Here is an 87,298-nt window from a genome sequence, read left to right on the forward strand (position 1 = left end):
CCCACATTCTCCAAGTAAGTCGCTGATTTCGCTGTCGTAATCGTGATATTTCGCATATAAATCATGGCGTTGACGGCTGCGAGGGGCGCGTTTCATGGATCACCTGGAGGGTGCGGGCTTGGCGCGGGGAGATCGGGTTGATTTCGACCGCCGTGTGCGTCTGGAGTTCCGTGGTGCGCAGATCAGTTCAGACGGTGGCCTGCTGGTGATGCGCGAGCTTGATGACGTGCTCGGCCTGTCCAATCTGGCGTCGGAGGCGCTGCGAGACAGCCGCACCGGGAAGAACACGCTCCATCGGCTTGACGGATTGTTCCGGCAATCGGTGTTCGGACGACTGGCCGGATACGAGGATGTGAACGATGCCGACCGCTTGGCCCTCGATCCCGTGATGCGTCAGGTCGTTGGCGGCAGGGCCGTCGAGGCGCAAGCTGCTTCGGCATCGCAGATGGGACGGTTCGAGACCGAGACGCTGGCTCTGGCCGCGAACCGGGCGGCGCTGGCCGATCTGAACGGCCAATGGATCGACCGGTTTCATGACCGCAACGGGTTGAAATACATCGTGCTGGACATGGACAGCTCGGTCAGCCCCACCCACGGCGATCAGGAAGGTACTGCCTGGAACGGGCATTTCGACTGCACCTGCTATCACCCCATCTTCTTGTTCAACCAGTTTGGCATGCTGGAGCGCTGCGCCCTGCGTAACGGCAATGTCCACAGCGCCGATGGCTGGCGGGATGTCCTTGATCCCGTCATTGCCCGATATGCTGGCCGCGACCTTGGTGGACGCTTCTTCCGGGCCGACGCTGCCTACGCGATCCCCGCGATCTATATGCGGCTGGAAGAAGCCAGGTTCTTCTACGCCATCCGTCTGCCCGCCAACGCCGTCTTGCGCGAGAAGATCGCGCATCGGCTGACACGGCCCGTGGGACGGCCTTCGCTGACCAAGGTCAAACGGTTCTTCGAGGACTTCGAGTATCAGGCGGCGTCCTGGGACAAGCCGCGCCGCGTCATCGCCAAGATCGAATGGCATCCGGGCGAGCTGTTCCCCAAAGTCGGCTTCATCGTCACCAACCTGCCGATGGAGCCAGACTGGGTGGTGAGGTTCTACAACCAGCGCGGCACCGCAGAGCAGCACATCAAGGAAGGCAAATATGCCTTTCGCTGGACGCGGCTGTCATGCCGGAAGTTCCGGCACAACGAGGTGCGGCTGCAACTGCACGCGCTGGCCTACAACCTGGCAACCTTCCTGCGCTGCATCGAACTGCCCGAGGCCATGGCGGACTGGTCGTTGACCAGCCTGCAACTCAAGCTGATCAAGATCGGCGCCCGCGTCGTCCGCCACGCCCGCGCCATTACCTTCCAGTTGGCCGAGGTCGCCGTCACCGGCCCGATGGTGCGGGCCGTCCTTGCCGCCATCCGCCGTCTTCGAACGCCTCCGTCATGCGCATGACCACGATCCATGCCCAACTTGCCGCCATCCGCCGTCTTCGAACGCCTCCGTCATGCGCATGACCACGATCCATGCCCAAGCTGAACGAAAGCGGCAGGACAGGTCGGTCTGCCGCGCGGAAAAGCGGCTCTGCCGGGCCAGAATGCTACGGGTTCGAGGCTTGATCCACCCGACTTCGGCCGTTTGCGCGACGACAGACACCGCTCGGGGCGAAAAACGCTTGCCCAGCGAGCAAAATCAGGCGATCTTGAAGTCAAGCGGCAGGCCACTTGGGGAATGTCGGCTCAAACGACGTCGAACAATCGACGCCCGAGGAAACCAGCAGGAGGCTCTTTCCGTGACCAAGCCCGAATTCATCCGCGCCGCGACGCCCAAGTTCAAGACGCGCTACGACAACTTCATCGGCGGCCAATGGGTCGCTCCGGTCAACGGCCGCTATTTTGAGAACACCTCCCCGGTGAACGGCCGCGTCCTGTGCGAGGTGGCTCGCTCGGACGCGGCTGATGTTGAATTGGCGCTGGACGCCGCGCACGCCGCCAAGGACGCCTGGGGCAAGACCAGCGTCGCCCAGCGCGCGCTGATCCTTAATCGGATCGCCGACCGCATCGAGGCCAATCTTCAGGCCGTGGCCGAGGCTGAGACCTGGGACAACGGCAAGCCGGTGCGTGAGACCTTGGCGGCGGACATCCCCCTGGCCATTGACCACTTCCGCTATTTCGCCGGCTGCATCCGCGCCCAGGAGGGCGGCATTTCGGAGCTGGATAACGACACGGTCGCCTATCACTTCCACGAGCCGCTGGGTGTGGTCGGGCAGATCATCCCGTGGAACTTCCCTATCCTGATGGCGGCGTGGAAGATCGCCCCCGCCCTGGCGGCGGGCAACTGCATCGTGCTGAAACCGGCGGAACAGACCCCGGCCTCGATCCTGCTGCTGGCCGAACTGATCCAGGACATTCTGCCGGCGGGCGTGCTGAACATCGTCTCCGGCACGGGGGTCGAGGTCGGCGAGCCGTTGGCCACAAATCCGCGCATCGCCAAGATCGCCTTCACCGGCTCGACCGCCGTCGGTCAGAAGATCATGGAGTACGCGACGCAGAACATCATTCCGGTGACGCTGGAACTGGGCGGCAAATCGCCCAACATCTTCTTCAAGGACGTCATGGACGCCGACGACGCCTTCCTGGACAAGGCGCTGGAAGGTTTCGCCATGTTCGCCCTGAACCAGGGCGAGGTCTGCACCTGCCCCAGCCGCGCCCTGATCCACGAAGACATCTATGAGGCCTTCATTGAGAAGGCCATCGCCCGCGTCGAGGCCATCAAGCAGGGCGATCCGCTGGACCCGACCACCCAGGTCGGCGCCCAGGCCTCGGACCAGCAGTTGCAGAAGATCCTGAGCTATTTGAAGATCGGCAAGGACGAAGGGGCCGAGGTCCTGACGGGCGGGGAGCAGTCGCTGCTGCCGGACGACCTGTCGGGCGGCTATTATGTCAAGCCGACGGTGTTCAAGGGCACCAATGACATGCGGGTCTTCCAGGAGGAGATCTTTGGTCCGGTCCTGGCCGTGACCACCTTCAAGACCTTCGAAGAGGCGATGGAGATCGCCAACGACACCGAATACGGCCTGGGCGCCGGTGTCTGGTCACGCGACATGAACACCGCCTATCGCGCCGGCCGGGCCATTCAGGCCGGGCGGGTCTGGACCAACTGCTATCACCAGTATCCGGCGCACGCGGCCTTTGGCGGCTACAAGAAGTCGGGCATCGGCCGCGAGAACCACCGGATGATGCTGGACCACTATCAGCAGACCAAGAACCTGCTGGTCAGCTACAGCCCGGACAAGCTGGGCTTCTTCTGATCCTTTCGGAGGCGCGGACGTTCAGTCCGCGCCTTTTCTCTTTCGCGATCCAACCGAGGAGTAGTGATTATGGCCAGGACCATGAAGGCCGCTGTCGTGCGTGAGTTCGGCAAACCATTGGTGATCGAGGATGCGCCGATCCCGACGCCGGGCCCCGGCATGATCCAGGTGAAGATCGAGGCCACCGGGGTCTGCCACACCGATCTGCACGCGGCTGAAGGCGACTGGCCGGTCAAGCCGAACCCGCCTTTCATTCCCGGCCATGAGGGCGTCGGCTACGTCTCGGGCGTCGGCGCAGGCGTCAAGCATGTGAAGGAAGGCGACCGGGTTGGCGTGCCCTGGCTCTACACCGCTTGCGGCCACTGCAAGCACTGCCTCGGCGGCTGGGAGACCCTGTGTCACGAGCAGCAGAACACCGGCTATTCGGTGAACGGCAGCTTTGCGGAATATGTCGTCGCCGACCCGAACTTCGTCGGCCACCTGCCGGCCAACATCAGCTTCGAGGAAATTGCGCCGATCCTGTGCGCCGGGGTCACGGTCTACAAGGGGCTGAAGGTTACGGACACCAAGCCGGGCGACTGGGTGGTGATCTCGGGCGTGGGCGGTCTGGGCCACCTGGCGGTGCAATACGCCAAGGCCATGGGCCTGAACGTGGCGGCGGTCGACATCGACGACGCCAAGCTCGACCTGGCCCGTCGTCTGGGCGCGACCGTGACGGTCAACGCCAAGACCTCAAACGACCCCGCCGCCGACATAAAGCGCCAGACCGACGGCGGCGCCCAGGGGGTGCTGGTCACGGCCGTGTCGCCCAAGGCGTTCGAACAGGCCCTGGGCATGACTTCGCGCGGGGCGACGGTGGCCCTGAACGGCCTGCCGCCCGGCGATTTCCCGCTGTCGATCTTTGACATGGTGCTGAACGGGACGACGGTGCGTGGGTCGATTGTCGGCACGCGACTGGACCTTCAGGAAGCCCTGGATTTTGCGGCCGACGGCAAGGTGAAGTCGATCAATACAATCGAACCGCTGGACAACATCAACGACATCTTCGCCCGCATGCACAGAGGCCAGATCGAAGGCCGGGTGGTCATGTCGCTCGGTTGATTTGTGAAGATCGTTGAGTTCCCTCATCGCCGTTGCCTTTGCGAAGGTCTGCTGTCGTGTCTCGTTCGAGCAGGACAGCGCCTTCGCCGAGTTGGCTCAAACGATCGCTCGGATTTCTGAGGGGGCAGTCGGCCATCGAAAGACAGCCGCAGCCGATGCACCCGTCGAGCTGGTCACGCAACTGACCTAGGCTGCGTATGCGGTCAGTCAGCATGTCTCGCCAACTTGTGGAGAGCTGTCGCCAGTCGTCCAAGGCGGGGGCTCGGTCGGAAGGGAGTTTGGCCAGCGCCGTCTTGATCGCCGCCAGCGGAATACCGGGTTGAACGGGTGCGGGCGAACTTCGTCCACGGCTTCCGCAAGCTCGAGGTCGAGATCACGACGTTCTGATTCCCTGCGGCGGGGGTGAAACCTCAGCCGCGTTCCGGGCGTATTAAGGCGGTAATGCCGATATTGCCGGGATGAAACCGATGATCTTGCCCATCCTCGACCGCCGCTGCCTGCTGGCCGCCGCTGCTGCGCTGCCGTTCGTCAGCGCCTGCGGAGCGGCTCCTGCCGAGGCAAAGACCTTTCCCAAGGGCAAGTCCAATGCGGAATGGAAGAAGCTGCTGACCCGCCAGCAATATTACGTGCTGCGCGAAGCGGGGACGGAGCGCGCCTTCACCTCGCCGCTCGACAAGGAAAAGCGCAAGGGCACCTTCGTGTGCGCCGCCTGCGCCAACCCGGTCTACGCCTCGGCGCACAAGTTCGACAGCGGCACCGGCTGGCCGAGCTTCTGGCAGGCGATCGACAAGGGGGCGGTGGGTACCAGCACCGATTACCTGATCGGTTATGCCCGCACCGAAGTGCACTGCGCTGATTGCGGCGGGCATCTCGGGCACATCTTCGGCGATGGCCCCAAGCCCACCGGCAAGCGCCATTGCATCAACGGCGTGGCGCTGAAATTCGTGCCGGCCTAGGCGCCCGGCGCGGCTTCCTCCAGCAGGGCGGGCGCCTGAAGCAGCGCCGCGAGCCGCGCGAAATCGCCCAGAGTGAAGGTGTCGTCGAACACCACGCCATATTGCTGGTCACGCCGCCAGCGCATCTTGGCGCGCACCTCGCGCGGTTTGCCCGACAGGTCCGGCATCTCCATGCGCACCGTCTGGTCGATGGCCAGCAACCGGTCGCAGGTCAGGCGCGCGCCTTGCTGCGAGAGGTTCTCCACCATCGCTTCGACACTGCCCGACAGCATCTTGATCGTCACCGGGAAGCACAGGGCGAGCCGCAGGCCGCGCTTGGGATATTCGCCTCTATAAGAGCCAATGCCCGCAGGTTGACCTTCTTAACGTCGGCCGGTGTCGGGGGTGCCGCTCGCTTCCGGCGGATCCATTGCCACAACTTTCTCATAGCGGCTCCGGCGCCACGAGCATTTGCCGTGTTTTCAGGTTGCCGTCGATCCGACGGTGGAGGTCGATGCCGTTCCCGCGCGAGTGCCCGAACTCCATCAGCTCGGCCACGGTTTCGTATTGGGTGTTGGGCCCGAAGAACTTGGCATTTCCATGCCATTTTTGTCCTTCGATCACACGCATGCGCCAGATCCCGACGGGGGCGGGGATCGTTACCTCGCTGTTTGCCGCGACGAAGACGGAGATCACATGGCGGTCTGTCTCAGTTGGCGACGACTCCCCGCAGATTGATTTCGGAGACGGCTCTCTGCTGATCTACAGTCATCTCTATGCCTTGCCCGATGGTATTCGGGTTGAGCCTTATCCTTCAGATCGGATCGAGGTTTGGGACTGGTCGGGGACAAATATCCGAACAGAATCGCAAGGATCGGAAAAGCGAGCCGATTCCGTCCAGCGGCGTATCATCGAGACCCTGCTCGCCGACGCGGACGCCTACGATCTGATTTTCGACGACGATGGATCTGGCGAGATCGCGGATGTGGTGACGCTTCGCGTCACCGAGGGCCTTGTCCAGGTCACGCTCCATCATTGCAAGTTTTCGAGCGCCGACACGCCCGGCGCCCGCGTGAAAGATCTCTACGAAGTATGCGGGCAGGCCCAAAAGTCCGCCCGCTGGCGCGACCGTCCCAACCGTATGTTCACGCATATGCTCAGGCGCGAGAAGCTGCGCCTCGACAAGGGGCAAAGCTCTCGCTTCGAACATGGGAACGCCGCGTTCCTCAAGCGGCTGAAAGCGAGCTGGCAGGACTATCGCTACGAATTTGACGTCCGCATCATTCAGCCCGGACTGTCACGGGCGGCGATCACCGAGGAAGGGTTGCACTTGCTCGCCGGAGTCGAAACCTATTTGCTGGAGACCCGCGCGATGAAATTGCGGGTCTTGGGCAGCGCATAGCCATCACAGGCCCGCCTCGCGTCTGCCTCGATCACCCAGGCATCAACCGCTGCTGAGCATCGACGTCGGTCATCGGCTGGTTGGTTGCCAACGCAGGCGCCGCCATGTCACCGCCATCCAATTTTGGAGCGCCGGTCTCCGCCATCTGCCCATGGCCGTTGGCCGATGAGTCCGGGGCAGTCGTGTGTTGTTGCCGCAGACCCATCGCGGAAAAATCCAGGATCAGCGGTTGCAGCAGCGCACGGGTCGCTTCCCCGCCGCGCGACAACACGTCAATAAAATCTTCCTGGTTGGGCTGGCCGAGAGCCAGTCGATAGATCATGCGCTGTTCCCGAAGTTGCGCGAATCGCAGCATGTCCCGACCAAAGGGACGCTCGAAAACGTGCCGGCGGATTTCAGCGCCATCGAGCACCCACCACGGGCGAAGGCCGCTCTCATCAACAAAGCGCTGCGCGTGCCGCTCCACGCATTGCCAGGGAGAGTGTTGCACCACGGCGGTATCGCCAAGCACTTCATCGCGAAGCTCTTCCGCCAGCTTCCGTCTGACCGACAGACCCGCATAGCGTTGGATGCGGCCTTCGCGTTGCTCGAGGTCGAGCGGGTTGGAGGAAAGGTCCCAGTGAACCACATGCGAACACCACGGATGAAAATCCAGACCCTCCTGCCCAACGGATGTAGTCGCCAGGACATGCGGCCAGAAAGGCGTGTTGAAACTTCGGCGCACTTCATCTGGACGCGCCGGGGCGGCCGGCGCGACGCCTCCCTCCACCTTGACCACCGGCTCGGCCTCCGCGTCGCCAAACGGGACGGCGACATGGCAACGGACAGGAATCTTGTGTGACTGTCCGCCAATCCCATGAAAGCTGAAACTGCCGGCACGGAGCCCGAGCGACGCCTTCAGATCCCTGGAAAGACCCGCTGCGCCCTCATGGAGATTCTGGGCGCGGAGCCAGAAATGCTCGTCCAGAACGCTCTCGAATCCGCCGTCGACCACCGCTCCCATGACCCGCTCGACCGCATTCCTGCCTGGCAGCGATGACAAAATGACCGGGTTGTCGAGATAGGCGCGCAGGCCCTGCCAACTGAGCTGGACCAGTTCGGGGTATCGCGGGCCATCCAGGATCGTCGGGTCATGACGCCGCAGAGCCCGGCCGAGCACGACGCCCGGCGCGCCAATGGCGTAATCAACGAGGTCGGAAAGCTCGGCCGGCGAAAGCCTGTCGATCGGCGGGGTCTGGCGCCATTTTCGCACCGCCGATTGCGCGGCGCGATCATCACCGATCGCACTGCTCCATCCCGCCGCCGACTGCTCCGCAATACCCGCCATGCGTTCGATGGAGGCCAAGACACGGGCAATCGATCTGTGGCGTCGGCGGGCCTTAACGGTGTCCCGCTCGACAATACCTCTCGGCAAAGCAGCGAGAATCTGCCGGCGAATTTCCTTGCGGACAGCAGCCAGCGGCGCCCCCGCCTTTGCGAGCGGATCGGTGTTACGGATCAACCACGGCGAGGGATGAAACGCCGCCATGACAGGGCCAGGGATCGCCGCCAGCTTGAAGCGCCGCCGTCTGTAGGCCTTTTCGTATCCCCCCTGTTTCTTAGGAAGGCACCGTGCCTCGACCCCGAAGCTGAGAAGCGCGGCGACGCTGGGGGGCGTTGCGCGGAACCGGCTGAACATAAGGAGCTTGGGATCAGCCCCGCCTTTCTGATCCGCCGTCGCCGCCGCCCACCCCCCGCGAAGCGGCCACCATGCAAGCGATGGGGCGACCCAGGGCAACGACAACAATGCGGGCGGAGCAACACTGCTCAGCGCACGAAGTTTGGCGTCCGGCCATTCGGCCGGAGCGTTGAGCTTGTTGCGGCGCTCGCGCGTCATCCGCGTGAGCTTCGGCGCAGCCTTGATCCTGGACTTCTTCCACGCCGCATAGCGCGGCCCGAGGGACTGGGCCGGCAACGGAACCGACGACCAGTAGGGCAACGCCTCGTAGCGCACTTGCTCGGCGAAGCTCTCCGCCAAATGCCGATACACCTGAAAATCCTCAGGCAGCGGGTCCGCATGGAGAAACCTGGTGCCGGCGAGCGGATCGGAGGACGCCACGCTGTCCCGCTCCGTGCGGGACATCACCGGCGTCATGAGTTGCCGAAGTTCATCCCTAAGCCGACGCGCTTCCGCTACCTCTTCCATCAGTTCCGGGCGGCTTGCATCGGAATGGGCCGAGATGGCGCGCAACTTGTCCCCAAAAACCGCGAAGAGATCCCTTGCGCGATCTCGCGTGTCCGAGCCGGCAAGAAACTCGATCAGTTTCAGAAGCTCTGCGTGAGCAAGCGCGCCGCGCGCTTCCTCCCATCGCGTGGTCAGATACGGATATGGCGTGGCGCTCAGCAGCAGGATCGCCGGACGTCTGGCCGAGCCTTCAGGCTCAAGGAGCGCCTTCAGGAGCGGGTCGGCGTCCTTCTCGTCCAGAAGCTGCCGGTAGCGCTGGAACTCGTCGAGAATAACCAGGTCCGGCGGTTGATGGCGCAATGTCGCCAGTGCCAAGGCTCGCCGGAGACGGCCAACGAAGGTGGTCGGCCTGAGCGGCTTGATCCTGCGCGCGGGGTCGCCGTGAAGCGCCAGGTCGAACATCGCACGCACAGGTACACCGAACTCAACCCCCAGCGCCTCACGAAACCTCTGCCGCAAGCCGGGTGGCGACATCGCAAACTTCTTCTCGGCCTCCGTAACGGCCCAGTCCCAAGAGCCGCGCGCACTAAGTCGCAAGATGTCGGGGTCGAGATTGCGAGCGAACGAAGGATAGCTCTGTTCGAGCAGCACCTTCAAGAACGCCCGTTCTTCCTTGCGGCCTCCGGTCAGGCGAGCCTTCGCACCCGGAAACGAGGTCGCAGGGGTGAGCGCATAGATCAAAACCGGGGTGGCAGGCCGCTTCTCGACGGCGATCAGCGAAAGCCGATCAGGCGTCTTGATCGCATCTTGTAGTTGAGAGTCGCCCAGGAAGTCGACAACCCGGCTTTTGTTCTGGTGCGAAACAGCGTGCCCGTTGGCGATGTAATAGATGGTCAGGGGCCGGCGGCCGTCATCGGTCATGCGGCAAGCCAGTTCCTTTGCCACGACGGTTTTTCCGAGTCCGACCTCATCGGCGACCAGAAAGCGCCTTCGGCCGTCAGGGTCCGCGAAGGCCGCGAACGCCGCATCTACGGCCGCCTTCTGAAATGGCTTTGGGGCACTCACGGGCGTTTGCCCTTGATTTCGGCAACCCCGAGTCCGCTGCGGAGCTTGCCCCACAGATCATCGAAGCGGCGCAGCATTTCCGCAATCTGGGGGTCGTCCTGCCTGGCCTCCTCAAGCACGGCCGGCAGATATTGGGATACCCGCCGCTCGATCTCGCGGAACTTCTGGGGATCACGCGCCCATGCCGCCAACATCTCCTCCAATGTCGGCAGCGAAGAGTCGAGCGCCGGATTCATTCCTGGAGCGGCTCGATCCCGTGGTTCGTCATTCGTCCAGTCGCCTTCCCCCTGGCGCCCGTCCTCCGCCAGCAATCCGGCGAGCCACAAGAGAAACCCTCTTGCTCCCAGAAAGCGCACGAACGCCGCGCGGTCGCGATCTTCCCCAAATGGCGGATCTGCGGGGGCGCGTTGCAACCAGGAGAGTCCCTTTTCTCCACGGCTCACGCGCAGCCGCACGAACTCGCTCCGCTCCGCGGGCGCGATCGGTCCCAGAAGCATAGTGGTTTGCCCGCAGGGCCACGCAACCAGTTCGCCATAGAGAGTGCCCACCTCGAGCGCGATGTCCGGCTCGTCCGGATGAGGACCGCCTGGATGGAGATCGGAGCGATGCACAAGGCGCGTGCCCTCATCGTCAAAACCGAGTTGCGCCGCCCATCGGGCCGCGACCTGCGCGCGCGCGCGTTCGAGCGCCTCCTCCTCCAGGGCCGCGTCGTCGGGCGCATATTCCACGAGAGACGCCTCAACCAACCGGGCTGAGCCGAGAAGGGCTTTCAGCCCCCTCTCGACCGACTCCGTAACGACCAGCTCGGCGGTAACTTCGGCATTGCGGCCAGTCCAGGCGCGCATGGTCGCGTTCGCGCTGCCGAGCCATAACCGCCGCTTTTGTCCCGATCGCATGAACAGCAACTTCGCGTGAAGGCCACGGCCAAGTTCCTCTTCCTCGTCGTCAGCCGGATCACGGTCGGAGGCCGTAACGGCCGTCTCTGCATCGGGCTCGGGGTCGCCGACGGGATAGTCCGGCGCGTCCAGCGCGAGCAGATCATCGAACGCCGCCAGCGGCGGACCAATCCGCTCGATCTCGCGCATTGTCGTCAACAGCACGCGCCGCGTCGGTTTCGAGCCCTGTGGCGCTTGTCGGGCGAGAAACGTCTTGTCGATGAACGGGCTCACCACCACGACTTCTTCCGTTCCTACCGTAGGCACAGGGACTGCCATATCCCCGCTTCCATCCGACCAGCGAAGCCGCTCCACGCGCACTCCTGTCGGAGCGCGCCAGGCTACCTTTGCGACGGCAGCGCCCAATGAAACAGGCCGCACGCCCTTGAGCGCCGCCCTCTCGGCCAGCGCACGCGCCACATCCTCTGCGCCTGGGATGGAAGCACCGGCTTTCTCCCCGGACAGGAGCAGCAATCCGATGTCCCGGTTCACATTTTCGGTGAGATTGCGGCTCCCGATCCAAAGGCGCCAACCGGCCCTCCCGCCTGCATCGCGCGTGCGCACGAGGGCTGCCTTGGGATGCCAGCTATGGGTCGCTTCATCGAAATCGACTTCGCGCACAAATTGGTCCAGGACCGCCGCGATACGCGGTGTCCGACGCATTTTTGCCAAGCGGCCTCGCTGGATGATGATGCGCACCTTTCCACGAAGGCGCTCAACCGCATCCGCGAAGTCGGAAGGGCTCCCACGGCCTGCATCTGTGTCCTTGCCCGCCAGAGCAAGCAGCGCCGCGCCAATCGATCCCAGATCCGCCGAATAGGAGGCCAGCAAGGCCAATTCGACATTCTCGTCGGAACCGGGGCGAAGACCCTCAAGAAACGAGAGCGCCGGCCAGTTGTCGACCGTCCCGATCATTCGGCGTTCGCCAGATCGTTGAGGAGCATGCTGACCTGCTCCCATCTATAGTGGAGAGGTCCAGCCAGGCCATGCTCGTCGTTCGACCATTCGAGCCGACGCGCGCGTCCGTTGGGCGTCAGGGGAAGCCGCGCGCGAGGCCCCTTCCGGGCTTCGGCTGCCGCATAGACCTCGAAAAGCGGTCTGGGATCTGTCGATTTTGAAGCTATCCACTCCTTCGTCGCCGTCACGACGGCGCGCAACTTCAACGGCAGTGCGCCTATGTCTGCCTCAAGCGCGTCGACGTCGAGTTTGGCCGCGACAGCGCCGTATTCGGCGACGGTCGAGGCGAGGTGATCGCGATGTCGGGTCGACGCCTCTCTTTTGTCGTCGGCCTCGACGACATGTTCGAGGAGAGCGTCGTAGACGGCGCGCCCCACGCCGGCCAGATTGGCCGCCTGCTGCGCCCGAGCCAGCGGCGCCCGGTCGGGACCGGCAATCGCACGGGTCTCGTCAGCCCACATTCCCGGTGGCGATGCGGCGTCTGTCCGAACAAGACGCGCGAGCAAGGAAAGCTCATGGCCTCCGCTGCCGCGTAGTTGGGCGAGGCGCTCGCGGAGAAATTCGGCCTCGGCGACCGCCAGCCGGAGAGTGATCGATCCACCGCGCCAGCTATCCGGGCGCTTGGGAAGCGGGACGAACGGCGGATCGAAGCCGAGGAGTGGCTGTCCGTCATCGTCGGTCGCCGCCCTCACGCCCTTCAGCAGTCTATGCGCGTGCGCCCGAGAAATCGTCCGCCCGTCAAGACGCGGGCGCAGGATTCCCCACACTGCGAGTGCATTCCAGTAGACGGTCGATGGCGGCTGACTGGACGGCTTGGGAAAGACACGACCGCCAATGACCTGGGACTCGCCTGCCTCCCGGAGCCGCCCGGCAAGCACTCTTTCGCGTTCGCGTAGGGCACGATCGGCCGCCGGTCCCGTCAAACCCGCGAGGTCCTCGAACAACCAGGGCACAAAGATCGCGTAACGCGCCCGCGTATGCAGGACCGATGTGCCTGGGAAGAAATGATCGGCATACCGCTGATGGATGGTCAGAAAGCCGATCTCGTCACGCACGCCCATGGACTCCTCATCCATTTGCGCCTTGGCGCGGGCCAGCGCCTCGCGGGACAAATAGGTCCACCCCAACGCAGGTTCGAGCTGTATGGCGCGTCGAGCGTGTGACGATCTCGTGGGCTGACGCATCGCATTCAGCTCCACAACGTGGATATGGGCGCTGCTGCCAGGCGATCGCCGAACGGCACGACGTCCGTGCTGTCGTAGAGAACGGCGCCAAACGCGAAGCGGTCACCACAGGCGTCGGCGAGCGCGCGCAAGCCGGAAAAATCACCGGCCTTGACCGTAGCGCTCGCTTTGACCTCGATGCCAGCGATCATCCCGTCGTCGCGCTCCAGCACGATGTCGACTTCGCGCATGTCCCGGTCGCGGAAGTGATATGGCGCCAACCGCAGATCCGACGCGGTCATCAGCTTGAGCACTTCCGAGAATACGAAGCTCTCAAGTAGCGCCCCGAACGCGCCACGGTCTGTCTTCACCCTATCGAAGGTTAGGCCGCGCGCGCTCGCCAGGAGACCAGGATCAAGGAAATGTAGTTTCGGCGTCTTGACGATGCGCTTCAGCACATTGGTGAACCAGGGCTGCAGCGTCGCGATCAGAAACACCTGTTCGAGCAGTCCCACATAGCGCTGCCCGGTCTTGTGGCTGACATTGATGCTGGCCCCGAACTGCGAATAGTTAACCAGCTGGCTAGAATGCTCGGCCAGCAGCCGCACGAATTTTGGAAGCTCGGTCAGCTTCTCGATCTCCGCGATGTCCCTGAGATCGCGAGTTAGGACCGACGTGAGATAGGATCTCGCCCAGTCCTGCCTGCGCCGTTCGCTGTCTCGAGCAATGGCTTCGGGAAACCCGCCGAGCAAGGTGGAATGGATGAGCTCGTCACCGACGATCGCATTGCGGGCCTGCTGCAGCTTTCCCTCGAAGAGGCGCTCAAGGAAGGTCGGAGTACTGCCGTCGATCTCGGCCTTCGCCAGCGGCAGCATCCGGAGCGTTTCCATCCGTCCGGCAAGACTGTCGGCGACCCGCGGCAAGGTCAGCACATTGGCCGAGCCAGTGAGGAGAAATCGACCAGGGCGATAATCCTCGTCGACCGTCTTCTTGATCGCGAGGAGCAGATCAGGTGCGCGCTGGATCTCATCGATGATGGCTCGATTCAGGCCCCGGATGAACCCGGCTGGATCAGCCTGCGCAGCTTCGAGCACGGTCTGGTCGTCTAGCGTGATATAGGTGCGGTCGGCCTCCCCCATCTTCCTGACGAGCGTGGTTTTGCCCGCCCGGCGTGGCCCCACGATGAGGACCACGGGTGTATCTAGAAGGGCTTCTTCCGCCCGGCGCTCCACAAACCGCTCGAACATTCCATCCTCGAGTTGCTGACAATTGGAACTATCTATGTCGGCTAGTTGGAAGTCAACGGATAGCTGATTGGAACGCGTTGGGTCGCGATCTGGAAGTGGCGGTACGTCTGAGCCCGTAGTCTCGGCCGACCTCTCCACGGGGGCGCGCGTCGCCGGTGTGCAATGGAATTTCGGGATCAACGATCAATTGCCGGTTCAGGCCGCTTCGATTTTCCTTCTCAACGCCAAATCCGCAGCGCATCAAAATTTGTGGCGACCGAACTCAACGGTGCGGCCCGAGCCTACGCAGCCGACTGAAATAGCAAGTGAAGATCGCCGCAGATCCCCGAAACCATCTTTACTTGCTTGGCAACTTCGCCAACATCGGCCCGTCTCATGAGGCGGCCGTCCGACCGCAAGTTAAGATGGTTGCACCCTCCCGCAACCATCTTTACCGGCGTCGATTGCAAGTTATGATCGACGCCGGTCCCCGCAACCATCTTTACTTGCTCGGGCAGCAAGTGAAGATTAGATCCTGCCCCCGCAACCACTTTTATTATAACTCCATAGAATGTGAGATATAACAAACACTTAGGCCGCCGAAAGGCGGCCTTTGCTGTTTCGCAGTTATCTCCACCATGGGATCGGCATGCCCCCATCGCCCCATTAAGCCGCGGCCCTCTTGCGAACGTCTTCAAGAATCCTGACGATCTCAATAACTCCGGCGCTGTCAAAGACGCCCTCGACGCCCATGGCATCGAAGTCGGTAAACGGGCTCTCGTAAAGCAGTCTTGGGTCCATCACACCCCGTTCGGTGAGATGGTCGATAATCATGTTCACGAACTCGATCTGGTTCGCGGATAGTGCTCGCCCTAACTGGAATTGATCGAAGGCACGCTTGGCGGCCTCCCGATCCAGGCCAACCAGAGACCGGATGAACACGCCGAGGCCCCCTTCGCTACGAATACGATCCAGGTCCCCCGGAACCGCGATGCCAGCATCAACGAAGACGCGCTCCAGCTCGGCCAAGTCCTGCGCTGTCAAAGGTTCATTGCGGCGAACTTTCTGAATCGCGATGTGATCTTCGTGTTCCTTCAGGAAGTGCCGCACCTTCATGCGGAAGCGGTGCGTATCGGTCCCGACGGCCACGCCATGAAACTCGATCTCGCTTGAGGCACCGATCTCGTCCTCAAAGTCGGTATAGATATGCGGGCGTTTCTTCAGCTCGATGAGCTTGATCAGGCTACGCAGCCGGCGGCGAACCATTTCGAGCATCGGCGGCGTCACGTCCTGCCAGAACTCGTCGGTCTGAACCTCCAGGATGAACGCCATTTCAGCGGCCACCATTGGTACGTTCCCGAGCTCTTCGAGGGAGGAGGCCAAATCGATGATGCGCTTCTTGAGACTGGCGAAAGCTTTCTCTGCACGCAATACCGCGAGCTGAGTTTGCAGAATGAGGTAGTCGAACTGCTTGGCTACGATATCATCATCAACCAAGGCTGACGGCAGCCCGGCGACGTGTTCGATCAGCTCGGTGCGCTCGTCTAGGCCCAGCTTTGCCCATATATCGGCTGCCTGATATTTCTCCACGACCCTGCGCTTGGGACGGACGATGAAGTTTTCGACGCTCATCCCGTCCACCTCCTGACGAAGATGAGCGACGATGTCGTGCCGCAGGATCGCCGTTGGGTTTTCTCCATCCTGATGTGCCTGCCGGTCGAGTTCACCAACAAGCTCGACGCGGGCGGCAAACAAGCGCTCGCTCAGCGAAGCGCCCGACGATCCTTCAGATAGATCGGGGTTCTGGTTAAAGAACTCAAAGTTCTGGCAGAAATCGAAGACGTAGAAGTACTCCTTGTGCTGCCCGACACCGAACAGATCCGGGCACAATCGCGTTCCCCTCCCTATCATCTGCCAGAACTTCGTCTTTGAACGAACAATCTTGAAAAAGACGAGGTTTACCACCTCTGGAATGTCGACTCCGGTATCGAGCATATCCACCGAGATGGCGATATGAGGTTCCTTGTCGGCGGACGAAAAATCGTCAATCAACGACTGGGCATATTCGGTCTTGAAGTCGATGACGCGGGCAAAACGCCCTTGGAGATGCGGATAGTTGGCATCGAAGCGTTCAGAGATGAACTGCGCATGGTCATGGTTCTTGGCAAAGATGATGGTCTTGCCCAGACGATCTCCGTCAGCGACCTTCAGGCCTTGGGTCACGACGTGTTCTAGAACCTTGTCGACCGTGTCCTCATTGAACAGCCACTTGTTGACGGCTGCGGCCTCGACGCGATCGGGGATAGCGCCGTCCTCGTCCCACTCGATCGCGTCCCACGCCTCTTTCTCCTCTTCCGAGAGGTCATCGTATTTGATCCCCTCCCGTTGGAACTTGAGTGGCACAGAAACGGCCTTTGGCGGCACAAGGAAGCCGTCGCTGACGGCTTCGTCCAACCCATAGGCATCGGTCGGGATGCCCCGCTCAAGGTCGAAGAGCGCATAGGTATCGCGGTCCACCTCATCTTTTGGCGTCGCGGTGAGTCCGACCAGCAGACTGTCAAAGTAGTCGAAGATCGCCTTGTACTTTCGATAGACGGAACGGTGTGCCTCGTCGATGACGATTAGGTCGAAATGCCCTGACCCAAAACGCCTTACACCGCTTTTCGTCTCGTCGATCAGGCCCATCATGGTCGGGTAGGTCGAAACGTATACCCGTCCATGGGCGGCCTTGTCGGTGACCAGGTTCACGGGTGAAGCCTGCGGCAGGAATGCTTTGAACGCATTGGTCGCCTGATTGACGAGCGCGACGCGGTCAGCGAGGAACAGGATGCGCCTCGCCCAGTTGGCGCGCATCAACAGGTCAGATAGCGCGATAACGGTCCGGGTCTTTCCCGATCCAGTCGCCATGACCAACAACGCCTTACGCAGATTGTCCTTCTCGAAGGCCTCTGCGACGCGCCGGATAGCGCGGGTTTGGTAGTAGCGCTCGACGATCTTTGAATTGATGTCCTCCGGCGCCAGCGGCTTGCGTGTCGATCGCCGTTGGATCGCAAGCTCCAGCTCATCCCTCTTAAGAAAGCCCTGAATCGGACGCGGCGGGTATCGGCGATCATCCCAGATCCAATGCTCATAGCCGTTGGAATAGAAGATGATCGGCCGCTGCCCGAACTGGCGTTCTAGTGCATCGGCGTACAGCTCGGCCTGACGCTGACCTTCCCGTGGATCCCGGCGGGTGCGTTTCGCCTCCACCAGGCCGAGCGGTCGACCGTCGGCACCCCAGAGCACGTAATCGACGAAGCCCTCACCCGTCGCATTGGGCATTCCGGTTACGGGGCACTCGGTATCATGACCCGGCTTGGTGAATGTCCAGCCTGCCTCCGCGAGCAGGAGGTCAATAAAGGCATCCCGGGTTTGCGCCTCATTGTAGTCGTGTCCGTCGGGGATGGCTTGGTTGGCTTTCTTGACCTTGGCGATCTCGTCTTGAAGCCGCTTGATCTCGGCCTCCAACTTTAGCCGGTCGCCGTCGCTTTTCAGGCGCAGCTGCTCGGCACGATCTCGTTCCCTTGCTGCCTCCTCGAAGCGTTTGGCGATCTCCTTGAGCTTGCCGAGTGTGGATGCCTCCACTTGAGTGGTGCGCGGCAATGCATCAGCCGAAAACGCGACTTCGGCGGCAGGCTTTGCGCCCTTCGCATAGGTACGTACCAGCCAATACGCGATATGGAACAACTCCCTGACCGCCGTGATGGCGCGGCCAGGGGCGACAGCCTTGGATTCATGCACGGCTACGTTGCCGAGGTCCTTGACGACTTTCCCTTTGGCGACCAACGCATCACCCACGAGCTTGCGGAATGTCGGCTCATGGATCAGCGCGGAAAGTGTCGTCTCGTAGGGCGGCCGAAGCGTGCGGTCGTGGCGGTACATCCACTTGACTGCGACCTCCAGCGCCAGCCGTGCGTAGAAACAGGCACTGCGCGGGTCGGAAAGCGCCAAGATCTCGGCCTTCACGGCATGCTCATGGACCTCAGAAAATTCGGCTTGGAGGAATGCGAACTGGCTCATGCATCACCTCCATTTCCGAGTTGACGTTCAAGGGATTGACGGACAAGCCCGATGACGTATGGCAACTCGTCCAGGGCAGTGAATCTTACCTCGACATCGCCATTCCCCCACCGGCCGAGGCCAGAGACATCCTTACACATGCCACGCGGGTCACTGATATCCGCAAATCCCATGTTTAGCGACAACCGCAACTGCTTTGCCTGCGGGACGACGTCCACAAAATTCGTTTCCGCCTTGTACGCTACGTAGAGCTTGAGGAACTCTTCGCTGACGCAGGGATCGAGCTTCAGGACTTCTTGCCGGAACGCATCAAAAAGCTCTCGCGTCGGCGAGTTGAGGAGGTGCGGGTGGTCGTCAATTGAGTACCCTGCGGCCTTGGTCTTATCGGGCTGGTATGCGGCAAGCACATCGGGCGGCATCACCGGCGCTCGCCAAACATCCGACGCCTGGGCCGCCAGCTTTGACGCACGTGACTTGATAGTGTCTTCGTTCCAATCCTCCAACTCGCCGAGCCCCGCGTTGACCCGGAGCGGGCTCTGTTTGAAGCCTCCATCCATATCGCGCTTCTCTTTGAAGGACCGATTGCTGTATTCGGAATTGTATCCTGTCAGCGTCAGGTTCCCGAGCGTATGCAGATAGGTCTGATGGATACGCTCCCACTCATCGCCAAGTGCAATCCTCCAAGCGTTCGAAAGCACCTCGCTCTGGGGCATGATGTGTTCAATCGTGTACTCGTCTACCGGCACCCTTTCCTTTCGTGCATGGTTTTCGAAACGACGAAGCCAATAGCTGCGGCTTCGGAAATTATAGAGATCACGGGTCTGCATATCCCGCTTGAACTCGTCGTCGCTCGGGAAGCGCCGATAAGACGGCATCAACAGGAAATGCACCTTTATGCTTTCCAGATATCGATCCTTCTTCAATGCCTTCGTGAAGGTGGCAAAGGTTTTGTTCAGTGAATTCGTCGGTATCGCGCAGATGGCACGCCTGAATACGTAGGCCTCGATCAGGCGGACAGCTTCGAGGAGCTCTTCTTTACCTAGTAAGCCGTCGACATAGTCATGATAGAGTTCCAGCAGGAAGGGGTACGCCACATCGACCCGGAGCTCTCGGAGGTCGTGGAATGCAAGCTTCAGTACGGGATCGCTCTCCGCGCCCAATGCCATGGCGCAGTAGTATTTTGCGAAATCGCGGATGTCTTTGACCAGTGTTTCTACGCCCGCATCCGCAATCTTCGGAGAGCGCGCATGCCCTTTGAACGCCTCGTACACATCGTCGAGGCGGGGGATTTCGCCAGTCTTCACGGTCAGGTAGTGACGCATGAAACTGTCAAAATGGGTATTGTAAGCCTCCTGCCCGAAGGCCACTTCCATCGGCCGCCAGAATTGCTCATAGAGTCGGGTCTGTAGCTCCGGCTCCAACCCCATCAGGATGAAGTTGCGGATCAGGTCGGCTTGGCTGAGTTCCCGGCCCGTCGAGTTCATGCTCTCGAAAATGAGCTGTGGGTTGTCCTGGTCCCGGCTGAGCGCGATGTCGACGACGACCAATTTGGCGAGCCCATTGCAAACCGCAACAAAATCGCTCTGACGGGAGGCGATTAGATCGCGGAATAGGTCGTAGTTCTGCGTGACCCTGAGCGATCGTTCGGCCGGCTTGTCATTCTGGCCAACGATCGACGTCAGCGTAACCTTGTCGGTTTGAGACAAGAGAAGCTTGTAGTGACGTTCCCCTGTCTCTTCGGGATTGAGAAGGTAGTAGTTCCTGAGCTTGCGGGCCGAGAAGCCATCGAAGGGTTCTGCATCGCCCAGCGCTTCGGACAGCGCAGCTAGCAACAGCGTTACGGTCGTCAGCCGCTGTTGGCCGTCGATGACGAGCAGTGGCGCCTGGTGAGAAACTTGGGAAAGCCCTGCCTCGATGTAGACGATGGAACCGATAAAGTGGACCGATATTGCGTCGTCGCTTCCTGCGCGGATGATGTCATCCCAAAGCTGAACGCATTCACGCTCGGTCCAGGAATAGGTCCTCTGGTAGATAGGAATCACGAACTGCGGCGATTTTTTGAGAAACGCGAGGAGCTTTGCTTCCGTTGCCTTCATTCTTGTACCCCCCTTACGCGCCCCGATAGATGCTTTCTGAATTAAGAAGATCGGTTAGATATGGCGTGAATCCGGCAAGCAATACAGTAACGCTTACAAGATCACGCATTTCTATTTCCCGAATACGATTGTTTGCATTTCCGCCATGCCGAATACCAGGATAATCAGATGCAAAGCGATACATCTCCTTCATCGCATCCTTGACCTTGTTGTGAGGCCATGTACCAACTTGGTCACAAATCTGGCCAAGCGTATTGGCATTGACACCTGGACAGCGCTGACCAATGGCCTCCAGCAAGTTCACCTGTTTCTGGATGCAGGTTTTTATGCGCCCCGGAGATCGATCAGCACGAAGGTCGCGGACAGCTTCTTCAAACTCGACCATCAGCGGATGGAGATCGGCATCGCGGGACGTCGCTTCCTTCAAGTCGCGGATCAACCGAGCGAACACGCCGGTCAGCGTCGGATTGAGACTGAAGGGGCGGCGCAGGTCGTAGCGCAGGCTGTATTTTTCGAGAAAGGCCTCGATCAGCAGGAAGTAGCGGTTGGCAAGCGGATCACCACCAAGGTCGGCAGCGATGCCATGCGCGCGCTCCATGAAATCCAGGAGCGCAAGCTCGCCCCGGAAGGCGGTGGCCTTCGTCTTGCGAAACGCTGAACGAGCTTGGTCGGGTTGATCAACAATATCAGCAAGCGTTGTCACGTCGGGGGCGGTCTCGAATGCCCCAACGAGTTCCCGGTAAAGTTCGCAGAACAGGTCTTCCGGCGCGTCGGGATGCTTGGCCAGTTTCGACCAGATTTCACGCCATGTTTCCGACCAGACCCCGATGATTTCACCCCGCATTATCTCCCCCCGAGTCCGGTCTTCACGCAGTCATCCAGCTTACGATGCAGAAGGGATATCAACGACAGATAGTCGGCAGCATCGCCCTCGCCCTTCCAAAGGAGTTTTGGTTCGTGGGCCAAGGGGTTTCGAACAGCCGCAAAGCATCCCTTCATCAGTGATGCGAAACCCTTGTGTTCTGACCGTTCTGTTTCCGTCTGGAGCGTGTTGAGTGCAAGAACCGGCCGTTCCACAGAGAACACCCTGTCCACCAGTATCACCCCATCTCCATCCGCTCCGGACAATTCCCGAATGCGCTGCGCAAGCCCCTTGGTCGCCTCAAAGACAGCATGGAAATAATTGTCTTGGAGAAGCTCCGGCTTACAGTATTTCACAACCTCACTATGAATTCGACGGCCACGGAACTTCGCTTGAATGGTCTGCGCACGCTGATGTGCCTCATCAATCGTACTCACCGCAGCAGTGCGTCTGAACTTCCCGTCCTTTCCGTACTCCAATCCAGAAAACACAAGGATCGCATTCAACTGCTGCCTTACATTTTCGAACTCATCCGGGCGATCGACATAGGCAGCTGGGTCAAGCAAGGTGCGAACGAAGTCAATCAGCTTGCTGGGCGCTCGGTCATGTATTTGATAGTGGCTGAACGTCCTATAGATTCGACGCCACTTTGTGCTCTCCCCGGACGTATCCGTAAGGCTCAAGCTATTCAGTACCTGCGAAATGGCACCCCCCGTAGCACAATCCCCCAGAAGCCGAGCGATACTTTCAAGCTGGCGATCCGAGAGGAGAGGAAGAGAACTCATCAGGACAGCTCCCGTCGAAACGCGCGCTGCCGTAGAGAAGCAAACAATCCGGCCAACGCCTCATCGCTTCTCCGAAAAATCGATTGTAGTTCTTTCGCCGCGGCCAGCTTGCCAACGAAATCACTCTGAATATCCAGCGGCGGAAGTCGCAATGATAAAGATTTGATGATGCCCATATTCAAGCCCGGCATCACCGCACCTTTCGCTTGAACACCAAGCTGTTTCAATATGTCAGGATGATTCAAGAAAGCCGCTTGAAGGAAACCCGGCAGCGCTTTACTTCGATCTAGCGTAATGCAGCACAGATGTTTCGTGTTGATTGCGGTGGGAATGTCCTCTGGCACGACGGCACAGCGGCCGCAGGTGCCCATAATGGTGATCAATACGTCGCCTGGGCGGACGGTAAACCTTCTTAGCTTCTGATACTTCTCCGGAGTGATAAACCGCCGCCGATCCCATGCAAACTCGTTTGTCACGGCATTGTCGATTCCCAATACCGCCACCCCGTCATCAACAAACTCGGAATGCAGCAACTGACTGCCAAATGGACCAGTGCGAATGTCCGTGGCTATGTCATCTACACTTACCATTGGCCATGTAGATCTTTCCCCCAGTACAAAAGCTTCATAAAATAGCGACACGGATAGATTGTCTAACAGCTCAGTGGCCCTATTACGGGCACGGCGTAAGGCATCGGCTTGGTCGAGGATCGCCGCAATCCGCCGCTGCTCGTCGAGCGGGGGGAGCGGGATTTCGAACTCAGCCAGAGCCTTGGGGCTCAGGCGCGGAAGATTTGCACCTTCGGAGCGCGAGGTCGCATAATCAACCATCGATGGTTGACGCAGGAAGTGCGTCAGATAAGACCGATCCAATCTTGCGCCCGGCATGATGGGAAGAATGTCAGTGCTGCAAACACCACTGAAGTCCGGGGTTGCAATCTTGGCGAGGTAAGGCCGAAGCTTGCCATACAAGACGTGTTTCGGCGTAAAGCGGAACTTGGAACTGGCGAGATCGCCATTCGCGACGGGCTTGATATCGAGCAGTCGGCCGCCGGATTCTATGTGCTCCAAACCTACATAGAGTGTGCCGTCGGCGATGTCGGAGGGCGCTACACCTGTGCGATCGATCATAGCGACTTCGTGGAGGTATACTGTTGGCCACGCCGTCATCCCAACATCCCCTCCAGTTTGTCCATGCCTTCAGAAATCGCTGCCTCGATGGTACGTAGCTCGGCGATGATCTTGGCGGGAGGATCGCACTCCACCTGTGTATGCTCTACTTCCTTGTAGCGATTGAGAGAAAGGTCGTATCCCGCCGCTGCGATATCGACCTTGGAGACGCAGAAGCTCTGGGCTGTGCGAGCGTTGCTGCGCTCATTGTCGCCGCGCTCTTCCCAGCGCATCAGCAGGTCGGGCAGATTATTTTTTTCGTGCTCCTCATCCGTCAACGGCTCGCCGGGTACCGGGCCGAGCTTCTCATCGGGCAACAATGTCGTCCGCTTATCGTCCAGCGAATAGCCGTCGGCCTGAATGTCATAGAACCAGACATGATCCGTGCCGCCGACGCCGGTCTTGGTGAAGACCAGGATTGCCGTTGAAACCCCGGCATAGGGGCGAAACACGCCGGAGGGCAGTTTTATCACGGCGTCGAGCTTGTGCTCCTCCACCAGCATGCGCCGGATTTCCTTATGTGCTTTGGATGAACCGAACAGCACGCCATCGGGTACGATCACCGCCGCCCGACCGCCGGTCTTGAGGAGACGCAGGAAGAGCGCAATGAACAGCAACTCCGTCTTCTTGGTCTTTACGATCTTCTGCAGGTCCTTGGCGGTCGCTTCGTAGTCGAGCGATCCGGCGAAAGGCGGGTTGGCCAGAACCAGAGAATAGGCGCCTGCATCCTCGGCATGGTCCTCGGCCAGACTGTCGCGATAGGTGACATTCGGATTCTCGACGCCGTGCAGCGTCATGTTCATCGCGCCGATGCGCAGCATTGTGGTGTCGAAATCGAAACCGTGGAACATACTTTCGTGGAAATGCTTCCGCAGCGACGCATCACGCATCAGTTCGGGGTGCTTCTCGCGAAGGTACTCGCCCGCGGCAACTAGGAAGCCACAGGTGCCGGCGGCCGGATCACAGATCACGTCGGTCGGCTTCGGCTCCGTCAACTCGACCATCAGCCGAATAATGTGGCGCGGCGTGCGGAACTGGCCGTTCTGACCGGCGCTCGCGATCTTCGCGAGCATGAACTCATAAACATCGCCCTTGGTGTCCCGATCCTCCATCGGGATTCGGTCAAGTTTCTCGACCACCTTGGCCAGAAGCGCCGGGTTCGAGAAACCAAGGCGCGCATCGCGCATCAGCTTGCCGTAGCTGGATTGGGTGCCGTTCAGCGCGCGCAGGAATGGGAAGACATGTTCATCCACTACTTCCATCATCTCGCGAGGCTCAAAATTCTTGAAGCGCGACCAGCGAAGATCGTCGTAGGAGCGTCCCTTTTCGTCTCTTCCATCGGGGAAGATGCGGCGCTCCATCGGAATCTTGAGCGTCTGGCTCTTGCGCTCTTCGAGGGTATGGAGATCGTCGAGCCGTTTAATGAACAGCAGGTAGGTAATCTGCTCGATTACAGAGAGTGGATTGGCAACGCCGCCAGCCCAGAAGTCATTCCAGATACTATCGACCTGATTTCGGATTGCGCCGGTCAGCATCGTTTTCCCTCTTTCACAATTTTTCCATCCCCGCCATTCGTGCCGACGAATTCCGTCGTCATCTCATGGCCTCGGCCAGGGCCGCGTCGAATTCGGCGCGATTGGTGACAACAACGGGCGTCTCGTGCGGATCGTCGAGAATGTCCGCTACATCCAGACGCAATCGCTTTCGGAAGTAATACAGCAGTGCTCGCCGCACAGGGATCGCCACACTGTCATCGCGCATGCCGTAGTCTTGCGCGATGACCCTGCGTTGATTCTCACCGATGTTCGGATTGGGCGAAAGTGTCACTTCAAAAAACTCATTCCAGTGCTTGTCATCTTCCGGTCTTGCACCGGGTTGATCAGCGGCGCGTGCCTCAAGGCATCTGGAGATCAGGAAATCCTTGAACTTACGATCTATGTGACAGAAGGCTCTGACGTGCCAACGGAATCCGTCGCTGCCGAAGGCATGAGGCGTGATGCGACGCCAGATGGGTGCGGGCCGGAGCTCGTTCATTGACTGGTACAGGACCTCCACCGAGGTCGCGTCTCTCACGGCAGCTAGGATCATGCGCAAGACCGGCACGTCCACACGGCGATGCGGCACCGGCATGGTGTCAACGCTCGGCAGTCTGGCAAGCCAAGTCCGCTCCCCGTGCAGGATCGGGTCAACCGCGAAGGTCAACTGAGCGAGGTACCGATCTGCGTCGGGCTTCAGGAAGCGGGGTTTGAACGAATCGGTGGCGAAGTATCGCTTCTGGCTGCGGTCATATCGCACGTTTTCGGGCGCCAATTCCTGATACTGGGTGAGGTCCTTTGATGCCTGGGGCACTGACACGCCGAAGAAGCCCGTGATGTCGGCCCGATTTATACCTCCCTCCCAGAACAGCCTGAATTCAATGAATTCAAGCCTTTGCTCCACTCCCCATCGCAGTTCTGGGTCGCCAACTGACATGTGTGCTCCGATCAGTATAGTAACGCTATTGACAGCGAAACGCTGCCGATATAGTTTTTATGTTAATTTGGCTGACGATTCAAGGGCCGACTCACGGTCTCGGCGTCGGCACACCTTGTTAGGAGGCCGCAATGGCATCGAAGATCACCCTGTTCCCGGTCGGTAACGGCGACATGACGCTCATCGAGACCGACTCCGGCCGCAAGATACTGATTGATCTCAACATTCGGGCTGCCGCCGATGACTCTGACGACGATACGCCGGACGTCGCTAGCATGCTCAGGGAGCGTCTCGAACGGGACGCTGATGGCAGGCTGTATTTGGACGCGCTGCTTCTCAGCCATCCCGACAAGGATCACTGTACTGGCCTGCGGAAGCATTTCCACCTCGGCCCGCCCGATGAATGGTCGAAGAAGGACGATAAGATCTTCATCCGCGAGATGTGGTCGTCGCCGATGGTGTTCCGCCGCGCGTCGCGCAATAACGTGCTGTGCGACGATGCGAAAGCGTTCAACACCGAGGCCCGGCGCCGCGTTCAGAAGTTCCGTGACGTTGGCGGCATTGTCGGCGACGGTGATCGCATCCTCATCCTTGGAGAGGACGAAAACGGCAAGACCGACGACCTGACGGCGATTCTCGTGCGCGGGGACGAAACCTTCTCGCGCATCAACGGCCAGTACGACTGGTCGATGACGGCACGGCTTCTGGCGCCGCTTCCCAAGACCGATGACGACGAGGAAGAAGAGGCGCTGTCCAAGAACCAGTCCAGCACGATCCTCCAGTTTTCTTTGGCTGGCGATCAGGTCGGGGACAGGTGCCGGTTCCTGACTGGCGGGGATGCGGAAGTCGCCATTTGGGAACGGCTCTGGCAGCGGCACTCCTGGCGGTCGGACTGGCTGTCCTACGACATCCTGCAGACGCCTCACCATTGCTCGTGGCACAGCCTGTCGCATGACAGTTGGAGTGAGATGGGCGAGGACGCGGAGGTCTGTGAGGACGCGCGAAATGCGCTGTCTCAGGCCCGCGACGGTGCGACGATCGTCGCCAGCAGCAAGCCCATCAAAGACGACGATAGCGACCCGCCTTGCATCCGCGCCAAGCGGGAATACGTGGCCATCGCGGATGGCGTGAATGGCACGTTCAAGTGTGTGGGCGAACACCCTTCGGAGAAATCCCCCGACGTGATGGAGTTCGAGATCGGCAAGGATGGTCCGCGGCTGAAGACGAAGCTCATGAAGGCGGCGACCGTCCTCAGCTCCGGCGTGATCGGCGGACAGCCCCTGGCTCACGGCTGAAACCGATGGCGGACATCCGACTCAGCGACACCATCCTGCGCGCGCTGGCTCTGGTGTCCGCCCATCCCGCCGTTTTCCATGTCGGCACGCCATCTCTCGTGGATGGGGGCGGCACGGTGGTCGTGGATGTGACGTTCGACGTCAACCTGCCGAACAGCTGGCGGCGGGCAGGGGAAAGCCCATCAGGGGTGAAGCTCCAAGAGGTTGTGCGCATAGCCTTTCCGTGTGGATTCCCGCTTGAGGCGCCAGAGGTTTCGCTGCGCCGGGACTTCAACCGCAACCTCCCGCATATGCAGCCATGGTTGACCGATGGACGCCCCGTGCCCTGCCTCTACGATGGCGACTTGGCTGAGCTGCTCCACCACGAAGGCCTGGCCGGTATCCTCAATCAGACGGCCGTCTGGCTGGAGCGCGCGGCGCTGGGTACGCTCATCGATCCGAAGCAAGGCTGGGAGCCCGTTCGGCGCGATAGCTTTGCGGACGATCTCGTCGCCGACGCCGAAGGGCTCCGGCGGCTGGTTGACCGTAAGGGTGGTTACCGCTTCTTTGAGCTGGACTATTTGAGGATGGAGGCCAATGGCTCCAGCGTCATCCACGGTCACATCTCGGGTGTCAGCCCCAAACTGAACACTGACGCCGTCCCGAGGCTATTCGGGGAAACGCCAACGGCGGCAAATACGTTGCGCCGAGGCCGTTCGCTGGGTCTTGTAGTCTGGCCGGGAAAACTGCCGTCGGGCAAGCTGGCCATTAGCGATGTATACCTGCCCGAGACGGTTACTACGGTCGCGGAACTGAAGCAACGTGCGGAGCTATACGGGTGCGCCCGCGAACTCGATACCGCGCTCAATTGGCTGAAGAGATGCTTGTCAGGTTATACCGGCGGGCCATTCCCGCTGGCTGTCGTTCTGTTGGCGCGCCGCCCGTGCAACGTGATCGGCAGTCAAAGTCCAATCGAACTGTGTCCCTATGTCGTGGACATTCGGTCGCCCAATCTATTTGCCGAGGGCGAGGCAACGCCAACACGGCCTGCCGCGCATCGTCACGCCGTGAGCCGTGCCCTTCTGGCTCAGATGGCCGGTGGCGCAGCGACCTCCGAGCGTCCGCCGTGGACCCTGATCGGGGCTGGCAGTTTAGGCTCCAAGCTGGCGCTTCATCTCGCACGGGCCGGAAATGGACCTGAGGTCGTCATCGACAAGTCGTCGATGGCTCCCCACAACGCTGCAAGGCACGCCCTCATTCCCACCACAGGAGACATGCAAATCCTTTGGATGGATGCCAAGGCCAGACTGTTGTGCGATGCGTTGAAAGGCCTCCAACAAGAGGCGGTATCTGTGGTCGCCAACGTGGCAAGCATCCTCAGTTCCAGGGAGCAGGTGCGCCGGGCTTGGTCAAAGCGGTCCTGGGCGGTCGTGAATGCCACGGCATCACTGGTTGTGCGCGACGCACTGGCCTCCAGCAATCTGCTTCCAACTCGCGTGGTCGAGACCTCTTTGTTCGCGGGCGGGCTTATCGGAATCATCACCGCAGAAGGACCAGGACGAAACCCAAACACGGGCGACTTGATGGCAGAAAGCTATGCCCTCCTCCATGAGGACCTGGCGGCGGCAGGTGCCGTTTTCGGAGACAATGCCGCGGCGTCGCGGCAAACGTTAGGCCAGGGCTGCGGCTCCATGACAATGGCAATGTCCGATGGGCGGCTTTCGCTTTTCGCGGCTGGCATGTCCGAGTATTTACTGCGGCGACAGCGCGAGGGGCTACCGGAGAATGGTGGCGAGGTCCTCATAGGACGGCTCTCCGACGACGGGCTCGGTCTCGTGTGGCATGTTCATCTCGTTTCACCCGTTGCCGAAGTCAGCACGACCAATGGAGAAGCATGGCGCGTTCACGTCCATCCGCGTGCACTGGCGAAGATCCAGGAAGAGACAGCGCGTTGGCCGACGTCGGAAACCGGGGGCGTACTCGTCGGCCGGGTTTCAGAAGCGTCCCACACGTTCCACGTCGTTGACGTCCTGGACGCGCCTGAAGATAGCCATCGCTCGCCGAACGAGTTTGTGCTCGGAACGAAGGGTCTGCGCCAGAAGCTGACATCGTACTCCGAAGGGGTGGGTTGGTCACTCTTTTGCCTTGGAACCTGGCACAGTCATCTTTCAGCGAGTGGCCCATCTCTGACAGATCGTGCGACCGCAACAGCTGTCTCAATCGCACGTCTGACGCCGGCCGTTCTTCTCATCCACACACCGACCGGATTCCATGCGCTTCTCGCCGATTCTGCGGGCGTGGCCAAGGGAGGCGCATGAATGTTCAACCTCGAAACGCTCATCAGCGATCCCTACAACCGTAAAGCCCGGCTTCAACCTGCGCTCCTCACGCTGTTACCCATATTGGTTGCATCGGTGTTGCTGGTCCCGGAAATTCAGTCGTCTTGGGGTGCTGCTGTCGGCGTGGTGGTGTATTGCGGCGGTGCGATGTGGCTGACTCAGCTTGGCAGAGATCGTGGCAAAGCGCTTGAGCCGATGCTTTTCAAAGCGTGGGACGGTAAGCCTTCCGTCGCGATGCTGCGACATCGTGACTCCTACCTCTCGAAGGCGACCAGAGAGCGGTATCGTGCGTTCCTCGAACGTCGAGTTCCGGACCTGAAGCTCGCGTCGCCGGAGGAGGAGGAGAGTTCACCGACCAACGCCGATGATGGGTATGAGAGTGCTACTGCTTGGCTGCTCGCTCAAACCAGGGATCGCGAGCGCTTTCGCCTGATCTTCGAGGAAAACATCAATTACGGGTTCCGCCGGAATATCTGGGCACTCAAGCCTCTGGCGCTTGTTGTAGATGGACTACTCATTACGGTCGTACTGACGACGGTCGTGATCTTTTCAACGGAAAGCGTCACCTCAACTTTGCAGGTGATCGACAAGCCGACTTGGGCCGCTGCTTTGTTTACTCTGGCCCACATGTTGGTCTTCGCAGTCATGGTGCGTCGCGACTGGGTGCGCGCGACAGCGAACGCCTACTCACAGCAACTCTTAGCCGCATGTGACATCCTTGATAGTAGCGATCGCTGACCGACTTATTTCTCGGCCAGCAGTATTCGCTGTATCGTTCCAGGCTGGACTGCATAGATGAGAGCTGCTTCAGCCGTCGAAAGCGCGTTGGCTTTAATCTCTTCCATACCATCAACGACGCGACCAATACTCTCCGCAAATCCGGACAGTTAGTCTGAAGCCAACGGCCATTTGCTGAGTTGTATTATCCGTCCCGCGCCGCATCGAGCAGATGCCGGTAGCCGTGCTCGGTCATCCAACGGGCGCGCTTCAGATGCGTCTCCCAGCAGCGGCGAGCGCGGTGAGGCTCCGCGTCCGGATCGCGATGCAGGACGATGCCGGCGACCTCGCGCCAGTCGGCGCCTTCAGCCTCAGCGTCGAGCAGGCGCAGATAGGTGATGAAATGGTCCTCATCATAGGACGTGGTTTTGTCCGCCCACGGCACCTCGTCGGCGATCTCGGGATCGAGTTTGGCCATGTGCCCGTCCTCCAAACCTTGCACATCCATGGCATCCGTTCGGGCTGCCTCCGGGCTTCGGGTGCGAGGCGCTGCTCGATCCATCATAATACGGAATGGCGCCGGAGGCCTGCGGGCATATGTCGATCAATGTCTCCGGTCAGGCGCAATTCTTGCGGAACAGAGAAGGCGTCGTCCCCGTCATCTTGCGGAACACGTCCGTGAAATGGCTGTGGCTGGAAAAGCGGAGAGCGAGCGCGATGTCCGTGATCGACGCGCGGTCCGACAGCAGCATCTCCTTCGCCTTCTGAATCCGCCGCTCGGTGATGTAGCGGCAGGGCGGCTTTCCAAACGTCGCCTTGAACGCCTTGCCGAAATGGTGTGGGCTGAGTCCCGCTTCCGCGGCGAGCGCTGCGAGCCCGATATCTTCGTCCAGATGCGCCTCGATGAAGTCGATGATCCGCCTTCGGCGCGAGGCGCCGAGACCGCCCCTGATCGATGGCGGCGGCCTACCGTTTTCGCCATAGGTCTCGAACAAGCGCAGAGCGAGCGAGGTGCCGACGAGGTCCAGGCAGAGCCCGCCGCAGCGGCTATCGTCGATCAAGCTGCGCCTGAGGCAGGCTATCAGCTCCTCGACCGCCGGGTCGCGGAGCGCCGCTCTACCTCTGATCTCGGGCACGCGCCCGTCGAAGGCGTTGCCGATTGTGCGTTCGATGAAGCTATTTTCCATGGCAATGACGAAGGACTGCTTGTCGGCCGTCCAGCCGACATGAGTGGCCCGATCGGCCGGGCTCAGATGAAAGTGTCCTGCAGCAACAGGGTATTTCTCGGTGCGGCGGCTTTCAGGCAAACGGCAGATGAGATCCAGCGGTTCGCTTTCATGCATGAAAAGGGCGAACTGTGCCGTGACGATCTGTGTCCCGGGATTGATCGGGATATCGCATCGGCTAACGACAATGCCGTTGCGGGCGATGCGCCGCGTGACGGACAGTACCGGGGACGCAATTTCCGACGTGAAATCGACCAGAGTGGTTTCGGCCATGACGCAATCTCCATCGCCTGAAAATTGATATCTCGGCCGATAGCAGGTTGCCGGCCTTTAACAAGTTCCATTCCCGGTAGAGTGTGTGTTTCAAAATAGATGATCCTGTGACAACTTTGTGATGAGGGCGGCGCAACTGTGGCAATCTCCAGTTTCGGTTTCTCTGCCCGAATTCATTTGTACTTTAATAAAATTCTGTAGTTTGCAGGTCTGGCGTTGCGAATATTGTAACGATTTCCTGAAAGACGCCGCGAAAACACGGAAGCCAACCCGTGTCTCAACTATCGATAGTAATCGATGTCGTCGGCGCCCTCCCGCCAGTGACATCGACCTGGCAGGAGGCGGCTTGTCCCAGGTGCTGAGCGACAGATCGTCAAATGGCCGCGCCGCGTCCGCTACGGCCGGGTGGCCTCATGGGAGGAGACAAGCCCCATGTCCAAGGAGAAGACCGTCCCCGGCATAAGTCCGCGCGCCGACTGGCGCGATCCCGAAAGTTACAAACCCCTCATCGACCTGGACCGGGCCGGTTGGGCCTGGGAGTGGCTCAAGCGCAATCCCGACTTCGCCACGGCTGCCGGTGGGCTGCCACAGGTGTCGCCTCCACTCCGTCCGTCCGCCACCGAGCCCCGGCTGAAGGCCGCTCAGCCCCGAATCCTCCGTATCCAGAATCCGGGGCCGTTCGAACACTGGGGCGTCTTCTTTCACCACTGGCGTTGCCCTACCGGCTACGGACGTCTTTTGGCTGCCCGATCTCAATCCATCGGTGCTCGTCGTGGAAGCGCAGCCCATTGCACCCGGCCACACCGACGCCTTCGACATCCGATGCTTTGCGTCACTGGCGACTGTGTTGTGCTGCGGCGGATCCGAGCACGTGCTTTTCAGCGATGGCTTTCGCCATCTCCAACTGATGGTGACGGCAGGCAGTGTTCTCGATGGCCCGGTGTGCTTCCGCTACCTGCTGTCGGGTCTCCGGCACACGGAGGCGAAGGTTCCGGCGCTGCAACGGCTGTGCGGGCTTTGCCGCCTCGGCCGTCTGCCGCGCGGCCTCTTTCCGCCGGAGCGCCGGGCCAAGCGCTGGGCGATGATGCTGCGCGCCTGGGACGGAGAAATGGCGGGCGCAAGCCGGCGGCAGGTGGCGGCGGCGATCTTCGGGGAGACGGCGGCGCACGAGCTCTGGGAGTCCGGTTACCGCTCCCGCATGCAGCGGCTTGTCCGCGAGGCCGAGGAGATGATCAGCGGCGGCTACCTGAGACTTCTGGGGCGGGCGGCAGAGGGAAAGGGAGGCTTCTGACGGATGAAGGGCTGAAGCCGGCAAGAGAGAGCCGGCCCGCCCGCAACCCGTGAGGAGACCTCCCATGTTCCAGTTCGTCCGCCTGTCCGCCGTCATCGGCATTGTATTTTTCGCCTGTCTGTCCTTCTGGCCCGCGCTCGACGAGGAGCATTCCGGCCCGGCCAATGTGATCGACGCCGATACAATCGAAGTGGGCGGCGAGAAGCATCGCCTCTACGGCGTCGATGCCGTGGAGATCGACCAGCGCTGCCGCCGTCGCGACAGCGCGGAATGGCCTTGCGGCAGAGAGGCCGCCGCCGCGCTCGCCAAATTTCTCAAAGGCCGGAAGGTCAATTGCGAGGTCTGGCAGGGAACGACGCGCGATGCCCATGGCCGCTTCGTATCTGTTTGCTATGCCGGTGGCGACGACATCAGTAGCTGGGTGGCGAAGAACGGCTGGGCCGTCGCCAATCGCGACGCCAATCGCCTCTACAACTACACAAGCGACGAGGGCACGGCCCGGTTTCTGCGCCGCGGCATCTGGGACGGAACCTTCGATCCGCCCGCCGAATGGCGGCGCCGGCAGCAGGCGGGAGGGCAGCCATGAACGCGCTGTTTCCTCCGCCGGTCGATACCGCCACCATCAGGCTGCGCGCGCTTTCGCTCGGCGCCGGCGTCCAGTCCACCACCCTCGCACTGATGGCCGCCCACGGTGAGATCGGCCCGATGCCCGACTGCGCCATCTTCGCCGACACCGGCTGGGAGCCGAAGGCCGTCTATGAGCATCTCGCTTGGCTGCGGTCGCCGAATGTCCTGCCGTTCCCGGTGCATATCGTGACCGCCGGCAACATCCGCGACGGGCTGGTCCGCGGCGCGCAGGGCGAGCGCTGGGCTTCGATCCCCGCATTCACCAAATCCGCATCGGGCAAGGTCGGCATGATCCGCCGGCAGTGCACCAAGGAGCTGAAGATCGTGCCGATCCGCCGCAAGGTGCGTGAGCTGGTCGGGCTCGCGGGCAAGCGCTCGCCGGACTGCCCCGTCGTGGAACAGTGGATCGGTATCTCCCTGGACGAGATCGTGCGTATGAAAATGTCCTTTGAACCCTGGCAGGTAAACCGCTGGCCGCTCATCGAACTGGGCATGACGCGCCGCGACTGCCTGCGCTGGCTGGAACGGCACGGCTATCCCATGCCGCCCAAGAGCGCCTGCATCGGATGTCCGTATCATTCCGACGTCATGTGGCGGCAGATGCGCGACGAGGATTCGGACGGCTTCGCCGATGCTGTCGCCATCGACCGGCTGATCCGCACCGGCTTCCGCAATCTGCGCGGCGAGGTGTATCTCCATCGCTCCTGCGTGCCGCTCGACGAGGTCGATCTCGATACGCCGGCGGACAAGGGACAGCTCGACCTCTTCGCCGACGAATGCGACGGCATGTGCGGCGTGTGACCTGTTCTGCCTGATCGCCGAAACGGCCGCTCTCGACAAGTTCGAGAGCGGCCGTTTTGCCCGTGACGGGTTTTCAGGTCCGGAACGGTTCCGGGCCGCCCGTCGCGGGAGAACATCGATGCGCGATCGCGATTACAGTGCCGACATCGCCAAGGCCCTCGCCACGCCGGGCGGCCATCTGAAGCTCGGCCGCGGAGGGTTCAGTCTGCACTACCTGAATGAGTATGGCGGCCAGAGCAGTCTGTCCGGCTACGATTGCGACACCGTGAAACTGCAGGCCATCGCCGCCGGACTTCCGGTGATCGACAGCCGCTGCGTCGACTTCGACAAGGTGGCCAGGCTCGCCATATCCGGGCCGATGATCTGCGTGGGCGGTGCGCCCGACCCTGAGCCATGGGGCGCGTTCTCTTATGCGCCGCTGATCGAGGTGGCGCGGGCATACGCCGCGGCCGGGGCTGAGGTCTACAACCTCGACCTGGAGGAAGCGGCGGGGGCGGCGGCCTGAGAGGGAGAGGGAAGTGGGTATCTTCGTGACGAGCTTGTCAGGCGAAAGAGAGGCTTTCTCCGGCTCGTCACGGAGAACCGACATGGCAACGCCTAAGAAAATCTCCCTCTCCCAGTCCCGGGATATTCCGTTCGACAAACTGGTGCTGTCGAGCCGCAACGTCCGGCGGGTGCGGGCCGGCGTATCGATCGAGGAACTGGCCGAGGACATCGCCCGGCGCACGCTGTTGCAGTCCCTGAGCGTGCGGGCGGTGATCGGCGAAGGCGGTCAGCCCACCGACAGATACGAGGTGCAGGCCGGCGGACGGCGCTACCGGGCGCTGGAGCTGCTGGTCAAGCAGAAGCGGCTGGCGAGGAATGCCCCAATCCCCTGCATCGTGCGCGACGACGGCATTCTGGAAGAGGATTCGCTGGCAGAAAACTGCCAGCGCGTATCGCTCCACCCGTTGGATCAATTCCGCGCCTTCCAGTCGCTCAAGGAGCAGGGGCTCGGCGAGGAAGAGATCGCCGCCCGCTTCTTCGTGACGCCGCAGATCGTCAAGCAGCGACTGAAGCTCGCTAGCGTGTCGCCCGGGCTGTTGGAAGTCTATGCCGATGACGGCATATCGCTGGAGCAACTGATGGCCTTCACGATTTCCGACGATCCTGCCCGGCAAGAACAGGTCTGGGATACCGTGCGGCGCGGCTACAACAAGGAGCCCTATTACATCCGCAAGCTGCTGACCGAGAACACCGTCCGCGCCACCGACAAGCGTGCCCGCTTCGTCGGGCTCGCGGCCTATGAGGAAGCCGGCGGCATCGTGCTGCGCGACCTGTTCTCGCAGAATGACGAAGGCTGGCTCCAGGATGTGGCGTTGCTGGAGCAGCTTGTCACCGAGAAGCTCGCGGCCGAGGCCGAGGCGATCAAGGCCGAAGGCTGGAAGTGGATCGAGGTCGCTCCGGACTTCCCCTATGGCCACACCGCCGGCCTGCGCCGCGTCATGGGCGAAATGGAGCCGCTGTCCAATGAGGAGCACTCCCGCCGCGAAGCCCTGCGGTCGGAGCTCGAGGAGATCGAGCAGCGCTATTTCCAAGAAAGCGACGAGGATCTGCCTGAAGAGATCGACCGGCGCCTCGCCGAGATCGAGGCGGCACTCGACGCCTTCGAGGAGCGGCCGGTCCGCTACGACCCCGAAGAGGTGGCGCGCGGCGGCTCCTTCGTCTCCATCGACGGCGACGGCCGGCTGAAGGTCGAGCGCGGCTATGTCCGACCCGAGGACGAAGCCCCGATCGCGGACGACGGGGGTGATGCTGGCGAAACAAGAGGCGATATCGATGCAGCATCGCCAAGTTCCGTCGAAGGCGCGCATTTCGCATCCAGTCAGAAGCCGACGAACACGAGTTCCTCCGACGCCGACGCGGATGGTGAGGAAGACGGCCTGAAGCCGCTGTCCGAGCGCCTGGTCATGGAACTGACAGCGCACCGGACGCTCGCCCTGCGCGATGCATTGGCGGGCGATCCGGACATCGCCTTCCTCGCCGCGCTGCATGCCCTCGTTCTTCAGACCTTCTGGCGTTATCCGACGGCGAGTTGCCTGGAGATTCGCGCCGAAAGCCCGACGCCGACCGTTCAGGGGCCGGGGCTGAAGGAAAGCCAGTCGGCGAAGGCCATCGATGAGCGGCACGCGAATTGGGAGAAGCAGCTTCCCGACGAGCCGGACCTGCTCTGGGAGTTCCTCTGCGATTTCGACCACGACAGCCGCATGGCGCTCTTCGCCCATTGCGTCTCGCTCACCGTCAACGCGGTGCATGAGCCGTGGAATCGGACACAGGGACGCCGGCATCATGCTGACCAGCTCGCCTGCGCGGTTTCGCTCGACATGACCGCGGCCGGGTGGAAGCCGACGGTGGAGAACTACCTCAATCGCGTGCCGAAGGCCCGCATCCTCGAGGCGGTCACCGAGGCAAAGGGCGTCGGCATGGCGGAGCTCATCGAAGGGCTGAAGAAGTCCGACATGGCCGAACAGGCCGAGCGGCTTCTCACCGATACCGGCTGGCTGCCCGAGCCGCTGCGTACGCCCGGCGTCGAGACAGCTTCGGTTGCCGGTGAAGGCGCTGAGGCCGAACCGGACGATCAGGCCCAGGGAGGGCCGGCTGCCGATCTGCCGGAGTTCCTCACCGCCGCCGAGTGATCGCTCCGGCTGTTCCCGTCAATCCCATCCACATGAAGCCCGGCCCCGCGCGGCGTCAGCCCGCGCAAGTCGAAAGACTGGCCGGGCTTCGCTTTTTCTGGAGACGTCACGTGCAACGCGAACGCATGACTTTTCTAAACGAACGCCCCGTCCACACGCCCTGGGGCGTCGCCGACTACGCCCGCGAATACGCCGAGGGCATCGTCTTCTACGGCACGCCGTCCCATGGCGGCTTCAAGCTTTTCGCCGAACGCCTGGCGCAGATGCATCCCGCCTTGCGTGAGCCCGGCGGCTGGTTCGAGGAGGACTGCGCCTGGGCCAAGGTCGCCTTCGCCTTTCGCGAATGCTTCACTGAGGAGCAGCAGGAGGCCGCAATCCAGACACTCAAGGATTGGTGCCCGGATGAATATGAGGCGGTCACCGGCGAAACCCTCGCCCCCGGCGCATCCCACATCAAGGACCAGCGCCTTTTCCACGAATGCCATGCGCAAGACTGGGTGGTGATCAGCGCCATCAGGTCGGACCAGCATCCCGGCACGGTGGAATGCATTGCCACTCTTGGCGGCAAGCGCGGGGAATGGGGCAAGTCTGATCGGGAGAAGCGCCGCTATCCCGTGCCGGATGCCGAATATGACCGGCGCGGCAAATTCGGCTTCGTCATCGATCCCGATCGCCACGCGCTCTGCGACGGCCCCACCGTCGCTGACGCGACCATCGCGCGGAGGGCGGCGTCATGATCCCTGACCACATCCGCGCCAATTTCCAGACCCTCATGCGCGCCGCCGAAAACGACGACCTGGCGCTGATGGAGTGTTCAGACGCCGAATCCGGCGCGCCGCGTTACGTCATATGCGCCGTCGGCCGCAACGGCGGCGAATACCTCTTCACCCCCTTCGGCCATCTGGCAGAGGGGAATCCCTACGAGGCTTACCTCCCGCCAGAGTGAGAGCAGGCCGGGATGAGGGTGGGCCGGGAGCGGGCGAGAGAGAGCCTGCCCCGGCCTTTTCCTGAAACCTCAATCCCGGAGCAATCTCATGAATCTGATGACGCCAGCGGCGGCGGTGACGGCCGCCGCACCCCTCCGTGCGCCCGAAGAGGAGGCCGCCTGCATCCTCAAGGCGGCGGAGCGCATTCTCACCGGTCTCGAACGCGGCCTTCTCATCGAGGCCCGCGTCCTGCGGCAGGCGATGGAGGAGGCGTTCGGCGGTTCGGACGCCGAGGGCTGCTGGACCTGGAAAGCCGCATATGAAGCTTGCGAAGCCGCGCAGGTGCTGTTCCTCCGCAAATATGGTCGCGCCATGCGGGAGAAGGCGGGCTCGCCCGCCGCACAGCTCGCCATGCTGTCCCGCATCGCCGGGCTTCTTCCCACCCACACCCGGCGCACGCAGGAGTCCGAGGAGTTCCAGCAGTTCAGCACACCCATGCCCCTTGCTTATGCGGCCGGCATCGCGGCGGGCCTCACCGGCGACGACGCGCTGCTGGAGCCGTCGGCCGGCACGGGGATGCTTGCCGTATTCGCCGAGATTATGGGCGCGCGGCTGGCGCTCAACGAGATCGCCGAGACGCGGGCTGCGCTCCTGCGGCGACTGTTCCCGGACAGCCTGGTTACCACGCATGACGCTGCCAGCATCGATGACCGGCTGGCGGACGATATTGCGCCGTCGGTCGTTCTCATGAACCCGCCCTTCTCGGCGGCGCTCCACGTGCAGGGGCGCGTCTCCGACGCGGACTTCCATCACGTGCGCTCGGCGTTGGCGCGGCTGCCCGAGGGTGGTCGCCTGGTCGCCATCACCGGACACAATTTTCCCTATGACCGGCTCAATGGCGCGGTGCGCTTCACCTGCGTCGTGGGCGGCTCCGTCTACCACAAGCACGGAACCACCTTCGACACGCGCCTCACCGTCATCGACAAGTCGCTTGAAACGGCTTCGCCGCCGGTTTCGCCGCGCGCGGAGAACGCCGCCGAATTGCTCGCCCGCGTCATCGAACATGTGCCGCCTCGTTTGGCTGTAGACGTCGAGATCGGGCTCGGGACAGCGGCGAAGCCCGCTGTTGCGCGCGAGGTCGCGCCAATCGCGCGCAGGCCGCAGCCTGTCATTTCTGCGTCGCCCGATGCTGTCGAGCTCACCTATGAGCCCATCGAATGGAAGCCGGCCCAGGGCGCCGACCTGACCGACGCGCTCTACGAGGGCTACGCCCTGCAATCGATCCATATCCCAGGCGCCAAGCCGCATCCTACGAAGCTGGTGCAGTCGGCGGCTATGGCCTCGGTGGCGCCGCCGCACCCTTCCTATCGGCCGCATCTTCCGGTGCATATATTAAAGAGTGGCATCCTCTCCGACGCCCAGCTTGAGAGCGTCATCTATGCCAGCGATGCGCATTCCCGGCATCTCGCCGGATCGTGGACGGTCGATGAGACCTTCGACAATATCCATGCCGCTCCGGAAGGCGCCGAGAATGCTGTGCGTTTCCGCCGCGGCTGGTTCCTGGGCGACGGCACCGGCTGCGGCAAGGGCCGACAGGTCGCCGGCATCATCCTCGACAACTGGATCAAGGGCCGCCGGAAGGCGCTGTGGATCTCGAAATCCGACAAGCTGATCGAGGATGCCCGGCGCGACTGGTCGGCGCTGGGCATGGAGCAACTGCTCGTCCAGCCCCTGTCTCGCTTCAAGCAGGGCACGCCTGTCCGGTTGTCGGAAGGGGTGCTGTTCGTGACCTACGCCACCCTGCGCAACGAGCCGCGCCTGCGCCAAGTCATCGACTGGCTGGGAGACGGCTTCGACGGCGTGATCGTTTTCGACGAAGCCCATGCCATGGCCAACGCCGCCGGCAGCAAGGGTGAGCGCGGTGAGCAACTCCCCTCTCAGCAGGGCCGCGCTGGGCTGCGCCTGCAGCGCGCCTTGCCGGATGCCCGTATCGTCTATGTCTCCGCCACCGGCGCCACGGACGTGCGCAACCTCGCCTATGCCGAGCGGCTGGGCCTGTGGGGCGGCGAGGATTTCCCTTTCGCCAATCGAGCCGAGTTTGTGCAGGCGGTCGAGGCCGGCGGGGTCGCGGCCATGGAGGTGATGAGCCGCGACATGAAGGCCCTCGGCCTCTACACGGCGCGGTCGCTGTCCTATGAGGGCGTCGAGGTCGAGATCGTCGACCACAATCTCACCCCGGCGCAGGTGGAAACTTACGACGCCTATGCTGAAGCGTTTCAGGTGATTCACTCCAACCTGAATGCCGCCCTCGAAGCCTCGAACGTCACCGGCGAACGAAAAACCCTCAACGGCCAGGCGAAGTCCGCTGCCCTGTCGGTGTTCGAGGGCGCCAAGCAACGTTTCTTCGCCGCGCTGCTTTCGGGGCTGAAGACCGCCACGCTCATCAAATCCATCGAGGCGGATATAGCGGCGGGACATGCCGCCATCGTGCAACTGGTCTCTACCGGTGAGGCGATCCTCGACCGCCGCCTGTCCGAGATTCCAGCCGAGGAATGGGTGGACCTGAACGTCGATCTGTCGCCCCGCGACGTGATCCTCACCTATTTGCAGCACGCCTTCCCGACGCAGCTCTATGAGCCTTACACCGACGAGGACGGCAATCTGCGCTCGCGCCCCGCATTCGATGCCGAGGGCAACCCGATCCAATGCAGGGAGGCGCTGGCGGCGCGTGACCGGATGATCGAACGCCTCGCCTCGCTCGATCCCGTGCCCGGCGCGCTCGACCAGATCATTCAACGCTTCGGGACAGACAAGGTAGCGGAAGTGACGGGACGGTCACGGCGGATCGTGCGCAAGGGCGATCGGCTTTGTGTCGAAAATCGTCCGCCCTCGGCCAATCTCGCCGAGACGCAGGCCTTCATGGATGACGACAAGCGCATCCTGATCTTCTCGGACGCCGGCGGGACGGGCCGTTCCTACCATGCCGACCGGGGCGCGAAAAATCAGCGCCTGCGCGTCCATTACCTGCTCGAAGCGGGATGGAAGGCCGACACCGCCATCCAGGGACTCGGCCGTTCCAACCGCACCAATCAGGCGCAGCCGCCGCTGTTCCGCCCCATCGCCACGGACGTGAAGGCCGAGAAGCGCTTTCTTTCGACGATTGCCCGCCGCCTCGATACCCTTGGCGCCATCACGCGCGGGCAGCGCCAGACTGGCGGCCAAGGGCTGTTCCGCGCCGAGGACAATCTCGAAGGCGATCAGGCCCGCGCGGCGCTCAGGCAGTTCTATTACTGGCTGGCGCAGGGCGCCATTCACGGCTGTTCGTTGACTCAGTTCGAGGAAATGACCGGCCTGACGCTGACCTTCGAGGGCGGCAACATGAAGGAGGAATTGCCGCCGATCACGACCTTCCTCAACCGGCTGCTGGCGCTGCCCATCGCCATGCAGAACACGCTGTTCGCGGCGTTCGAGGAGATTTTGAACGCCCGCATCGAGGCGGCGATTGCAGCGGGTGTCCACGATATCGGCCTGGAAACCATCCGCGCCGAAAGCCTGATCGTCACCGACCGGCGCACCGTCTGGCGGCACGACAGCGGCGCTGAGACGCGGCTGTTCACGATCGAGCGGCGCGATCGCAACCGCCCCATGACGGCGGAAGAGGCGATCACCATCGAAGACGGGCGATTGCTCGTCAATGAGCGCTCCGGCCGCGCCGCCGTCAAGACGTCCGCGCCGAGCCTGATGCTCGATGACGGCAGCGTGGAACGCCGCGTCCGGTTGTTGCGCCCCATGCAGCGCGACACGATGAGCGTCGATGACTTCGCCGCCACGCACTGGAAGGAAGCGGAGAGGCAAGAATTTATCGCCGCATGGGAAAAGGAGATCGCCGGGATTCCGGAATTCTCGACGAGCACGTTCCATCTCGTCACCGGCCTGCTGCTGCCGATCTGGCGGCGTCTTCCGGAGAGCAACGCCCGCGTTTACCGGCTGCAAACCGACGATGGCGAACGCATCATCGGCCGCATGCTGACGCCCATCGAGGTGGAAGCGTTCTGCCGCAATATCGGCATGGAGGCGCCGAAGCTCTCCACCGGGGACGCCTGGGGCCTGATCAACGAAGGCAAGGTCACGGCCCATCTCGCCGATGGCCTGGTTCTACGCCGCGTGCGCGTGATGAACGAGAGCCGCATCGAACTCACCGGCTTCACCTCAGGCGTGGTCGATGCCCTGAAGGCGCGCGGCCTGTTCGGCGAGATCATCTCCTGGAAGCTGCGGTTGTTCGTGCCTGTGGGCGAGGCCGGCAAGGCAATTTTCGAGAGCCTCGCCGACCGTTGGCCGCTCACCGAAATCGCGGATCGGGGGTGACATATGTCCCGCGCCGCCGATCTGGCGCGCCGTCTCGGTGAACAGGCCGAGGCGGTGTGCCGCTACTACCTGCCGAATGGCCGCCGCCAGGGCCGATACTGGATCTGCGGCGATGTCATGGGAACGCCGGGGCGGAGTCTTTATGTGCACCTTTCCGGCGAACGTGCCGGGAAGTTTTGCGATGCCGCTGATGGAACGCATGGCGATCTTCTCGACCTCATCGCCCTCAATCGCGGCCTCGGCTTCCGCGCCGCGCTCGATGAGGCGCGGGGATTCCTCAGTCTGCCCGTTCTGCCGATCCGCACAGTCGCCCCGCCCGCGCCGTCGGGCTCTTCCGAAGCGGCGCGGCGGCTCTTTGCCGCGTCGAAGCCGATCCGGGGCACGCTGGCCGAACGCTATCTCCAAAGCCGCGGCATCATTCTACCTGCGGACGTTGCCGCTCTGCGCTTCCATCCGCGCTGCTTTCATCGCGGGCCTGCGGGGCGCGAGATATGGCCGGCGCTCATCGCCGCCGTCACCGATCAGGGCGGCGCCATCACTGGCGTGCATCGCACCTGGCTTGATCCTGACGGCGGCAAGGCGCCTCTCGATCAGCCGCGTCGCGCCATAGGCCATCTTGCCGGAAACGCGGTCCGGCTCGGCCTTGCCTCCGACGTACTGGCGGCGGCGGAAGGCATCGAAACGGCGCTGGCGCTCAAGACCGTGATGCCCGCCATGCCGGTCGCCGCCGCACTCTCCGCCGCCCACCTCGCTGCCCTGGTGTTCCCGCCCACGCTGCGCCGTCTCTATGTCGCGCGCGACAATGACGAGGCCGGGCGTTTCGCGCTGGAACGCTTGCGCGCCCGCTCCAGAGCCGGCGATATCGACATCCGCGCGCTGGCACCGAGGACGGAGGATCTCAACGCCGATCTCCTCACCCTCGGCCCGGACCGGCTCAGGGCATGGCTCGCAGAGCAGCTCTTCCCGGACGATGTTCAGCGTTTCCTTGTCGCGGGCGGACGGACGCGATGCGCGTGAAGGTCCTCAGCGCCGGATGGCGATGAGCGAGCATTGGGCCGGCCTCCCGGTTCGGCAAGGGCCGCGCCACGGCCTTTCCAGGAGGGGGATCTGCCGGAGGCAGGCCAAGCCGCAACGGCTTCGCCGTCCTCCACTGGCGTTCCGGCCCTGCGGGTGCGGCCCGGCCTTGCGCCTCCGGTGGGCGATCCCCGGAAAGGCCGCGACGGGCGCGGCCTCGGAACCGGGAGACAGACCCATGCTGCACGACCTCTTCACCGACGACGCCTTCGAACCCCACCACGCGGCATCGCCAACCGCCCGTGTCCTCGACGAAATGGCGCTTCACGGCGCCCGTCCCGGCCCGGACGATCCGGAGCGCCTGACCGTGCCCGAAGCCGACCGGGCCGAGCAGGAGATCGAGACCGCCGCAGCCGCCCTCATTGCCCTCATGGCCGATACGGCGCTCGACGACGATCTCGACGACGTCCTCTGGGGCTTCGCCAATCTTTTCCACCGCCGCCTCGGCTATCTCGATCGCATGCTCGACGACAACGAGATGGCGCAGCGCCGCTTGGCAAGCGAGCAGGACGGCTCGGAGGTCAAGTCCGTCGAGCTCGAGCGCCTGATTGCCCGTGGCGAGGCATTGCTCGAACGCCGCGCCGCCTTCGAGAACCTCCGCGATCTTGCCGCCATCCAGTTCGAATCTGCGACTGGTTCCGCCTGGCGGCCGCATACCGGCTCGATGACGAACCGGCGGACGATGACGGCGGCCATGATCGACAGCCGCGATTTTCTGGCCGCCAAGCGCCGGGCCGAGATTGAGCCGCTGCTGCCCGTCGGTCCGCGCATCGTCTTCACCGGTGGCGTCGACTGCAACGATCACGCCCGCATCTGGGAGGCCCTCGATAAGGCGCGCGCCAAGCATTCCGACATGGTGCTCATCCATGGCGGATCGCCCAAGGGCGCCGAGAAGATCGCCGCCTGCTGGGCCGACAATCGCGGCATACCGCAAATCGTCTTCAAGCCCGATTGGACCCGCCATCGGAACGCCGCGCCCTTCAAGCGCAACGACCAGATGCTCGAAGCAATGCCCATCGGCGTCATCGCCTTTCCCGGCTCCGGTATCTCCCAGAACCTCGCCGACAAGGCGCGGAAGATGGGGATCGCGGTGTGGAAATTTGGCGAGGGCGGCGCGTAATGCGCCGCCCCATTCTCATGCAAGTCTTGCTCCATTGAATGCCGGCGCAGACACGTCTGCTCCTGCGGGCCGAACCCAGCTCAGCCGCTCCGCATTCCTTCTTCCGGAGACCAGGTTCTATGTCCGACTATGCGCCGTGGTGGTGGGCTGCCCAGCAATGCCAGACCATCCCGATATAGCGCGTAGGCGTATTCAGATTCGGACGAAACATCGCTCTCTTCGCCTCGATCCATGGCGAAACCGGAGGGTTCGACACGTGGAAGTTCGAGGACTGCGGGCATGTTCTCTCGCCCGCTGCGAATGATCGCGCTCAGGGAGTTCAGAAACCGTTCAGCGGACTTTTCCTCCATGACGAACCATCCCGCAAAGCCATCGCCGCTTCGTCGTAGCAAGCGCCTTCGCGGAAAACGCGGCCACCATCTCGGATCATGCCAGAGGTCGTCCAGCCAGTGGGGATAGTCGTGGAATGGCCAGAGGGGTTCCGCGCTGGCGAGAAACGTTCGACCCGCGTATGGAATTGCCAGGAAGCTGAGTGGTGAATCAACATCGGGGCGCTCCCCTCCAGCGCGAGCCCAATCGATCCAAGCTACAACGCTCGGCGCATCCATGAGAGAAAAATTGGCGCGATGCGTCGCGAGCGCGAGCGAGGTCGGCGTCGACTCCGGGCTCGAGCCTGGGGGCGGTTCCGTAGGAGGCGACCGCTTGCCACGCGGCTTGGAAATGCGCGTCTCGGCAGCATGCAGAAAGGCGCCCGCTGATCCTGGTCTTGAGCCAAACGCGATCGAGTAGCCGTGAATGACCTTACCGTGGAGCGATTCGGCCGCCAGATGGGGCTTCACCTGCTTGCTGTACTTGCGCTGTGCCTGTCCGGTGATGGTCGCGGCCGACACGTTGGCGGCAAACGATCCACGCGCTTCCGCCAGCACCACTCCGTAGCCCGAAACCGCACCGTCGCCATAGATGAAGTCGGCATGCGGGGCGAGCGCACTCGAAAGGCAGACAGCATTGTCTCGCCACGTATAGCCGAGCGCATTCATGAGCAGGTCGGTGACGCCGGCTCCGAGGCGCCCGGCGAAGGTGGTCCTTTCGGCGTCGGCCAGCGAGTTGATGTGCTGTGTGAGCGCGAATGCGGGGCCATCCTCGATCAGCCATTCCACTTCAGTCAGGGCGCTGTCTCCCCACCGCGCCAACATTTCCGGCGGTGCATCCCGCAGCGTTGCCGTTCTTGCCATCGACGCCGCAAGAGCGGTCGGCCCGAACGTCAGGGTCTTGCACATACCGGGGGCATTGAAGCCCACGGAGATCGGACTTGGGTTATGCCGATGGCGCGTGTGTCCAGTGATGCCGACCGATTTTTCGGCTCGCCAGACCGCAGCGGAGGTCAAGACATCGCTCATGAGATGCTTCCGGCCGACAGCTTGCCCCGTCCGCTCCGCGTCTGTCGCAGCACCTTCATGATGCATCGTCCGCCGAGGGAAGAATCGATGCGAGCTCGCCCTCGACATCGATGCCATATTGATAGGCGAGGGCTGCGACGTGGGTGCCAAACGTCGCCCGCAGTTCCCCAAGAGCGACGAAGAATGGTGGGCTGCCTTCTTCGTCGCCGAAGCGACCTCTGCCATACAGGGGTGGCAGGTTGCGGAAATCCGGATGCGGCTCCTCGAGGAACCTTCGACAGGCGGCGCGCATGGCACGGATGGATCCGGCGGCCCGAGCGGTCTCGGGCAGAGCTTGCAACGTCTCTGTCAGCAGTTCGCGCACATGCAGGACCGAAGCGGTCACTTGTGAGACGACTTCGAGATGGTATGGGACGAAAAGAACACGCCGGTCTTCCAGCGCGGTCAGCAACCGCCGGATAATCTCTCGTTCGTCAGCGGGAGGCGTCCACTGAACCCCAAAAAATGGCAGCGAGAACCCCGTCAATCGATGGGCCAGCGATTTCGCCGCTATCTTTCCCTTCTTCGTGATGTCACCCGATTTGCTCACGCCCAGGTCCCCCCAATTGTTCGACGGCTCTACAATAACCCAAGATTGAATCTACCATCGTTTGTGAAATTTGCCGTAGATCAAACCAGCCCAGGGCATCAGAGAAGCCCTTCTCGCGGCAAACGTAATAGGGTGAGAAGGGTGCCGGAAGATGTGGCGCCCGCGCGGGGACAAGCCCCGCGCGCCGGGCTCTCGTGAACCGAACCGCCTTCGGCGTTTCGGCCTTCGGCTTCGATCCCTGGCGCGAGCGCCCGCTCCGCGGGCGGGTGGCGGTCCAACAGCGCCGGCCAAGGCGCGCCCCGCCGGAGGCGATGGTGACGGGGCCTGGAGATGAGAATGCGGCGCTGACTATGGCTCCCAAGGGCAGGCCGGAACGCCATCTTTCCTGCATCTCCGGCTCCGATGGGCGTGCGTATGCGGTCGAAAGGGGCACGGCACGCAGGCGGTCGGATTGGTCTCGCTGCCTGCGGCTACGGTGGCGCACCGGCGCCAGTTTCATCGCCGCGGCGATGCCGTCAACGGCGCGCAGCGGGAGCTTTGGACATGCCTGAGCGCGGTCGAAGCCCGAGTGGTTGGCGGTTTTCGTGTCGTTGTAACCCCAGCCAAGCCGTCGTCCGATGCGGTGAATTCGGTGGCGGGAAAGGCCATGGCGCTCCTTCGCCAACTGTTCATCGAGGCAGTCACCATCCCTGCATGTCTCTCATCGCGTAAATCCCGCGCCGGTCCGTTCAACCCGCCGTCCGGGAAAATTTCCCCTGCCGCGAAAAGTGCTCCGCTGACGCTGCGCCCCTTCGGGTGACGGCGAAGCCGTCAACTTTTCCCGGCATTCCTCGCGCCCGCTTCGCTCCAAATTTTCCCTTCCGGCGGGTCCTCCACTTCGTTCCGGCCCTCCGCTCACGCTGCGGGTGAACCGGCCCGCCTATGCGGTCTTTCCGCTGGAGCCATCGCAGGGATGGTCCCTGCGACGAACAGCGAAAGGATCATCACCATGGCCATCACCCTCGGCACGTTCACCAAGCAGAACGACGGCAGCTTCACTGGGACCCTCAAGACCCTCAACGTCACCGCCAACCTCGTCGTCGTCCCCGTGGACAAGATGTCCGAAAACGCCCCCGACTATCGCGTCTATGCCGGCAACGGCCAGCGCTACGAGGTCGGCGCCGGCTGGAGCCAGGTCGCCAAGTCGAGCGGCGAGACCTACCTGAACCTCAAGATCGCCGCGCCGGAATTCGGCCCCAACTGGGTGCGCGCCCGCCTCGTCAAGCTGGAGACGCCGATGGAGGACGGCACCTCGCACCTCGCCCTGTGGGAGCCGCGCGAGCGCTGATCCCGCCCACTCCCGAAGACCCCGCCGGAGCGCATCCGGCGGGGCTTATCTTCATGCATTCCGCCGCGCCCGACCGCCGCAATCCAAGCGGTGTCGGCGCTGGTCGCGCCGACGGGCTTTCCGTCTCGATCTTCCCATTCTGCCATCCGGCGCAACGAGCCTGTAAAGGATCGCGGGCACCCTCCAAAATGCTCCGTTCCGCTGGCGCTCCACTCCGCATTTTGGCTCCTCCCGCGCCCGCTTCGCGGCGGCTTCGCCGTCCTTGACAGGCTCTATCCGGATGACCGGGGACCCCGTTCTCTGACCAAGAGAACGGCTCAATCAAGGAGGTTCCCATGTCCATCCAGATCAATTTCGCCCACGACATCCGCGTTGAATATCGCGGCCATTTCTACGCCGAGGACGAGCTGCGCGAGAGCATCTGGCTCGTCAATATGGAGCTCCGCAATGGCCTGCCGAGGCGCGAGCGCATCGAGGCCAAGCGGCAGATCGCGGAGATGGAAGCAGCGCTCGAGGCGCTGCTGAACACCGCGGAGGCGGGGCACTGAGCCCCGCTTTTCGCGGCGTTTTCGAGCCGGACGCCGGTCTCTCGTCCATCCATCGCGAGGGGGGATCGTTTTTGGCACCCCCCGTTTTTCGATCCTGAGCAAGCGCGCTCCCCGCCGACATCCTTCGCCCATTCGCGTCGATCTTCGCCGAAAGGAGCCAAAGGATGATCGATCACACATCGAGGGCGGCCGAGGCTCGCAAAGGCTCGCCATTCCTCTCCACGCGGGAGGCCGCATTCTATCTCGGCCTCTCCTTCCGCACCCTTGAAAAGATGCGCCTGACGGGCAACGGCCCGCGCTTCCGCAAGCATGGCCGCTTTGTCCGCTACCACATCGCCGACCTCGATGCCTGGTCGGAAGGACGGCGGCATTCCTCCACATCTGACGGGAGAGAACGCGGATGAAAGGGCCTGCCGTTCGTCCTCTTGCCGCCATGCTTGCGGGCATCGCGCTCGTCGGCTTCTCCGCCATCGCGCACCCCCAGCCGCGCCTTGTCTGGAACGCCTCGGCCAGCGCGCCGATCGGTCTCTATCGTGTTATTTCCGGCGCGCCAGAACGCGGCGACTTCGTCCTGGTCCGCATCCCGAAATCCATCGAAAAGCTGGCCGCCATCCGCGGCTATCTGCCCGCCGGCGTGCCGCTCATCAAGCGCATTGCCGCCGTCGCCGGGGATGATGTTTGCGCCTTCGACGGGGGCGTCATCGTTAATGGCGAAATCGTTGCCCGCCAGCGCAAGGTGGATCGGGCAGGACGTTCCCTGCCGCGCTGGAATGAATGCCGGGAACTTGTCCAGGGCGAATTCTTCCTCTTGGGCGACGCACCGGACTCCTTCGACAGCCGCTATTTCGGGCCGGTGACGAGCGCCCGCGTGATCGGGAGGCTCGCGCCGCTATGGACCGACTGAGCCCCCTCATCTTTGCGGCCACGGCCGCCATCATCACGCCCGCCGAAGCCGGTGTTCTCGACAAATGGCAAGCCCATATCGCCGAAGCGTCGCAGCGTTTCGGCATCCCCGCCAGATGGATCGAGGCGGTCATCATGGCCGAGAGCAGCGGCAACCTGAAGGCCATCTCCTCCAAGGGCGCCATGGGTCTGATGCAGCTCATGCCGGAGACCTGGGCCGAGTTGCGCGATCAACATGATCTCGGCGCCGATCCCTTCGATCCGCGCACGAACATCCTCGCCGGCACCGCCTACCTCAAGGCCATGCAGGACCGCTTCGGTCATCCGGCGCTGTTCGCCGCCTACAACGCCGGACCGGGCCGCTACGAGGATCATCTGCGGACCGGAAAGCCGCTTCCCGCCGAGACCCGCGACTATGTCGCGCGCATCGCAGAGATGCTCACGGGTGCGGGCCATCTCGCTTCGGACGGAACGAATTCCCCGCCGACCGGCACGCGGAATCCCGATCAAATCGCGTCCGGGCAGCGGCTCTTTTTCTCGCTCTCGACGACGAAAAGCGAGGCCGCAGGCAACGAAGATTCCGTCGCTAATGGTGAGCTTTTCGTGCCGCTCTCCCAACGAAAATCCGACGAGAAATGAGACCGGACATGCGCGTCCGGAGTCCGTTTCCCGCCCCGATATTCGTGTTCACCGCAGTCCGGCGGCGTGGCTTCGCCGCCGCCGGGCTTTCTCGCCATCAGTCGACGTAATCGCAGATGATCGTGGATGGTCGCAGACAGGCTGATGGAAGCCGCGTAAGGCAAGATGAAGCTCCGGCACCATCCGCCAAGTCGCGGATCGTAAGCCTTTGTCTGCACATTGGTTTTTCCGTCGGCGGATGGTGCTACGCACCACCGCCGTGGTGCCATGGGGGCCGCAATGCCCCGGATTTCCTGCGGTCGGTTGGCACCAATTTCCAGAGGCTCGTTTCGTGGCCATTCTATTGGGGTCTATGAGGAGCAGACCGTGTTCGACGACGACAATTTCAAACCCAAACTCGGCAAGATCCGGTCGCGCGGCTCGAAGGGCGGACGCAAATTCCTGCATCAGGTTCTCGCCGCGTCGAACCTCGCGCGCGGCGGGGCGGGCGGCACACGCAAGTCCCGCTTCACCGGCAGCCGCATCGGGCGCGGCGCCGGCGTCGGGCATGTGCTCGCCAATCGCGATCGTTACGCTGCTTTCCGCCAGCGCCGCGTCATCATCAAATCCCGCATCGTCAAGCTGGCCGGGAAGGGGATGGACGGGGCGCGGGCGCATCTGCGCTATATCCAGCGCGACGGCGTGACACGCGAGGGTGAGCCGGGCGAGCTTTACGGCGCCGAGCAGGACCGGGCGGACGGAAGAGCCTTCCTGGAGCGCTCGGAGGGCGACCGCCACCAGTTCCGCTTCATCGTCTCAGCCGAGGACGGCGCGGAATACGACGACCTCAAGCCGCTCACACGCCGCCTGATGACACGCATGGAGGAAGATCTCGGGACCAAGCTCGATTGGGTGGCCGTCGATCACTACAACACCGGCCATCCGCACACGCATATCCTGGTGCGCGGCCGCGACGAGCGCGGCAAGGACCTCATCATCGCCCGCGATTACATCACCACCGGCATGCGCGAACGCGCCGCCGAGATCGTCAGCCTGGATTTCGGGCCGCGCTCGGATTTCGAGATCGAGAGCCGGCTGCGTCATGAGGTCGAGCAGGAGCGCCTGACCAGCATCGACCGCCGCCTCATCCGCGACATGGACGATACTGGTCTCGTCGCCGCGACCGACCGCGACGCCTTCCGGCAGAGTCTGCGCGTGAGCCGGCTGCAGAAGCTGAAGCGGCTCGGCTTGGCCGAGGAACTTCGCCCCAGCCAATGGCGGCTGGAAGTGGAGCTGGAGGATACGCTCCGCCGCATGGGCGAGCGCGGCGACATCATCAAGACTATGCACCGCGAAATGGCCGGGCAAAACATCGCCCGCAGCCCCGGCGATTACGCGATCCTCGACCCAACGGACGCGAACACGAAGTCCGTCATCGGGCGCGTGGTGGCGCGCGGACTATCCGACGAACTTCACGACCGCCACTATCTGATCGTCGACGGGGTGGATGGGCGGACCCATTACGTCGACATCGGCAGGGGCGAGGCGACCGAGCCGACATCGGACGGCAATATCGTGCGGGTGACGCCGAAGACCATCGAGCCTCGGCGAGTGGACCGAACCGTCGCCGAGGTCGCCGGCGCCAACGACGGGCGCTACACCATCGACCTGCACCTCAAGCATGATCCCCGCGCCACCGAGGAATACGCCGAGACCCATGTGCGGCGGCTCGAGGCCATCCGCCGCGCCACCGGTGGCGTCGCCCGCGAGCCCAACGGTAGTTGGATCATTGAGCCCGACCATCTTGACAGGGTGGTGGAGTACGAGCGGAGCCTGGCTCGCGCAGCGCCGGTCATTGTGGAGAAGCTTTCCCATCTCACGCTCGACCAACAAGCGGGCGCCGACGGGGCGACCTGGCTCGACCGCCAGCTCGTCTCGGATCATCCCGAGCCCACCCGCGACTCCGGTTTCGGCCGGGAGGTGCGTGAGGCCCAGGCGCGCCGTCGGCAATGGCTGATCGCCGAAGAATTGGCTTACGAGGAACAGGATCGGATCGTCTATCGTGCCAACATGCTTGCCGTTTTGCGCCGGCGCGAGCTTACTCGCGTGGCCGGTCAGCTCTCCGAGGAGTTGGGCCTTGCCTATGTCGAAGCCCGCCCCGGCGAGCCGGTGGAGGGCACGCTCCGCCGTTCCGTCCAACTCGCCAGCGGCAAATACGCCGTCATCGAGAAGTCGCGCGAGTTCACCCTCGTTCCTTGGCGGCCCGTCCTCGAGCGTCACATCGGCAAGCAGGTCTCCGGCATCATGCGCGGCGACGGCATCTCCTGGACCATCGGGCGGCAGAGGAGCGGGCCGAGCATATCGTAGCCATTCGAGGGGGAGACCGGTCGCCAGGGTGTGGCCTTCAATTGACAATCGCGGCGTCAATCAAACCGATGGTGCTGTCTGCCGCTAAGCGCTGCCAAGCATGCCTGTCGCCAGGAGTGTTCCGAGAAGTCCCGCCAAAATCAGGCGGTAGAGAACGAACGGCAGAAGGGTCGCCCGCCGGAGCCACGCCATCAACCCTGCTATTGCGGCAAGCGCGCTGAAGAACGCCAGCACACCTGCGACAAGCGCATCCGTCTGTATCGCCGCGCTGCCGGACTGGACGAGGTCGGCGCCACCGAGAACGCCCGCGGCTGCTGTCGTCGGGATGGACAGAAGCAGGGAGAAGCGCGCGGCCTCGGGCCGCCGCTGGCCGAGAAAGAGCGCCGCAGTCATGGTGATTCCGGACCGGCTGACACCGGGAACCAGGGCGAGCGCTTGCGCCAGGCCGATAATCATCGCGTCGCGCCAGCTAAGATTCGCGACCGTCCCCCGGGCCTTGGCTGCGCGCCGGTCGGCCAGCCACAGGACAATCCCGAACACGAGCGTCGTCACGGTGATGAGTGCCGGGCTGCGCCAGTCATTGGCGATGTGATCCTTGAGCAGCAAGCCGGCAATGACGACCGGCACCGTCGCCGCAACAATCTGGAGGCTGAGCCGGGCGTGGTCCGTCATGCGTCCGCGCAGTGCGTCGATACCGCCGGTCACCAGCCGCGCCGTATCGCGCCGGAAGTAGAGCATCACAGCGAAGAGCGTGCCGATATGCATCGCCACATCGATAGCGAGCCCCTGGTCGTCCCAGCCCGTCAGCGCTGGAACCAGAATCAGATGGGCCGAGGAGCTGATCGGCAGAAACTCGGTTATGCCCTGGACGATCGCGAGAACGACCAGATGAAAGAGCGGATTGCCCGTCGCCTCCTCCGCCATCACGACCCCATCCCGTTCCTGAACAGGAAGATCATGTATGCGGCATAGACGGCGAGCATGCCGATGCCCCAGAGGCGGCCGATACGTTGCGTTGCGAACAAGAGCACGAGCAACGCGCAGCTCGCGCCGAGCATGACCGGCGTGTCGATATCGCGGAACCGGGCGCCGACTTCGATCGGCTGGATGACCGCGGTCGTTCCGAGAATGGCGAGGACATTGAAGATATTGCTGCCGATGACGTTGCCGAGCACGACATCGGAATGCCGCCGGACCGCCGCCACGATGGCCGTCGCCAGTTCGGGTAGCGAGGTGCCGACGGCGACCAGCGAAAGGCCGATCACCGCATCGGGGACGCCGAACGCGCGCGCGATCGAGATCGACCCGTCCACCAGAAGATCGGCGCCAATCACGAGAAGGGCAATTCCGCCCAAGGAGACGAGCGGCGGCAGCCATGCGCGCTTGAGCGGCACATCCTCGAATTCCTCGGTCTCCTGTTCGAAGACCGTCAGCGTCTTCTCCCGCCGCTCCAGCCAGTAGCTGGCGAGCAGGTAGACGGTCAGGACGGCCAGCAGGGCGAAGCCTTCCACCCGGGTGATGACCTGTCCCTGAACCAGCCCGAACAGCGCCAGCGCCACGAGACTGGCAACCAATGCTTCCCGCACCGCCGTGCGCTTCCATCCTGAAATGGGCATGATCAGCGCCGCCACGCCGAGGATCAAGAACACATTGGCGATGTTGCTGCCGACGACATTGCCGAGTGCGATCTCGGGCGATCCGCCCAGCGCCGCATTGACCGAGACCAGGAGTTCGGGCGTCGAAGTTCCGAACCCGACGATCACGAGTCCGATTATGAGCTTGGACAGCCCGAACCGCTCGGCGAGCGCGACACTGCCACGAACCAGCCCCTCTCCACCGAGAAACAGCAGCACGAGGCCCGCCGCCGCCAAACCGAAATCCGTCACCATTCTATCGTATTTCCTTGCAGGTTCAGAGCCAGCCGCGGCGCTTGAAATAGACGTAGGGGAGTATCGCCGAGAGCACCATGAGCCCGAGCGCCATCGGATAGCCGTAGACCTCGTCGAGCTCGGGCATGAATTGGAAATTCATGCCGTAGATCGAGGCGATGAGCGTCGGCGGCAGGAACACGACGGCGGCGACCGAGAAGATCTTGATGATCGCGTTCTGCTCGATGTTGATCATGCCGAGCGTCGCATCGAGCAGAAAGGTGATCTTCTGTGAGAGGAAGCTCGCATGGTCCGCCAGCGAGCGCACGTCGCGGGCGAGCGTCTTGATGCGCTCGCGCACATCCTTGCCGCTCTTGCGCTGCATCGCTCCCTGGCCCAGGAAGCCGACCAGCCGCTCGAGCGTCACGAGGCTGTCGCGGATGTTGGATGTCAAGTCGCCTTTGCGGCCGATGGTTTCGAGGACCTTCTGAAAATCCTGGCTCTTGGTCGGCTTGGCTCCCTTGTGCTGGAACACGTCCCGCGAAATGCCGTCGATGTCGCGCCCCGCCCGTTCCAGGATATCGGCAAGCCTGTCGACGATGGCCTCAAGCAGGGCGATGAGCACGCCTTCGCCCGTCTCGCACCCCATCGGCACCTTTTCGGCGCGCATGGGAAAGGTCTTGAAGGCACGGGGCTCGTGATAGCGGATGGTAACTAGCCGGTTGCCCGTGAGAACGAAAGTCACCGCCTGCATCTGCGGATCGTCGCCATCCGCCTGCGCGGGCAGGGTGGCCGTCATGAAAGAGGCTCCGTCCTCGTTGTAGAGGCGCGACGATATCTCGATCTCCTCCATCTCCTCCCTTGTCGGGATATCGATTCCGAGCCGCTTCTCGAGATCGTCTTCCTCGGCGTCCGAGGGGTTGACGAGATCGATCCAGACCATGCTTTCGGGAAGCTCCGATGTTCCCTCGACCGCTCTCAAGCGGCCGCCCTCATTCAAGAATCCGCGGATCATCGGCGCCTCCTTTCCTTCATGCAGTTCTCCGGGAAAAATGCCGTTGGACGACGGCGGCGACAGTACCCATCCGGCCTCCGCCTGCCAATCGAATTATTCCCGACCGGGAACTTTCTGTTGACGCCGGGCGACGGGATCGCTTTCATCTGATCGTCATGAGCGACAGCCAATCCATCGCGGCGTCAAGCGATCTCGGTGCCTTCATCCGCTCGCGGCGAAAGGCGCAGGGGCTCACACAGCGCCAGCTGTCTATGGCCGCCGGAAACAAGAACAGGAGACGCGAGAGCATGCAATGTCCCGTTGACAATGAAACACTCGTCATGACCGAACGCAGCGGCGTCGAGATCGATTACTGCCCGAAATGCCGGGGCGTGTGGCTGGATCGCGGCGAACTCGACAAGATCATCGAGCGATCGGCGGCGCCATCGGATCCCTCGCCAAGGCAGGAGTCGTCCCGCCAGCAAGCCTACGGGCACGGCGGCAAGCCGTACCGCAAGAAGAAGGAATCGTTCCTGAGCGAACTTTTCGACTTCTGAGGGGCCATGCCGACGCACCTCCTGACATGGCGGTTTGGCAGCATGTCCGTTCCGGTTGGACGGGTGCCGTGAGTGCTATTTCGCGGCGCGCCGTCACCCGGCGACAGGATTTCGGCATCTGACCAATTGCGGTCACATTTTCTTCCTATGCGAGGCAAAAGACTGAATTTGTTAATAGAATAATGAAGAAAGCGCTCGACAGACCTTTTTCTGAATACTCTCCTTGTGTGCGCCGAAGGCGACGACCCGTGCCCTTTCGATTATCCGGGCGAGCCCTTTGGGCAGTCGCGGATTCCATGATGCCCTGCATCAAGCCGGCGCCGAGCCTGTGGATGGTCCATTTGTTCACGCGGCCGCCACCGGGACGGTTTTTGAGCCCACCACCCGCCACAACGTGATCGCGAACCTCGGTTCGCACCCGCTTCCAAACATTGCAGGGAGGTCAAACCATGATTGAAGTGGAGTCGCTGACACGCGTCTACGGCAGCCTTACGGCTGTCGACAACGTCAGCTTCTCGATCGGAAAGGGAGAGGTCGTCGGCCTGCTCGGCCACAATGGCGCCGGCAAGAGCACGATCATGAAGATGCTCACGGGCTATCTCGAGCCCACCTCGGGGTCGATCCGTGTCGACAGTCTTCGGATGGGCCACGACACGCGCGCGATCCAGGCGCGCATCGGCTATCTGCCGGAGAACTGTCCCGTCTGGCCCGAAATGACGCCGATAGACTATCTCGACTACCAGGCCAGTCTGCACGGCGTTGCCGCCGCCGATCGCGATGCCAAGATCGCGCGCGCCATCCGCCGCGCGCAGCTTGCCGAGAAGGCGAGGGATCGCATCGAGACGCTCTCGCGCGGCTACCGCCAGCGCGTCGGGGTCGCCCAGGCGATCCTGCACGATCCCGACATCATCATCCTCGACGAGCCGACCAACGGTCTCGACCCGACCCAGGTGCGCGAGATGCGGGGCCTGATCCGCGAACTGGCGCAATCCGCAACGGTCATTCTCTCGACCCACATTCTTCAGGAGGTTCGTGCGGTCTGCGAGCGCGTGCTGATCATGCGCCGAGGCCAGTTGGTGCTCGACGAGAGGATCGACGCGCTGGAAGCCGCCAGTGGGCTGCGGCTCGCCACGGATCACGATCTGTCGGATCGCCTTTCGCAGCTTGACGGCGTCAAACAGGTGCAGGCTCTCGACAGTGTCGATGGACGGTTCGCCTTCGCGCTGGACGCCGGGCACGAAACGGCGCCCGAGATCGCGCGCGCCGTCCTCGATGCAGGCGCCGCGCTTTACGCGCTGGAGCCGCATCGGCGCGACCTCGAGACCGTTTTTGCCGAACTCAACGAAGGGGAGGCCGCACATGCTGCGTGAGATCTCCGCAACCGCCCGCAAGGAGTTCGCGGGCTTTTTCTCGTCCCCTGCCGCCTACATCTTCCTCGGCGGTTTCCTCGCGGCGACGCTGTTCATCACTTTCTGGGTCGAGACGTTCTTCGCGCGCAACATCGCGGATCTGCGGCCGATGTTCAAATGGATGCCGGTCCTGATGATCTTCCTTGCGGGCGCGCTCACCATGCGCGCCTGGGCGGAGGAGAGGCGCGCCGGCACGCTTGAAACGCTTCTGACCACGCCGGCGCGCCCGCTGAGCCTGGTTCTCGGCAAATTCCTCGCAGTCGAGGCGCTGGTCGCGGTCGCGCTCGTGCTGACCCTGCCGCTGACCGTCAGCGTTTCGACGATGGGGAACCTCGACTGGGGGCCCGTCGTCGGCGGTTATGTCGCCACACTGTTCCTGGCCGCCGCCTACGTGGCGATCGGCCTGTTCGTCAGCGCCCAGACCGACAATCCGATCATTGCGCTGATCGTGACGGTCCTGGTGTGCGCGGTGTTCTTCTTCATCGGCTCGGACCTGCTGACGAGCCTGGCCGGACGGGACTTCGCCGCCATTCTCGCCGCCATCGGCTCGGGCACGCGCTTCGATTCCATCACGCGCGGCGTGCTCGACCTGCGCGACCTCTACTATTACATCTCGATTGCAGGCGCGTTTCTCGCCCTCAACGCGTACCAGCTTCACCGCCTCAAATGGGCCGGCAATCCCACCGGCAGCCGGCACGCCCTGTTCTCCGGCGTCGCGGCGCTGGCGGTGGCGAACCTGCTGATCGCCAATGTCTGGCTTGCCCCGGTCGCACAGGCGCGCGCCGATCTGACACAGGGTGGCCGGTATACGCTGTCCGAGGCAACGGCAACCGCGCTGTCCGGCCTTGAGGAGCCGCTGCTCATCCGCGGCTATTTTTCGACGCAGACCCATCCGCTGCTCTCGCCGCTGGTGCCCCAGCTCCGCGATCTCCTGACGGAATACGCGGTTGCCGGCGGCGAGGAGGTCAGGGTTGAATTCGTCAATCCCACCGAGAATCCGGACGCCGAGGAATCGGCCGCGGAATTCGGCATTCGGCCCACTCCGTTCCAGACGGCCAGCCGCTACAGTTCGTCGGTGGTGAGTTCCTATTTCGACGTTCTGGTCTCCTATGGCGACGAATACGAGACGCTGGGCTTCCGCGACCTGATCGAGATCAAGGGTCGGAGCGCGGAAGACATCGATGTCGGGCTCGCCAACCCGGAATACGCGATCACCTCGGCCATCAGGAAGGTGACGCAGGCCTATCGTTCCGGCGGCGATCCTTTTTCGGCGATTGCCGGCGGGGTGGCGTTCAAGGGCTATGTCTCGCCGGCCGAAGCGCTGCCGGAAAGCCTGCGCCCGGTACGGGCGGACCTGGTTGCCGCTCTCGAAGAGATCGCAGCGGACAATCCGGACAGCTTCTCCTATTCGCTCGAGGATCCTGAGGCCGACGGCGGTGCGCTGGCCGGCCAGCTTCAGGAAGAGTTCGGGCTCGGCCCGCAGCTTGCCGGTCTCTTCGATCCCCAACCCTTCTGGTTCTCGCTCCGGCTCGAGGGCGACGGGCGCAATGTACCGGTTACCCTGCCTGAAACGGGGGAGCTGGATTCCGCAGCCTTTCGCGAGGCCATCGAGGCGGCGGCGAAGCGGCTGGCGCCGGGCTTCCTGCGCACGATCGCGCTGGCGACCCCGTCGCCGCAGGCCGCCGCGAACCCGATGATGGGACCGGCAGGCCCCAGCTACAGCCAGTTGCGCCAGCGGCTCGGCGAGAACGCACGGGTCGTGAGCGCCGATCTGTCGACCGGACGCGTCCCGCAAGGGACCGATGTGCTGATGGTGCTCGCTCCCGATGCGCTGGACGAAAAGGCCCGGTTCGCAATCGACCAGTTCCTGATGCGCGGCGGCTCGGTCGTTCTCGCCACTTCGCCCTATCAGGTCGATATGACGCGCACGCTGAGCGCCGCATCCCACGAATCCGGCCTGTCGGAGTGGCTGACCGGGTACGGCATAGAAATCGGCGAGAACATGGTGCTCGACCCGCAGAGCGCGGCGCTGCCGGTTCCAACCGAACGGACGGTTGCCGGAATCCCTCTGCGCGAGGTGCGCATGGTTCCCTACCCATTCTTCCCCGACGTCCGGGAAGACGGGCTGGCCCAGGATCATCCCGTGACGGCGGCGATGAGCCAACTCACGCTTAACTGGGCCTCGCCGATTACGATCGACGAGGAGGCCGCGGGCGACCTCTCCATCGCCCGGCTCATCCAGAGCTCGCCGCGAAGCTGGACCGTCGAAAACCCGGACGTCATGCCGGACTACCGGGCTCATCCCGACACCGGCTTCGCGCCGGGCGAGGAGAGCGAACGCCATACGCTCGCGGTCGCGGCAACGGGCCGGTTCACATCGGCCTTTGCCGGCCAGGACTCGCCGCTCGTCTCCGCACCCGAAGACACCGGGGACCAGGACGGCGCGGAGGAGCCGGCCGCCAATGCGGAAGGTGCCGATACCGACGCGGAGAGCGAGCCGGCGGCACCGGAGTTCGGCGGCGTCATCGAAAGCTCGCCCCCAGGCGCCAAGCTGGTGGTCGTGTCGGCTTCGGGCTTCGCTTCGGACCTGATGCTGGATCTGGCGTCGCAGGGGGCGGGAACGACCTACACCCGGCCGGTGGAGTTCCTGCAGAACGTCGCCGACTGGGCCACCGAGGACCCGGCCCTGCTGGCCCTGCGCGGGGAAACCCAGTTCGCCAACATGCTCGCGCCGATGTCCGATACGCAGCGGACCATGTGGGAGTATCTGAACTACGGATTTGCCGCACTCGGACTGCTCCTCGTCTGGGGGCTTCGCCGCATTGCGCGGTCACGCGGCCGCGCACGCTACGATCGCATTCTCAATGAGGTGACGGCATGAGAACGACACTCATCGCACTCTCCGGCCTGTTCGTTGCACAGATCGCGCTGGCCGTCTGGTTGAACCTGTCGAGCGGCGGCCTTGCCGGGCAGCCGCCGGGCACCCCTCTGCTGGCCTTCGAGGCCGATGCGGTCGAGCGCCTGACGATCTCGGATGCGGACGGGCAATCGGTGACCCTGGCGCGCGCTGACGAGGGCTGGCGGTTGCCGGACGCCGGCGATTTTCCGGCCGACACGACAAAGGTCGATGGTTTGCTGGCGGATCTGGCGAGCGCGGAGCAGGGAGCGGCGGTCGCGACATCGGATACGGCCGCCGAGCGCTTCCGCGTCTCGGATGACGCCTATGAGCGCAAGATCGTGCTCGAGCGTGAGAGCGGCGACCCGGCCACGGTCTATCTGGGCACCTCCCAGGGCACCCGCCAGGTGCATGTGCGACGCGCGGAGCAGGACGGCGTCCATCGCATCGCTTTTTCCACCTGGCGCGCGCCCGCGGACCGGGCCGACTGGCTCGATAAGACAGCACTCCAGGTCGACCCGGCTGAAATCGCCTCGCTAAAGTGGAACGGCATCACGCTGGAAAAGGTCGCGTCCGAAAGCAATGGATCGGAGTCTGAAGACCAGGGTGAGACAGATGCGAACGCGGCCGGCACGGCGACCTGGCAAGCGACGGGAACGCCTGTCACGGACCCGCCGGCCGATGCGGTGAATGCCCTTACCGACCAGCTTTCCCGGATCCGCATCAACGGGCTCGTGCCCGAGGAGGACAGCGACGCCTATCAAACCGCCGCGCTGGCGCTCGACATCGTGCTCGAGGACGGGACAACGCGCACCTACACGCTCCTGAAAGGCGGCGATGACACGTCTTACGCGGTCAGGAGCTCGACGCTCCCCGGACTGATGACGGTTTCTGCTTCCACCGCCGAGGCGATCGTGGAGGCGGCCGCCGATCCCGCGCTGACCGGGGCGGAGACGCCGCCTGAGGAATCGAGTCCGGCAGACAGCTCGGAGGCAACCCCGCAGGAGAACGCCTCCGCGGATGCGGCTCAATCAGCCGATCCATCCGAAGATACTCCACAACAGTGATACACTTGTGCCGCCGCCATCAAAGCGGCGGCACAAGTTTTTTAGACGAATTGGGAAATCATTAACCGTTGCGTTCTGCGCACACTTCCAAAATGCGCGCTGTAGTCATGCTTGCATTTTGGGTACTGAGCGCATTCCAGCGTATATGATGGTCATAGGCGTTTTCAGCCTTCCGCGCGATGCTCGTTCCGTTTGCCCTACAGAACGGACCGACGCCCATGACCCCGACCAAACTACTGATCGGCCAGATCACCATCGTCTTCGCCATCGTCATTCTGGGCGTGTGGACGGCGACACAGTGGTGCGCGGACATGCTGGGCTATCAGGCGCAGCTTGGCCGCCCTTGGTTCGTCCTCATCGGCTGGCCGGTCTATGAGCCGTGGAAGCTTTTCGACTGGTGGTACCACTACGAAGCCTATGCGCCGGAGGTGTTCGACAAGGCCGGAATGCTGGCGGCGGGCAGCGGCTTCATGGGCTGTGCGGCGGCGATTATCGGCTCGTTGTGGCGGGCACGGCAGAGCCGGCTTGTCACCACTTATGGGTCGTCGCGCTGGGCCGTGAAGAGGGATATCCAGAAAGCGGGACTGTTTCGTCCCGCGGGCGTGTTTCTCGGCCGGCTGAAGGACCAATACCTGCGCCATGACGGACCGGAGCATGTCATGGCCTTCGCGCCGACGCGATCCGGCAAGGGCGTCGGCCTCGTCGTGCCCACGCTGCTCACCTGGACCGGCTCGGCGGTGATCCACGACATCAAGGGCGAAAACTGGCAGCTGACCGCGGGCTGGCGGTCGAAATTCTCGCACTGCCTGCTGTTCAACCCGACCGACCCGCGCTCGGCCCGCTACAATCCGTTGCTGGAGGTGCGCAAGGGGCCGGACGAGGTGCGCGACGTCCAGAACATCGCCGATATCCTGGTCGATCCCGAGGGCGCGCTCGAACGCCGGAACCATTGGGAAAAGACCAGTCACGCCTTGCTGGTCGGCGCCATCCTGCACGTGCTCTATGCCGAGGAGGAGAAGACGCTGGCGCGCGTCGCCACCTTCCTTTCCGATCCGCGCCGGTCCTTCGCCGCGACGCTGCGGCGCATGATGGCGACCAACCATCTCGGCACGCCGGAGAATCCGAAGGTCCATCCGGTCGTGGCCTCGGCCGCGCGGGAGGTGCTGAACAAGTCGGAGAACGAGCGCTCGGGTGTGCTCTCCACCGCCATGTCATTTCTCGGTCTCTATCGTGACCCCACCGTCGCAGCGACGACTGCGGCCTGCGACTGGCGCATCGCCGACCTGATGGATGCGGAATATCCGGTGTCGCTCTATCTGGTGATCCCACCTTCCGACATCTCGCGCACCAAGCCGCTGGTGCGGTTGGTCTTGAACCAGATCGGCCGACGGCTGACCGAACGGCTGGAGGGCGATCCGAAGAAAAGCCGAAAGCATCAGCTCCTCATGATGCTCGATGAGTTTCCCGCGCTGGGACGGCTCGATTTCTTCGAGACAGCGCTCGCCTTCATGGCGGGTTACGGCATCCGCGCCTATCTCATCGCGCAGTCCTTGAACCAGATTTCCAAGGCATATGGCGAGAACAACGCCATTCTCGACAACTGCCATGTCCGCATCGCCTTTTCCTCCAACGACGAGCGGACAGCGAAGCGCATCTCCGACGCGCTGGGAACGGCGACCGAACTGCGCGCCCAGCGCAACTATGCCGGCCACCGGCTGGCGCCGTGGCTCAGCCACGTCATGGTCAGCCGGCAGGAGACGGCGCGTCCATTGCTTACGCCCGGCGAGGTGATGCAATTGCCGTCCGCGGACGAACTGGTGCTGGTCTCCGGCCTGCCACCGATCCGGGCGAAGAAGCTCCGCTATTACGAAGATCGGAACTTCACGCAGCGTGTTCTGTCGGCCCCACATCTTTCCGAAGGCGGCTACGAGGACAAACCGGCACCGCGCCCCGACGACTGGAGCGGCCAGGTGCGCGATACCGACGACCGCCTGATGCCTTCCGACGAAGGTGGCACCCGGCAGGGTTCCCTTGTCGAGGAAGGCGGGCTTCAGCAGCAGCGCCATCCGGGCTTGGCGGAGGAAGAGGTCGCGAAGCCCGTCGAGCCGGGGCAGCCGGATCTTCCGGGGCTCGATGCAAACGAGTCGGATGTCGTCGCCGACAAGCGCGCCCTGGATCGGCTGTCGAAGCCGGCGCGCGTCTATGGCGTCAACGAAGCGATGGGGCCGGAGAAAGATATCCTCGAAGGATTTTGAAAGTGAGCATTACACATTCGTCGCTTCCTGCCCGTCGAGATCCTCGCCTCAGGCACCGCCGCCTCTCAATTGGCGAACAGAGAGAGCCCAGATACTTCAGCCGTTTGTATCGCTTTAACCCTATTACGGAAATCTGCCCATCAAGCCGACCTGCCGTTCCTGAGCCCAAACAGACGATCTTGCGTTCCGGAACAGAATCCTCTCAGCCTAATGAGGCGGCGATAGTCGCGGGATCCATCGCACATAGACAAGCTCGCTGATGAGCTCGACCATAGTCTGGGTGACGACGACGGCGGGTACAAGCGGCAACCCGTCCGGAACCGCGAAGGCAAGCGGGAGGATCACAAGCGAGTTGCGCGTGGCAGCGCTGAACGCCACGGCCCGCGTGCCGCCAGCGTCGAGGCGGCTGGCGCGCGCCACGATCCAGCCGAGTACCGGCGCCACGACGGCATAGGTCAGGTAGAGCGGCGCCGCAGTCAGCGCCGCACCCGCAGCCTCTCCTATCCGGGGCATGACGGCAGCCAGGACAAGGAAGAGGACGACGGCTGTCGCCGGCACCGGCAGCAGGCCAAGCGCCGTCGATGCGCGCTTGCCGTTTGCCGCGCGAGCCGCACAGAACTGAAACGCGGCCGCGAGCAGCAGCGGCACGGCGATCAGCCATAAGAATGCGTGGATGAAGGGCTCCAGATGGACGAGGCCCGAGGCGTCGCGGCCGAGCAACACGCGCAGATAGACGGGTAGTAGCGCCATCTGCAGCAGCAGCAGCGCCGGGGTCGCTGCCAGCAGCAGCCTGGCGTCGCCGCGCCCGAGATGGGTGAAGGTCACCACATAGTCGACGCAGGGTGTCAGCAGCACGAAAAGCACCGCTAGCCGCAGCATCGGTTCATCGGGAAGCAACTGGACCAGGAGCGCCGTGAACGCCGGCATGACAACGAAATTGGTCGCGAGCAGCGCGCCGAGGAAGCGCATGTTGCGCAGCGCCGACCCGAGTTCCGCCAAGGGAACCTGAAGGAAGGTGACGAACAGCATGAACGCCAGGGCAGGATTGATCGCAGCTTCGAGCGCGCCCGCCTTCGGAACACCGAAACCGACCAAGGCCCCAACGGCGATCGCCGCTAAATAGATCGCGATCTGGCGCTCCTCAAGAACCTTCCGAACCGGCTCCACTCATGCCTCCTGCCTTGCCGGCTCGATCCCGACGATGCTTGCTGTCACGCCCGTCCTTCCATGCCAGGTCAGGAACCGTCCGCATGCCGCCGGCCTTTTCCCCGCCGTGTCGCGCCGGCGACCTTCGCTCGGCCGGACGGCTTGGCGAGGTCCTCCAGTATGGTGCAGTCGGGACCGGGACCGCCGGCACAGGCGGTCTCGCAGCTCACCACGAAGCCTGCAATGCTCCGTTCCAGCGCCTTCAGCTCGCGCAGCTTCGCACGCACGGCCACCAGATGCTCTCGTGCCAGATCGCGCGCTTCCAGGCAGGAGCGATCCGGATCCTGGGCCAGCATCACCAGCGAGCGCACCTGTTCGATTGGAAAGCCGAACTCGCGGCAGCGCCGGATCAACGTCAGCCGCTTCACGTCCTCATCGGAATAGCGGCGCTGACCGCCGTCCTGGCGGTCGGCGCGTGGTAGCAGGCCGATTTCCTCGTAGTAGCGAATCGTCGGCGCATTCGTGCCGGTGCGCTCGGCGAGGGCTCCAATCTTCAATGCGGGCATGACCGTCCTCCTTGCAGGTGGCCTCTTGAACTTCAAGTTACTTGAAGTCCTATCTTTACACCAGACATTGCCGATGAGCCCTCGACGTCTCACGGCTCAACCCGATGGAGGGAAGCCATGGACGGAACATCGTCTGAAGCCGCGCCGATCGCCTGCACGCTCGAGGTCGGCGATTTCAAGGATCGCCTTGCCTGGATCGCCAATCTCAACCGGGACGCCCTTCTCGGTTCGCGGCGCGATGATCTGCGGCTCGAGCTCACCTATGCCCCGCATGCCCTGAAGGACGTGCGTGAAATGGTGCACCGCGAGCAACGGTGCTGCGCATTTTTGAGTTTCGATCTTCTGGTTGAAGATGATGTCATCCGGCTGGTCGTGACGGCGCCGGAAGAGGCACGCGAGGCCGCTGAGCTCGTGTTCGAACCCTTTCAGTCGAAGGAACTCATCACCTCGTCCACGTCCTGCGGCTGCGACTCTGGATACGCCCAGTGAGCGAAAGGACCACCCGCGACGGCAAGGCCGTTGGCGTGACCGCGGCGGCTGTCTCGATGACGGCCGCGGCTTGTGCCGTGTGCTGCGTGCTCCCGTTCGCCCTGCCGGCGGCCGCGCTCGCCTCCTTCGGCGGCATCATCGCCTGGCTGGCCGGCGCTTACCCCTGGGTTACGGTCATCGGCGTGCTAGCGGTCGTCGCGGCATGGCTCTGGGTCGTGCTCGGATCCTACAAATCCAGAGCCAAGCCAGCCGGGACCACGATCGCCGTCATGCTGGTAGCAACGACGATGCTGGGCCTCGCACTCCTGTGGCCCAGGCTGGAGCCGACCGTGATCGCGTTTCTGTTGGGGTAGCTCTTTTTCAACATCAGCCTCGTGGTGAGAGCCTATGCCCCGCGAGACGCCCTGAATGTCGTCGCCGGCAGGTACCTGTCGAGCGCCCACAGGAGCAGTCCGAACAGCAAGTGGGGCACGAATGACGCTGCGATCAACCTGGGACTGACGGAAAGGCCGGCGAGGCCCCATCCGACGATGGGGAAGAACACGACGAGGATCACCAGCCAGAGAACGGCAGCCAGCGCGAGTGCGGTCCAGAGGTTCCGCCTGGGAAAGTACCTGACAAAGACGACCGCCCAGAACGTCACGTAGACGGTGTGGAACAGCAGGCCGACCGGCAGCGGGAGGGGGCGCGCGAGCACAGTCTCGGCAAAGGCAAGGGATGGCGGCTTGGGGAAGGGCGACAAGCCTGCGGCAGTCAGCCCAAGCATGATCACCGCGGTGACGATTGAAACCAGGACACCGATCCCCATCGCCCGGAGCCAGGAGCGGCCGTCGCGTCGAACGTCTGTCATCGCCATCTTCCTCAAGTCAGAACCCGCAGAGCAGTCACCGCCACCAGCGGGAGGGGCCGTTCCTGCCAAGTGGCCAGGAATGCTGTCCGGTTCAGCGCGGCGATCCAGACAAGGCGTTCCTCGAATGCCCTGTCCACACTAGAGGCAGGGGCCGCGTTTGCCGGATCCGCCAAGCCCGTGACAAACCTCCTTGGGTTTACGGCCCAGGTCATAAGTTACATCTTCAAGTCACTTGAGGTTCAACCCCCATCGCGTGAGACGCAGAAGGGCACTTTGTCGGCTCCGCCGGGCCGGCGACCAGCGCTGCTACGGCTGTAAAGAACAGCGGCGCTTGAACTGCTTTATCCGGCAGTCCTGCGAATTCGGCACCTGTTGTCATCGGAGGCAAAAGTGCACCGGAGCGGTGCGGGAAGAACGGCGTTATCGTTTGACATGTTACGACGGTTACATTATGTACGTAGCCATGCCTGAAGTCGTTTGGCTGCTGCTCACCTACAAGGTGCCGCCCGAACCGGCCGCCCGGCGGATCGCCGTCTGGCGGCGCCTGAAGGGCATGGGGGCGGTGTACCTGCAGAACGGGGTCTGCCTGCTGCCCAAGACGGACGACCATGTGCGGCGCCTGAAGATGCTGGAGAACGACGTGGCCGAGGCCAAGGGCGAGAGCGTGATCCTGGAGACCGTCGCCCTCGACAAGGGGCAGGAGGAAAAGGTCATCGCCCGCTTCAAGGCCGACCGCGACGACGCCTACGAGGAGTTCATCGACAAGTGCGACGACTTCGAACACGAGGTCGCCAAGGAGGTGGAGGCTAATCACTTCACCTACGCAGAGCTGGAGGAGAACGACGTCGACCTGAAGAAGCTGCAGGGCTGGCTGGCCAAGATCCGCAAGCTCGACTTCTACGGCGCCTCCCGGGCCGCCGAGGCGGAGGAGCGCCTCAAGGGCTGCGAGGCCGTGCTCGACGCCTATGCCAAGCGCGTCTTCGAGGCGCACGAAGAAAACGGCTGAAGGAGAGAAGGACGGTACGGCAAGCCCGCTGACGATGGGGATGGGGTTCCCCCGATAACCGCCGAAGAGGCTGATGACTCCTACCGGGCGTCTTGGGACGCAGGTAGGAGCTTTTTGCCCGCACTGCTTCCCGGTTGTCCGGCCTGATCGGAACTTGAAATGGGAAGGAGTAACGGATGTTCACCTGGTCTACTGCCGCGCCGGCCATCAGTGCGGCCTTCCTCGCCTCCCTGGTGGAGGTCGTCGAAGCCTTCACCATCGTGCTTGCCGTCGCCACGCTGCGCGGCTGGCGCCCCGCCGCACTCGGCACCGCCGGCGCGCTTTCGGTGCTCGGCGCCATCGTCCTCACCCTCGGGCCCTTGCTCGATCGCGTGCCGCTGCACCTTCTGCAGCTGGTCGTCGGCGTCCTGCTGCTGCTCTTCGGCATCGGCTGGCTGCGCAAGGCGGCCCTCAGGGCGGCCGGCGTCGTCCCCCTGCACGACGAGGACGCGGTCTTCGCTGCCGAGACTGCCCACCTCGGCGAAGAGGCGAGGCGCCGCAGCACGTCGCTTGACTGGATCGCCGGCATCACCGCCTTCAAGGCGGTCCTTCTGGAAGGGCTTGAGGTCGTCTTCATCGTCATCGCCGTCGGCGCCGGGCGCGGCCTTCTTGTGCCGGCCAGCCTCGGCGCGCTGGCCGCCTGCGCGTTCGTCCTCCTGGTCGGTGCCATTGTTCACCGTCCGCTCTCACGCGTTCCCGAGAACACGCTGAAGTTCGGCGTCGGGGTCATGCTCTCGGCCTTCGGTGTGTTCTGGACGGGCGAAGGCCTCGGTGTCGAATGGCCGGGACACGATCTCGCCCTCTTCGTCTTTGCCATCCTTTTCCTGGGCACCGGCCTGCTGGCGGCATCGATCGCTCGGCGCCCCTTCGAGGCGGCAGTGAAATGACCATTCTCAAAGACGTTCTCGCCGAGCTCGTCGGTATGTTCATCGGCGACGCCAGACTCTCAGCCGCAATTCTCGCGGTAGTCGCCGTCGCGGTGGCCCTGATCGATCTCGCTCAGGTCGAGCCCCTGATCGGCGGTGGCGTGCTGCTTGTCGGCAGCCTCGCGGTCGTGCCTATCGCCGCCCGCCTGGCCGCCCGGCCCAAGGCTACGAGCGTGGCGACGACTGATGGTACGCCCGGACATCCGGAGGCGGCCGGCACCGAACACCGTCTGGTCGTGATGCGGCGCGACGGCTTGCTCGGTCGAGCCGCGATGTGGTTCAGGCGATTGCACCAGCGTCGCAGTCTGAAGGAACTCGACGATCGATTGCTCGACGATATTGGCGTCAGCAGGGAGGCGGCGGAGACCGAGAGTCGGAGACTCGACTGATGGGGGATCTGGCTGGCTTGCTCGCCTGGGTGGCGGCCGGCAGCGCCTTGGGCGGTGTCGCCCGCTTCTTCGTCTCCGGCCTGGTGGCACGGGGCTTCGGCGAGACGTTCCCCTGGGGGACTATGATCGTGAACGTCAGCGGCTGCTTTGCAATCGGTGCGCTGGCAGCCGTCACCCGGCGCGAGGGGCTGCTCGCGTCGCCCGAAGCCTGGGCGCTGGCGGTGACCGGCTTCCTCGGGAGCTACACGACGGTTTCCTCTTTCAGCCTTCAAACGCTCGCCCTTGCACGCGAAGGCGAATGGCTGCGGGCGATCGGCAACATCGTGTTGTCGCTCGCCCTTTGCCTTGGCGCCGCGGCGCTGGGCTTGGCGGCGGGACTTGCCTTGACCGGAGAAACGAGTAGCGGAGGCCTGCCCTCCTTGATCGATCAGCATGAAGTCCTCGTCCTCACCGTCTTCTTCGGGGTCTACCTCGGCATGGCGGTGGGGCGTTGGCCGAAGCTCGCGCTCGACCGCACCGGCATTGCGCTTTGCGGCGCAATCGTGCTGCTGTTCTTCGACGAAAAGACAGGCGCATCCGCCGCCGGCATCGACACCGCCACCCTGGCGGTGCTGTTCGGCCTCATGGTGCTTTCGGCCCAGTTTGCCGCCTGCGGTATCTACGAGTGGTGCGCCCAGCGCCTTGCCGCCGCGGTTGCCTCGCCCGCCGTTGTCCTTGCCCTGGTGGTGGCGGTGACCGGTGCCCTATCCAGCCTCCTGGCCAACGACATCGTCGTCTTTGCCATGACGCCGGTCCTCTGCCAGGGCCTCACCCGCGCCGGCCGCGACCCGCGCCCTTACCTGCTGGCCCACGCCGGCGCCGCCAACGTCGGCTCGGCGGCAACGCTGGTCGGCAACCCGCAGAACATCCTGATCGGCGAGCACGGCAGCCTCGGGTTCTGGCACTACCTTGCCTTCGCCGCCCCTCTGGCGGTCGTGGGCCTCGCCGTCGTCTACCTGGTGGTGCTGGCTGTCTGGCGCCGCCAGCTCGGCGAGGCCGCCACTCCGGCGGCCAATGCATCCGCCCCTCAGGAGATCCGCCTCGACCGGGCACTGCTGGTGAAGGGTCTCCTCGCCACCCTCCTGCTGCTGGCGCTCTACACCACCGCGCTGCCACGCTGGCAGTCCACCCTGCTGGTCGCCGGCATTCTGCTGGTCAGCCGCCGGCTTTCCACCCGCGAGATGCTGGCCGCGGTGGACTGGCACCTGCTGGTGCTTTTCGGCGGACTCTTCGTGGTGACCGGCGCGCTCAGCGGCACGGCCTTCAATGCCCAAGCCGTCGATCTGTTGCAGGCAATCGGATTCTCTTTCGAGGACCCCCTGCTGCTGGGCGCCACCGCCCTTATCGGCAGCAATACCGTCGGCAATGTGCCGCTGGTGATCTTGCTGCTCTCGGCGCTGCCTGGCCTTTCGACGGAGGCGCTCTACGCCCTGGCGGTACTGTCCACCTTTGCCGGCAACCTCCTGCTCATCGGCAGCCTTGCCAACCTCATTATGGTGGAGCGCGCGCGGCATGAGGGCATTGCCGTCAGCTTCGGCGACCACCTGCGGACCGGCGTGCCGATGACTTTGGCCACCCTGGCGCTGGCGTATGGCTGGTTTCAGGTGACGTGATGTCAGCAACTCGAAACTCTTGCAGCGGAGTCGGTTCTGCGGGGGCGGTCGGCAGGAAGCCCTTGAATCCACGCGGCAACAGGTGCGAGACCCGATGAACGATAGGCATTCGTCAGCGAAGCGAAGAACGCACTACCGCCGATGGCGAGGGGTGCGCGACCGGCTGCTGCTTTACCTAACCGTCGCACTGGGCACAGCGGTGGGCGGCGTCGTGCGGGCGCTGGCCTCCCACGCGGCAATCGCCCATTTCGGGGCAGGCTTTCCCTGGGGCACCCTGGCGGTGAACGTGGCCGGCTCCATTCTTATCGGCCTGTATGCCGGGCTCACCGAGCCGGGCGGGCGCGTCTTCGCCGGTGCGCGCCAGCGTCACTTCGTGATGACCGGCATCTGCGGCGGCTTCACCACCTTCTCGGTGTTCAGCCTGGAGACCCTGCGTTTCGCCGTAGAGGGGCTCTATTGGCTGGCGGCGGGCTACGTCGCCTTTTCACTCGTCACTTGGCTTGCCGCAGCCTGGCTCGGCCACGCATGGGCGACGCGTATCAACAAACTAGGAGGAGCATGATTATGGAAATTCCCAAGGAGGCGGTTCTGCTTCGCGTTTTCATCGGCGAGGATGATCGCGACGGCAACCGCCCATTATACGAGGCGATTGTCCTGAAGGCGCGAGAGTTGCACCTGGCCGGCGCCACTGTGCTGCGCGGCGCCATGGGATTTGGCCACTCGAGCCGCCTGCACACGACGAAGATCCTGCGGCTGTCCGAAGACCTGCCTCTGGTCATCGAGATCGTCGACAGCGAAGAGAAGATCGACGCCTTTCTGCCGACCTTGGACAGCCTGATGACGAGCGGCTTGGTGACGCTGGAGAAGGTCAAGGTCCTGCAGTACGGCCCGCCGGCTAAGAGCTGAGCTGTGCTGGAGTCATAGGAAAAAGGCACGCGTTAGAAGCGACCCAGTATACCCAACGCGCGCAAGCATCCGCATGTGATCGCATTCCGTCGTACATAAAGGCCGTAAGAGAATCCGGCGCATCCGGCGATCCTTGTCCTGACTTTTTCAAGACCGTCAGGGCAAGACTGCATGAAGCCGCGTCACAACATCTACATCGACGAGGAGACGAGCGCCGAGCTCGAAGCGCTGGCGGCCAAGCCCGGCGCCTCCAAATCCGCGATCATCACCGACGCGATCCGCCATTACATCCGGCACCGCGGCGCTCATGCGCTCGATGAGGCGCTGAGGATCCGCCTCGATCGGCTGACGCGCGAGAACAACCTGATCCGGCGCGACATCGATGTGCTGACCGAGAGCCTCGCCTTCTTCGTGCGGCTCTACCTCACCTTCAACGCGCACACGCCGATCCCGGACAAGGCGACACAGGCGGTCGCGCAGGAACGCTACCAGAAATTCGTCGAGCAGGTCGGCCGCCAGATTGCGGGCGGCAAGCGCTCGCTCGGCACCAGGGACGGGGAAGAAAACCCATGAGCACGACTGCCGAAGAACGCCGGCGCGCCATGCTGAAGACGGCCATGGGGCCGGCAGTCAACGAGGCTCTCGGCGACCCCGCCGTCATCGAGGTGATGGTCAACCCCGACGGCAGGCTCTGGATCGACAGGCTCGGCGAGGGGCGAAGCGACGCCGGCCTGCGTGTTCACCCCTCCGAAACCGAGCGGATCATCCGCCTGGTGGCCTCCCATGTCCGCACCGAGGTGCATGCGGACAATCCCATCGTCAGCGCCGAACTGCCGTCGGGCGAGCGCTTCGAGGGCGTGCTGCCCCCGGTCGCATTGGCGCCGTGCTTCGCCATCCGCAAGCCCGCCGCGAAGATCTTCACCCTGACTGATTACGTCCGCACCCAGATCATGATCCCGATCCAAGCCGAAGCCCTTAGGCAGGCGGTGCGGGAGCGGAAGAACATACTGGTCGCGGGTGGAACCTCCTCAGGCAAGACCACGCTTGCCAATGCGCTGCTTGCCGAGATCGCTAACTGCGACGAGCGGGTGATCCTCATCGAGGATACGCGCGAGCTGCAATGCGCGGCGAAGGATTGTGTGGCGCTGCGCACACGGCCGGGCGTCGTATCTCTGGCCGATCTCGTACGCTCGACCCTGCGCCTGCGCCCCGACCGCATCATTGTCGGCGAGGTGCGGGGCGCCGAAGCGCTCGACATGCTCAAGGCCTGGAACACCGGCCATCCCGGCGGCATCGCGACCGTGCATGCCAATTCCGCCCATGCCGCCCTCTACCGGATCGAGCAACTCGTCCAGGAGAGCGTCACCGTCATCCCGCGTCGCCTGATCGCGGAGGCGATCGATCTCGTGGTGTTCATCGCCGGGCGCGGCTCATCCCGCCGCATCGAGACCATCGCCGAAGTCACCGGTCTCGACGCCAACGGCGATTACGCGGTGACCACGCTTTCCATGCCCCAACTGCAATCGCTCTCATGAAAGGACATCGCATGCGCAAAAAGCTCCGATTTCTGTCGGCTACCGCCCTCACGTTTCTGCTCACGGCCCCGGCCTATGCGGCGGGCTCCGGCATGCCGTGGGAAGAACCGCTCCAGCGCATCCTGGAATCGGTTCAGGGGCCGGTGGCCAAGATCGTCGCGGTGATCATCATCATAATCACCGGCCTGACGCTCGCCTTCGGCGAGACCTCGGGCGGCTTCCGGCGGCTGATCCAAATCGTCTTCGGCCTTAGCATCGCCTTCGCGGCGTCAAGCTTTTTCCTCTCCTTCTTCTCCTTCGGCGGCGGGGCGCTCGTCTGATGGATGCTGCTCGCCACATCGAGGGCTTCGAAATCCCGGTCCATCGCGCGCTGACCGAGCCGATCCTGCTCGGCGGCGCGCCGCGCGCCGTCGCCATCCTCAACGGCACGCTGGCGGCTGCCATCGGCCTCGGTCTCCAGCAGTGGATCGCCGGGCTCGGCCTGTTCGTCGCCGGGCATACGCTCAGCGTTTTTGCGGCCCGGCGCGATCCGGACTTCCTGTCCGTGCTCGCCCGCCACCTGCGTCAACGGGGGTGGTGGCGATGCTGAACCTGGCCGAATATCGCAATCGGGCCGACCGGCTTGCCGATCTGCTGCCCTGGGCGGCGCTGGTCGCGCCCGGCATCGTCCTCAACAAGGACGGCAGTTTCCAGCGCACCTTCCGCTTTCGCGGCCCCGATCTCGAAAGCGCGACGGAGGCGGAACTCGTCGGCCTTTGCGCGCGCGCCAACAATGCGCTGAAGCGCCTCGGCTCCGGCTGGGCGCTGTTCTTCGAGGCGGAGCGGCTCGAGGCGCAGGATTATCCGCAATCTGACTTCCCGGATGCCGCCTCATGGCTCGTCGATGAGGAACGCCGCGCGGCCTTTGAAGAGGGACGGCAGGGCCGCCACTTCGAGAGCCGCTACCATCTCACTCTTCTCTATATGTCGCCGCCGGACGCACAGGCGCGCACCGAGAATGCGCTGCTGGATTCCGGCCGGAAGGGGGAAGGGGACGGCGGCGCCCGGAACTGGCGGCAGGAACTGGTCCGGTTCCGGGACGAGACCGAGCGGGTTCTGGACTTGCTTAGCGGCTTCCTGCCCGAGATCCGCGCCCTCGACGACGCCGAGACGCTGACCTTCCTGCACGGGGTCATTTCGACGAAACGCCATCTCGTCACCGTGCCCGAAACGCCGATGTATCTCGACGGCGTGCTGGTCGATACGCCCTTGACCGGCGGCCTGGAGCCGATGCTGGGTGACCAGCATATCCGCACTCTGACCATCCTCGGTTTTCCGAACGCGACCCGCCCCGGCATCCTCGATGCGCTGAACCATCAGGATTTTGCCTATCGCTGGGTTACGCGCTTCTTGCCCCTCGACAAGACCGCGGCGACCAAGGTGCTCACGCGCCTGCGCCGGCAATGGTTCGCAAAGCGCAAGTCGATCACCGACATCCTGCGTGAGGTGCTGACCAATGAGGCGGCTCCTCTCGTGGACAGCGACGCCGACAACAAGGCGCTCGATGCAGACGCCGCTTTGCAGGCGCTCGGCAGTGATCATGTCGGTTTCGGTTATCTGACGACGACCATCACCGTCTGGGACGAGGACCGGGAGGCCGCGGAGGAAAAGGTCCGCGCCGTCGAGCGCATCGTCAACGGCCTCGGCTTCACCTGCATTCGGGAAACGGTGAATGCCGTCGAAGCCTGGCTCGGTTCGCTGCCGGGTCATGTCTACTCCAATGTCCGCCAGCCGCTCGTCCACACGCTGAACCTCGCCCATCTCATGCCGCTCTCGGCGGTCTGGGCCGGACCGGCGCGCAACGCCCATCTCGACGGCCCGCCGCTTCTCCATGCGGAAACCTCCGGCTCCACGCCGTTCCGCCTCTCAACCCATGTGGGCGATGTGGGCCACATGCTGATCGTCGGGCCGACCGGCGCCGGCAAATCGGTGCTCCTGTCGCTGATCGCCATGCAGTTCCGGCGCTATGCCGATGCTCAGGTCTATATCTTCGACAAGGGCAATTCCGCGCGTGCCGCCGTGCTTGCCATGGGTGGGGAGCACCATGCGCTCGGCGCCGCCCCTGATGACATCACGAATTCGCTCGCCTTCCAGCCCCTTCGCAATATCGACGATCCCGCGACGCGAAGCTGGGCGGCCGAGTGGATCGGCTCACTGCTCGCCCATGAAAAGGTCACCGTCACCCCGGAAGTGAAGGAGGCCGTCTGGTCGGCGCTCACCAACCTCGCCACCGCGCCTGCCGAGGAGCGCACGCTCACCGGCCTGTCCGTCCTCGTCCAGGCGAATGCCCTCAAGGCTGCGCTCCAGCCCTATACGCTCGACGGCCCCTTCGGCCGGCTGCTCGACGCCGCCGACGATCGGCTGGCGCTCTCCGACGTCCAATGTTTCGAGACCGAGGAGCTGATGCACGAGGCCGGCGTCGTCCTGCCGGTGCTGACCTACCTTTTCCACCGGCTGGAGGAACGGTTCGACGGGCGGCCCACGCTGCTCATCCTCGACGAAGCCTGGGTCTATCTCGACAATCCGCTTTTCGCCGCCCGCATCCGCGAATGGCTGAAGGTCCTGCGCAAGAAGAACGTGTCGGTGATCTTCGCGACGCAGTCGCTGGCGGACGTGGCCGACAGCTCCATCGCGCCCGCCATCATCGAGTCCTGCCCGCAGCGCATTTTCCTTCCCAATGACCGGGCGGTCGAGCCGCAGGCGCGGGCGGCTTATGAGCGCTTCGGTCTCAACGGTCGGCAGATCGAACTGATCGCGCAGGCAACGCCGAAACGGCACTACTACCTGCAATCGCGCCGCGGCAACCGGCTGTTCGAGCTGGGCCTCGGTCCCGTGGCGCTGGCGCTCTGCGGCGCCTCCGATCCGGCCTCCCAGACCCTCATCGACACCATCCTCGCCGAGCACGGCCCGGAGGCCTTCGTGGCCGAGTTCCTTAACGCCCGCGGGCTCGGCTGGGCCTCCGACCTCATCAACCAGCTTGCCGACACACGGAAGGAGCACACCCCATGAAACGCATGTCTCTCGCGGCGCTCGTCGCCGCATCTCTCGCTATCGGCTTGCCGCAGGCGGGCCATGCCGCCTGGCCAGTCTTCGATGCCACGAACTACGGTCAGAATGTCCTGCAGGCGGCGCGTGCGCTGGAGCAGATCAACAACCAGATTCAGCAGCTCCAGAACCAGGCGGTCATGTTGCAGAACATGGCAAGGAACCTTCAGCGGCTGGATTTCTCCTCGCTCGGACAACTCCAGGGGGCGCTGAACCGTATCGACGGGCTGATGATGCAGGTCGACGGCCTCAGCTTCGACCTCGCTAGCCTCGAAGGCCAGTGGCGGCAGCAATATCCAAGCTCGTACGATGCCACGGTCAGCACCAGCGATATCGCCACTGCCGCGCGCGAGCGCTGGCAGAGTGCCATGAACGCTTTCCGCCAAACCATGCGGGTGCAATCGCAGATCGTCGAGAACGTGCGCGTCGACGAAGGGCTACTCACCGATCTCGTCAATCGGAGCCATGGCGCCGTCGGGGCGCTGCAGGCGCAGCAGGCCGCGAATCAGCTCATTGCGCTTTCGGCCAAGCAGCAGATGCAGATCCAGACGCTGATGGCCGCCCATTACCGCGCCGAGGCAGAAGACGCCGCGCGCAAGGCGCAGGCGGAGGAAGCGGCGCGCGAGACAACGCGCAGGTTCCTCGGTTCCGGCTCCGCCTATTCTGGGAACTGACCGGCAGGGAGGCGACGCGCGATGAATGATCTCGGCATCATCGACCGGTTCATGGAGACCTTCAGCCGCTACATCGACAGCGGCTTCGGACTCTTGTCGGGTGACGTCGCCTTCCTCACCACCATCCTGATCGGCATCGACATCACGCTGGCAGGCCTGTTCTGGGCTCTGGGCGGCGAGGACAACATCATCGGGCGCCTGATCCGGAAGGTGCTCTATGTCGGCGTCTTCGCGCTGATCCTCAACAACTTCCAGAACCTTGCCGAGATCATCTACAGGTCCTTCTCCGGTCTCGGCATCCAGGCCGCGCCCGGCACGCTCGCCGCCGACGATCTGCTCAAACCTGGCACGATCGCCGCCACCGGTTATGAGGCGGCGTATCCGCTCATCGATCAGGTCGGCAATCTCGTCGGCTTTCCGGAAATCTTCGGCAACGCGCTCACTGTCTTCGTCCTGCTGCTGGCCTGGTTCCTGGTCCTCATCGCCTTCTTCATTCTGGCGATCCAGCTCTTCATCACGGTGCTCGAGTTCAAACTGACGACGCTCGCGGGCTTCGTGCTGGTGCCCTTCGCGCTCTGGAACAAGACGTCGTTCCTGGCCGAACGGGTTCTCGGCAACGTGATTGCCTCCGGCATCAAAGTGATGGTGCTCGCCGTCATCGTCGGCATCGGCTCGACGCTGTTCGCCTCCTTCGCGGGAGGTCTTCAGGGGCAGGAACCGGACCTTGCCGCCGCCATGTCGCAGGTGCTGGGCGCACTCGCCTTGCTCGGTCTCGGTATCTTCGGCCCCGGCATCGCTTCGGGTCTTGTTTCCGGCGCGCCACAGCTCGGCGCCGGTGCCGCCCTCGGCGCGACCGGTGCTGCGGTGGGCGCGACCATGCTCGCCGGCGGGGCGGCGCTTGCCGGCGCGCGCATGGCTGCTGGCGGCGGTCTAGCCGCCATCCGCGCGGGCACGGCGATGGGGTCTGCCGCTTCTTCCGCCTACCGACTGGGACAGGCGACCTCCGGGACGTCCGGCATGTCGGGCGTCGCGGCCGGCGTCGGTGGCATGGCGCGCGCTGCTGGCGGAGCTGCCACAAACGCCGCGCGCCAAGTCGCGGGTCGCGCCACCGCCTCTCTGAAGCAAAGCGCCGATGCCGGACGCCGTGGCGCCTGGACGGCAACCGGCGGCACGCCGACCGCCTCCATGTCGGAGGCAAACGCCGCATCGGCGGGCATCCCCTCCAGTTCCCCGCCCGAGTGGGCGAACCGCCTGCGCTCCGAACAGGCGGCCCGCGCCCATCGGCAGACCGCCACCCAAGCCATCAAGGACGGCGACCGGCCCGGCAACGGCGCCAATCCCTCCCTCAATGACAAGGACGACTGACCCATGCTGTTCAAGCGACCGATCCAGCGATATGGCACGACGCCAGAGCCCGTTACTCCCTATCAGAAGGCTGCGCAGCTCTGGGACGAGCGCATCGGCTCCGCCCGCGTCCAGGCGAGAAACTGGCGGCTCATGGCCTTCGGCTGCCTGGCGCTTTCAGTCGGTCTATCCGGCGGTTTGCTCTGGCAGTCGCTGCAAAGCCGGGTCGCGCCCTATGTGGTCGAGGTCGACAAGTTCGGCGAGGCGCGTGCCGTCGCGCCGGCGATCCAGAACTACCAGCCGGCCGACGCCCAGATCGCCTGGCACCTCGCCCGCTTCATCACGAACGTCCGTTCGGTTTCCACCGATCCGGTGCTGGTGCGCCAGAACTGGCTGTCCGCCTACGATTTCGCGACCGACCGCGCGGCGCTGTTCCTGAACGACCACGCCAAGAAAAATGATCCCTTCAGCGCCATCGGCACCCGCAGCGTCTCGGTCCAGGTGACGAGCGTGGTGCGGGCCTCCGACGCCTCCTTCCAGGTCAAGTGGACTGAGCAGGTCTTTGAGCGCGGCAGCCTCGCTCGAACCGAACGCTGGACCGCGATCCTGACGGTCGTGATCCAGCCCCCGCGCACCGCCGAGCAGCTTCGCAAGAACCCTCTCGGCGTCTTCGTCAACGCCATCGACTGGTCGCGCGAGCTCGACGCCGCCGCGCCTTCATTGCCCAAGGAGTCCGTAGAATGAGAAGTCTGTTCGTCATATCCGTTTCGGCGCTGGCCTTGTCCGCTTGCGCCACAAAGCCTTTGCCGTCGGCGATCAGCTACGACTCCGACGATTTCAAGCCGGCCGTCATCGACCAGGAACCGGCCAAGCCGGTGGAGATCGTCGAGGTGCCGAAGGTTCTGCCATTGCCGGGCCAGCTTCAGCCAGAGCCCGGCGAGGTGACCGAGGACAAACGTCCGCCGACCCAACGGGTCGAGGACGCCAACAAGGCGGCGACGCAGGAGCCGACGAAATACGGCTATGTCAAGGCCATCCAAGTCTATCCCTATGCGGAAGGGGCGCTCTATCGCCTCTATGCGGCGCCCGAGCGGGTGAGCGACATTGCCCTGCAGCCCGGCGAGAAGCTGACCTCGGTTTCCGCCGGCGATACCGTGCGTTGGGTGATCGGCGATACGGTGAGCGGCACGGGCGACAGCGAGCGCATCCACGTGCTGGTCAAGCCCTTCGCGCCGGGTCTCAAGACCAATCTCGTCATCACCACCGACCGGCGCGCCTATCACCTCCAGCTCGAAAGCACCGAGAGGACCGCCATGGCGGCGATCTCCTGGACCTATCCGTCCGACCAGATCACGGCGCTCCGCCGCCAGAACGCGGCCGCCCAGGCCGCACTGCCGGTCGCCTCGAATGTGGCGTTGGAGAACATCCGCTTCCGCTATGCCATCACCGGCGACAATCCACCCTGGAAGCCGCTGCGCGCCTTCGACGACGGCCACAAGGTCTATATCGAGTTCCCCCGCCGCATCGACCAGGGCGAGGCGCCGCCGCTCTTCGTCGTCGGCGCCGACGGTGGCAACGAACTCGCCAACTACCGTATGCGCGGCAATTACTACATCGTCGACCGCCTCTTCGCCGCCGCCGAGCTGCGCCTCGGCGCCAAGCCGCAGCAGGTCGTGCGGATTTCCCGGACCGACGGGACGCCGCGGCGCACCGCGCTGTTCCCGGGCACGGACCGGTAGGGGGAGGGGCTATGACGGATTCCGCCGCACCCACGCCGCAACCCGCCGGCTCGTCCAAGCGCGATCCCGGCAAGCTGGACCTGCGCGCCGCGCCCCGCCGTGTCGTGCGGTTCAAGCGCGGCCTTGTCATTGGCGCGGCCGCGCTCGGCTCCGGCGCCATCCTCGGCGTTACCATGATGGCGTTGCAAGGCCCGGCCCTGCGCATCCAGGACCAGGCCGAGGAGCTCTACAACACCGAGCGCAAGCCGACCCCGGATGGCCTTGCCGCGCTGCCCGGCGATTACAGCCAGGTCCGTCCCCAGACACCTGAATTAGGTCCACCGCTGCCGGGTGATCTCGGACGACCGATCCTCGAACACCAACGGCAGCTTGGGATCGCGCCGGGAGGGCCGGAATTGTCGGCCGAGGAGCAGCGGCGCGCCCAGCAGGCCATCCAGGCGAAGGAGGCCGGCGTCTTCTTCCGTATCGAGAACCGGCCGCGGCAGGACACGCCGGCAGTGACGGGCCAGTCCCAGCAAACGGCTGCCAGGGAAACTGTTTCGCCCGATGCTGACCGCCTGACGCTCGACCCGGAGCGCGACCAGAACAACCAGCAGCGGAAGCTCGACTTCCTGAATCAGCGCGACACCGGCGGTATCTATAACCCGCACGCCCTGCAGACGCCGGTCTCGCCCTATCAGGTGATGGCCGGCAGTGTGATCGCCGCGAGCCTGATCACCGGGATCAATTCCGACCTGCCGGGCCTCGTCGTCGCCCAGGTCACCGAGAACGTCTACGACACGGTGACCGGCAGCACGTTGCTCATCCCGCAGGGCTCTCGCCTTATCGGCACCTATGACAGCGTGATTGCCTTCGGCCAGTCCCGCGCGCTGCTTGTCTGGCAGCGCATCATCCTGCCCGACGGCTCCTCCATCGAGATCGACAATGTGCCAGCCACCGACACGGCCGGCTATGCCGGGCTCGAGGACGAGGTCGACTACCACACCTGGCCGCTCATCAAGGGCATCGCGCTCGCCACCCTGCTCGGCGTGGGCACGGAACTGAGCCTGGGTAGCGACGAGAGCGATCTGGTCCGGGCCATCCGCGAGTCCACCCAACAGAACGTCAACCGGGCCGGCCAGCGCATCACCGAGAAGAACCTGAACATCCAGCCGACCATCACCGTCCGTCCCGGCTGGCCGCTCAGGGTCATCGTCCACAGGGATCTCGTATTGCGCCGCTACCAGGGCTGAAAGGATCGATCATGGCCAATCTGAAACTCGGAAAACTGCCCGACCGCACGCCGGCGAAGATCACCATCACGGTGGGCGCTGACCTCAACCAGGCGCTCCGGGATTATGCGACCCTCTATCGCGCCACCTACGGCGAGGCCGAATCCGTCACCGAGCTCATTCCCTTCATGCTGGAGGCCTTCCTCGACAGCGACCGCGCCTTTGCCAAGGCGCGCAAGGAGGGGTTGCCGGATACGGACACCGACAAACCAGCCCGCCGCACCCGCTCACTCCGCGCGGGCGATACCGCAGCGGCGTCGCCCGCTGTTTCATCCACATCGCAATTCCAGGAGTGACCCATGCAAATCGGCGCCTTCACTTTGTCCAATGACGGCGGCTGGACCGGCTCCATCCGCACCCTCACCATCGACGCCAAGGTCCGGCTCGTCCCCAATGACGACCGGACCCATGACAACGCCCCGGCATTCCGCGTCCTCGTTGGCAACGCCCGCATCGGTGACGCCTGGGATGCCCGGACAACGGGCGATCACCCGAAATACTATCTCCGCGTCCGTCTCGACGACCCGAGCCTTCCCGAGCCCTTCACCGCCGCCCTGTTCCCCTCCGAGGAGGGGGATCGGGCGCAGCTCGTCTGGAACAGGCGGCGGGAGTAGCAGTATGAGCGCCATACTCGTGGTCGAGCTGTTTAGTTCCGGTTGCAGGGGATCAAGGGGCGTGATACAAAGTCTCGGCATTTATGTGTTATTGCCGAGCATACGGAATATGGCAGGAACGGCTCAAGGAACGCTGAAGGATCGTGCGATCACCGTCGCCAGGGAGCGCGGTATCGCGCGCGCGCGCGATTTCGATGCGGCGGGCATTCCGCGCGCCTACCTGCGGAGGCTGCAAGACGAGGGGCTTCTGGTGCGTATGGGGCGCGGCCTCTATCAGCTTGCCGATGCGGAATGGTCCGAGTCCCACAGCCTTGCCGAAGCCGCTCGGGCTGTGCCCCACGGTGTTATCTGCCTGCTCTCCGCGCTTAGATTCCACGAACTCACCACGCAACTGCCACATCAGGTGTGGATGCTGATCGGTCACAAGAAGTGGGCGCCCAAGAATCCTCCGGTATCACTACGCATCATCCGCGCCACCGGCGACGCCCTCACCGCCGGGGTGGAGCGGCACACAATCGAGCAGGTGGAAGTACCTATCACCAATCCCGCCAAGACGGTCGCCGACTGTTTCAAATACCGCAGCCAAGTCGGTCTCGATGTGGCCATCGAAGCGCTGAGAGACTGTCTCCGAAGCCGCCGCGCGACGGTCGATGACATTTGGCATTTTGCCGCCATCGACCGCGTACAGAACGTGATGCGGCCCTATATCGAGGCCACGGTATGACCCCGAAACCTCCACTCAAAAACGTCGGCGCCTCGGTCCGGGCACGGCTCACCCGGCGCGCAAGCGAGCGCAAGGAAAACGTCCAGCTTGCGCTCACCCGTTTTGCCATCGAGCGGCTTCTCTATCGGCTGAGTCTGTCGCCCCACAGGGATCAATTCGCGCTGAAGGGCGCCATGCTGTTCAGCCTCTGGACGCCCACGCCCTATCGGGCAACTGGCGATCTCGATCTTCTAGGATACGGCGACGCGGCGCCGGAGCGGATCGCTGCGGTCTTCCGCGAAATTTGTGGGATCGACGTCGAGGACGATGGAGTGGTCTTCAAGCCGGATACCCTGCGGGCCGAGCCGGCTCGGGCTGAAGACGAATATAGCGGCGTCCGGATCACCATGACCGCCGAGATCGCCGGCGCGCGCCTGCCCATCCAGATCGACATCGGATTTGGCGATGCGGTGATCCCGGCCGTGCAGGACATAGACTATCCCTCGCTGCTCGATATGCCGGCGCCCCGGCTGCAAGCCTACCCGCCCGAGACGGTCGTAGCCGAGAAATTCCAGGCGCTGGTCGCGCTCGGCATGCTCAACAGCCGCATGAAGGATTTCTTCGACCTCTGGGCGATCTCGGAGACGTTTTCCTTCAACGGACCGGTCCTCGCGCAAGCTATCGCCGCGACCTTCGATCGCCGCCGCACGGACATCCCCACGGATATGCCCATCGCCCTGACGCCGGCCTTTGCCGAAGACGCCGCGAAGCAGGCGCAGTGGCAGGGATTCCTGCGCCGGACCGCGATCGCCATGGCCCCTGGTCCCTTTGCCGAGTTGCAGGCCAGGGTGGCCGCGTTCGTTCTACCGCCCGCCCATGCTCTTGTGGCTGGCAAGACCTTCGACGGGAAATGGAGCGCGGGTGGCCCGTGGAAATGAGGCGCCATGCTGGCCCGCAAGACCGCGTTGAGGATGCCTCATATGGCTTGCGGTTCTCAGCTGCTGCTCATTCCACGCCTACAGATGTTGAAATTGTTCTCTTTTTGTTCCATTCTGCCGTAACGCCGGGGCGACAGCAAGGGGAGGTTGGTCGCAGATGATGGCAAAGAAATTCTTCGAGGAACGCTCGGACCAGTCCGAGGTAAAGGCGCGAATTGTCACGAAATATTTCTTCGCTTGGGCGCGAGTGATAACGCCGACCGCCGCCAAGCATGGCGGTAAAATCGCTTACATCGACCTTTATGCGGGGCCTGGGCGCTACAGGGATGGTGCCGCATCGACACCTCTTCTCGTCCTTCAGACTGCGCTCGACGACGCCCGTATGGCGCAAATGCTCGTCTCCTACTTTAACGACGCCAGGAACGAGAATACGGCAACCCTTCAAGAGGAGATAAACAAGCTGCCGGGTATCGAGAAGTTCACATACAAGCCGATCGTCACCTGCGGCGAGGTCGATGATGAAGCTGCCCGGTACTTCAACGAAACAAAACTCATTCCTTCCTTCTCGTTCATCGACCCGTTCGGATACAAGGGGCTTTCTCTGAACATCATCAAGGGCGTGATCAAAGATTGGGGGTGCGACTGCGTTTTCTTCTTCAACTACAATCGCATTAATGCGGGCATCGGCAACCAGTTCGTAGCCCAGCATATGGACGACCTCTTCGGCCGGCAGCGGGCCGAAGCACTGCGCAAGCGGCTGCCAGGGCTGAGCCCTGAGCTGCGCGAGGCGGCGATCCTTGAGGAGCTAGCGAACGAAATAAAGCGGCTTGGCGGTACGTACGTCCTTCCGTTCACATTCAAGAATGCAGCAGGAACTCGGACATCGCATAAGCTGATTTTCGTTTCAAAGCATTTCCGCGGATATTCCATAATGAAAAGTATCATGGCTGGAGAAAGCTCCACCCATGATGAAGGTGTTCCGTCACTCACATATTCGCCAGCGGATGCGTCGATGCCGCTGCTGTTCTCGCTGGCCCAGCCCCTCAGTAAACTCAAGGAGAATCTCCTCGCTACCTTTGCAGGGCGGGAGGTGAATTTCACTCAGATCTATGAAACACACAGCGTTGATACGCCTTATATTGACAAAAACTATCGCGAAATACTGAAACGGCTTGAAAATGAAGGGGTTATCAACGTGCGCTCGACAAAGGGCAAGCGCCGCGCCGGAACCTTCGCCGATCATGTGCTGATCAAATTCCCCGGGGGAGGGCATATTGGCCACTAACTCGTCAATCGAATGGACGGAATCGACCTGGAATCCGGTTGTCGGCTGCACGGTCATCTCGCCGGGATGCACCAACTGCTACGCCATGAGGCTGGCTCGGCGTTTGGAGGCAATGGGGCAGCCGAAGTACGCGGGTACGACCCGCATGTCCGGCGGTAAGCCCAAGTGGAACGGTGTGGTTCGTGTCGATGAGGACAGCCTGAAGCTCCCGGCCACTTGGAAAACGGGGAGAATGATCTTCGTCAATTCGATGTCGGATTTGTTTCATGAAGATGTGCCGCTGAAGTTCATCCAACGAGTGTTCGCTACAATGCAGGAGACTCCCCAACACACTTACCAGATCCTGACGAAGCGAGCTGAGAGGCTGGAGGAATTATCCAATGCTCTTACCTGGCCGCGGAACGTCTGGATGGGCGTCAGCGTCGAGAATGCTGACTATCAGTTTCGCATCGATCACCTACGAAGGACAGGCGCGGCCGTTAGATTTCTGAGTCTCGAACCCCTGCTTGGATCACTGGATGATCTTGATCTAGAGCGCGTCGACTGGGTGATTGCTGGCGGTGAGAGCGGGCCGGGGGCGCGCCCAATAGAGCCGGACTGGGTGCGGTCGATTCGTGACCAGTGCATCCAAGCCGGAGTTGCTTTCCACTTCAAGCAATGGGGCGGCGTGAACAAGAAGAAGACTGGCCGGATGCTTGACGGAAGAACCTGGGACCAGTTTCCGATACCTGCGGGATCGAGAGTCGATGCTGCGGACTCCCAGATGTCGGTGGGCATCCTTTGAGCGACATGCAAGTCGGCATGAACGCATGATGAGCGTACATAAGGGCCATAAGAGTAATCCGCGCCTCGGGTGATCCTTTTCCAGTGTGTACCAATACTGGAAAGGTTCGACCCATGAAGGAGAAGGAGGACCAGGCGGCCGCGGTCATCCCGCCCCCGGCGAACGATAACGGCCCCGAGCAAGGGGCCGCGCAAGAAGCGGAGCGGCACCTGGATACCATTGCGCGAGCCATCGGCCGCCATATTGCTCGCGAACACATCAGGGCCTGGGAGCGGGAGCGGCGGAAGCGGGCGGCCAACGACAACTGACCAAAGGAAGAGGGGCGGGAACCGGACGGGTGAAATCCGCCCTTGAGAGAAAGGAAAGTCTTATGACCCGCGTTGCGCTATACGCCCGCTATTCCTCGGACAATCAGAGCGTTTCCTCCATCGAGGACCAGTTCCGCATTTGCCGGGATCAGGCGGCGCGGGAGAAGTGGAAAGTGGTGGGGGTCTACAAGGACGCCGCCATTTCGGGCGCAAGCGTCACCTTGCGGCCGGGTATTCAGGCGCTCTTGCAGGACGCGCAGGCGGGCAAATTCGAGATCGTGCTGGCGGAAGCGCTGGACCGCATCAGCCGCGACCAGGCCGATGTCGCCATCCTCTACAAGCATTTCAAATTCGCGGGCGTGACGCTCGTGACGCTTGCCGAGGGCGAGATCTCGGAGCTGCATGTCGGTCTCAAGGGCACGATGAACGCCCTGTTCCTGAAAGACCTCGCCGCCAAGACCCACCGCGGTCTGCGCGGCCGCGTCGAGAAGGGAAAGGCGGGCGGCGGCCTCTGCTACGGCTATGACGTCGTGAAGCGGCTCAACGGCGATGGCGAGCAGGTGCGCGGCGAACGGAAGATCAACGAGGCCGAGGCCGAGATCGTCCGCCGCATCTTTCGCGAATTCGCCGCCGGCAAGAGCCCCAAGGCCATCGCCGCCGATCTCAACCGCGACGGTATTCCCGGTCCCAATGGCAAGGCTTGGGGAGACACCACCATTCGCGGCCATGTCTGCCGGGGCACCGGCATCGTCAACAACGAGCTCTATGCCGGTGTGCTGGTCTGGAACCGGCTCCGCTACATCAAGAACCCGGCGACGGGAAAGCGCGTCTCGCGCGTCAACCCGGAGGCCGAATGGATCAGGACCGAGGTGCAGGAACTGCGCATCGTCGACGAAGACCTGTGGCAGGCGGCGCGGCGGCGGCAGGAGGAGATTTCCAGGCAGTTCGAGAATGTCACCAAAGGCGTGCGCGCTTATCGTGCCAAGCACGTCAACGAGCTGCGCCGCCCCGCCTTTCTGTTCTCCGGCCTACTCAAATGCGGCTGCTGCGGCGGCAATTACGGCATCATCACCCGTGACCGCTATGGCTGTCTCAATCGTTATCGGCGGGGTACCTGCGACAACGGCCATACCATCCGTCGCGATGACATCGAGCAGCGTATTCTGTCCGGGCTTAGAGAGCGGTTGGTTTCGGCCGACCGGGTCGCCAAGGCCGTTCGTGCCTATGCCGAAGCGCTCAATAGTCAGAACCGTGAACGCCGGGCGCAGGCAGAGCTTGACCGCAAAGCGCTGGAGAAGATCGAACGCGGCATCGCCGGCATCATGGCAGCGATCGAGGACGGCATGTATCAGCCGGCCATGAAGGATCGGATGGAGGAGCTGGAACGCCAGAAGGCGGATGTCCTGGCGCGCATGGAACAGGCGCCCGAGGACGTTCCGGACATCCACCCCAACATCGCCGAAATCTACGAGGCCAAGGTGACGCAGTTAAGCGAGGCTCTGGCCGATCCCGAACTGCACGATCAGGCGGCCGAGGCGTTTCGCGCGCTGGTGGACGAAGTGGTGCTTGAGCCCGGCGACAAGCGCGGCGAGGTCAACGCCACCTTACGCGGCGAGGTGATGAACATCCTCGACATCGTTTCCGGGCGCAAAATCCGAAACCGGCCTCAAGTTATAACAAAAGACGTTGCGGGCCCCCGCAACCATCTTTACTTGCGACCCCGTAGCGCCCGCTGCGGGGTTTTTGCTTTGCGTGGAAATTTCAAGGATTCCAGCGAGATCGCCCTGAACGTCGATCTCCACCTTGCCGTCGACCGGCGTCAGCACGATCTGATCCACGAGCGAGCGCAGC

The 87,298-nt window shown here is 63.3% G+C and carries 80 protein-coding genes, 1 pseudogene and 1 riboswitch; of the genes and pseudogenes, 57 read left to right on the forward strand and 24 right to left on the reverse strand.

Annotated features, from left to right (window positions below; genetic code table 11):
- Positions 1-94 precede the first annotated feature (94 nt).
- From I9P22_RS02815 to adhP, 3 genes are all read left to right on the forward strand, one after another.
- On the forward strand, positions 95-1,450 hold the full coding sequence (locus tag I9P22_RS02815) for an IS1380-like element ISPme1 family transposase (protein ID WP_011997539.1): 1,356 nt from the start codon (positions 95-97) through the stop codon (positions 1,448-1,450).
- A gap of 52 nt (positions 1,451-1,502) precedes the next feature.
- A complete protein-coding gene (gene exaC, locus I9P22_RS02820) occupies positions 1,503-3,305 on the forward strand; it encodes an acetaldehyde dehydrogenase ExaC (protein WP_233253166.1) in 1,803 nt (600 codons plus the stop codon).
- A gap of 69 nt (positions 3,306-3,374) precedes the next feature.
- Positions 3,375-4,406, forward strand: coding sequence for an alcohol dehydrogenase AdhP (gene adhP / locus I9P22_RS02825; RefSeq protein WP_199257880.1), 1,032 nt, complete (start codon positions 3,375-3,377; stop codon positions 4,404-4,406).
- Here adhP and I9P22_RS25015 read toward each other — a convergent pair.
- Positions 4,390-4,719 carry a MerR family DNA-binding protein gene (locus I9P22_RS25015; protein ID WP_199257952.1) on the reverse strand — a complete coding sequence of 110 codons (330 nt, stop codon included), beginning with the start codon at positions 4,717-4,719 and terminating at the stop codon, positions 4,390-4,392. The two genes, adhP and I9P22_RS25015, sit on opposite strands and share 17 nt — an antisense overlap.
- Positions 4,720-4,879: 160 nt before the next feature.
- On the opposite strand from I9P22_RS25015, the gene msrB reads away from it, so the two are divergent.
- Entirely contained in the window at positions 4,880-5,362 is a 483-nt protein-coding gene (gene msrB / locus I9P22_RS02835; protein WP_233253167.1) for a peptide-methionine (R)-S-oxide reductase MsrB, read from the forward strand.
- Here the strand turns inward: msrB and I9P22_RS02840 are convergent.
- Together I9P22_RS02840 and I9P22_RS02845 are read right to left on the reverse strand one after the other, a co-directional pair.
- On the reverse strand, positions 5,359-5,706 hold the full coding sequence (locus I9P22_RS02840) for a PilZ domain-containing protein (RefSeq protein ID WP_332908993.1): 348 nt from the start codon (positions 5,704-5,706) through the stop codon (positions 5,359-5,361). The genes msrB and I9P22_RS02840 overlap by 4 nt on opposite strands.
- 79 nt (positions 5,707-5,785) lie before the next feature.
- Complete coding sequence (locus I9P22_RS02845) at positions 5,786-5,971, reverse strand: hypothetical protein (RefSeq protein ID WP_199257883.1); 186 nt, start codon at positions 5,969-5,971, stop codon at positions 5,786-5,788.
- Between I9P22_RS02845 and I9P22_RS02850 the strand changes: the two genes are divergently transcribed.
- Complete coding sequence (locus I9P22_RS02850; RefSeq protein WP_199257884.1) at positions 5,970-6,743, forward strand: hypothetical protein; 774 nt, start codon at positions 5,970-5,972, stop codon at positions 6,741-6,743. The two genes, I9P22_RS02845 and I9P22_RS02850, sit on opposite strands and share 2 nt — an antisense overlap.
- Positions 6,744-6,774: 31 nt before the next feature.
- On the opposite strand, the gene I9P22_RS02855 is transcribed toward I9P22_RS02850, so the two are convergent.
- From I9P22_RS02855 to I9P22_RS02905, 11 genes are all read right to left on the reverse strand, one after another.
- Positions 6,775-9,828, reverse strand: coding sequence for a helicase-related protein (locus I9P22_RS02855; RefSeq protein ID WP_199257885.1), 3,054 nt, complete (start codon positions 9,826-9,828; stop codon positions 6,775-6,777).
- A 140-nt stretch (positions 9,829-9,968) separates the two neighbouring features.
- Entirely contained in the window at positions 9,969-11,822 is a 1,854-nt protein-coding gene (locus tag I9P22_RS02860) for a phospholipase D family protein (RefSeq protein ID WP_199257886.1), read from the reverse strand.
- Positions 11,819-13,048, reverse strand: a complete 1,230-nt coding sequence (locus tag I9P22_RS02865; protein WP_185926703.1) for a DUF6361 family protein — start codon at positions 13,046-13,048, stop codon at positions 11,819-11,821. Before I9P22_RS02865 ends, I9P22_RS02860 begins: the two co-directional genes overlap by 4 nt.
- 5 nt (positions 13,049-13,053) lie before the next feature.
- Entirely contained in the window at positions 13,054-14,274 is a 1,221-nt protein-coding gene (locus tag I9P22_RS02870; RefSeq protein WP_199257888.1) for an ATP-binding protein, read from the reverse strand.
- A gap of 645 nt (positions 14,275-14,919) precedes the next feature.
- Complete coding sequence (locus I9P22_RS02875; protein WP_199257889.1) at positions 14,920-18,312, reverse strand: DEAD/DEAH box helicase family protein; 3,393 nt, start codon at positions 18,310-18,312, stop codon at positions 14,920-14,922.
- Positions 18,309-20,408 (reverse strand): GmrSD restriction endonuclease domain-containing protein, encoded by a 2,100-nt coding sequence (locus I9P22_RS02880; RefSeq protein ID WP_199257890.1) that lies wholly within the window; start codon positions 20,406-20,408, stop codon positions 18,309-18,311. Before I9P22_RS02880 ends, I9P22_RS02875 begins: the two co-directional genes overlap by 4 nt.
- Positions 20,409-20,421: 13 nt before the next feature.
- Positions 20,422-21,252, reverse strand: coding sequence for a hypothetical protein (locus I9P22_RS02885; protein ID WP_199257891.1), 831 nt, complete (start codon positions 21,250-21,252; stop codon positions 20,422-20,424).
- On the reverse strand, positions 21,252-22,055 hold the full coding sequence (locus I9P22_RS02890) for a TIGR02391 family protein (RefSeq protein ID WP_199257892.1): 804 nt from the start codon (positions 22,053-22,055) through the stop codon (positions 21,252-21,254). The genes I9P22_RS02885 and I9P22_RS02890 overlap by 1 nt, the downstream gene beginning before the upstream one ends.
- Positions 22,055-23,185, reverse strand: a complete 1,131-nt coding sequence (locus I9P22_RS02895) for a restriction endonuclease subunit S (RefSeq protein ID WP_199257893.1) — start codon at positions 23,183-23,185, stop codon at positions 22,055-22,057. The genes I9P22_RS02890 and I9P22_RS02895 overlap by 1 nt, the downstream gene beginning before the upstream one ends.
- A 35-nt stretch (positions 23,186-23,220) precedes the next feature.
- The gene (locus I9P22_RS02900) at positions 23,221-24,759 is read right to left on the reverse strand and encodes a type I restriction-modification system subunit M (protein ID WP_199257894.1); all 1,539 of its coding nucleotides are present in this window, start codon (positions 24,757-24,759) and stop codon (positions 23,221-23,223) included.
- Between the two features lie 58 nt (positions 24,760-24,817).
- The gene (locus tag I9P22_RS02905) at positions 24,818-25,696 is read right to left on the reverse strand and encodes a WYL domain-containing protein (protein ID WP_199257895.1); all 879 of its coding nucleotides are present in this window, start codon (positions 25,694-25,696) and stop codon (positions 24,818-24,820) included.
- 131 nt (positions 25,697-25,827) lie between these two features.
- Here I9P22_RS02905 and I9P22_RS02910 point away from each other — a divergent pair, with 131 nt between their 5' ends.
- Genes I9P22_RS02910 through I9P22_RS02920 form a run of 3 tightly spaced genes read left to right on the forward strand, consistent with a single transcriptional unit; the run spans position 25,828 to position 30,047 of the window.
- Positions 25,828-26,991: a ComEC/Rec2 family competence protein gene (locus tag I9P22_RS02910; RefSeq protein WP_199257896.1), complete on the forward strand. Its 1,164-nt coding sequence runs from the start codon at positions 25,828-25,830 to the stop codon at positions 26,989-26,991.
- Between the two features lie 5 nt (positions 26,992-26,996).
- Entirely contained in the window at positions 26,997-29,288 is a 2,292-nt protein-coding gene (locus I9P22_RS02915; RefSeq protein WP_199257897.1) for a Mov34/MPN/PAD-1 family protein, read from the forward strand.
- Positions 29,289-30,047 carry a hypothetical protein gene (locus I9P22_RS02920; RefSeq protein ID WP_199257898.1) on the forward strand — a complete coding sequence of 253 codons (759 nt, stop codon included), beginning with the start codon at positions 29,289-29,291 and terminating at the stop codon, positions 30,045-30,047. It abuts the gene before it with no gap.
- A gap of 184 nt (positions 30,048-30,231) precedes the next feature.
- On the opposite strand, the gene I9P22_RS02925 is transcribed toward I9P22_RS02920, so the two are convergent.
- Positions 30,232-30,504 carry a DNA -binding domain-containing protein gene (locus I9P22_RS02925; RefSeq protein ID WP_199257899.1) on the reverse strand — a complete coding sequence of 91 codons (273 nt, stop codon included), beginning with the start codon at positions 30,502-30,504 and terminating at the stop codon, positions 30,232-30,234.
- 139 nt (positions 30,505-30,643) lie between these two features.
- Complete coding sequence (locus I9P22_RS02930) at positions 30,644-31,525, reverse strand: helix-turn-helix domain-containing protein (RefSeq protein ID WP_199257900.1); 882 nt, start codon at positions 31,523-31,525, stop codon at positions 30,644-30,646.
- Positions 31,526-31,957: 432 nt separating this feature from the next.
- On the opposite strand from I9P22_RS02930, the pseudogene I9P22_RS25020 reads away from it, so the two are divergent.
- From I9P22_RS25020 to I9P22_RS02980, 11 genes and pseudogenes are all read left to right on the forward strand, one after another.
- A pseudogene (locus I9P22_RS25020) lies at positions 31,958-32,104 on the forward strand (transcriptional regulator domain-containing protein); the annotation flags it as partial.
- A gap of 193 nt (positions 32,105-32,297) precedes the next feature.
- Positions 32,298-32,816 carry a DUF2285 domain-containing protein gene (locus tag I9P22_RS02935; protein ID WP_199257901.1) on the forward strand — a complete coding sequence of 173 codons (519 nt, stop codon included), beginning with the start codon at positions 32,298-32,300 and terminating at the stop codon, positions 32,814-32,816.
- Positions 32,817-32,880: 64 nt separating this feature from the next.
- On the forward strand, positions 32,881-33,402 hold the full coding sequence (locus I9P22_RS02940; RefSeq protein ID WP_199257902.1) for a thermonuclease family protein: 522 nt from the start codon (positions 32,881-32,883) through the stop codon (positions 33,400-33,402).
- The gene (locus I9P22_RS02945) at positions 33,399-34,244 is read left to right on the forward strand and encodes an adenine nucleotide alpha hydrolase family protein (RefSeq protein WP_199257903.1); all 846 of its coding nucleotides are present in this window, start codon (positions 33,399-33,401) and stop codon (positions 34,242-34,244) included. Before I9P22_RS02940 ends, I9P22_RS02945 begins: the two co-directional genes overlap by 4 nt.
- A 118-nt stretch (positions 34,245-34,362) precedes the next feature.
- Positions 34,363-34,749: a hypothetical protein gene (locus I9P22_RS02950; RefSeq protein WP_199257904.1), complete on the forward strand. Its 387-nt coding sequence runs from the start codon at positions 34,363-34,365 to the stop codon at positions 34,747-34,749.
- An 82-nt stretch (positions 34,750-34,831) separates the two neighbouring features.
- Positions 34,832-36,919, forward strand: coding sequence for a ParB/RepB/Spo0J family partition protein (locus I9P22_RS02955; protein WP_199257905.1), 2,088 nt, complete (start codon positions 34,832-34,834; stop codon positions 36,917-36,919).
- 32 nt (positions 36,920-36,951) lie between these two features.
- A complete protein-coding gene (locus I9P22_RS02960) occupies positions 36,952-37,656 on the forward strand; it encodes a DUF7007 domain-containing protein (RefSeq protein WP_199257906.1) in 705 nt (234 codons plus the stop codon).
- The gene (locus I9P22_RS02965) at positions 37,653-37,865 is read left to right on the forward strand and encodes a DUF6117 family protein (RefSeq protein WP_199257907.1); all 213 of its coding nucleotides are present in this window, start codon (positions 37,653-37,655) and stop codon (positions 37,863-37,865) included. Before I9P22_RS02960 ends, I9P22_RS02965 begins: the two co-directional genes overlap by 4 nt.
- Before the next feature lie 88 nt (positions 37,866-37,953).
- Complete coding sequence (locus tag I9P22_RS02970; RefSeq protein WP_199257908.1) at positions 37,954-42,210, forward strand: strawberry notch-like NTP hydrolase domain-containing protein; 4,257 nt, start codon at positions 37,954-37,956, stop codon at positions 42,208-42,210.
- A 3-nt stretch (positions 42,211-42,213) separates the two neighbouring features.
- Positions 42,214-43,227, forward strand: coding sequence for a DUF7146 domain-containing protein (locus I9P22_RS02975; protein ID WP_199257909.1), 1,014 nt, complete (start codon positions 42,214-42,216; stop codon positions 43,225-43,227).
- Between the two features lie 235 nt (positions 43,228-43,462).
- Positions 43,463-44,404, forward strand: coding sequence for a DUF2493 domain-containing protein (locus I9P22_RS02980; RefSeq protein WP_199257910.1), 942 nt, complete (start codon positions 43,463-43,465; stop codon positions 44,402-44,404).
- Between the two features lie 80 nt (positions 44,405-44,484).
- On the opposite strand, the gene I9P22_RS02985 is transcribed toward I9P22_RS02980, so the two are convergent.
- Together I9P22_RS02985 and I9P22_RS02990 are read right to left on the reverse strand one after the other, a co-directional pair.
- Entirely contained in the window at positions 44,485-45,801 is a 1,317-nt protein-coding gene (locus I9P22_RS02985; protein ID WP_199257911.1) for a hypothetical protein, read from the reverse strand.
- A 55-nt stretch (positions 45,802-45,856) separates the two neighbouring features.
- Positions 45,857-46,390 carry a DUF6650 family protein gene (locus I9P22_RS02990; RefSeq protein WP_199257912.1) on the reverse strand — a complete coding sequence of 178 codons (534 nt, stop codon included), beginning with the start codon at positions 46,388-46,390 and terminating at the stop codon, positions 45,857-45,859.
- A gap of 451 nt (positions 46,391-46,841) precedes the next feature.
- Between I9P22_RS02990 and I9P22_RS02995 the strand changes: the two genes are divergently transcribed.
- The 7 genes from I9P22_RS02995 (at position 46,842) to rlxS (ending at position 52,153) form a co-directional block, all read left to right on the forward strand.
- Positions 46,842-47,189 carry a hypothetical protein gene (locus tag I9P22_RS02995; protein WP_199257913.1) on the forward strand — a complete coding sequence of 116 codons (348 nt, stop codon included), beginning with the start codon at positions 46,842-46,844 and terminating at the stop codon, positions 47,187-47,189.
- Positions 47,190-47,342: 153 nt separating this feature from the next.
- The gene (locus I9P22_RS03000) at positions 47,343-47,717 is read left to right on the forward strand and encodes a DUF736 domain-containing protein (RefSeq protein ID WP_021225994.1); all 375 of its coding nucleotides are present in this window, start codon (positions 47,343-47,345) and stop codon (positions 47,715-47,717) included.
- Positions 47,718-48,052: 335 nt separating this feature from the next.
- Positions 48,053-48,265 carry a hypothetical protein gene (locus I9P22_RS03005; protein WP_199257914.1) on the forward strand — a complete coding sequence of 71 codons (213 nt, stop codon included), beginning with the start codon at positions 48,053-48,055 and terminating at the stop codon, positions 48,263-48,265.
- A gap of 164 nt (positions 48,266-48,429) precedes the next feature.
- A complete protein-coding gene (locus tag I9P22_RS03010; RefSeq protein WP_199257915.1) occupies positions 48,430-48,669 on the forward strand; it encodes a helix-turn-helix transcriptional regulator in 240 nt (79 codons plus the stop codon).
- Complete coding sequence (gene traF / locus I9P22_RS03015; protein WP_199257916.1) at positions 48,666-49,169, forward strand: conjugative transfer signal peptidase TraF; 504 nt, start codon at positions 48,666-48,668, stop codon at positions 49,167-49,169. Before I9P22_RS03010 ends, traF begins: the two co-directional genes overlap by 4 nt.
- The gene (locus I9P22_RS03020) at positions 49,157-49,807 is read left to right on the forward strand and encodes a lytic transglycosylase domain-containing protein (protein WP_199257917.1); all 651 of its coding nucleotides are present in this window, start codon (positions 49,157-49,159) and stop codon (positions 49,805-49,807) included. The genes traF and I9P22_RS03020 overlap by 13 nt, the downstream gene beginning before the upstream one ends.
- 366 nt (positions 49,808-50,173) lie before the next feature.
- A complete protein-coding gene (rlxS, locus tag I9P22_RS24780) occupies positions 50,174-52,153 on the forward strand; it encodes a relaxase/mobilization nuclease RlxS (RefSeq protein WP_332908991.1) in 1,980 nt (659 codons plus the stop codon).
- Positions 52,154-52,237: 84 nt separating this feature from the next.
- Here rlxS and I9P22_RS03030 read toward each other — a convergent pair whose 3' ends face one another.
- The 3 genes from I9P22_RS03030 to corA are packed head-to-tail and all read right to left on the reverse strand — an operon-like array spanning position 52,238 to position 55,036.
- Entirely contained in the window at positions 52,238-53,077 is an 840-nt protein-coding gene (locus I9P22_RS03030; protein ID WP_199257919.1) for an undecaprenyl-diphosphate phosphatase, read from the reverse strand.
- On the reverse strand, positions 53,077-54,042 hold the full coding sequence (locus I9P22_RS03035; protein ID WP_199257920.1) for a calcium/sodium antiporter: 966 nt from the start codon (positions 54,040-54,042) through the stop codon (positions 53,077-53,079). The genes I9P22_RS03030 and I9P22_RS03035 overlap by 1 nt, the downstream gene beginning before the upstream one ends.
- Positions 54,043-54,064: 22 nt before the next feature.
- On the reverse strand, positions 54,065-55,036 hold the full coding sequence (gene corA / locus I9P22_RS03040; protein ID WP_199257921.1) for a magnesium/cobalt transporter CorA: 972 nt from the start codon (positions 55,034-55,036) through the stop codon (positions 54,065-54,067).
- 287 nt (positions 55,037-55,323) lie between these two features.
- Between corA and I9P22_RS03045 the strand changes: the two genes are divergently transcribed.
- The 5 genes from I9P22_RS03045 (at position 55,324) to I9P22_RS03065 (ending at position 63,199) form a co-directional block, all read left to right on the forward strand.
- A complete protein-coding gene (locus tag I9P22_RS03045) occupies positions 55,324-55,572 on the forward strand; it encodes a TFIIB-type zinc ribbon-containing protein (RefSeq protein ID WP_199257953.1) in 249 nt (82 codons plus the stop codon).
- 449 nt (positions 55,573-56,021) lie between these two features.
- Positions 56,022-56,942, forward strand: a complete 921-nt coding sequence (locus tag I9P22_RS03050) for an ABC transporter ATP-binding protein (RefSeq protein WP_199257922.1) — start codon at positions 56,022-56,024, stop codon at positions 56,940-56,942.
- Positions 56,932-59,862: a Gldg family protein gene (locus I9P22_RS03055; RefSeq protein WP_199257923.1), complete on the forward strand. Its 2,931-nt coding sequence runs from the start codon at positions 56,932-56,934 to the stop codon at positions 59,860-59,862. Before I9P22_RS03050 ends, I9P22_RS03055 begins: the two co-directional genes overlap by 11 nt.
- Positions 59,859-60,944, forward strand: a complete 1,086-nt coding sequence (locus tag I9P22_RS03060; protein WP_199257924.1) for a DUF4340 domain-containing protein — start codon at positions 59,859-59,861, stop codon at positions 60,942-60,944. The genes I9P22_RS03055 and I9P22_RS03060 overlap by 4 nt, the downstream gene beginning before the upstream one ends.
- Before the next feature lie 218 nt (positions 60,945-61,162).
- Positions 61,163-63,199, forward strand: a complete 2,037-nt coding sequence (locus I9P22_RS03065; protein WP_199257925.1) for a conjugal transfer protein TraG — start codon at positions 61,163-61,165, stop codon at positions 63,197-63,199.
- 207 nt (positions 63,200-63,406) lie between these two features.
- On the opposite strand, the gene I9P22_RS03070 is transcribed toward I9P22_RS03065, so the two are convergent.
- Together I9P22_RS03070 and I9P22_RS03075 are read right to left on the reverse strand one after the other, a co-directional pair.
- Entirely contained in the window at positions 63,407-64,366 is a 960-nt protein-coding gene (locus I9P22_RS03070; protein WP_199257926.1) for an arsenic resistance protein, read from the reverse strand.
- Between the two features lie 68 nt (positions 64,367-64,434).
- Entirely contained in the window at positions 64,435-64,911 is a 477-nt protein-coding gene (locus I9P22_RS03075; protein WP_199257927.1) for a MerR family transcriptional regulator, read from the reverse strand.
- Between the two features lie 117 nt (positions 64,912-65,028).
- Here I9P22_RS03075 and I9P22_RS03080 point away from each other — a divergent pair, with 117 nt between their 5' ends.
- Together I9P22_RS03080 and I9P22_RS03085 are read left to right on the forward strand one after the other, a co-directional pair.
- Positions 65,029-65,400: a hypothetical protein gene (locus I9P22_RS03080; protein ID WP_199257928.1), complete on the forward strand. Its 372-nt coding sequence runs from the start codon at positions 65,029-65,031 to the stop codon at positions 65,398-65,400.
- Positions 65,397-65,753 carry a hypothetical protein gene (locus tag I9P22_RS03085; RefSeq protein WP_199257929.1) on the forward strand — a complete coding sequence of 119 codons (357 nt, stop codon included), beginning with the start codon at positions 65,397-65,399 and terminating at the stop codon, positions 65,751-65,753. Before I9P22_RS03080 ends, I9P22_RS03085 begins: the two co-directional genes overlap by 4 nt.
- Positions 65,754-65,785: 32 nt before the next feature.
- Here the strand turns inward: I9P22_RS03085 and I9P22_RS03090 are convergent, their stop codons facing one another.
- Complete coding sequence (locus I9P22_RS03090; protein WP_199257930.1) at positions 65,786-66,250, reverse strand: hypothetical protein; 465 nt, start codon at positions 66,248-66,250, stop codon at positions 65,786-65,788.
- A 463-nt stretch (positions 66,251-66,713) separates the two neighbouring features.
- Between I9P22_RS03090 and I9P22_RS03095 the strand changes: the two genes are divergently transcribed.
- The 24 genes from I9P22_RS03095 to I9P22_RS03210 form a co-directional block, all read left to right on the forward strand.
- Entirely contained in the window at positions 66,714-67,256 is a 543-nt protein-coding gene (locus I9P22_RS03095) for a Chromate resistance protein ChrB (RefSeq protein ID WP_199257931.1), read from the forward strand.
- Positions 67,257-67,283: 27 nt separating this feature from the next.
- Positions 67,284-67,346, forward strand: a riboswitch (Fluoride riboswitch).
- Positions 67,347-67,432: 86 nt separating this feature from the next.
- A complete protein-coding gene (locus tag I9P22_RS03100) occupies positions 67,433-68,182 on the forward strand; it encodes a COG4280 domain-containing protein (protein WP_199257932.1) in 750 nt (249 codons plus the stop codon).
- Positions 68,179-68,610 (forward strand): DUF1127 domain-containing protein, encoded by a 432-nt coding sequence (locus I9P22_RS24480; protein WP_233253168.1) that lies wholly within the window; start codon positions 68,179-68,181, stop codon positions 68,608-68,610. The genes I9P22_RS03100 and I9P22_RS24480 overlap by 4 nt, the downstream gene beginning before the upstream one ends.
- Positions 68,610-70,262 carry a fluoride efflux transporter CrcB gene (gene crcB / locus I9P22_RS03110; RefSeq protein WP_199257933.1) on the forward strand — a complete coding sequence of 551 codons (1,653 nt, stop codon included), beginning with the start codon at positions 68,610-68,612 and terminating at the stop codon, positions 70,260-70,262. The genes I9P22_RS24480 and crcB overlap by 1 nt, the downstream gene beginning before the upstream one ends.
- Positions 70,263-70,413: 151 nt before the next feature.
- On the forward strand, positions 70,414-70,824 hold the full coding sequence (locus tag I9P22_RS03115) for a CrcB family protein (protein WP_332908992.1): 411 nt from the start codon (positions 70,414-70,416) through the stop codon (positions 70,822-70,824).
- A 2-nt stretch (positions 70,825-70,826) separates the two neighbouring features.
- On the forward strand, positions 70,827-71,168 hold the full coding sequence (locus I9P22_RS03120; RefSeq protein ID WP_199257935.1) for a DUF190 domain-containing protein: 342 nt from the start codon (positions 70,827-70,829) through the stop codon (positions 71,166-71,168).
- Positions 71,169-71,339: 171 nt separating this feature from the next.
- Complete coding sequence (locus tag I9P22_RS03125; protein WP_199257936.1) at positions 71,340-71,741, forward strand: ribbon-helix-helix domain-containing protein; 402 nt, start codon at positions 71,340-71,342, stop codon at positions 71,739-71,741.
- Between the two features lie 29 nt (positions 71,742-71,770).
- Positions 71,771-72,703: a P-type conjugative transfer ATPase TrbB gene (gene trbB, locus I9P22_RS03130; protein ID WP_199257955.1), complete on the forward strand. Its 933-nt coding sequence runs from the start codon at positions 71,771-71,773 to the stop codon at positions 72,701-72,703.
- 11 nt (positions 72,704-72,714) lie between these two features.
- Positions 72,715-73,023 (forward strand): TrbC/VirB2 family protein, encoded by a 309-nt coding sequence (locus tag I9P22_RS03135; RefSeq protein WP_085126703.1) that lies wholly within the window; start codon positions 72,715-72,717, stop codon positions 73,021-73,023.
- A complete protein-coding gene (locus I9P22_RS03140; protein WP_182161194.1) occupies positions 73,023-73,292 on the forward strand; it encodes a VirB3 family type IV secretion system protein in 270 nt (89 codons plus the stop codon). Before I9P22_RS03135 ends, I9P22_RS03140 begins: the two co-directional genes overlap by 1 nt.
- Positions 73,286-75,751 carry a conjugal transfer protein TrbE gene (trbE, locus tag I9P22_RS03145; protein WP_199257938.1) on the forward strand — a complete coding sequence of 822 codons (2,466 nt, stop codon included), beginning with the start codon at positions 73,286-73,288 and terminating at the stop codon, positions 75,749-75,751. Before I9P22_RS03140 ends, trbE begins: the two co-directional genes overlap by 7 nt.
- The gene (trbJ, locus tag I9P22_RS03150) at positions 75,748-76,461 is read left to right on the forward strand and encodes a P-type conjugative transfer protein TrbJ (protein ID WP_199257939.1); all 714 of its coding nucleotides are present in this window, start codon (positions 75,748-75,750) and stop codon (positions 76,459-76,461) included. The genes trbE and trbJ overlap by 4 nt, the downstream gene beginning before the upstream one ends.
- 21 nt (positions 76,462-76,482) lie before the next feature.
- The gene (gene trbL / locus I9P22_RS03155; protein WP_199257940.1) at positions 76,483-77,826 is read left to right on the forward strand and encodes a P-type conjugative transfer protein TrbL; all 1,344 of its coding nucleotides are present in this window, start codon (positions 76,483-76,485) and stop codon (positions 77,824-77,826) included.
- Positions 77,827-77,829: 3 nt separating this feature from the next.
- Positions 77,830-78,549 carry a conjugal transfer protein TrbF gene (gene trbF / locus I9P22_RS03160; protein ID WP_199257941.1) on the forward strand — a complete coding sequence of 240 codons (720 nt, stop codon included), beginning with the start codon at positions 77,830-77,832 and terminating at the stop codon, positions 78,547-78,549.
- Positions 78,546-79,544, forward strand: a complete 999-nt coding sequence (gene trbG / locus I9P22_RS03165) for a P-type conjugative transfer protein TrbG (RefSeq protein ID WP_199257942.1) — start codon at positions 78,546-78,548, stop codon at positions 79,542-79,544. The genes trbF and trbG overlap by 4 nt, the downstream gene beginning before the upstream one ends.
- 11 nt (positions 79,545-79,555) lie before the next feature.
- Positions 79,556-80,776, forward strand: a complete 1,221-nt coding sequence (locus I9P22_RS03170; RefSeq protein WP_199257943.1) for a TrbI/VirB10 family protein — start codon at positions 79,556-79,558, stop codon at positions 80,774-80,776.
- An 11-nt stretch (positions 80,777-80,787) separates the two neighbouring features.
- On the forward strand, positions 80,788-81,111 hold the full coding sequence (locus I9P22_RS03175; RefSeq protein ID WP_199257944.1) for a DUF2274 domain-containing protein: 324 nt from the start codon (positions 80,788-80,790) through the stop codon (positions 81,109-81,111).
- Between the two features lie 3 nt (positions 81,112-81,114).
- A complete protein-coding gene (locus I9P22_RS03180) occupies positions 81,115-81,429 on the forward strand; it encodes a DUF736 domain-containing protein (RefSeq protein ID WP_021226024.1) in 315 nt (104 codons plus the stop codon).
- A gap of 4 nt (positions 81,430-81,433) precedes the next feature.
- The gene (locus tag I9P22_RS03185) at positions 81,434-82,153 is read left to right on the forward strand and encodes a type IV toxin-antitoxin system AbiEi family antitoxin domain-containing protein (protein WP_199257945.1); all 720 of its coding nucleotides are present in this window, start codon (positions 81,434-81,436) and stop codon (positions 82,151-82,153) included.
- Complete coding sequence (locus I9P22_RS03190) at positions 82,150-83,070, forward strand: nucleotidyl transferase AbiEii/AbiGii toxin family protein (protein WP_199257946.1); 921 nt, start codon at positions 82,150-82,152, stop codon at positions 83,068-83,070. Before I9P22_RS03185 ends, I9P22_RS03190 begins: the two co-directional genes overlap by 4 nt.
- Before the next feature lie 160 nt (positions 83,071-83,230).
- Positions 83,231-84,355 (forward strand): three-Cys-motif partner protein TcmP, encoded by a 1,125-nt coding sequence (locus tag I9P22_RS03195; protein ID WP_199257947.1) that lies wholly within the window; start codon positions 83,231-83,233, stop codon positions 84,353-84,355.
- Positions 84,345-85,139 (forward strand): DUF5131 family protein, encoded by a 795-nt coding sequence (locus I9P22_RS03200; protein WP_199257948.1) that lies wholly within the window; start codon positions 84,345-84,347, stop codon positions 85,137-85,139. Before I9P22_RS03195 ends, I9P22_RS03200 begins: the two co-directional genes overlap by 11 nt.
- Before the next feature lie 113 nt (positions 85,140-85,252).
- Positions 85,253-85,447: a hypothetical protein gene (locus tag I9P22_RS03205; RefSeq protein ID WP_199257949.1), complete on the forward strand. Its 195-nt coding sequence runs from the start codon at positions 85,253-85,255 to the stop codon at positions 85,445-85,447.
- Positions 85,448-85,509: 62 nt separating this feature from the next.
- Positions 85,510-87,298, forward strand: a 1,789-nt coding sequence (locus I9P22_RS03210; RefSeq protein ID WP_199257950.1) for a recombinase family protein, incomplete at its 3' end; no start/stop codon positions are given.

Origin of the sequence: Paracoccus binzhouensis (genome assembly GCF_016446475.1) — a bacterium.
Lineage (GTDB): Bacteria > Pseudomonadota > Alphaproteobacteria > Rhodobacterales > Rhodobacteraceae > Paracoccus > Paracoccus binzhouensis.

Bases quoted from the DNA above. Each gene is read 5' to 3' on its own strand.
- I9P22_RS03175 (WP_199257944.1), top strand. From the start codon at position 80,788: ATGGCCAATCTGAAACTCGGAAAACTGCCCGACCGCACGCCGGCGAAG.
- trbB (WP_199257955.1), top strand. From the start codon at position 71,771: ATGCTGAAGACGGCCATGGGGCCGGCAGTCAACGAGGCTCTCGGCGAC.
- I9P22_RS02930 (WP_199257900.1), bottom strand. From the start codon at position 31,525: ATGGCCGAAACCACTCTGGTCGATTTCACGTCGGAAATTGCGTCCCCG.
- I9P22_RS03190 (WP_199257946.1), top strand. From the start codon at position 82,150: ATGACCCCGAAACCTCCACTCAAAAACGTCGGCGCCTCGGTCCGGGCA.
- I9P22_RS02945 (WP_199257903.1), top strand. From the start codon at position 33,399: ATGAACGCGCTGTTTCCTCCGCCGGTCGATACCGCCACCATCAGGCTG.
- I9P22_RS03000 (WP_021225994.1), top strand. From the start codon at position 47,343: ATGGTCCCTGCGACGAACAGCGAAAGGATCATCACCATGGCCATCACC.
- I9P22_RS03100 (WP_199257932.1), top strand. From the start codon at position 67,433: ATGTTCACCTGGTCTACTGCCGCGCCGGCCATCAGTGCGGCCTTCCTC.
- I9P22_RS24480 (WP_233253168.1), top strand. From the start codon at position 68,179: ATGACCATTCTCAAAGACGTTCTCGCCGAGCTCGTCGGTATGTTCATC.
- I9P22_RS03195 (WP_199257947.1), top strand. From the start codon at position 83,231: ATGGCAAAGAAATTCTTCGAGGAACGCTCGGACCAGTCCGAGGTAAAG.
- I9P22_RS02920 (WP_199257898.1), top strand. From the start codon at position 29,289: ATGTTCAACCTCGAAACGCTCATCAGCGATCCCTACAACCGTAAAGCC.
- I9P22_RS02870 (WP_199257888.1), bottom strand. From the start codon at position 14,274: ATGTTCGAGCGGTTTGTGGAGCGCCGGGCGGAAGAAGCCCTTCTAGAT.
- trbF (WP_199257941.1), top strand. From the start codon at position 77,830: ATGCTGTTCAAGCGACCGATCCAGCGATATGGCACGACGCCAGAGCCC.
- I9P22_RS03080 (WP_199257928.1), top strand. From the start codon at position 65,029: ATGGACGGAACATCGTCTGAAGCCGCGCCGATCGCCTGCACGCTCGAG.
- I9P22_RS03090 (WP_199257930.1), bottom strand. From the start codon at position 66,250: ATGACAGACGTTCGACGCGACGGCCGCTCCTGGCTCCGGGCGATGGGG.
- I9P22_RS03095 (WP_199257931.1), top strand. From the start codon at position 66,714: ATGCCTGAAGTCGTTTGGCTGCTGCTCACCTACAAGGTGCCGCCCGAA.
- crcB (WP_199257933.1), top strand. From the start codon at position 68,610: ATGGGGGATCTGGCTGGCTTGCTCGCCTGGGTGGCGGCCGGCAGCGCC.
- I9P22_RS02925 (WP_199257899.1), bottom strand. From the start codon at position 30,504: ATGGCCAAACTCGATCCCGAGATCGCCGACGAGGTGCCGTGGGCGGAC.
- I9P22_RS03065 (WP_199257925.1), top strand. From the start codon at position 61,163: ATGACCCCGACCAAACTACTGATCGGCCAGATCACCATCGTCTTCGCC.
- I9P22_RS02955 (WP_199257905.1), top strand. From the start codon at position 34,832: ATGGCAACGCCTAAGAAAATCTCCCTCTCCCAGTCCCGGGATATTCCG.
- adhP (WP_199257880.1), top strand. From the start codon at position 3,375: ATGGCCAGGACCATGAAGGCCGCTGTCGTGCGTGAGTTCGGCAAACCA.
- I9P22_RS03170 (WP_199257943.1), top strand. From the start codon at position 79,556: ATGACGGATTCCGCCGCACCCACGCCGCAACCCGCCGGCTCGTCCAAG.
- I9P22_RS02845 (WP_199257883.1), bottom strand. From the start codon at position 5,971: ATGCGTGTGATCGAAGGACAAAAATGGCATGGAAATGCCAAGTTCTTC.
- I9P22_RS02865 (WP_185926703.1), bottom strand. From the start codon at position 13,048: ATGCGTCAGCCCACGAGATCGTCACACGCTCGACGCGCCATACAGCTC.
- I9P22_RS03060 (WP_199257924.1), top strand. From the start codon at position 59,859: ATGAGAACGACACTCATCGCACTCTCCGGCCTGTTCGTTGCACAGATC.
- I9P22_RS03005 (WP_199257914.1), top strand. From the start codon at position 48,053: ATGTCCATCCAGATCAATTTCGCCCACGACATCCGCGTTGAATATCGC.
- I9P22_RS02850 (WP_199257884.1), top strand. From the start codon at position 5,970: ATGCGCCAGATCCCGACGGGGGCGGGGATCGTTACCTCGCTGTTTGCC.
- I9P22_RS03010 (WP_199257915.1), top strand. From the start codon at position 48,430: ATGATCGATCACACATCGAGGGCGGCCGAGGCTCGCAAAGGCTCGCCA.
- exaC (WP_233253166.1), top strand. From the start codon at position 1,503: ATGCGCATGACCACGATCCATGCCCAAGCTGAACGAAAGCGGCAGGAC.
- I9P22_RS02905 (WP_199257895.1), bottom strand. From the start codon at position 25,696: ATGTCAGTTGGCGACCCAGAACTGCGATGGGGAGTGGAGCAAAGGCTT.
- I9P22_RS03140 (WP_182161194.1), top strand. From the start codon at position 73,023: ATGGATGCTGCTCGCCACATCGAGGGCTTCGAAATCCCGGTCCATCGC.
- I9P22_RS02970 (WP_199257908.1), top strand. From the start codon at position 37,954: ATGAATCTGATGACGCCAGCGGCGGCGGTGACGGCCGCCGCACCCCTC.
- trbE (WP_199257938.1), top strand. From the start codon at position 73,286: ATGCTGAACCTGGCCGAATATCGCAATCGGGCCGACCGGCTTGCCGAT.
- I9P22_RS02960 (WP_199257906.1), top strand. From the start codon at position 36,952: ATGAAGCCCGGCCCCGCGCGGCGTCAGCCCGCGCAAGTCGAAAGACTG.
- I9P22_RS03125 (WP_199257936.1), top strand. From the start codon at position 71,340: ATGAAGCCGCGTCACAACATCTACATCGACGAGGAGACGAGCGCCGAG.
- I9P22_RS03055 (WP_199257923.1), top strand. From the start codon at position 56,932: ATGCTGCGTGAGATCTCCGCAACCGCCCGCAAGGAGTTCGCGGGCTTT.
- I9P22_RS03180 (WP_021226024.1), top strand. From the start codon at position 81,115: ATGCAAATCGGCGCCTTCACTTTGTCCAATGACGGCGGCTGGACCGGC.
- I9P22_RS02980 (WP_199257910.1), top strand. From the start codon at position 43,463: ATGCTGCACGACCTCTTCACCGACGACGCCTTCGAACCCCACCACGCG.
- I9P22_RS03205 (WP_199257949.1), top strand. From the start codon at position 85,253: ATGAAGGAGAAGGAGGACCAGGCGGCCGCGGTCATCCCGCCCCCGGCG.
- I9P22_RS02965 (WP_199257907.1), top strand. From the start codon at position 37,653: ATGATCCCTGACCACATCCGCGCCAATTTCCAGACCCTCATGCGCGCC.
- I9P22_RS02895 (WP_199257893.1), bottom strand. From the start codon at position 23,185: ATGATCGATCGCACAGGTGTAGCGCCCTCCGACATCGCCGACGGCACA.
- I9P22_RS02915 (WP_199257897.1), top strand. From the start codon at position 26,997: ATGGCGGACATCCGACTCAGCGACACCATCCTGCGCGCGCTGGCTCTG.
- I9P22_RS02950 (WP_199257904.1), top strand. From the start codon at position 34,363: ATGCGCGATCGCGATTACAGTGCCGACATCGCCAAGGCCCTCGCCACG.
- I9P22_RS02885 (WP_199257891.1), bottom strand. From the start codon at position 21,252: ATGCGGGGTGAAATCATCGGGGTCTGGTCGGAAACATGGCGTGAAATC.
- I9P22_RS02985 (WP_199257911.1), bottom strand. From the start codon at position 45,801: ATGAGCGATGTCTTGACCTCCGCTGCGGTCTGGCGAGCCGAAAAATCG.
- trbJ (WP_199257939.1), top strand. From the start codon at position 75,748: ATGAAACGCATGTCTCTCGCGGCGCTCGTCGCCGCATCTCTCGCTATC.
- I9P22_RS03045 (WP_199257953.1), top strand. From the start codon at position 55,324: ATGCAATGTCCCGTTGACAATGAAACACTCGTCATGACCGAACGCAGC.
- I9P22_RS02910 (WP_199257896.1), top strand. From the start codon at position 25,828: ATGGCATCGAAGATCACCCTGTTCCCGGTCGGTAACGGCGACATGACG.
- corA (WP_199257921.1), bottom strand. From the start codon at position 55,036: ATGATCCGCGGATTCTTGAATGAGGGCGGCCGCTTGAGAGCGGTCGAG.
- I9P22_RS03075 (WP_199257927.1), bottom strand. From the start codon at position 64,911: ATGCCCGCATTGAAGATTGGAGCCCTCGCCGAGCGCACCGGCACGAAT.
- trbL (WP_199257940.1), top strand. From the start codon at position 76,483: ATGAATGATCTCGGCATCATCGACCGGTTCATGGAGACCTTCAGCCGC.
- I9P22_RS02880 (WP_199257890.1), bottom strand. From the start codon at position 20,408: ATGAAGGCAACGGAAGCAAAGCTCCTCGCGTTTCTCAAAAAATCGCCG.
- I9P22_RS03135 (WP_085126703.1), top strand. From the start codon at position 72,715: ATGCGCAAAAAGCTCCGATTTCTGTCGGCTACCGCCCTCACGTTTCTG.
- I9P22_RS03030 (WP_199257919.1), bottom strand. From the start codon at position 53,077: ATGGCGGAGGAGGCGACGGGCAATCCGCTCTTTCATCTGGTCGTTCTC.
- I9P22_RS03050 (WP_199257922.1), top strand. From the start codon at position 56,022: ATGATTGAAGTGGAGTCGCTGACACGCGTCTACGGCAGCCTTACGGCT.
- trbG (WP_199257942.1), top strand. From the start codon at position 78,546: ATGAGAAGTCTGTTCGTCATATCCGTTTCGGCGCTGGCCTTGTCCGCT.
- I9P22_RS03035 (WP_199257920.1), bottom strand. From the start codon at position 54,042: ATGGTGACGGATTTCGGTTTGGCGGCGGCGGGCCTCGTGCTGCTGTTT.
- I9P22_RS03120 (WP_199257935.1), top strand. From the start codon at position 70,827: ATGGAAATTCCCAAGGAGGCGGTTCTGCTTCGCGTTTTCATCGGCGAG.
- I9P22_RS02860 (WP_199257886.1), bottom strand. From the start codon at position 11,822: ATGATCGGGACGGTCGACAACTGGCCGGCGCTCTCGTTTCTTGAGGGT.
- I9P22_RS02815 (WP_011997539.1), top strand. From the start codon at position 95: ATGGATCACCTGGAGGGTGCGGGCTTGGCGCGGGGAGATCGGGTTGAT.
- I9P22_RS03185 (WP_199257945.1), top strand. From the start codon at position 81,434: ATGAGCGCCATACTCGTGGTCGAGCTGTTTAGTTCCGGTTGCAGGGGA.
- I9P22_RS02875 (WP_199257889.1), bottom strand. From the start codon at position 18,312: ATGAGCCAGTTCGCATTCCTCCAAGCCGAATTTTCTGAGGTCCATGAG.
- I9P22_RS02940 (WP_199257902.1), top strand. From the start codon at position 32,881: ATGTTCCAGTTCGTCCGCCTGTCCGCCGTCATCGGCATTGTATTTTTC.
- I9P22_RS02975 (WP_199257909.1), top strand. From the start codon at position 42,214: ATGTCCCGCGCCGCCGATCTGGCGCGCCGTCTCGGTGAACAGGCCGAG.
- I9P22_RS03020 (WP_199257917.1), top strand. From the start codon at position 49,157: ATGGACCGACTGAGCCCCCTCATCTTTGCGGCCACGGCCGCCATCATC.
- traF (WP_199257916.1), top strand. From the start codon at position 48,666: ATGAAAGGGCCTGCCGTTCGTCCTCTTGCCGCCATGCTTGCGGGCATC.
- I9P22_RS02855 (WP_199257885.1), bottom strand. From the start codon at position 9,828: ATGACCGATGACGGCCGCCGGCCCCTGACCATCTATTACATCGCCAAC.
- I9P22_RS02900 (WP_199257894.1), bottom strand. From the start codon at position 24,759: ATGCTGACCGGCGCAATCCGAAATCAGGTCGATAGTATCTGGAATGAC.
- I9P22_RS02890 (WP_199257892.1), bottom strand. From the start codon at position 22,055: ATGAGTTCTCTTCCTCTCCTCTCGGATCGCCAGCTTGAAAGTATCGCT.